Raw genomic sequence first — 112088 nt, forward strand, 5'->3', positions numbered from 1 at the left:
TCCACCCGCCGCTGGGCAAGTGGCTGATCGCGCTGGGCATGGCCGCCGGCGGACCGGCCGACAGCCTGGGTTGGCGCCTCGCCACCGGCATCCTCGGCACCGCCTCCGTGCTGCTGGTCTACCTGATCGCACGCGTGCTGACGGGATCGACCGTCGTCGCGACCGTCGCCGGCTTCCTGCTCGCGATCGACGGACTGAGCATCGTGCTCAGCCGCATCGCCCTGCTCGACGGCCCGCTCACCTTCTTCGTGCTGCTCGGGGTGCTCTTCGTGCTCCTCGACAGGCGCCGCACGATCCCGCTCCTCGAACGGGGCGACCCCGACAGACCCGAGCCGCTGTGGGGTCCGATCCTGTGGCGGCGCCCGTGGCTGATCGCGGCGGGCGTCGCCCTCGGCGCCGCCTCCGCCGTGAAGTGGTCGGGCCTGTACGCGCTCGCGGGCTTCGGCCTGTACGTCGTCGTGACGGATGCCCTCGCGCGGCGCCGCGCGGGCGTCGTGGTCTGGCCGTCCGACGCGGTCTTCCGGCAGGGCCCGGTCTCGTTCGTGCTGCTGGTCTTCCCCGCGCTCGCGACCTACCTCGTCAGCTGGACAGGATGGCTGGTCACCGCGGGAGGGTACGACCGGCAGAGCGACCCGAATCCGCTGATCGCGCTGTGGAACTACCACCAGTCCATGCTCGGGTTCCACGTCGGGCTCACCCGCGGGCACCCCTACGCGAGTCCCGCCTGGGAGTGGCCGTTCCTCCTGCGCCCCACCGCGGTGTGGGTCGACAGCGATCCCGGGCCCTGCGGCACCGACCACTGCATCGCCGTGATCTCCTCGATCCCGAACCCGCTGATCTGGTACGCCGGCGTCGCGGCATCCGTCTACCTGCTCTACCGGCTCGTGCGCGGCTGGGTGCTGCGGCAGTCGGTCGGCGCCGAGATCGGCATCCCGCTCGTCGGCCTCGCGGTGACGTACGTGCCCTGGCTGATGTTCCCCGAGCGCACGATCTTCCAGTTCTACACGGTCGTCATGATGCCGTTCCTCGTGATCGCGCTCGCCCTGACGCTGCGCACGATCGCCGGTCGGCGCGACGACCCCCTTTACCGACGGCAGTCCGGCGAGCGCACCGTGATCGTCTTCCTGGTCGTCGCCGTGCTGGTGTCGATCTTCTTCCTGCCGTCGTGGGTCGGCATGAGCGTGCCGTACCCGTTCTGGCTCGTGCACAACTGGCTGCCCGGCTGGGTGTGACCCCGAGAGATCAGCGCTTGCCCGCCAGGCGTGCGACGACCCAGAGCGCGAGCGTCAGCCCGGCCGTGAGCAGCAGTTGCGTGCGGGCCGCGGCATCGAACGCCGCCAGCACGACGACGCCGGCGATCAGAGCGACGCACAGCCACGACAGCCAGGGGAAGCCCCACATGCGGATCGGCAGCTCCGTGCCCGTGCGCTCGGCGCGGCGGCGCAGGATGATCTGCGACACCGCGACGGCCGCCCACGTCACGAGCAGCGTCGAGCCCACCACGTTCAGCAGCACCGGGAGCACGACGTCGGGGAACGCCCAGTTCAGCCCCACGGCCACGAAGCCGAAGACGACCGAGGCCACGACGGCGATCCGCGGGACCCCCTTCACGGTGGTGCGCGTGAGCGCGCGGGGCGCGAGGCCGCGCTCCCCCAGCGAGAACACCATGCGTGAGGCGCCGTAGATGTTGGCGTTCATGGCCGACAACAGCGCCACGACGACGATGATCGACATCACCAGATCGACGCCGGGAAGGCGCAGGGTGGCGAGCACCGCCGAGAACGGACCGTCGAGCACGGCCGGGGTGTTCCACGGCAGCACGGCGACGATCACGAAGATCGAGCCCAGGTAGAACACGAGGATGCGCACGAGCACCTGGCGCACGATCCGGCGGATACTGCGGCCGGGGTCCGCCGATTCCGCCGCCGCGATCGCGACGAGTTCGGTGCCGCCGAACGCGAAGACGACGATGAGCAGGGCGGCGGCGATGCCAGCGGCGCCGTTCGGGGCGAAGCCGCCCTCGTCGAAGAGATGCGCGATGCCGGTCGCCGGCACCCCGGGGAACAGCCCGAGGATCGCGCAGACGCCGATCACGAGGAACACGATGATCGCGGTCACCTTGATCGCCGCGAACCAGAACTCGAAACGCCCGTAGCCGCTCACCGCGAAGAGGTTGATGGCGGTGAACGCGGCGACGAACAGCAGTACCCACACCCAGGCGGGCACGGCCGGCACCCACCCCGCGACGATACCCGCGGCGCCCGTCGCCTCGGCGGCGATGACGACCACGAGCTGGATCCAGTACATCCATCCGACCGCGCTGCCGGCGCTGCGCCCCATCGCATCCTGCGCGTAGGAGCTGAAGGCGCCGGAGCTGGGGCGCGCGGCCACCATCTCGGCGAGCATCGCCATCACCAGCACGACGATGGAACCCGCTACGAGGTACGAGATCAGCACCGCGGGACCGGCCAGACCGATCGCCTGCCCCGAGCCGACGAAGAGACCGGCACCGATCGCGCTGCCGAGCCCCATCATCGAGATCTGACGGCGCGTCAGCCCCGGCTTCAACGAGGTCGATGCGGTACTCGACGCGGTGGCGGGTGCGGTGGGGGCGGAGTCGGTCACCGCGCCACCCTAGACGGCGACCCTCTCGCGCGACAATTCGTGAGGCTCGCTCACCGGTAGCAGGCACACGAAGCCGCGGCAGTCGTAGGCCAGACCCTCCGTGCCCGAGCGCCCGGCGAACAGCTCGAACCCGGCCGCGGCGAACTCCTCGGCCTGTGCGGGCGACACGACGCCGACCACGTCGGCATCCGCACGTCGGGCGGCGACGGCGAGTGCGCCCGCCGGGTCGTCGGTGACCACCACGATCTGCCGCGGCGGATCGACGAGCCCGGCCGCGACGCGCAACAGACTGCCGTGCGCGAACGGTTGGGACAGGGCGGATGCCGCGTAGGCGTGCACCACGGAGGCGGCTGCGTCACGGTACCGCTCCCCCGCCCCGAGACGCCACGCGGTCAGCGCGGCCTGGGCGAGTGCTGCGGAGCCGGACGGCAGATCGCCGTCGGTCTGATCGGGAGACGAGGCGATCCCCTGCGCGCTCAGGAGCGGATCGCCGGCGATGCCGTCGAGGGCGAGATCGACGATGCCCCGTGCGGCGATCGCCCACGTCGCCTCCCCCGTCGCGAGAGCCAGCGCGAAGAGGCCGTCGGCGAGGAGGCCGAGATCGGAGGGGGTCGCGACGGCCGTCGATGACACACCGTCGAGCGACGCGCGCACGAGGGCACCGCTCGCATCGCGGTTGGTGGTGAGCACGGCATCCGCGGCCCGCCGGGCGGCGTCGACCCACGATGCTTCGCCCAGAGCAGCGCCCGCGCGCGCGAGGGCACCGATCGCGAGGCCGTTCCAGCCCGTGATCACCTTGCCGTCGACGGCCGGCGGTTCGAGACCCTGACGCCCGGCGGCATCACGGAGGTAGTAGCCGCCCTCGCTGCGCTCGCCGTCGATCCACGACTCGGAGTCCTGGGCGGCTCCGAACCCGCCGCCCTCGCGCTCGAGGACGTCGATGAGGAACCCGGCGATCCCTCGCACCGTGACTTCATCACCGTCGTCCAGCGCGACATCCAGCAGTTGCGCGTTATCGGTGAGCATCCGCTCGTAGTGGGGCACCGTCCAGTCGCGCTGCGTCGCGTAGCGGAAGAACCCGCCCCCGACGTCGTCGCGCAGATCACTCGCGGCCATCGCGGAGAGAGCGCGCCGCCCCGCGTCCGCCGCCGCCGCGTTCTGCCGGCGCACGAGCGGCGCCTGCAGGAACCGCAGCACCGTCGCGACGGGGAACTTCGGTGCGCCCCCGAAACCGCCGTGCTGCGGGTCCTCGCGGTCGGCGATCGCCGATGCCGCGCCCGCGAGCGCCGCAGCATCGGGCAGGTCCGAGGGCGTCGTCTCGGCGGCGCGCGCGAGTGCTTCGATCACGGCATCCGCCGACTCCTCGGCCTGCGCCCGGCGCTGCGTCCACCCCTCCTGCACCGCCGCGAGCACCTCGCGGAACGAGGGCATCGGCGGGCGGGAGTCCGGTGGCCAGTAGGTGCCCGCGAAGAACGTGCGCCCGCGCGGGGTCGCGAAGACGGTGAGCGGCCAGCCGAGGTTCTGGGTGAACGCGGATGCCGCGGCCATGTACGCCCCGTCGACCTCGGGATGCTCCTCGCGGTCGACCTTCACCGCCACGAAGTCGCGGTTCACGATCGCCGCGGTCTCGGGGTCGGAGAAGGACTCGCGCGCCATCACGTGGCACCAGTGGCACGTCGAGTACCCGATCGAGATCATCAGCGGCACGTCGCGGCGCTGCGCCTCGGCGAACGCCTCCTCGCCCCACGGATACCAGTCGACGGGGTTCTCGGCGTGCGCGCGGAGGTAGGGGCTGAGCGTGTCGGCGAGCCGGTTGGTCATGATGAACTCGTCTCGGTCGCGAGGTCGGCTGTCGTCGTCGCCGTTTCCAAGGCGTGCAGTGAGACGTATCGCTGTCGCCGTACGTAACCGGTGCCACGACCGCTCGTCTCGTGAGTGAGCGGACGCGCGAGCTGACGATGGTCAGGATTGCCCGGTCCGGTGAGGAGGAACACCTGATTGACCCCAGAAGCGCCTCCTGCGGCGAGCGATGCGCGGATCACCGCCGCGACCTTCCGATCGTTCCGGTCCGCGGAAGCCGCGAGTCCCGCCGCCTCGGCTTCGCTCCACGGAACGTTGTCCCGTCGGTGCACGACCCGAGGAACTTCGGACTTGATCTCCTGATCCGCGTAGAACGCGATCCGCTCCACTGGCTGGAACCACCGCCCCGCCTGGCAGACATAAGCGAGATTGGACTCGTAGAACGTCCACGCATCTCGGGCGGGGACAACGACGGTATCGAGCGGGCTGTGTGGTCGCTCCGCATAGATTTCCCCGGTGCGATCGATGTCCGCCAACCAATCCGCGGCATCGGCTCCGATGAATCCGGCGACCCGCTGCACCCTCCTGATCTCGAAAGGGATGTCGACGTTGAGCATCGAATCGTGATGCGCGAGCCTGTTTCGGAACTTGCGAATGGCTTCGACCTCGGACGCCACCTGCTTCCTCGCCCCGGACGACCCAGGGAAGGCGTGACGAAGCGCGGCACGCCAGAGTTCTTCATAGCGGCGCCCGAGCATCCCCGACCAGAAACCGAACGAGAGTCCGGCGACGATCTGATGGCGCGAGTCTCGGTTGAGTGGACGCAGACGATCCCGCACGACCTCGACCGCGCCCGCGATCTCGTCGTTGGCCGGTGGGCGGCACAAGAACCACGGCATACCGCGCGTTGACTCATCGACGTGTTGCGCGAGTGCGCGATCCAGGGCGTTCCGGAGGAGGACCTCGAGATGAGCGACGATCTCGAACGACGCGGATGACATTCGTGCGCTCCACTCGTACAGCGAGAGCGCCTTGTCAGCGTCCGACTCGGAACGTGCGAGATACGGCGCGAGCCGCGGAGCCGATAAGTGGGAGCAGATCGTATCCGCGGAGTAAGTGCGTGGCATGCGACCCGATGGTACCCTGGTGGAGAACGCCCCGGTGTCGCCTCTGTCTGACAAGCGCCCGGGGCTTTTCCCTTCAGATCGCGAGAGCGGCGAGGGGCTGCGAGGCCGCGTAGTTCACCAGCGGCAGCGCGCGCTCGGCGGCGAGGTCGATGCGCGAGCGCAGCACGTCGGAGTTGATCTCGTAGCCGTCGAAGTCGGTGTTGCTCGCGTACACGCCGATCGGCAGGGTGAGCGCCTGGAAGAACGCGAACAGCGGGCGCAGCTGGTGCTCGATGATGAGGGCGTGGCGCTCTCCGCCGCCCGTCGCCGCCAGCAGCACCGGCTTGCCGACGAGCTCGTACTGCCCGACGAAGTCGAAGAGGTGCTTGAAGAGTCCCGTGAACGACGCACGGTAGACGGGGCTGCCGACGATCAGCAGATCGGCCTGCTCGATCGCGACGAGCTTCTCCTCGACCCGGGCCGGCAGCTGATCGCGGCTCAGAGCACCCGCGAGGTCCGGGCCGATGTCGGTGAGCTCGATGACCTCGACCTCGACCGCCGTGCGCTCGGCCACGGCGGCGGCGATCGCACGGATGAGGGCGGTCGTCTTGCTGGGCTCGTGGAGCGACCCGGACACGGCGACGACGCGGTAGGGAGCTGTCATGTCCTCGACGGTACCCACGAAGACGCCCCGTGTCGCGGGCTGGCGACACGGGGCGTCATCTGTGGATTCCTGCCGAATCCGCGACGGGATCAGTTCACGTCGTCGGGGTGCGCACCGACGCGGCCCGAGCCGTCGAGCGGATCGAGGGCGTCGATCGCGGCGATCTCGGCATCCGTCAGCTCGAACCCGAAGACGTCGAGGTTCTCGCGCAGGCGCTCGGCGCGCACCGACTTCGGGAACACGATGACGCCCTTCTGCAGGTGCCAGCGCAGCACCGCCTGCGCGGGGGTGACGCCGTGGGCCGCCGCGGCCTCGGCGATCGCGGGAGTGCCGAACAGGTCGTACTTGCCCTGGCCGAGCGGACCCCAGGCCTCGATCTTGATGCCGTGCGCGTCGGCCCAGGCCACGACCTCGCGCTGCTGGTAGGCCGGGTGCAGCTCGATCTGGTTCACGGCGGGGGTGACGCCGGTCTCGGACACCACGCGCTCGAGGTGCGGCACGAGGAAGTTGGAGACGCCGATGCTGCGGGTCAGGCCCGCCTCACGCAGCTCGATGAGCTTCGCGAACGCGTGCACGTAGTCGTCCTTGGCGGGGGTCGGCCAGTGCACGAGGTACAGGTCGACCTTCTCGAGTCCGAGCTTGTCGAGGCTCTCGCCGATCGCGGCGCGGGGCTCGTCGTCGTGGTGGCGGTCGTTCCACAGCTTCGTGGTGATGTAGAGCTCGTCGCGAGCGATGCCCGAGGCCGCGATCGCCGCACCCACGCCCTCTTCGTTGCCGTAGATCGCGGCGGTGTCGATGTGGCGGTAGCCGATCTCGAGCGCTTCGCTGACCGCGCGCTCGGTCTCGTCGGCCGGCACCTTGAAGACGCCGTAGCCGAGCTGGGGGATGGAGGAGCCGTCGTTCAGTTCGAGGGAAGGAATCGTCATGCATCCAGCCTAGGACGCGTGATCTCGGGCCGGGCCGGAACCTCCGCCATTCTGCGCGCGGCGAACCCGACCAGGCGCTCGAGCGGACCCCGCCCGACGAAGATCGACCACGCGGTGGTGACGAGCAGCATCCCGATCGCGAGCACGGCCCAGAACACGTTGCTCGTGTAGTACCCACCGGGCCCGGTGATCACCGCGATCGCCAGCACGTGCCCGCTGTATGCCGACAGCGGCATGGACCCGAGCGCGCCGATCGGCCGCAGCGGCCAGCGCAGCGGACGGCTGAGCAGCAGGCACAGCGCGACCACGGCGAGGGCGAAACCACCCGAGCCCAGGATCTCGGCGGTGCCACCGCTGTGCGGCTCGACGGCGAAGATCGCGTGCAGCAGCGCCCCGAGCGGATCGGCCTGTGCGAGCGCGTCGGCGTATCCGGGCCACCCCGACGCGGGCGGCTCCTCGAACGACGAACCCGACTCGAAGCCGCGCACGACGTCGCTCCCGACGGCGCCGAGACCGTAGCCGACGATCGCCAGCACGACGCCGGTGACCAGGGCGATCACCGCGGTGCGCACGGTCGCGACGTGCAAGCGCCCGAGCGCCATGCCGCCGAGCACGAACGCCATCCACACCGTGATGGGGTAGCTGCCGTAGAGCACGAATCCGATGCCCGCCCCGAACGGGTTCAGCGTGACGGCGCCGAGGAGGGCCAGCAGCGCGGGCCCCGCGAGCGCGAGCATGCCGGCTCCGAGCAGCAGCTGCCACGGCTTCCACCGCAGAAACGGGATGACGGCGACGTAGAGCAGCCCGTAGAGGGTGAGGATCACCGCGATCGGGGTGTTGAGGAACTCGAGGGCGAGGCCGATGAGGAAGATCACGGCGCCGCGGCCGATGAGCCCGAGACGGATGCCGGGCAAACGGGCGGGGTCGGGCAGCGCGCTGCGACCGGTCATCAGGGCGATCGACACCCCCGCGAGCACGGCGAAGAGGATCGAGGAGCGCCCGTGCACGAGGTCGGTCCAGGTCGCCGGGTCGAGCCAGTCGAACGTCGACGTCTCGCCGATGTGCGCGCCGGCCATGCCGAGGATCGCGAGGCCGCGGGCCACGTCGAGGCCGAGGATGCGCGGCGGGCGGCCGAACTCGCGGAACCAGCGCACGGGAGCGCTGAGGGAAGGCGGAACGGTGGTCACCCGATGCATCGTAGGGGGTCGAGGTCGGCATACGATGAAGGGCTATGTCCTCTCCCGTGATCTCCTTCCCCCCGGAGCTGCCCGTCAGCGCGGCCCGGGCGGAGATCGCCGACGCCATCCGCGACCACCAGGTCGTGATCGTGGCCGGTGCCACGGGTTCGGGCAAGACCACGCAGCTTCCCAAGATCGCCCTCGAACTGGGGCGCGAGCGCATCGCGCACACGCAGCCGCGACGTCTCGCCGCCCGCACGATCGCGGAGCGCGTCGCCGAAGAACTCCAGGTCGAGCTGGGCACCCTCGTCGGCTACAAGGTGCGCTTCACCGACAAGGTGTCCGACGACACCCGCATCGCGCTGATGACCGACGGCATCCTGCTCAACGAGATCCACCGCGATCGGTTGCTCACCCGCTACGACACGATCATCATCGACGAGGCGCACGAGCGCTCCCTCAACGTCGACTTCCTGCTCGGCTACCTCGCGCGCATCCTGCCCGAGCGCCCCGACCTCAAGGTGATCATCACCTCGGCGACGATCGACCCCGAGAGCTTCGCGAAGCACTTCTCCGCTCCCGGCCCGGGCGACGACCGAGTGCCGGCGCCGATCATCGAGGTCTCCGGCCGCACCTATCCGGTCGAGATCCGCTACCGCCCGCTGGTCGCCGACGCCGACGCCGACGAGACGGATGCCCCGTCATGGGTCCCTGAGCCTGTCGAAGGGCCCGAGGACGAGGTCTCGGCGATCGTCGCGGCGCTCCGCGAACTCGACCGCGAGGAGCCCGGCGACGTGCTGGTCTTCCTCCCCGGCGAGGCCGAGATCCGCGACGCCGCCGACGCCGTGCGGGGCGCGTATTCGAAGGACCGCTCCCCCACCGAGGTGCTCCCCCTGTACGGGCGCCTCTCCGCCGCGGAGCAGCACCGTGTGTTCGAGCGCAGCCGAGTGGCGGGCGTCCGCCGCCGCGTGATCCTCGCGACGAACGTCGCCGAGACGAGCCTCACGGTTCCCGGCATCCGCTATGTGATCGACACCGGCACCGCCCGCATCTCGCGCTACAGCAACCGATCGAAGGTGCAGCGTCTGCCGATTGAGGCGATCTCGCAGGCATCCGCGAACCAACGTTCCGGTCGCGCCGGTCGCACGAGCGACGGCATCGCGATCCGCCTGTACTCGGAGGACGACTTCGCCAAGCGGCCGGAGTTCACCGAGCCCGAGATCCTGCGCACCTCGCTCGCCTCCGTCATCCTGCAGATGCTGTCGCTCGGATTCGGCGACATCTCGGACTTCCCCTTCCTCACCCCGCCCGACTCGCGCGGTGTGAAGGCGGCGTTCGACCTGCTCACCGAACTCGGTGCGGTCGAACCGTCGCGGCGCGACGGGTCCCCGCACCTCACGCGCATCGGCCGCGACATCTCACGCATGCCGATCGACCCGCGCTTCGCCCGCATGCTGATCGAGGCCGGGCGCCACGGCGTCACCCACGATCTGCTGCCGATCGTCTCGGGCATGACGATCCAGGACGTCCGCGAGCGACCGGAGGAGCGCCGCGAGGAGGCCGACCGGCTGCACGCGCGCTTCGTCGACCCGACCAGCGACTTCATCACCCTGCTCAACCTCTGGAACCACCTGCGCGAACAGCAGCGCGAGCTCGGATCCAGCGCGTTCCGCCGCCTCTGCCGCTCCGAACACCTGAACTACGTGCGCGTGCGGGAGTGGTTCGACGTGCACCGCCAGCTCAAGACGCTGGTGAAGAGCGCCGAGCCGAAGGGCGACGGCAGCAGCGATCCCGACGCGATCCACCGGGCGATCCTCGCGGGACTCCTCTCGCAGATCGGACTCCTCGACGAGCGCACCGCCCCCGCTGGCAAGACGCACGCACCCGCGAAGGACAAGGGGCGCCGCATCGCCGAGTACCGGGGGGCACGCGGCATCCGCTTCTCGATCTTCCCGGGGTCGGGTCTGCGCAAGAAGAGCCCGCGCGCGGTCATCGCGGCCGAGATCGTCGAGACCTCGCGCACCTTCGCCCGTACCGTCGCCGCGATCGATCCGGCGTGGGCCGAGCCGCTCGCCGGCGACCTCGCCAAGCGCCAGGTCACCGAGCCGCACTGGTCGAAGGATGCCGGCGCCGCCGTCGCCTACGAGAAGGTGACGCTGTTCGGCCTCGAGATCATTCCGCGCAGGCGCGTGCAGTTCGCGCGCATCGACCGCGCGGCCTCGCGCGAGCTGTTCGTGCGGCAGGCGCTCGTCGAGGGCGAGTGGGATCCGAGCCGCATCGACAAGCGCGTGAGCGCCTTCTGGCGCAGCAACGCCGAGCTGCGCAAGCGTCTCGAGAAGCTCGAGGAGCGCGAGCGCCGCCGCGACATCCTCGCCGGTGACGAGGCGGTGTTCCGTTTCTACGACGAGCGCATCCCCGCCGAGGTCTTCGACGTGCGGTCGTTCGAGACCTGGTGGCGGGAGGCGCTGACGACGACGCCGAAGCTCCTCGTCATGCGCGAAGCCGATCTGATCGACGACGACGGGCGGGCCTCGCAGAGCGAGTTCCCCACCCGCTGGACGCAGGGCGACCAGGTGCTCGGCCTCGCCTACCGGTTCGAGCCGGGCGCCGCCGATGACGGTGTGAGCGTCGTGGTGCCGCTCGCCCTGCTCGCCCAGATCGAGGACACCGGGTTCGACTGGCAGGTGCCGGGGCTGCGCGCCGAACTCATCACGGGCCTGCTGCGTGCGCTGCCCAAGGCGATCCGGCGTCACGTCGTGCCCGCCGCCGACTGGGCCGACAAGTTCGGCGCCGAGCTCGCGGGCCAGGGCCCCGAAGACCACGACGGTCGCCCGAGCAGGTCGTTGAAGGAGGCGCTCGCGCGCCTGATCCAGCCCCTCGCGAACCAGCTCGTCTCGGCCGCCGACTTCGAAGACGAGCGGGTGCCCGCTCATCTGCGCATGAACTTCCGTGCGGTCGACGAGCGCGGGCGCGTGGCCGGTTCCCACCGCGACCTCACGACCCTGCAGGCGGAACTTTCCGACCGCGCGCGCAGCAGCGTCGCGCGCTCGATCGCGAAGCCCGAACGCGGACCGCGCGCACGGGGTGGTTCCGAGGCCGTGGCCGCGGCATCCGCTCGGGGTCCGATCGAGCAGGCGGGTCTCACCGCCTGGACGTTCGGCGACCTTCCCGAAGTGCTCGATACGCGCGTCGCCGGTGGCGTCGTGCGCGGCTACCCGGCGATCGTCGACGAGGGCAAGAGCGTCGCGGTGCGCGTGGAGTCATCGGCGGATGCCGCGGCCGACGCCACCCGTGACGGCGTGCTGCGCCTCGTGCTGCTGGCCGTGCCGTCGCCCTCGTCGTACGTGCAGCAGCACCTCACCAGCCAGGAGAAGCTCGCCCTCGCGGCATCGCCGTACCCGTCGGCGGCCGCGCTCATCGAGGACTGCCGTGCGGCCGTGGCGCGGAAGGTGATCGACGCTTCGACAGGCTCAGCGACCGGGGGTGTCGGCATCGTGCGCACCGAGGCAGACTTCGGTCGGGTGCGGGATGCCGTGTCGGCCGCGCTCGTCGACGAGCTGTTCGCATGCGTGTCGCTCGTCGCCCGCATCCTCACGCAGTCGCGCGAGGTCGAGCGCGGCATCAAGTCGCAGAACTCTCTCGCCCTCCTCGGGCCGTTGAACGATATCCGCACGCAGCTCTCGGGGCTGCTGCATCCGCGCTTCGTGTCGGCCGCCGGCGTCGACCGGATCGCGCATTTCCCCCGCTACCTGAGCGGCATGGTCGACCGGTTGAAGACCCTCTCGTCGGAACCCGGCAAGGACCGCACGCGCATGAGCGAGTACGAACGGATGGCGAAGGCCTTCGAGGATGCCGGGGGCACGATCCCGCTCCCCCGCGGTGCCGCTGCGTCGCTCGTCGAGACCCGCTGGCTGCTGGAGGAGTACCGGGTGAGTGTGTTCGCCCAGCGCCTCGGCACCGCGCAGCCCGTGTCGCCGCAGCGCATCATGAAGGCCCTCGCGGGGAAGTAGCGCGGGTAGCCTGAGGGCATGGCTCGCGCGATCGTCTACACCGAAATCGGCTCCCCCGACGTCCTCCACCTCACGGAGGTGCCCGATCCCCTCGCCGGCCCCGGCGAGATCGTGGTGCGCATCGAGGCCGCGGGCGTCAACCCGATCGATGCGAAGATCCGCGGCGGACGCCGCCCCTCGCCTCCCATCACCGAACCCCGCCCGGTCGGCTTCGACGGTGCGGGTGTCGTCGATCAGGTCGGCGACGGTGTGGAAGGCTTCGCGGTCGGCGACCGGGTCGCGATCCGCGACGCCCACGGCACCTACGCGTCAGCCCTGCTCGTGCGCCCCGAGAACCTCGCCCTCCTGCCCGACGCGGTGACCGCCGCGGAGGGCGCCGGCATCGGCATCCCCGCCGGCACCGCCTACCAGGTGCTGCGCTCGCTCGCCGTGGGCCCCGACGACGTGCTGCTCGTGCACGCGGGTTCCGGCGCCGTCGGCCAGGCGGCCGTGCAGTTCGCCGTGGCGTGGGGCGCGACCGTGATCGCGACCGCCAGCCCCTCGCGCCACGCGCAGCTGCGCGAGCTCGGCGCGATCCCCGTGGCCTACGGCGACGGCCTGCTCGAACGCGTCCGCGACGCCGCGCCGTCCGACGTCACCGTCGTGTTCGACGGCGCCGGCACCGACGAGGCCATCGAGGTGTCGCTCGCGCTCGTCGCCGACCGCGACCGCATCGGCACGATCGTTCGCGGACCCGATGCCGCATCGTTCGGCATCCGCGCCTTCTCGGGCGGCTCGCCGGTCCCGCTCACCGACGAGGAGCAGGCCTGGCGCGCCGAGGCGCTGCCGAAGACCATCGAACTCCTCGCCAGCGGCGACTTCGTGATCGAACTCGGACCCGAGCTGCCCCTCGCCGAGGCCGCCCGGGCCCACGAACTCGTCGAGGCGCACGTCGCGGGCAAGATCGTGCTGGTGCCGTAGGTCGCGAGAAGAGTCATTCTCCGTACCTGGGCAACCATCGCACTCCGTCCGGCCCGATGGGGACGCGGCTGTCCGGTGCGGTCTCCAACTCTTCCATCAGCGGGATGAAGACCTCCCACAGCGCCCAGTCGTCGGGATTGTTGCGCACCTCCGGTCGCATCGTCGCCCTCTGTCGGCAGCCGAGCGCGAAAACCGTAGAGGTCCTTGTCTCCACGCGCGAGCCGGACCTCGAGGTCGTCCCCGACAACGATCGCGCTCGCCAGGCGGAACTGCTCGAGAGTCTCCCCGAGCTTTCGACTCGCTGTCGACCAGACTCGCTCGACAGCCTCCGAAAAAAGCTGCGCAGTGTCCGCCGGATCCTCCGAACGGGGCATGATTCTCCTCTGACTCGCCGGGCAGATGACGCCCAACACTCTGTCAGTTCACCAGCGCTCGTGGAGACCGGCTCCGAATCTGTGGAGAGATCGCCCGCCGCGCGCTTTAAGACAGCGACTTCGCGCGAACTGCAGGATCGAATGACAGTTGTCGGACGAATCTCGTCAGAACGTCCGACATTCGTCCGTCGATCCTGCAAAACGGTCACCCGCCACAACCGACTCCTCAGTCGCTCGGCGCGACCGCCCGGCCGATCGACAGCATCAGGCGGTTCGCCCAGTTGAAGAACGCCGCGCCGTGGATGACGTCGGCGATCTCGAGATCGTCGAGCCCCGCCGCGCGCAGCCGCTCCACCTCGGCCGTCCCGAAAGCGCTGGGCGTGTCGGTCAGCGCGACGGATGCCGCGACGATCGCGTTCCACCGCTCCCCGAGGTCCGCGCCCACACCCTCGTCGAGCAGGAGGTCGACGTCGTCGGGGCGCTTGCCGTGGTGCGCCGCGAAGCGGGAGTGCACCGAGGCGCAGAACACGCACCCGTTGCGGCGCGAGGCGGCCGTCGCCGCGAGCTCGCGATCCGCCCGCGGCAACCCCTCCGCCACGTTGTAGAAGATGTCGTTGTCGACGAGCGTGCGCGCCTTGAGCACTTCGGGGTCGCGCGCGAGCAGCCGGAAGTAGTCGTTCTTCGCACGCGCCGCATCGACCAGACCCTCGTAGTGGCGATCGGTCAGCTCCTCGACCGCGAGCGGCGCGAGATGCGGCGTCCACCCGACGTTCGCGCGCGTGAACGCGTGCGGATGCGGCGAATCGGCGTGGCGCAGCGGGCTGGCTGTGCGGGCATCGACGGAGGTGGGAGATGTCATACGAGAACCTTCAATCCGGTGACGACGCGCTGCTGGAACGCGAGGAACGAGACGAGCTGCGAGAGGGTGACGATGCCGTCGGCCGACCACCCCGCCTCGACGAGACGACCCAGGTCGTCTCCCGAGGCCTCACGCGGGCGCAGCACGAGCAGGTGCGCGTGCGCGAGGGCCGCGGCGAGGCGCTCCCCGAGCGCGGCGACCGCGGCATCCGACGGGGTGTAGCGCAATCCATCGGTGTTCTCGGACTGCAGACCCAGCTCCGTGTACGCGCCGAAGGGGCCTGCGACCGCCGCGGACGCGGCCTCGGCGAGCGCGACCGCCGAGCGCTCGGCATCCGCCTCCTGCGCCCGTGCGGCGTAGAACGCCGCCGTCGGGTCGTCGGCGCCGGCGAGAGCCGTCGCGAACGCCGCGACGATCTCGCGCTCGGCCTGCGACACCTCCGCATCCGAGACGGGGGCGAACAGCGCATCGAAGCTCGCCTGCAGCTGATCGCGGGTGACGGGGCGACGGTGCCGCAGAGCGTCCAGCTCCGGCGTCACCCCCACGATCCGGTCGACGACGTCGTGAGTCATTTGTTCTCCTCGAGTGTGTGGGATGTGAGCGTCTGGGACACGGAGTAACCGAGGGCCGGGGCGACCTCGCCCGCGAAGAGCTCGATCGAGCGCAGCACGTGCTCGTGCGGGGCATCGACCGAGTGCACCTGGAAGGCGACCTCCGTCGCCCGGGCGAGGGTGGTGTCGGCGGAGAGCGACTCGGCCACCTGCTCGGGCGTGCCGAGGTGCGTGTCGAGCGCCGCGATCAGCTCGTCGAGACTGTCGCCCGGGATCGTCTGCCCCTGCGCCCGGAACCCCTCGGCGGCGCGGCGCAGACCGACCTCGGCGAAGCGCAGCGCCTCGGCACGGTCGTCGGCGACGAACACCGTGCGCGACGCCGTGATGCGCGGGGCGACGCCGGTGGGCAGCGCGGCGAGATAGGTGTCGATGATCGGATCCTGCAGCGCCGACAGCGGCGCGTGCGGCGCCTCCGCCGAACGCGGCTGCGTGCGCGAGAGCAGCAGCCCGTGCCCGCGGATGCCGGCGCGATGACCGCCGGGAGCCGAGAAGGTCGCCTGCCAGACGCGTTCGGCGAGCGTGGAGGTGTCGGGATAGATCGCGTTGCCCGCGCCGACGTCCCGCCCCTCCAGGGCGTCGACCAGAACCTGGAGCTTGCGGTCGTAGGTGGCGGCCTTCGCGCGCACGTCCTCCCCGAAGGGCACGAACGACGACGGGGTGCCGCCGCTGCCGAGCCCGAGATCGACCCGCCCGCCCGAGAGCAGATCGGCGACCGCGGCATCCTCGGCCACCCGCACCGGATCCTCCAGCGGCAGCGTCACCACTCCGGTTCCGAGGCGGATGCGCGAGGTCTGCGCGGCGACGTGCGCGAGGAACACGAGCGGCGAGGGCAGCCCGCCCTCCGCGGCGTGGAAGTGGTGCTGCGCGACCCAGGCGCGGCCGATCCCGTGCCGTTCCGCGTGCTGGATCTGCGCGGTCGCGAGCGCGTACCGTTCGGCCGGTGGCGCATCGTCGAGCAGCCGGGTGAAGAAGGCGACGGTGGGAGCGGATGCCGTCATGCGGGCACCTCCGTTCTGCCGGGGACCGCGGCGAGCAGCTCCCGGGTGTAGTCGTGCTGGGGGTCGTGGAAGAGTTCTTCGGTCGCGCCCTCCTCGACGATGCGCCCGTGCCGCATCACCGAGACCGTGTGGCTGATGCGGCGGACCACCGCGAGGTCGTGCGAGATGAAGAGGTAGGTGAGTCCGAGTTCGCTCTGCAGCGAGGCGAGTAGCTCGAGGATCCGGGCCTGCACCGTGACGTCGAGAGCGGAGACCGCCTCGTCGAGCACGACGATCTCGGGGTCGATCGCGAGCGCACGGGCGATCGCGACGCGCTGGCGCTGACCGCCCGACAGCTCGCTCGGTCGGCGCTGCGCGAGATCCTGCGGCAGCGAGACCCGATCGAGCAGGGCGAGGGATCGCTCCCGCCGTTCGGCCCGGGTGCCCACGCGGAAGCTCTGCAGCGGCTCGGCGACGATGTCGACCACCCGCTGCCGCGGATCGAGCGACGCGAACGGGTTCTGGTACACGAGCTGGATCCGCCGGCGCAGCGCCCGGAGGCGCTCCCGCGACGCATCGGTCACATCCGCGCCGTCGACCTCGATCGTGCCGGCGTCCGGTTGCAGGAACCGCGTGACCAGACGCGCGGTCGTGGTCTTGCCCGAGCCGGACTCCCCCACCAGCGCGTGCGTGGTGCCCTTGCGCACCCGGAAGGACACGTCGTCGACCGCGCAGAAGCGCTCGCGCCCCGCCACCCGGAACTCCTTGACCAGGTTCGCCGCGACGATCGCATAGGGCTTCTCGGCCGCGACCGCCGCCGCATCGCGCAGGAACGGCGGCGCCTCGGGGCGCCGGAAGCCCGTCGTGAACGCGGGAGCGTCGGCGAGGAGCCGGCGGGTGTAGGCATCCGTCGGCGCCTCCAGCACCCGTCCGCTCTCGCCCTGCTCGACGATGCGGCCGTCCTTGAGCACGACGATCCGCTGCGCGCGATCGGCCGCGACACCCAGGTCGTGGGTGACGAGGAGGATGCTGGTGCCCTCCTCCTCTCGCAGTTCGTCGAGCAGGTCGAGCACGCGGCGCTGCACCGTGGCGTCCAGCGCACTCGTCGGCTCATCGGCGATCAGCAGCCGGGGGCGCAGGGCGATCGCCGTCGCGATCAGCACGCGCTGGCGCATGCCGCCGGAGAGCTCGTGCGGGTACTGCTGGGCGCGCAGCGCCGGATCGTCGATGCCGACCCGGTCGAGCAGTTCGATCACCCGCGCGCGGCGGGCCCGGCGATCCCGGTGACCGTGCAGCCGCAGGATCTCCTCGACCTGCGCCCCGATCGGACGCACCGGATCGAGCGAGGTCACCGGATCCTGCGGCACGAGGCCGATCTCCGGACCGCGGATGCCGCGCAGGGCACGGTCGCTCCAGCCGGCGATCTCGAGCTCGCCGAGGCGCACGCTGCCGCCGTCGACCCGTCCCCCGGCGGGGAGCAGGCCCAGGATCGCGTGCGCGGTCGTGGACTTGCCCGATCCCGACTCGCCCACGAGGGCCAGGGTCTCGCCCTCGGCGATCTCGAACGAGACGCCGTGGACGGCCGCGCGGGCGCCGTAGGAGACCTTCAGATCCTGCACGCTCAACACGCTCATCGGACGTTCCTTCCCAGACGGTGGCTGATCCTGTTGGCGCTGAGCACGACGGCCACGACCACGAGGCCGGGCAGCGCGGTGAGCCACCAGGCGGTCGCGACGTAGTTGCGGCCCTCGGCGATCAGCAGCCCCCACTCGGGGGTGGGCGGCGGGGCGCCGTAGCCGAGGAAGCCGAGGGTGGAGATCGCGAGGATCGCCGTGCCGAACTGCAACGCGGCGAGCGCGGCGATCGGGGTCAGCGAGTTGGGCAGCACGTGCCGCCGCAGCACGGTGACGAACGTGCCGCCGCTGCCGTAGGCGGCCTCGACGTACTCGGTGCGCCGCACCCGCGCGACCTCGGCGCGCATGAGCCGCGCGAACGCGGCGACGCTGCCGAGCCCCACGGCGATCGCCGCGTTCACGGTGCCGAACCCGAGCAGGATGATCACTGACAGCGAGAGCAGCAGGCCCGGGATCGCGAGGAGCACGTCGACGACCCGCATGAGGATGTCGTCGATCACCCCGCCTAGCGCGCCCGCGACCGCACCGATGAGGGTGCCGAGGGCGAGGCCGACGGTCACCGCGATCAGGGCGCCGGAGAGCGAGTGGACGGCGCCGTGCACGACGCGGCCGAAGAGGTCGCGGCCGAGGGTGTCGGTACCGAACCAGTGCACGGCGCTCGGCGGCAGCAGCTTGTCGGCGGGCACCGCATCGATCGGGCTGCCCGGCGCGAAGACCCCGGGCACCACGGCCCACAGCACAGCGAGCGCCACGACGAAGAGGGAAAGGTATAACCCCCACGGACGCGCGCGCGGTGACCACCGTCGGCGTCGCCGCGAGGACTCGTTAGCCGCGGCATCCGTCTTCTCTGCTACTTGCTCGATGACGGCGCTCTCTGCGACGGCGTTCTCTGTGCCGATGTTCGCTGTATCGGCGGGCGAGACGGAGACGGTCATGCGGGAACCTCCTGGGCGTTCTGCGAGGGAACGGTTCGCGAGGCGGCGGGTGCCCGTCGCGCCCGCCCACGGCCCGTGCGTCGCTGCCGTGGATCGATGAGCGGCGTGACGAGGTCGACGGCGAAGCTGATGATGACGAACCCGAGCGCCGACAGCAGCACGACGCCCTGCAGCACAGGGATGTCCTGGTTGGCGACGGCCTGCTCGGTGAGCCGTCCGATGCCCGAGCGTCCGAACACCGTCTCGGTCACGACCGCCCCTCCGACCAGCTCGCCGAACAGCACGCCCGCGATCGTGAGCACCGGCAGAGCGGCGTTGCGGGCCACGGAGCGCGTGAGCACCCACACCGGCGGCGCCCCCTTGGCGCGCACCACCGTGATGAAGGGTTGCGCCTGCACCTGGTCGATCGCGCGCACGAGCACCTGCGCCAGCGGAGCCGAAATCGGTACCGCGAGCGTGAGCACGGGAAGGATCAGACCGCTCACCGGATCCGCACCCACGACCGGCACCCAGCCGAGCCCGAACGAGAAGACCTGGATGAGCAGGATGCCGAGCCAGAACACCGGCACCGCGACGAAGAGCCCCGGCACCTGGCGCAGACCGTCGCGCAGCCACCCGAACGGCGACAGCGACGACAGGCCCGCGACGAGCACCGCGATCAGCAGCGCGACCACGAGGCCCAGCGAGGCGAGCAGCAGCGTCTGCGGCAGCGCCTCGGCGAGCATCGTCAGCACCGGGGTGCCGAACTGGGTCGAATAGCCGAAGTCCCCCGCGAGGAACCCCAGTCCCGCGTGCAGGTACTGCTCCCACCAGGGCAGGTCCGCCCCATAGGTGGCGCGGATGCTGTCGAGCTGTTCGGGAGAGAGCCCGAGGCTCGGGTCCGAGAACTTGATCAGGATCGCGTCGCCCGGCAGCAGCTGCAGCAGGAAGAAGGTGGCCGTGAAGGCCGCGATCAGAACGATCGCGGCCTGCCCGGCTCGTCGGAGGACGAAGGTCATCAGTGCTCCTGCAGCCAGACGCCCGAGAACGTCGGACGGGCGACGGACTCGAAGTCCACGCCCTGCACGTAGGTGGCGGCGCCGTACACCTGCGGCTCCTCGAACAGCGGGATCACGTACGCCTGCTCGGCGATGTAGTCCTGCGCGGCCTCGGTGGCCGCGACGCGCTCGTCGGCGTCGGGCTCGGAGGCGATCGCGAGTAGCAGCGCGTCGAGCTCGGCGTCCTGCGAGATCAGCACGTCGCGGTTCTTCGTGAAGTACTGGCTCTTGATCACGTCGAGATCGGCCCGGCCGACCATCGAGTGGTAGAAACCGGTCTTGAGCGGGTCGCGCGTGTCTTCGGCGTAGGTGCCGGCGTCGCCGGGCTTGACGGTGAGCTCGACGCCGATCTTCGCGAGCTGCTGGCCGACCAGTTCGAGCGACTGCTTCGACAGCGGCTGCGGCTTGGCTTCGTAGACGGTGATCGACAGGCGCTCGCCGTCCTTCTCGCGGATGCCGTCGGCTCCGGGCTCCCACCCGGCCTCGTCGAGCAGCTCCTCGGCCTTCTCGGGGTCGTAGGCGTAGTGCTCCGACTCGTCCTTGTAGCCCAGTGCCTGCGACGAGAGCACCGACGTCGCCACCGGGTAGTTCTCGGTGAAGAGCGTGTCGACGACCTCCTGCGCGTCGACGCCGGCGATGATCGCCTGCCGCACGCGGATGTCTGCGAGCAGCGGGTTCTCGGGGCGCAGCGCGATCGAGTTGTTCACGCCGCGGGTCTGCGGGGCGTAGAGCGTGAAACCCGCGGCCTCGACGCGGTCCTCGTCGAACGCCTGCACGTAGCGCACGTAGTCGGCCTGGCCCGAGAGCAGCGAGCCGATGCGCACCGAGTCCTCGGGGGTGATGAGCACGTGCACCGCGTCGAGGTAGGGGCGGCCCTGGTTCTCGGCGCTCTCCGGCGCCCACGCGTAGTCCTCGCGCGCGGCGAGCGTGTACTCGGTGCCGAGCTTCTCGTCCGAGACGGTGAAGGGGCCGGCGCCGACGATGTCGGCGGCGTTGCCCGCCCCGAAGTCCTCGATCGTGCCGTCGAGCGTGTCGGACGACAGCAGCCCCGAGTTGATCGTCGAGGTCGCCTGCAGGAATCCGGGCGACGGCGCCGTGAAGCGGAACGTCACGGTGTCGTCGTCGACGACCTCGCTGCTGGCGTAGTTGTTGATCGCCTCGGAGATCGTGAGTCCGCGATCGGCGTCGCCGAGGCCGTAGGTGTCGAAGTTCTTCGCCACGACCGCGGCGTCGACCGGGGTGCCGTCCGAGAACGTCACATCGGGCTTGAGGTCGAACGTGTACTCGGTCGCGTCGTCGTTCACGGTCCAGTCGGCCGCGATCCACGGCTCGATCTCGAGCGTTTCCGGGTTCTGCCACGTGAGCCGGGCGGCGATGTTGTTGACGATGCCGCCGTTGGGGTAGAAGCCGGCCTGCGGCGGGTAGAGGTTCGTGTAGGCCTGGTGCTCGAGGTAGGTGAGGGTGCCGCCCTCGACGGGGTCGCCCGCCTCGGTGGGCACGTCGGACGGAGCCTGCGACGAGGAGCAGGCGACGAGGCTCGCCGCGAGGGCGAACGGGAGTGCGAGGGCGGCGACGCGGGTGATGCGACGTGTCATGCGAGGGTCCTCCGGAGGGGTGTGCGGTGCGGGATGGGGTTCACGTTAGGCAGAGCGATCGGTGCCGTGCGGCCGTGCGGTCACGCGTCGACACCGCTCGACACGAGCCGACTCGACCCGACTCGCGGGGTAACACTCAGGCGCTCCCGGAGGGTCGATCCCTCGCGTCCGAGCAGCCCGCGGCGGCGCAGTTCGGGGGCCGCGAGACGCGTGAACGCCTCGAACTGCGCCGGCTGGAAGGCCGAGAGAACGTTGAAGCCGTCGACGGCGCCGGCATCGCGCCAGGTCTCGAAGTGGTCGGCGACGGATGCCGCGCTCCCCACCACGAACGCACCGGGAACGGCGTATGCGGCGACCAGGTGCCGCCAGGTGAGCGAGGTGCCGCGAGCGGACCCGGAGACCTCGAGCCCGGCGATGCGGGTGAGGCGCTCGATCAACGCCGCTCCGCCCTCCCCCAGCCGGTCGGCCTCGGCGGCCGTCACCGGGGCGTCGAAGGCCGCGGAACGGAGCGGATCATCGGCCGGGATGCCGAGCGCATCCGCGAGGGCGGTGACCGAGCGGTTCGCGGGGAAAGCCGGACGAGATCGCTGATGCTCCTCGGCCAGCGGGACGAGCGAGAGCAGCCGCACCACGATGGCCTGCGCCTCGGCATCCGTCTCCCCGACCACGGGCAGCACCGGGGCGATGACCCGCACCGCCTCCGGTGAACGCCCGGCCTCGGCCGCGAGCAGCCGCAGGCCCGTGCGCGTCGCCACCGCATCGGCCAGTGAGGGCGCGGCGATGAGGGCGAGGTCGGCCTCGGTCGCGGCGAGCGCGCGCGAACGCGGCGAGGTGCCCGCGTGCACGATCGGCAGGCGTCCCTGCGGGGGCCGCGCGACGTTCAGCGGGCCGGTCACGCGCACGTGCGCCCCCTCGACCCCGGCCTCGCGGAGCCCGTCGGGGTCGATGAGCACGCCGCGATCGGCATCCGCGATCCAGGCGTCGGCGCTCCACGAGTCCCACAGCCGGTCGAGCGCCGTGACGAACTCCTCGGCGCGGTCGTAGCGGCTCTCGTTGTCGGCGTGCGCGTCGCGGCCGTGGTTGCCGGCCGCTCGCGGCTCGACGCCGGTGACGAGGTTCACCCCGGCGCGACCGCCGGTGAGCACGTCGAGCGAGGCGAGCGCCCTGGCCGTCGCGTAGGGGTCGGCGTAGGTCGTGTTGACCGTGGCGATCAGCCCGATCCGGGAGGTGACCCCGGCGAGGAAGAGCACCGCGCTCAGCGGGTCGATGCGCGCCAGCAGGTAGGGGTCGCGGAACTCCAGATCCGGACCGGTCGCGAGCCAGTCTCCGAAGAAGAGGTAGTCGAGACCCGCCTCCTCGCCCAGCTCGGCGATGCGTCGGAGCACCGCGGCGTCTCCGGCGGGATCGCGATGGGCGCCGGGGTGGCGCCAGCCGGAGGGATAGGCGCCGAGGGTGCGCACCATGGCGCCGATGATGAGTGGTTCGGTCATGCCCGCCACGGTAGGAGCGCGGATCGCCCCGTGCTCGGTCGGCGAAGCCGCGGGTCACGCGGCGCAACAGACCGACATACGCCCCGCGCGTCCGCGGTGTCGCAGGCACCCTCTACGCTGGGGACATGACTGGTCTTCGATGGGGAATCCTCGCGACGGGCGGCATTGCCGGCTCGTTCGCTTCCGACCTGCGCGCCGCGGGTCTCGACCTGGTGGCCGTGGGGTCGCGTTCGCAGGAATCGGCGGATGCCTTCGCCGCCCGCTTCGACATCCCGCACGCCCACCCGTCCTACGAGGCTCTCGTCGCCGATCCCGACGTCGACATCATCTACGTCTCGACCCCGCACCCGATGCACCACGCGAACGCGCGCCTGGCGCTCGAGGCCGGCAAGCACGTGCTCGTCGAGAAGGCCTTCACGCTGAACCAGGCCGAGGCCGCCGACCTGCAGGCCCTCGCCACCGAGCGCGGTCTGCTCGCGACCGAGGCGATGTGGACCCGCTATCTGCCGCACATGATCCGCGCGCGTGAGATCGTCGCCTCCGGCATCCTCGGCGAGGTGCGCTCGGTGAGCGCCGACCACACGCAGCTGCTGCCCTCCGACCCCGAGCACCGCTTGAACGCGCTCGAGCTCGGCGGCGGCGCGCTCCTCGACCTGGCGATCTACCCGATCTCGTTCGTCTGGGACATCCTCGGTGCGCCCACCACCATCCACAGCGTCGCGCGTCTGATCGAGACCGGTGCCGACGCCGAGGTCGCGACCGTCATGACCCACGAGGGCGGTGCGGTCTCGACCACGCTCTCCTCGTCGCGCACGGCCGGCCCGAACCGCGCGACGATCCTCGGCACGAAAGCCCGCATCGAGATCGATCGCTTCTTCTGGTCGCCGTCGGTGCTGCGCGTGATCGACCCCGAGGGCTCGGTGCTCGAGGAGTTCGACGGGCGTCTCGACCCCGAAGCCGGCGGCCGCGGCATGCAGTTCGAGGCTCTCGCCGCCGAACGCCTCGTGCGCGAGGGGAACCTCGCCGGCGACATCCTGCCGCTCGCCGAGTCCGTCGCGATCATGGGCACGCTCGACGAGATCCGCCGGCAGATCGGCGTCCGCTATCCCGGCGAGTCGACCGGCGAGCAGGCCTGAGCATGGCCGAGCCCACCGACGTCCGCGTCGCGGTCTACCTCGACTTCGACAACATCGTCATCTCCTGGTACGACCGGGTGCACGGTCGCAATGCCTACGGCAAGGACCGTCAGCGCATCAGCGAGAACCCGAACGATCCCGAGGTCGCCGAACGCCTGAGCCTCGCGATGATCGAGGTCGGCGCGATCATCGACTACGCCGCCTCCTTCGGCACGCTCGTGCTCACCCGCGCCTACGCGGACTGGTCATCGCCCGTGAACGCGGTCTACCGCTCGCAGCTCGTCGCCCGCGCGGTCGACCTGGTGCAGCTGTTCCCGGCCGCCGCCTACGCGAAGAACGGCGCCGACATCCGTCTCGCGGTCGATGCGGTCGAAGACATGTTCCGCCTGCCCGACCTCACGCACGTGGTGATCGTCGCCGGCGACAGCGACTACGTGCCGCTCGCCCAGCGCTGCAAGCGTCTCGGCCGGTACGTGATCGGGGTCGGCGTCGCCGGGTCCACGGCGAAGTCGCTGGCCGCGGCCTGCGACGAGTTCGAGGCCTACGACTCGCTCCCCGGCGTGCACCGTCCCGTCAAGGCCGCCCCGGTGGCCGAGGTCGTCGCCGCGCCTGCCGAGGCGGCCGAGGCGGAGGCCGAGCCGGTGGCCGAGGCTCCGACCGACACGGTCAAGAAGAGCACCCGCTCGCGTCGCGCCAAGTCGGCACCGGCCGCGCCGCCGCCCGAGCCCGTGATCGACCCGCAGAACGAGGCGACGCAGCTGCTCGAGCGGGCGCTGCGCCTGGGGCACGACAAGGCGGATGCCGACGAGTGGCTGCACAGCTCGGCGGTCAAGACGCACATGCGCCGCATGGATCCGTCGTTCAGCGAGAAGGGACTCGGCTACCGGTCGTTCTCGGACTTCCTGAAGTCCCGCGACGACATCGCCGAGCTCGAAGAGACCGGGCACGAGCGCTTGGTCAGGCTGCGCGACCGCTGACCTCGTCGCCGCCCGTGTCGTGACGCCCGAGGGCGCGCCACGAGAGGGCGGCCACGACGACCGTGACCGCGCCGACGACGGCGTAGGCGAGGCGCGGGTCGGTGAGCTGCGCGAGCGCCCCCACGAGCACGCCGGTCACGACGGTCGATCCCGGCAGCGCCATGGCCCAGATGCCCATGACGCGGCCACGGATCGGCGTCGGGGTCGAGAGCATGACGAGCGCGTTGGCGCGCGCGATGAACCACATCACGATCGCCCCGACCACCGCGAGGCCGAGGAACAGCAGGGGCAGCGTGGGCGCCGCCGCCGACAGCAGCACCGCCAGGCCCATCAGCGCCGCCAGCATCCGCACCTCGCCGCCGCGCGGCGTCGTCGGCCCGGTGGCCGAGAAGAATGCGCCGGGCAGCGCGCCCAGACCGAAGGCGACGGCCAGCAGCCCGTAGGTTCCGCCGTCGGCGCGGAAGACGTTCGCGACGATCAAGGGGATCACGACCGCGATGTTGTACCCGGCCGCCGCGCACACGGCGAGCAGGAGCGTCTGCCGCACCGCAGGCGCGCGGGCCACGAACCGCCAGGCGCCCGTCGTCGGCGGGTCGGGCGCGGCCGATTCCTCGACCACCGGAGCCGACGTCGGCCGCGACCGCGGCCGCAGCGTCAGCAGCACGATGATCGACGGCACGAACACCAGGGCATTCACGACGAAGCACCACGCGGCATCCGCGAACACGAGCAGCACCCCCGCCACTGCGGGGCCCAGCACCCGCGCGCCGTTGATGATGACCTCGTTCATGCTCACCGCGCTCGTCACGCGCTCGCGCCCGACGAGGTCGAGCACCAGCAGCTGACGCGCCGGGTTGTCGGCGGCGAACGCGAGGCCGTGCGCGAGCGAGAGCGCCATCAGCATCCAGATCTCGAGTGCACCGCCGAAGGCGAGCGCGGCCAGCACGGCGGCCACTACCATCTGTGCGACGGCCGTCACCAGCAGCACCGAGCGCCGCGAATAGCGATCCACGAGCACGCCGATGAACGGGCCGAGGGCGAGCGTCGGCACCATCATGCAGGCCGTCACGGCGCCGAGCGCGAGCCCATCACCCCCGAGCTCGACCACGAGCCACGCGATCGCGATCTGCGAGGCGGCCCCACCCGCCGCCGACAGCAGCTGCGCGATGCTCCATCGGCGGTAGTCGCGCATGCGCAGCGCGGCGAACGACCGGGTCAGGGCTTCGCGCGTGAAGCGATCGCGCCAGGAGCTCACTGGTTGCTGAAGGCGGCGTCGAACGAGGCCGTCGGCTTCGGCCACAGCAGCGACCGCACGTACTCCACGGCCTGCGCTGCGCCGTGCAGGCGATCCATGCCGGCGTCCTCCCACTCGATCGAGATGGGACCCGCGTACCCGATGGCGTCGAGCGCGCGGAACGAATCCTCCCAGGGCACGTCACCGTGCCCGGTCGAGACGAAGTCCCAGCCACGGCGCGGGTCGCCCCAGGGCAGGTGCGAACCGAGCACGCCCGCGCGTCCGTTGTGCGGGCGCAGCCGGGTGTCCTTGCAGTCGACGTGGTAGATGCGGTCGGCGAAGTCGACGATGAAACCCACCGGATCGATGTTCTGCCACATCATGTGCGAGGGGTCCCAGTTGAAGCCGAAGGCCTCCCGGTGGTCGATCGCTTCGAGGGCCCGCACCGACGACCAGTAGTCGTAGGCGATCTCGCTCGGGTGCACCTCGTGCGCGAACCGCACGCCCTCGGCGTCGAAGACGTCGAGGATCGGGTTCCAGCGTGCCGCGAAGTCGTCGAATCCTCCGTCGATCACCGACTCGGGCACCGGCGGGAACATCGCCACGTAGGGCCAGATCGACGACCCGGTGAACCCGACCACGGTGTCGACGCCGAGCTTGCGGGCCACGCGGGCGGCGCGCTTCATATCGTCGGCGGCACGCTGACGCACGCCTTCGGCCTCGCCGTCGCCCCACACGTAGTCGCGGAGGATCGCCTGATGGCGGAAGTCGATCGGCGCATCGCACACCGCTTGACCGGCGAGGTGGTTCGAGATCGCGAAGACCTGCAGGCCGTGGCGGTCGAGGATCTCGAGGCGGGAGGCCGCATAGGCGTCGTCCCCGTCCGCGCGCTGCAGGTCGAGGTGGTCTCCGGATGCCGCGATCTCCAACCCGTCGTAGCCCCACGAGGCGGCGAGCCGGGCCACCTCCTCGAACGGCAGATCGGCCCACTGGCCGGTGAACAGGGTGACGGGATGCGTGCTCATCGATGTGCCTCCGTTGGCGCTGCGGGGTAGTTCTCGGCGATCCACGCCCAGCTCGTCTTCGCGCTCTCGAACGGCTCCATGCTGGGCTTGTCGACCTCGATCAGAACCGTACCGCCGAAATCGTCCGGCAGCTCGGCGAGCGCCTCGCGGATCGGCACGTCGCCGAGCCCGGGCTCGAGGAAGAAGCGCTCGGCCATGACGTCGAAGTAGGGCGTCTTCTTCTCGCGCGCGGTCTTCGCGAGCGCGAGATCCATGTCCTTCACGTGCAGGTCCGAGATGCGATCGGCGTGCGCGGCGACCCAGGCCACGACATCCGTGCCCGTCCACGCCAGGTGACCGATGTCGGGCCCGGCGGCGAGGAGCGACGGCGAGATCGCGTCGAGCACGTGGTCGTACTCGGCCTCGGTCTCGATCCACGTGCCGACGTGGTTGTGCAGCGCGGGCGTCACGCCCTCGGCCGTCAGCACCTCCGCTGCCTCGCCGATGACGTTCACGACCCGATCGAGCCGCGCGGCGTCGAAGGCGTGGCCGGAGGCCGCCGCCTCGTCGATGCGCGGCCGCCCGGGGGCCATGTCGGCCGCGAGGAACACGCGATCGAGACCGAGGAACAGCGACTCCTCGGCACGCCGACGGATGCCGTCGAACCAGCGGAAGTGCGCCTCGTCGTCACCCGTGTGATCGCGCCCGAACTCCTCGGGAAGGCCGATGTGCACGTAGCCCGGCGTGACCGTCAACCCCGAGTCCGCGACGACGCGGGCGTACGCCTGCAGGGTCTGGGTCGGGAGCACCTCGAGCATGACCGACGAGAACCCGGCGTCGCGCACCTGACCGAGCACGATCGGCTGGCGGGCGAGGAAGCTCGGGCGGTCGAACTCCCATCCGACGCTGCCCGGATCGCCCGTCGAGTCGCCGAGCGAGACGGTGATCCACTGGAGGGTGTTGAGCGAGAAGTGGTCCCTGGTGAGCGTCATCGCGTCACTCCGTGATCTCTGCGACCCAGCGGGCCGTGTGGTGGGCACTGGCGACCGGGTCCATGCTGGCGCGATCGACCTCGATGATCACCCAGCCGTCCCATCCCTCGGGCAGCTGCTCGAGCGTGCCCCGCAGGTCGACCTGCCCGAGCCCGGGCTCGAGGTAGAGTCCGAGGTCGGTCGCCCGCTCGTAGCTCAGTCCCTCCTCGCGGCTGCGGCGAGCGAGTTCGAGATCGAGGTCCTTCAGGTGCAGATCCTGCACGCGGTCCGCCCAGCGCGCGATGGTGTCCTTCGCGCTGATGCCCGCCCACTCCAGGTGACCGATGTCGAAGGCCGCGCCGAGACGCTGCGCGTCGATCGCGTTCAGCACGTGCTCGTACTCGTGCTGCGTCTCGATCCAGGTGCCGACGTGGTTGTGCAGCCCGGGCTTCACGCCCTCGGCGTTCAGCACGTCGACGGCCTCGTCGATCAGGTCGGTGAGCTCGTCGAGGCGATCCTGCGAGAAGTCCGCGCCGATGGCCGGTTTCTGCCAGCGGATCGCCGTCTGGTCGACCTCGGCGGCGAGGAAGATCGTGCCGATCCCGAAGTAGTTCGATTCCTCGGCCTTGCGACGCACCGCGTCGAACCAGTGGATGCGCTCGAAGGTGCCGCGCTCGAGCCGTCCGCCGTGATCGCTCGCCAGCGGAACCTGCACGTACCCCGGGGCGAGGGTTAGACCCGACTCCCGCACCATCGCCGCGTAGTTCTGCAGGGTCTGCGTGTCGAGCACCTCCATCATCGTGGCCCCGAACCCGGCCTGTCGGATCTCGCCGAGCACATCGGGGTATTCGGCGACGAACGCGGGGTCGGCGAAGCGCCACAGACTCGCGCTCTCGAGGTCTTGCGGGTCCTCCTTCACGTTGATCCACTGGATCGCGTTGAGGGCGAACTTCAGGTCCTTCACGGCCATGGGAGGGGTCCTTTCAAGGGGGTCGCTGCAGGGGTCACGACGCGGCGGTCACTTCAGACCCGTGGCGGCGACGCCCTGGATGAAGTACTTCTGCAGGAACAGGAACAGGATGAGGATCGGCAGCAGCACGACCATCGCACCGGCCAGCAACAGGCCGAAGGAGATGGTGTTGGATGCCTGCGACGCGACCGAGAGTCCGACCGGCGCGGTGTAGGTGTCCTGCGACTGGGCGACGACGAGCGGCCAGAGGAAGTTGTTCCACGAGGTGAGGAACGACAGGATCGCGACGGTCGCGAGACCGGGACCGGTGAGCGGCAGGAAGACCCGGAAGAAGATCCGGCCCTCCCCCGCGCCGTCCAGACGCGCGGCCTCCATGAGCTCGAACGGCACGCCGTGCGCGAACTGGCGCATGATGAACACGCACAGCGGCAGCACGAGCACCGGCAGGATGATCGCGATGAGCGAGTTCACCAGGCCCATCTGCACGACGATCACGAACTGCGGCACGAAGAGCGCCACGTACGGCACGATCATCGATGCGATCACGAGCGGGAACACGAGGCCGCGTCCGCGGAAGCGCAGCTTCGCGAGCGCATACCCGGCCATCGCGCTGAAGAGCACGTTGCCCACGATCGCGACGCTCGAGACCACGATGCTGTTGAGCATGTAGGTGCCGAAACCGCGGTCGGCGAACAGCTGGATGTAGTTCTGGATCTGGAAGGACTCCGGGAACCACGCCCCCGGGTTGCCGAGGAACTCGGCCTGCGTCTTGAACGATCCGAAGAACACCCAGACGAAGGGCAGGAGCATGAAGACGGTGATGACGGTGAGCGCCGTGTAGTTCAGCGCTTGACGCGTCGGAGACAGAGTTTTCAATGTTTCGGCCTCAGGATTCTGAACTGGACGATCGCGACGATTCCGACGAGCACGAGCAGCAGCACCGATCCCGCCATCGAGGCGGAGACGTTGCCGAACCCGAACTGCTCGTACACCCAGACGGCGATCGACTTGGTGGATCCGAGCGGGCCGCCCTTGGTGAGCAGGTACGGCTCTTCGAAGATGTTGAGGAACGAGACCGTCTGCAGCACCGTGACGAGCAGTGTCGTCGGGCGCAGCAGCGGCAGCGTGATCGACCAGAGCCGGCGCCAGGCGCCCGCCCCGTCGGTGGCCGCGGCCTCGTAGATCTCCTCCGGCACCGCCTGGAGGCCGGCGAGGAAGAGGATCATGCAGGTTCCGGTCGTGCGCCACACGCCCATCATCACGACGGTGGTGATGGCCCAGCCCGGCTCGCCGAGCCAGTTCGGCGCTCCGAGTCCCAGATCCGTGAGGGTCGTGTTCACCGGCCCGGTGATCGAGAACGCGTACTGCCAGATCACGGCGGCGGCGACGATGTTGGTGATCACCGGCACGTAGGCCGCGGCCCGGAAGAAATTGCGCAGGCGACGGATGCCGTTGTTGAGCATGAGCGCCAGGGCGAGGCCCAGGGCCATGCTGATCGGCACGCAGATCACCACGAACATCACGGTGTTCAGGAACGCGCTCTGGAATCCGGGGTTGTTGATGATGTCGATGAAGCCCTGGAAGCCGGTGAAGTTCACGTTGAACGGATCGCGGATGTCGCGGGCGCTGATGTCGGTCAGACTCGCCCCGATCGCGAGCACGGCGGGGATACCGGTGAAGAGCAGGAAGATCGCGAGGAACGGGGCGAGGAACAGCCACGCGGTGGTGGCTTCGGCCCGCGATCCCTCGTGCACCTTCCTGATCCGTCGAGGACCGGTGCCCCGGGGGCGTCGCGCGGACGCCCCCGAGGTGACCATGGTGCGGGTCGCAGTGGTGGACATGATCGGGGTCAGTTACCCGTCCCGATGGACTCGGCCTGCGCCTGAGCCTCGTCGAGAGCGTCCTGCGCCGACACTCCGCCGCGGACGACCTTCTCCATCTGCTCACCGATCACGGTGCCGACCTGGCTCCAGGTCGAGACCTTCGGCAGGGTGACGCCGGTCTCGAGACCGGCCTCGACCGTCTGCAGCAGACGGTCGCCGGCGAGCGCCGGGTCCTCCCAGGCCGACTTCACGGCCGGCATGTTCTTGAAGATCTCGAACCACTTGACCTGGCTCTCGGGCTCCGACATGAAGCGGGCGAACTTCCACGCCGCGTCCTTGTTCTCGGAGTCCGAGGGCACGAACCAGCTGCCGCCGCCGACCGTGGTCGCGGCGTCGCCGTCGGGACCGACGGGCATCGTGGTGAGCGAGAGGTGCTCGTCCGCCCAGCCCTCGCCGTTGGCATCGTCGAACCAGCCGACGAACCAGGGTCCGCCGTCGATGATCGCGGCGTTCTTACCGGTGGTCGACCACGAGACCGTGTCGAGGAAGGCGGGGCCGTCGGGCGAGGCCAGGCCGTCGGCCATCAGGCCCGCCCAGTACTCGAGCGCCTCGACGTTCTCGGGCGAGTTGATCGTCCACGTCGAGAGGTCGTCGGAGATGAACCCGCCGCCGTTCTGCTTCGCGAAGGTCAGCAGCTGACGGGCGGTGTACGAGTCGTAGGCCGCGTAGAGCGCGAGCGGCCACTCGACACCGGAGGCCTTGAGGTCCTCGCCGAAGGTGCGCAGGCTGTCCCAGTCGGTGGGGGCCTCGGCACCCGCGGCCTCGGCCAGGTCGGTACGGTAGATGACCATGTCGGCGTAGGCGTACCAGGGCACGCCGTAGGCCACGTCGTCGTAGACCGAGTTGTCCCAGATGACCTCGAAGAAGTCGTCCGGGTCGACGAGGCCGTCGGGCACGGCGTCGAATCCTCCGGTCGAGATCAGCGACGACTGCGTCTCGGTGAACGCGTAGATCAGGTCGGGCACGGTGCCCGCGGTGATCGCCGCGGTCATCTTCGACGCGAACTCCGCTTCCGGGATCTGCGTCATGTTGATCTCGACGTCGGGGTTGTCCTTCGTGAACTCCTCGAACATCTGGGGCAGTTCGGCGCCGTCGGCACCCTGCGTCCAGATCTCGAGGGTTCCGGTGGCCGGCTCGTCGTCGACCTTCGTGGAAGCGCCGGCATCGCCGCCGCCGCTGTCGCCGCTGCGGCCGCAGCCGGTGAGCAGCAGGGCGCCGGACGTGACCAGCGCGATTCCGAGCATCGTCGCCCGGCGTCGCGAAGTGGTGTGGAAGTGCATCGCGATCATCTCCTTGGTGGGTAGGGGTACTGCAGGGTCAGAGGGAAGCGGCGACCGCGCGCGCGATGCGCACCGAGAGCGTGGCTCCGGTGAGCGTCGAGTTGCACGTCAACGCGGTCGGGATCACGCCGTTGCCGGCGAGATACAGGTTGTCGAAGCCCCAGACACGGCCGTCCGTGTCCACGACGCTCGTGCCGTCGTCATCGGGCCCCATGCGGACGGTGCCGGTGTAGTGCAGGGATGCCCCGGGGGGCTGCACCTCGCGGTCCTCGGTCGGGAAGTCCCCGATCACGGCCGCTGCCGTCCGCTGCACCTCCTGGGTGCGGCGGATCTCCTCGAGGTCGGCGTCGGAGTACGAGAAGTGCACGGTCATGTGCGGCATGCCGAGGGCATCCGTCAGCTCGTCGGAGAACTCGATGCGGTTCTCGGCGCGGATCTCGGTGGCGCAGTACCATCCGACGCTGAGCTTGTGGCGCCCCTCGAACTCGCGCTCCATGAGCTGGCCGTGCGCGGGGCGGGCGGCACCGATCGACGGGCTCCAGAACGAGCCGATGAACGGCTCCCCCGCGGGCGGCTGGATGATGTCGGCATCCGTCAGGCCGAAGCGGGAGGCGTCGATGTCGACCTCGCCGTCGATCGTCGCGTGCTCGTTGAGGTAGGCGCCGAGGGCGGTGGGACGGATGCCGGAGGCCCAGAGCAGCTGCGGGGTGCGCAGCGCGTCGCCCGCGATCAGCACCTGCGCGCCGTGGGCGGTCGATTCCTCGCCGGTGACGAGGTCGCGGTAGGAGAGTCCGGTGACGCGCGTTCCGTCGTGCTCGATGCGGTGCACCAGCACGCCGCTGCGGAGCGTGACGTTCGGCTCGCTGCCGTCGAAGACGAACGGCGCGATATCACGGGGACCGGTGCGGGCGAAGGGCTCGCCGACGCGCGGCACGCCGCCCATCGGCATGTACCCGAACTCGCGGGCGGGATCGGGGCTCGGCACGGCCTCGCGGAGAGCGGCGAACAGCGGCTGCTCGAACGGGTTCGGCACGCCCGCGACGAGGGGCCCGACGGAGGTGCGCAGCAGACCGCGCGCCGTCTCGAGGTCGGCGTCCCACTCCGTGCGCGGCAGGAAGGCGGGGATCTCCTCGGCGTAGGGCCAGGGGGTCGCGGCGGTCCAGTGCACGCCCATCCCGCCGATGTTCCAGGCGACGGACGCCCCCGGAAAAGCGGCGAAGTTGTGCCCGAAGAACGCGGCGGGGAACACACCCGAGGACTCGGGGTCCCATCCGTCGCCCTCGATCGCGCTCATCGAGACCGCGTCCTTGACGTACTCGATCTGGCGCGCGCGGCGCATGAGGTCGTCGTACGAGGCGTTCATCGCGCTCTCATCGGCCTCGACGAGGTGCTCGCCCGGCACCGAGGTGATCTCGCGACCGGCCTCGAGCACCAGGATCGTCGCCTCGGGCACCTGCTGGTGCACCTGCTGCGCGATGATCGCGCCGTTCGGACCGGTGCCGACGATCACGAGGTCGAAGTTGTCAGTCATCTGTGTTCCTTCTGTTCTGCGTTGAATCAGGAGAGGTGCATGCACCGGGGTCAGAGTGCGGGGGTGTCGACCCAGCGCTGTTCGTCGGCGGCGATCAGCACGGCCTCGGTGAGCTGAGCGGCACGCACGCCGTCGTCGAAGGTGGGCAGGCCGTCGGGTGACTCACCGCGGATCGCCGCGTAGGCGTCGGCGACGAAGCCGTTGAAGGCGTCCTGATAGCCCTGCGCGTGACCGGCGGGAACGGTCGAGAACCGGGCGACTCCGGGGTGAGCGGTCTGCGGGTCGCGGAAGAGGTGCCTGCTGCCCTCGCGCTCGCCGATCCACAGCTCCTCCGGGCGTTCCTGGTCGAAGCGGATGCTCGCCTGCGCACCGTGGAGTTCGAGGGTGAGGAAGTTCTTGCGGCCGGCGGCCATCTGCGAGATCAGCAGCGTGCCGATCGCGCCCGACTCCATCTCGACGAGGATCGATACGGCGTCCTCGTTGGTGACGGGGCGCCCGGCGCGCTCGGCGTAGACGCGGCGCGTGCGGGCGGTGAGGCGCACGATCCGCTCCCCCGCGACGAACTCGAGCAGGTCGCACAGGTGCGAGCCGATGTCGGCGAAGGCGCGGGAGGGTCCGCCGTCGGCGGAGGTGACGCGCCAGTCGTCGTCGCCGGGCAGGAGCATCCAGTCCTGCAGGTATCCGCAGTCCACCGTGAGGAGATCTCCGATCTCACCGGCGGCGACGCGGGCGCGGGCCTCGCGCACCATCGGGTGGTACCGGTAGACGAAGGGCACCGCGGCGACCACACCGCGCTCGGCGGCTGCGGCGGCGAGCGCGCGGGCGTCGTCGACGTGCGTGGCGAGCGGCTTCTCGCAGATCACGTGCACGCCGGCCTCGATCACCGCGAGGGCGAAGGCGGCGTGGGTGGCGTTGGGGGTGCACACGTGCACGACGTCCACGTCCTGGGTGAGGAGTTCGGCGAGATCATCGGCGGCGCGTTCGATCCCGAGGTCCTGAGCGGCGGTGAGGGCCCGCTCTCGCGAGGAGCTCGCGAGCACTGCGGTGGTGGCACCGGCGGCGCGTGCTGCGCGACTGTGCACCTGGGCCATGAATCCTCCGCCGAGGAATCCGGATCGGATCGTCCCGACGCCGGTAGCTGTGACGTCCGTTGTCATGTCGATGATTCTGACACGAGTTCTCCTACTTTTGCTAGCTCTTCGTCAAAAGATTTTTCTTAATCGTCAGATCTCCTCCGCTGAGCAATGGAAGTCCTGTGATTTACTGACCCCTATGAGTGATGCGGAACGCCACCTCCCGAACGCCTCCACAGGCGCGGGCGACATCTTCCAGCTCCTGCTGGACGGTCAGGCGCGCACCAAGGCCGACCTCGTGCACCTCACCGGCCTCGCCCGTTCCACCGTGTCGGCGCGCGTCGATGCCCTCCTCTCCGCCGGACTGCTCGTCGCCGCGGGGGAGGCCGCGTCCACCGGCGGGCGACCCCCGTCGCGCGTCGCCTTCAACCCGCGCGCGGGCCTCGTGCTGGCCGTCGACCTCGGCGCCTCCCACGCCACGATCGCCATCGCCGACCTCGGCGGCAGGATCCTCGGCTCCACCACCCATCCGCTCGACATCGCCGGCGGGCCCGAGCCGGTGCTGGATCGGATGCTCGTCGAGGCCGAGGCCCTTCTCTCCGACCTCGAGACGCCCACGAGCGCGCTCGTCGGCGTCGGGATCGGCGTGCCCGGCCCGGTCGAGCACTCGACCGGGCGTCCCTACAACCCGCCGATCATGCCGGGATGGGACCGCTTCGACATCCCCGGGTACGTGCAGCGCACGTTCGACGTGCCGGTGCTCGTCGACAACGACGTGAACGTGCTCGCCCTCGGCGAGCAGACCACCAGCTTCCCGGACACCTCCGATCTCATCTTCGTCAAGGTCGCCACCGGCATCGGTGCCGGCATCATCGCGGGCGGCCAGCTGCAGCGCGGCGCGCAGGGCTCGGCCGGCGACATGGGGCACGTCCGCGTGCCGCACTCCGCCGAGTCCACGCACGCCGCCGATGAGGAGCGCGACCTCGAGGACCTCGCCAGCGGCAGCGCGATCGCCGCGTCACTGCGCGCGCAGGGGATCGACGCCGAGACCAGCCGAGACGTGACCGAACTGGTGCGGGCGGGGAACACCGCGGCGATCGAAGCGTTGCGCCAGGCCGGGCGCGACGTCGGCGAGGTGCTCGCCACGGTCGTGAACCTGCTCAACCCCTCGATCGTCGTGCTCGGCGGCAGCATCGCACGAGCGGGCGAGCATCTGCTGGCCGGTGTCCGCGAGGTCGTCTACCGCCGATCGATCCCCCTCGCCACGCAGCATCTCGCCATCGTGCAGTCCCCGACCGGGGAGCGCGCCGCGGTGCTGGGCGCAGCGATCATGGTCGCCCGCGAGGTGCTCTCCCCCGCCAACGTCGAACGATACGTGTCGGTGAGGACCCGATGAGTTCACCCTACGAGCGTGCGCTCGGAGATCGCATCTCCGAGCTCCACCCGAAGACCGCCTGGTACTTCCGCACGATCCCCGAAGGTCAGGTCGGCATCGGTACCGGGGTCTTCACCCGAGCCGGGTCCCCGCATCGCTGGCTGTGGCCGGTCTTCCGCATCGCCGAGTCCCTGGGCGTCGCGTTCGCCGGGTGGGAGAGCGACGTGCCCTTCCGCATCGAGAACCGCACCGTCGGCGGCACGGCCGTCGCGGTGCGGTACTTCGACCTCCCCGGCCGCACCTGGGTCATGCCCGACACGGTCGCCCTCGGCGAGAATCGCATCCTCCGCAACGAGATCGGCCCTCACCGCACCGTCGTGACGACCTTCGACCTCGACGTGCAGGACGGCGCGGTCGTGCTCACCATCCGGCGGGTCGGGATGCGCTTCGGGCGGCTGCGCATCGCCGCTCCGCGCTTCCTGCGTCCGCGCATCGGCCTCGTCGAGCGCTGGGACGACGGCCGGCAGCAGCACCACGTGAACATGACCATCGACGCGCCACTCCTCGGTCGCGTCTACGAGTACACAGGCTACTTCGACTACGTGATCGAGAGCGAGACCCCGTGACCGATGCCACGCCCCTCCCCGCGGGCCCCGTCGTCATCGGCGGCTCCTCGGGATTCATGGGCAGGCACCTCGTCCCGCGCCTGCGGTCCGCCGGACGCGAGGTCATCACGATCTCGCGATCGGGAGCCGACATCTCCTGGGGCGACCAGCGCGCGATCGATCGCGCCGTCGACGGCGCGTCGCTCGTGATCGGTTTGGCCGGCAAGAGCGTGAACTGCCGATACACCCCCGAGAACCGCGCCGAGATCTTCCGGTCGCGGCTCGACACCACCGCATCGCTGAGCTCGGCCATCGCCGACGCGACGGCCCCGCCGCCCCTGTGGATCAACTCCTCGACGGCGACGATCTACCGCCATGCCGAGGATCGGCCGATGACCGAGTCGTCGGGGGATCTCGGCGCCGGTTTCTCCGTGGAGGTGGCGAAGGCCTGGGAACGCGCTCTGTTCGCCGACGATCTGCCGCACACCCGACGGGTCGCGCTGCGCAGCGCCATCGTGCTCGGGCACGGCGGTGTGCTCGGTCCGCTCGAACGCCTGGCGAGACTCGGGCTGGGCGGCGCACAGCACGACGGGCGCTGGCCCGTCAGCCGGGCGCGCCGCGCCGCCGGAACCGGGCACTTCCCGGGAGCACCCCACGGGACGCAGAGGTTCAGCTGGGTGCACATCGACGACGTGGCCCGGATCATCGACTTCCTCGAGGTCACCCCCTCGATCGAGGGCCCGGTGAACGCGGCCTCCCCGAACCCCTCCGACAACGCCGGGTTCATGGCCACCGTGCGCAGAGTGCTCGGCGTCGGCTTCGGGCCCCCGCTCCCCCGATGGATGCTCGAACTCGGCGCCATCGGCATCCGCACCGAGACCGAACTGGTCCTGAAGAGCCGCTGGGTCGTCCCCGAGAAGCTCACGACCGCCGGATTCGCCTTCGCCTATCCGGAGCTCGAGGGCGCGGTCCGTGAATCCTTCTCGCGTACGTCGCGCAGCGCCGGCTCCAGCTCGGGGAAGGCGAAGGGGTAGCCTGCGTCCTCGAGCACTCCGGGAGCGATCCACCGACTGTTGAGCACCAGATCCGGCTCGGCGCGCAGCACCCACATCGCCGGCTCGAGCATGAACCGCCACGAGGGCAGCCCGATCGGCATCCCGACGACACGACGCAGCGCCCGCATCAGTCCGCGGTTGTCCACGACGCCCGGCGCCGACATGTTCACCGGACCCGAGATGCGCGCGTCGTCGCGGATGAACCGCACGGCTCCCACGAGGTCGTCGATGTGGATCCAGCTGAACCGCTGATGCCCGCGGGACCGCCGTCCCAGCGGCTTCCGCGGCTCGGTCGGGTGCGGGCCGATGCCGCGATAGCGCCGGTGGGGGAACCACCAGCCGTCGAACTGCGGCCCGCCGACGCCGAAGCGAGCGAGGCGGAAGAGCAGTGCCGGCGCGGGACCGTCGCCGACCACGAAGGTGATCCGCAGCGCCACCCGCCTCGTCGACGGCAGATCGCCCCGGAACAGCTCGGCTTCCCAGGCCCGGGTCACGTCCGGCAGGAAGCCGGTTTCGCGCTCGGTGTCGGCCTCGGTCTGAGCGCGGTCGAGCGCGTAGCGGTAGACCGCCGCGCTGGATGCGTTCATCCAGACGGCGGGCGGATGCTCGGCTCCCGCGATGGCGTCGTGGAGCGCGCGGGTCGTGTCGATGCGCGACTGGAGGATCTCCTCGCGATTGCGATCGGTGAACCGCGCGTTGATGCTCTTGCCCGCGAGGCCGATGATCAGGTCCGCGCCGTCGACGACGCGCCGGATCGACGCGGGGTCGTCCCAGCGGGCATCCGGGCCGTGGCGGCCGATCACGCTCACCTCATATCCATCGGCCTCGAGCGCCTGGGTCAGCGCCGTGCCGACGAACCCGCTGCCGCCGCCGATGACTGCCCGCTTCGCCATATCAGAGGCCTTCCTCGCCGGATTCGCCGGCATCTCGCTTGCGCTTCTCGATCTCCTCGCGCAGGCGCCATTCCTCGATCTCGCGGTCGAGGTCGGCGATCTGCTGCTCGGTCGTGCGGGTGTCGCGGGGCGGTGCCGGGGGTGCCGCGGTGCCCGTCGACGGGGCCGTGCGAGGAGCCCTCCGCAGACGTGGGATCGTGATCCCCGCGTCGCCGTAATCCCGACCGAGACCGAACCAGAGGAGCGCTCCGAGGAGCGGCAGCAGGATCAACACGATCAGCCAGACGAGGCGGGGCAGGAACCGCACCTGCGAGTCCTCACGCCGCACGATGTCGACCACCGCGCCGATCGTCAGCGCGAGAGTGATGATCGTGAACAGGAACGGCATGAACTCAGAGTAGATCAGGGAAGCAGGTGCCCGGCAGCGCGGAACAGCTCGTACCATTCCTCGCGGGTGAGTTCGACATCCGCCCCGGCCGCGGCATCCGTCACGCGCTCGGGCGTCGTGGTGCCGAGGACGACCTGCATCTGCGCCGGATGACGGACGATCCACGCCGTCGCGATCGCGATCGGCGTCACGCCGTGGGCCGCAGCGAGGCGGTCGATGACCGCGTTCAGCTCGGCGTACTGCGGGTTGCCGAGGAAGACGCCGGTGAAGAAGCCGCCCTGGAACGGCGACCACGCCTGGATCGTGATGCCGTTGATGCGGCAGTACTCGACGATCCCGCCGCCGTCGCGCACGATGCTCTGGTCCTCGGCCGCCATGTTCATCGCGATCGGCTGGGCGATGATCGGGGCGTGCGTGATCGAGAGCTGCAGCTGGTTCGCGACGAGAGGCTGGCGCACCGCGGTACGCAGCAGGTCGATCTGGCGCGGCGTGTGGTTCGACACCCCGAATGCGCGCACCTTGCCCGAGGCTTCGAGCTCGTCGAACGCGCGCGCGACCTCCTCGGGTTCGACCAGCGCGTCCGGGCGGTGCAGCAGCAGCACGTCGAGGCGATCGGTGCGCAGCGAACGCAGAGATCCCTCGACCTGCGCGACGATGTGCTCGTACGAGAAGTCGAACATCCCCTTGTCGGGCACGATGCCGCACTTGGTCTGCAGCACGATCTCGTCGCGCTCGGCGGCGGTGAGACGCAGAGCAGCGGCGAACCGGGACTCGCAGTGGTGCATGCGTCCGCCGTAGATGTCGGCGTGGTCGAAGAAGTCGATCCCGGCGGCGCGCGCCGAGTCGTAGAGCGCACGGATGTGGGCGTCGTCCTTGTCGTCGATGCGCATCATCCCGGCGACGACGGCGGGTGCGGTGGTGGTTCCGAAAGGCACGGTCTTCATGGCGCCACGATATCGCGGCGGCGGGCGCCCGCGTCAGCGATCAGCGGTCAGCGGTCAGCGGTCAGCGGTCAGCGACCCGAGCGCAGGTCGGGGAGGAGGGATGCCGGTGAACGATCGAGCGCCTCGGCGATGCGGGCGAGGTCGACGACGCTGATGTCGGCCTGCGCGTCGAGCTTGCGACGTAGGGTGGAGTAGGCGATTCCGGAGTGCTCCGAGAGCCACCGCTTCGAACGCTGGCTCTCGCGCAGGGCGGAGACGATCGCGGATGCTACCAATTGTCGATCATCTGCCGTCACACGTAGACAGTATCCTCCCGATTGGCGACACGCAACACGGCATGTGTCCAATATGACGGCATACTGCATCCATCTCGGTGCTATCGTGACTCGTGTGAAGACATCAGCGGAGCTGTTCAACGCGGCCGTCGGCCGTCAGCTGCGGGCCGAGATCGCCGCCGCAGGAAGCAGCATCGCCGCCATGGCGCGCGATGCAGGAGTCGCGCGGAGCGCGCTCGACAACTACGTCACCGGCAAACGCGCCATTCCGGTGCCGGTCGTCTACACGGTCTGCGCGATCATCAACGTCGCGCCGCATCTCGTACTCGCGCGCGCCGAAGAGCGCCTGAGCGCCGACACCGCGAGCGCCCCGGCGACGATCACCCCGCTGCGCCGCGAGCGCGATGTCGCACCCCTCGGCCAGGATGTCCCTGAAGTCGCCTTCGGCTCCCCCCTCCCGCACGATCGCGATACCGACGACCTCTACTCGTAGGAACGACATGGACCCGCAGCTCCTCCGCCTCGCCGAGGAGCGCGGCCTGCGCATCGTCGAACGCGCCGGGCCCACGCGCGGCGGCTTCGACCCCGCGCACAGCATCATCCGCGTCGCACCCGGCATGAGCGCCCGCACTACCCGCAGCGTCCTGGCCCACGAACTCGGGCACGCCACGCTCCGCCACGCGCCGACGACGCACGCGCGTCTGCGCGCTCGCCAGGAGCGCCAGGCCGATGCCTGGGCCGCACGCCTCCTGATCTCTCCTCAGGCCTACGCCGCTGCCGAGCACCTCCGCGGGCCGCATCCGGCGAGTCTCGCGTTCGAGCTCGACGTGACCGTCGAGCTCGTCACCGCGTACCAGGCGCTCCTGGCCCGCGCGGCTGATCGATGGCACCGCGCTGGTTGAATGGCCGTATGGCTTTCCTGGTTCCCCCCGCCCCCGTCACGCTCACCGGCCGCCTCGTCGAGTTGCGCCCGCTCGACGCGTCGCACCGCGATGCCCTGATCGAAGCCGTCGAAGAGGGCGACCTCTGGCAGACGGCCTGGTACACCTCGGTGCCGTCACCCGACGGGGTCGCCGCCGAGATCGATCGGCGGCTCGACCTCTGCGCGAAGGGCGAGATGATCCCGTTCGTGGCGGTCGATGCGACCGGTCGCGTTCTCGGCATGACCTCGTACTACGACATCGCCGAGGACGTGCCCCGCCTGCACATCGGATACACGTGGAACCGCCCGTCCGCCCACGGCACCGGCACGAACGCCGAGTCGAAGCTGCTGCTCCTGCGCCACGCCTTCGAGACGCTCGGTGTCTTCCGCGTCGGACTGACGACCCAGTGGGTCAATTTCCAGTCCCGTGCGGCGATCGAACGGCTCGGTGCCAAGCAGGACGGCGTCATGCGCGCGATATCTCGCTACCGCAACGGCGCGCTCCGCGACAGCGTCGAGTACTCGATCATCGAGCCGGAGTGGCCCGCTGTACGCGCGAACCTCGAGATGCGGTTGTCGCGGCGGGCGTGAGAGCCCGCTGCTGAGCGGGATCAGTCGGTGGAGGGGCCAGACCAGTTGTTCGTGCGACGAGTGGCCGAGCCGCGCTCGCGCATCATGAAGGCGAGCGACAGCATCGTGATCAGGAGACCCGCGACGAAGATGATCGCCTGGTAGTCCTCGGCGGTCTGCGCGAAGGCCATGAGGTAGATCCCTCCGAGGAAGAGGATCAGAAAGAAGATGAAGCTGAGGATCACGGGATCTCCTGTCGTAGCGGCCGCCCCTCCAGCCTAGCGCGCGTAGCGCAGGCCACCGATCCGCGAAAGCCCCTTCGCGTGCGCGGCATCCGCCGGTCTACTCGTCATCATGGATACCGCGCTCACCGCACTCGCCATCACCTGCACACTCAAGCCCTCCCCCGCCGACTCGAGCTCCGACCTGCTCGCCACGCAGATCCTCGACGCGCTGGCCGACCACGGCGTCACCGGTGACCTGGTGCGCGCCGTCGACTTCGCCGTGAAGCCGGGCGTCGAGACGGACATGGGTGACGGCGACGAGTGGCCCGCCATCCGCGAGAAGGTGCTCGGCGCCGACATCCTCGTGCTCGTGACCCCGACGTGGATGGGGCAGCACTCGAGCGTCGCCCAGCGGGTGCTCGAGCGCCTCGACGCCGAACTCGCCGAGACGGATGCCGAGGGGCGTCCGATCCTGTTCGACAAGGTCGCGATCGCCGGGATCGTGGGCAACGAGGACGGCGCGCACCACATCGCCGCGATCCTCTTCCAGTCGCTCAACGACGTCGGGTACACGGTCCCCGCGCAGGCGTCGGTCTACTGGAACGGTGAAGCGATGCAGGGCGTCGACTACAAGGATCTCGACGAGACGCCCGAGAAGGTCGTCGAGACGATCACGACCGCGTCGCGGAACGCCGCGCATCTCGCCCGGGCGCTGAAGACGAGTGCGTATCCGGCCGACTGAACGTGACGACCTCGTCGCGACGCGATCGATCCACCGAGAGACCTGCGACCTCCAGCCGCCGGAACACGCGCTTCGGCAGGTCCGGCAGCCCGCGCTCCACACCGCGCGGAGGTGTGACGAGCCCCAGGAGGAGTGACAGGTCGACGCCTTCGGCGCGTACCTCGATGCGCGCGTAGTCGCTGCGTGGTCTCCACAGCAGGTGATCGAGGTCGCGATAGGGGACGCGATGGTGCACCGAGCCGACCGTGAGGCGCAGCTCGTCGTTTCCGAACTCGATGACGGTGGGAACTGACCGACGCCGCGCACAGGCGGTGAACACGAGATACACGGGCAACCCGACGAGCAGGCCCAGCGCGATGATCATGATGCGCGGGCCGAGCCTCATCGCGAGGTCGTCGAACACGACCATCAGCATGAACGCCACGAGCCCGGCCGGCACGATCATGCCGACGAGAGCCAGCGTGAGGGCGCGCATGCGCATCTCGACCGCGTCGACGCGCAGCTCCGAGCCGTCGCCGCTCGGCGCACGCTCCCAGGTGCGGGGAACGGGGGCAGGACGCTTCGCGGCATCCCGACGGCTCACTGCCGAGGTCACGCGCGAGAGCAGGCCGAGCCAGATCCATCCCGCCGCCGGGATCGCGGCCATCTGCAGTACCACCACGACCGCGCGCACCGGGTCGGGGAGCGTCGCGAGCCAGGGCCCGGCGGACTCGACCACGACGATCATCAGCGCGGCCAGCACCACGGCGACCCCGATGTGAAGGGGAACGCCCGTGCGATTCGGCATCCGCAGTGTGAGGCCCACGAAGGCGAAGCCGAAGCACCACCCGCCCACCAGCATCAGCAGGAACGGGAAGAAGCTCAGGTCGTCGCCGGCCAGGGTTGCCGCGAGGGCGGCGGCGAGGAGGACGACTCCCCAGAAGAGCGGACGGCGCAGCACGGGACAAGCTTAGGATCAAGCCCGCCCCGCGCTGCGCCAGGTGTCAGTTGCGGATCAGCTGCGGCGTGCGCGGCGTGCTGCGACGGTCGCTGCTCCGGCGAGCAGGAGCAGTGCTCCGAGTCCGGCGGCGTACCAGGGCAGGTCGCCTCCGGTGATCGCGAGGCCGGCGCCGGCCTGGCCGGTCGCGGGCGGGGTGGTGCCACCGGGGGCTGCGGGTGCGGTGACGGTCACGGCAGCGGATGCCGATCCGGTGAGGAGGTTCTCATCGGGGTCCACCGCAGAACCCGCGGCACCGTTGGTCAGCGTGCCGACGTCGGTGGCGCGCACCTCGTACGACACGGTGCAGGTGAGCACGTCGCCGGGGGCGAGCGTCACGGGTGCGGTCGTGTCGCAGTCGAGGTCACCCAGCGGAGCCGACCCCGAGAAGTCGGTGTCCGTCAGCGTGACATCGGAAAGGGTCAGCGATCCGGTGTTCGTCGCGGTGAGCGTGTAGAGCACGTCGTCGCCGACCGCGGCGGTCGATACCGATGCCGTCTTGGTCACGGCGAGGGCGGATTCACCCTCGACCGCGACGAGCGCGGTGGACGCAGCGGATGCCGACGACACCGTGGTGTCGGCGATCAGCGCCGTCGCGACGGCCTCGTTGCTCACCCCACCGGCGTCGACATCGGCCTGCGTGATCTCGTACGGCGCCTGGCACGTCGTGCTCTCGCCCACGGCGAGTTCGGTGACCGGGCACACGATCGCACCGAGCTCGCCCGTGCCGGAGAACGCCGTCTCGTCGATCGCGAGACCGTCGACCGGCAGGTCGCCGTCGTTCGTGACGGCGAAGTCGTAGACGACCGTGTCGCCCGCGGCCGCGGTGGTCGGGCTCACGGTCTTCACGAGATCGAGCGACGCCGCCTTCGCGGTGTTCGTGACCGTGCAGCTGACCGCGTCACCGGCGACGAGGGCGAGCTGCTGGCTCGCGCCCGCGCCCTCCGGCAGCTCGGTGGTGCTGGTCGCATTCGCGTTGGCGCAGGCCCAGTCGGCGTCGTAGTAGTCCACCGGGCTCCCAGAGCCCGCGGTCGACGCTTCGGAGAGCGTGAGCGGACCGCTCGGGATCACCGGCACGACGTCGGTCGACGCAGAGTCGGAGCCGCCCGTCGAGGCGGATGCCAGGAGCGGACCCTCGCTCGATGCGACGCTCAGGTCGAAGGAGTCGGTGGGGTCGACGCGGCTGGCGACCTGCTTGTCGACCGAGACGCTGGCGGTGCGGATGCCGAAGGCGAGGCCTTCGCGCTCGCCGGGCGAGTACATGTAGAGAGATCCCGAAATGGAGGTCGCCGACGGCGCAGCAAGGATCGAGCCGTAGGCGGAAGCGTTGCCCGCGGCACCCGGATAGCACCACACATTGCCCGTTCCGTTCCCCGATAGCGGCAGCGCACAGCCGCCGCCGGTGGTCACCGGCGTGAGGCTGTCGATCAGGCTCAACGGAGCGTCGGAAGCCCAATTGATGAACTCACCGAACTGCCCGACAGCGGAATCCGTCGTCTCCGGTGCAGCGGCGACGAGATCGTAACCCGTCACGGGCGTGCCGTTCAGGGTGACCTCGAAGTCCGTGATGTTGATCTGGATCGCGCCGTTGCGGAGGCCGGACGTCGCGTAGAGGAACGGTTGCCCGGGGATCCCGTCGTAGTATCCGGGCACTCCCAGAACGAACGGCGGCACGGTCGCCGCTGCAGCGATCACACCACGCTGCGCCCACCCGTTGCCGATGGGCCGCTGTGTCACCGTGTACGACACGTCATACGCGCCGAGCGACATCTCGAACTCCTGGCCTCCTGCCGTCAGACCGACGGTGGAGTCGTAACCGGCGAAGTCGAGCCAACAGATCGAGCCCGGGAACTTCCCGCCCCCATCCGGGTTGGCATACCCGCAACTGGTCTCGATCGGAGCGGCGGATGCCGGAGCCGCCGCAACTCCCGTGAACAACATGGCCAACAGTGCTGCGGCGCCGGCGAACGCCGACAGTTTCTTGACGCTCACAAGCGCTCTCCCCTGGGTGAAGGTGGGCAGCGTCCCATCAACGCCTCCCCTTCAAGAGACGCCGGAACGGCCCGATCATTACGCGCATCTGTCGGATACCGATGCGCGCATCACCGGCACATCGCGTTCTTTCGAATCCCCCGCGATATTCCGGTGCGTTTACCTTATTGGACAGGAAGTGTCGAATGCGAGGAGTGCGCCACACTTCATACGTAATTTACTTTGAACGGTGATTCAGTCTTGGCGCGCGGGCGCGATGCAGGTGTATGTTGCGGAGATGGAGCCGTTGCGCGTAGGGCTCGTCGCAGATCCGGCTTCGCCCACGGCCGTGGCTCGTCGGATGACCGACCTCGCGCCGCCGATCACCGCCGAGGCCGTCGGCTGGACGGTCGAACTCGTCAGCGAACCGTTCACCCTCGGATCCGAAGATGTCGACGTCGCCGTGGCTCGACTGGGCGAGCACGCCGAGCAGAACGGGTGGGATCTCGTCGTCGGTGTCACCGAACTCCCGTTGCGCGCCGACGACGGCCGCTATCTGCTGGCGGCGATCGACGCGCGGCGCCGGTCCGCGGTGCTGTCACTGCCCGCTCTGGGCGGCGTGCGGGTACAGGCGCGAGCACGCCACGCCGTGCGAGGGCTCATGGATGAGATGGCCGAACCCGCCATGCGCGAGGATCAGCGCCTGCCGCTCCCCCGCATCAGCGCCCGCGGGCGCCTGCTCATGGGCATGGTGCTGGCGAACCGCCCGTGGATGCTCGCCGCGGGACTCAAGTCGGCATTGGTCGCGGCCCTGGCGACTGGCGCCGTGGCGACGATCGAACCCACGGTGTGGTCGCTCGCGATCTCCCTGTCGGGCTGGCGCCTGGCGGCAGCGATGGTCGCCTCCATCGCTATCCTCATCGCCTGGATCGTGATCGACGGCGAGCTCTGGGACCGCCCCGAGGACGACTCGCCCGCGTCACGGGAGAGATCCCGTCTCTACAACACCTCGACGATTCTGACTCTGACCGTGGGGATCGTCATCTGCTATCTGGCCCTGTACGCCGTGAACCTCGCCTGGGCTCTCTTCGTCCTCGATACGGCGGTGATGAGCGACGCCCTCGGTCGCGCCGTCGCGCTTCCCGACCTGTTCGTGCTCACCTGGTTCGTCGCGTCGGCCGCGACGCTCGGCGGGGCACTGGGCACCGGCTTGGAGTCGGACGATTCGATCCGCGCCGCCACCTACTCGAAACGCGAGGAGGAGCGGCGCGCTCGCCTTGCCGGCGAGCGCGCCTGAACCGATCACGAGCGCGCCGGAACCGATCAGGCGAGATGATCGCCGAGCGGACCGCCCCGCACACGGGACCTCAGAAGTCCCAGTCGTCGTCTTCCGTCGCCTCGGCCTTGCCGATGACGTAGGAGGAACCCGAACCCGAGAAGAAGTCGTGGTTCTCGTCCGCGTTCGGCGACAGGGCCGACAGGATCGCCGGGTTCACGTTCGTGACCGTCGACGGGAACATCGCCTCGTAGCCGAGGTTCATGAGCGCCTTGTTGGCGTTGTAGTGCAGGAACTTCTTGACGTCCTCGGTCAGCCCGACACCGTCGTAGAGGTCCTGCGTGTACTGCACCTCGTTGTCGTAGAGCTCGTAGAGGAGCGAGAAGGTGTAGTCCTTCAGCTCGTCGCGGCGCTCCTGGGTCTCGTTCTCGAGACCCTTCTGGAACTTGTAGCCGATGTAGTAGCCGTGCACGGCCTCGTCACGGATGATGAGGCGGATGAGGTCGGCCGTGTTCGTCAGCTTCGCCTTCGACGACCAGTAGATCGGCAGGTAGAAGCCCGAGTAGAACAGGAACGACTCGAGCAGGGTCGAGGCGATCTTGCGCTTGAGAGGGTCGTCGCCCTGGTAGTAGTCCATGATGATCTGAGCCTTCTTCTGAAGGTTCGGATTCTCTGTCGACCACCGGAACGCCTCGTCGATCTCCTTCGTCGACGCGAGCGTCGAGAAGATCGAGGAGTAGCTCTTCGCGTGCACCGACTCCATGAACGCGATGTTGGTGTACACCGCCTCTTCGTGCGGGGTGATCGAGTCGGGGATGAGCGACACGGCGCCCACGGTTCCCTGGATCGTGTCGAGCAGCGTGAGACCCGTGAAGACGCGCATCGTCAACAGCTGTTCTTCGGGGGTGAGCGTGTTCCACGACTGGATGTCGTTCGACAGCGGCACCTTCTCTGGCAGCCAGAAGTTGTTCACCAGACGGTTCCAGACCTCGAGGTCCTTGTCGTCTTCGATGCGGTTCCAGTTGATCGCCTGCACGCTGTCGACCAGCTTGAGCGGAGGGTGAGGAGTCATGTTCGTCGTTTCTCGATCGTTGGGTCACTGAGCCTGTCGAAGTGTCAGAGCATGCAGGAGACGCACTCGGTCATGTCGGTGCCCTCGAGCGCCATCTGACGCAGACGGATGTAGTAGATCGTCTTGATGCCCTTGCGCCATGCGTAGATCTGCGCCTTGTTGATGTCGCGCGTCGTGGCGGTGTCCTTGAAGAACAGCGTCAGCGACAGGCCCTGGTCGACGTGCTGCGTCGCCGCGGCGTACGTGTCGATGACCTTCTCGTAGCCGATCTCGTAGGCGTCCTGGTAGTACTCGAGGTTGTCGTTCGTCATGAACGCCGCCGGGTAGTAGACGCGACCGAGCTTGCCTTCCTTGCGGATCTCGATCTTCGACGCGATCGGGTGGATCGACGACGTCGAGTTGTTGATGTACGAGATCGATCCGGTCGGCGGCACCGCCTGCAGGTTCTGGTTGTAGATGCCGTGCTCCTGGATGGACGCCTTCAGCGCCACCCAGTCGGCCTGCGTCGGGATGTGCTTGCCCGCGAAGAGCTCCTTGACCTTCTCGGTCGCCGGCACCCACTCCTGGTCGATGTACTTGTCGAAGAACGCGCCCGAGGCGTACGTCGAGTCCTCGAAGCCGTCGAACGCCTGCTTGCGCTCGATCGCGAGGTTGTTCGAGGCGCGCAGCGCGTGGAACAGCACCGTGTAGAAGTAGATGTTCGTGAAGTCGATGCCCTCTTCGGAGCCGTAGTAGACGTGCTCGCGAGCGAGGTAGCCGTGCAGGTTCATCTGGCCGAGGCCGATGGCGTGCGAGCGGTCGTTGCCGTCTTCGATCGAACGGACCGAGCGGATGTGGCTCTGGTCGCTCACGGCGCTGAGCGCACGGATCGCCGTCTCGACGGTCTGACCGAGGTCGTCGGCATCCATCGAGAGCGCGATGTTCATCGAGCCGAGGTTGCAGGAGATGTCCTTGCCGATCTGGTCGTACGACAGGTCGTCGTTGTACGTGGTCGGCGTGTTCACCTGCAGGATCTCGCTGCAGAGGTTCGACATGTTGATGCGGCCCTTGATCGGGTTGGCCTTGTTCACCGTGTCCTCGAACATGATGTACGGGTAGCCCGACTCGAACTGGATCTCGGCGACGGTCTGGAAGAACTCGCGAGCGTTGATCTTGGTCTTCTTGATGCGCGAGTCGTCGACCATCTCGCGGTACTTCTCGGTGACCGAGATGTCACCGAAGGGCACGCCGTAGACCTTCTCGACGTCGTACGGCGAGAAGAGGTACATGTCCTCGCCGTTCTTGGCGAGCTCGAAGGTGATGTCGGGAACGACGACACCCAGCGAGAGGGTCTTGATGCGGATCTTCTCGTCGGCGTTCTCACGCTTGGTGTCGAGGAACCGCATGATGTCGGGGTGGTGCGCGTTGAGGTACACCGCACCCGCGCCCTGACGGGCACCGAGCTGGTTGGCGTAGCTGAAGCTGTCTTCGAGCAACTTCATCACGGGGATGATGCCCGAGGACTGGTTCTCGATCTGCTTGATCGGGGCGCCGGCCTCACGGATGTTCGAGAGCAGCAGCGCCACGCCGCCGCCGCGCTTGGAGAGCTGCAGCGCCGAGTTGATGCCGCGGGCAATCGACTCCATGTTGTCTTCGATGCGCAGCAGGAAGCAGCTGACGAGCTCGCCGCGCTGCGCCTTGCCCGCGTTGAGGAACGTCGGCGTCGCCGGCTGGAAACGGCCGGAGATGATCTCCTCCACCAGGGCGACGGCGAGCTTCTCGTCACCGTCGGCGAGTCCGAGGGCGGTCATGACGACGCGGTCCTCGAAGCGCTCGAGGTAGCGCTTGCCGTCGAACGTCTTGAGCGTGTAGCTCGTGTAGTACTTGAAGGCGCCGAGGAACGTCTCGAAGCGGAACTTCTTGCCGTAAGCGAGGTCGTTGAGCTTCTGGATGAACTCGAGCGAGTACTGCTCGATCACGGCCGGCTCGTAGTACTCCTTCTCGACGAGGTAGTCGAGGCGCTCCTTGAGGGAGTGGAAGAAGACCGTGTTCTGGTTGACGTGCTGCAGGAAGTACTCCCGCGCCGCACGCTTGTCGGCGTCGAACTGGATCTTGCCGTTCGCGTCGTAGAGGTTCAGCATCGCGTTCAGGGCGTGGTAGTCCAGCCCCTCGTACGCCTGGTTCATCTTGAACGCCGCCTGCTGTGTCACGGTCTGCTCGTCAACTGCGCTGCCCACACTCGTTCCAATCCGTCGCTGACGCGATCCACGTCGTCCTGTGTGCCGAAGATTTCTAGCCGATACAAGTGAGGCACGTGGCACTTGCGGCTGATGATGTCGCCGGCGAGGCAGAATGCCTCGCCGAAGTTGGTGTTGCCTGCGGAGATCACTCCGCGGATGTGACGACGGTTGCGCTCGTCGTTGAGGAACCGGATCACCTGCTTGGGCACGGCGCCCCGCTCGACGCCTCGCCCCTCGCCCCCGCCATAGGTCGGGGTGACCAGAACGTAGGGCTCGTCGATGACGAGCTCTCCGTCGTTCCGGTGGAGCGGGATACGTCGGGCGGGAAGGCCCAGTTTCTCGATGAAGCGCGCCGTGTTTCCGGACACGCTCGAGAAGTAGACGAGGAGCGGTGCTGCGGTCGCGATGGCGTTCATGCGTCGATTCGCTCTCTCACCCCGCTGCGCGGCTGCCCGATCAGGCCAGACGGGTCGCGAGCTCGTCGATCTTGTCGGGACGGAAGCCCGACCAGTGGTCCTCGTCGGTGACGACGACCGGCGCCTGCATGTAGCCCAGCGCCTTGACCTGCTCCAGGGCCGTCGGGTCCTCCGACAGGTCGTGGATCTCGTACTCGATGCCCTTGGCATCCAGGGCGCGGTAGGTCGCGTTGCACTGGACGCAGGAAGGCTTGGTGTAGACCGTGATCGACATCTGTTTCCCCTCAGAATCGTTGTGTGGCCGGCAGTCCTCCGCCGGGAGTTCAATACTACATATAGGGACGGACACTCGGAGTGACCACAAGGGGTAGTAGTTACATTCGTGTAGTTTTTCCACCGCTCTCCCCAGATACAACACAGGTTCTCCACCGTTTCTTCCACAGGCGGAGGGGCGGGCGCAGGGCTCCCGAACCGCGAGAAATCGCGGCTGGGAGGCACCTGTGAGAGATCCATCCACAGGTCGCACGCTACGCCGGGCATCCGACATTCGGATTCCTGTGGAAACTGCTCCTCGGCGTGTCGTCGGCGTGTCGCCGATGCCGGGGCATCCGACCGTTCCCGTAGCGTCCGCGGCTGCCGGTACCGTTGTGTGGTGGCGGGATATCAGGACCTTCTTCGCACGCCCGGAGTGGCGCGCATGATCGCGGCTCAGCTGACGGCGCGATTCCCCAACGGCATGTCCTCGCTCGCGATCCTGCTGCACGTCGAGCAGCAGACCGGGTCGTACGGCGCCGCGGGCCTCGTGCTCGCCGCGACGAGCGTCGGGCAGGCCGTCGCCGGCCCCGTGACCAGCCGCTGGATGGGCGCGTGGGGCATGCGTCGCGTCCTCACCCTCACCCTCACGGTCTGCGTCGTCGCCGTGCTCTGCCTGGCCCTGCTCCCCCTGAGCCTGCCCGGGTACATGGCGCTCGGTCTGATCGCCGGGCTCTCGACACCGCCCGTGCAGTCGGCGGTGCGCACGATCTACCCCAAGCTCGTCAACGCCAAGCAGCTCACTCCCCTCTTCTCCCTCGACGCCTCGCTGCAGGAGATCATCTGGATCCTCGCGCCGGTGGTCATCACGCTGGTCTCGACCCAGGTCGGCACCACGCAGGGCCTGCTCCTCGTGGCGGTGTTCCTCGTCGGCGGCGGCTCGTGGTTCATCCTCTCCCCCGAGGTCGGGCGGGTGCGCATCCCGCGCAGCCGCAGCGCGCTCGGCAAGGTGGTGCTCAAGCCCCCGGTGCTGATGGCCACCATGATCGGCTTCCTCCTCATCGGCGCGTGCTCCGCGGTCGAGGTGGGTGTGATCGCGACCTTCGAGCACGGCAGCCTCGAAGCAGGGCTCGTGCTCGCGGTCTTCGCGGTGGGGAGCCTCGCGGGTGGGTTGTCGTTCGGGCACATCCCGATCGGACCGTGGGCGATGGCGCGCCGCCTGACGATCGTGACGGTCGGCCTCACGCTCACCATGGTCTCGCTCAACGTGTTCTGGCTCGGCGGCACGCTCATCCTCGCCGGTATCGGCATCGCGCCGGCCCTTGCGGTGCTGTTCGCGATCACGACGGCGAGCGTCAAGTTCAGCGAGACCGCCGAGGCCTTCGGCTGGGCGGGCACCGGTCAGCTCATCGGCGCCGCTGCCGGATCCGCGGTGGCCGGCTTCCTCGTCGACGCCACCGACGCCCGCGGAGCCTACTTCGCCGCCGTCCTCTTCGCCGCGCTCGGTCTGGTCGTCTCGATCGTCTTCGTCCGCGCCCTCCCCGATCTGCGTCATCGCGACGCGAGCCCCTACCCCGACACCGAACCCCTGGCGGTCACCCCCTCATGAGCACGCTCCCCTCTTCTCCGTCCGCGCCCGAGGTCATCTGCATCGGCGAGTCCATGGGCCTCGTCACCGCACTGGGCGCTCCTCTGGCCGAGACCGAGACCGCCGCCCTCGGCATCGCGGGCGCCGAGGGCAACGTCGCCGTCGGCCTGGTCGCTGCGGGGCACCGGGCCGTGTGGGCGTCGCGCCTCGGCGACGATCCCATCGCTGAGCGCATCACCGGCGAGCTGGTTCGGCGCGGGGTCGAGCTCTGGGCCGAGAAGGACGCGGATGCTCCCACCGGCGTCATGTTCAAGGATCCGGGCGTCGAGTCCTCGTCGGTCTACTACTACCGCCGCGGATCGGCCGCCTCCCTGATGGATTCCGGCTTCCTCTCCGTCGACCGGCTGCGGGGCGTGCGCGTCGTGCACACGACGGGCATCACGCCCGCGCTCTCCGCCTCGTGCCGCGCCATGGTCGACGACCTGTACGTCGACGCCCGCGAGGCGGGGGCCCTCATCTCGTTCGATGTGAACGACCGCCGAGCGCTGTGGTCGATGGACGACGCGCAGGCCACTCTGACCCGCCTCGCCGACGCCGCCGACATCGCCTTCGTGGGCCGTGACGAGGCCGAGCGGCTCTGGGGAACCGCGACCGCCGCCGATGTGCGCGCCCATCTGCCGAATTGCGCTCTCCTGATCGTCAAGGACGGCGACGTCGGCGCGACCGCCTTCGCCGCGGGCGAGGAGCCCGTGTTCGTCCCCGCTCCACGCGTCGACGTCGTCGAGCCCGTCGGAGCCGGCGACGCCTTCGCCGCGGGTTTCCTCGCCGCGACCCTCGATGGCGCGGCCCTCGCCGACCGGCTCTCCGCGGGGCACGCCGCCGCCGCGCGCGTGCTCCGCACCCACGGAGACCTGCCGCCGCTCGGATGACGGCGATCGACACCCGACGGAGACTCCCTTCCGTCGCGGTTCTAGGCTGAGGGCATGGCCGCACCGCTCACGCTCCCCCGCCTCTCCTGGGGCGATCCGACCGCCGACCGTCATGCGCTCCTCGTGCACGGGCTAGGCTCGTCCGGCGCGCTGATGTGGCGCCTCGGCGAGGGCCTCGCCGAGTCCGGGTGGCACGCGGTCGCCGTCGACCTGCGCGGTCACGGCGACGCACCGCGGGCGCTCGACTACACCGTCGCCGCGTACGCCGCGGATCTCGGGATCGCGCGACCACAGCGCGGAGGCACGTGGGATGCCGTCGTCGGCCACTCGCTCGGCGGCGCATCGAGCACGGTGGCCGCGGCCTCCGACCCGGACTGGACGCGCCGCCTGATCCTGCTCGACCCCGCGATCTTCGTCGAGGGCCGCGACGCGAAGATCGTGCGCACGAGTCAGGAGCGCGCGTTCGCGGACCAGCGGATCGAGGTCGTGCAGCAGGAGCATCCGCACTGGCACCCGCAGGACTGGGAGCTCAAGGTCGACGCGGTCCGCAGGGCGAGCGCCTGGGCGGTCGAGCAGACCAGCGTGCAGAACACCCCCTGGGACGTGCGAGCGGATGCCGCGCGCCTCGCCGTTCCCACGCACGTGATCGCGTCGGATCCCGAGGTCTACAGCATCTTCACCGGCGACACCGCGACCGACGTGCTGAGCGCGAACCCGCTCGTGACGATGTCGATCGTCGACGGCGCCGGCCACTCGCTGCACCGCGACAAGCCGGAGGAGTCGATTCGTCAGCTCCGGGAGGCCCTGGCATGAGCGCCTTCGACCCGGCCGCCTTCCTGCCCGACGATCTGCTCGAGCGGATCCGCGAACGCGCACCGATCCACGACCGCGAGAACACGTTCCCCCAGCAGGATCTCGACGAGCTCCGCGCCGCCGGGTACCTCGCCATCCTCGTCCCGGCCGACCGCGGAGGTGCGGGACTCGGGCTCGCCGAGGCGGCGATCCTGCAGCAGCGCCTCGCCACGGCCGCGCCGGCGACCGCGCTGGCGATCAACATGCACCTCGTCTGGACGGGTGTCGCGAAGGTGTTCTCCGACCGCGGGGTCCCCGGCCTCGAGTTCGTGCAGGACGGCGCAGTCGCGGGCGAGGTCTTCGCCTTCGGCATCAGCGAGGGCGGCAACGACCTCGTGCTGTTCGGCAGCGACACGGATGCCCTGCCCACCGCCGACGGCGGCTACACGTTCACCGGCACGAAGATCTTCACCTCGCTCGCCCCGGTGTGGACGAAGCTCGGACTGCACGGCCTCGACACGACGAGCGCCGACGCTCCGAAGCTCGTGTTCGCGTTCGTGGAGCGCACGGATGCCGTCGTCACCGGCGACGACTGGGACACCCTCGGCATGCGCGCCACCCAGAGCCGCACCACTCGGCTGTCGGGGGCAGTGGCCTCCGCCGAGCACGTCGTGCGGCGCATCGACCCGGGACCGAACCCCGATCCGATCGTGTTCGGCATCTTCAGCGTCTTCGAGGTGCTGCTGGCCTCGGTCTACACCGGGCTCGCCCGCCGCGCGCTCGATCTCGCGGTCGAGACCGCCCACCGGCGCCGCTCGAAGAGCACCGGTGCCGCGTACAGCCAGGACCCCGACATCCGCTGGCGGATCGCCGACATGGGCCTCGCCTACGACGCGCTGCCGCCGCAGATCCGGGCCCTCGCGCGCGACGTCGACGAGCGCGTCGATCACGGCGCCCGCTGGTTCACGCTGCTGTCGGGGCTCAAGCACCGCGCGATCACGACGGCGAAGCAGGTCGTCGACGAGGCGATGCTCGTCGCCGGAGGCGGCTCGTACTTCTCGAGCAACGAGCTGTCCCGCCTCTACCGCGACGTGCTCGCCGGGGCCTTCCACCCCTCCGACCCCGAATCCGCCCACGCGACGGCGGCGAGCGCCTGGCTCGGCCCCCGCGAAACCTGACACTTCCTGCCGAATTCGCAGATTGAATGAATCGATCCTGCGAAATCGGTTGAAATGACCAGCCACGGGTGCGAGGATCGCACCATGGTCTCCTCGAAGAAGCAGTCCCCCCTCGATGCCGTCTCCAAGACGATCATCGAGCTGCTCCAGGACGACGGGCGTCGCTCGTACTCCGACATCGGCCGCGTCGTCGGCCTGAGCGAAGCGGCGGTCCGTCAGCGCGTGCAGCGGCTCACCGAATCCGGGGTGATGCAGATCGTGGCGGTCACCGACCCCATGCAGCTCGGCTTCCACCGGCAGGCGATGATCGGCATCCGCGTGTCCGGCGATGCGCGCCGCGTCGCCGAGGCCGTCGCCGAGATCGAGGCGATCGACTACGTCGTCATCACGGTCGGCGCCTTCGACGTGCTCGCCGAGGTCGTCTGCGAGGACGACGAAGACCTGCTGTCGCTGATCAACGACGTCATCCGACCGATCGACGGCGTGCTGTCGACCGAGACCTTCATCTACGCCAAGCTGCAGAAGCAGCTCTACAACTGGGGGACCCGATGAACACCGCTCTCTCACCCGAGGCCGAGGCCGCACTCCAGGCGAAGGCTCAGGACCACCTCTGGATGCACTTCACGCGCCAGTCGACCATGGCCACCTCCGGTGTGCCGATCATCGTCAAGGGCGAGGGCCACCGCATCTGGGACGCGAAGGGCAAGGAGTACTTCGACGGGCTCGCCGGCCTCTTCGTCGTCAACGCCGGCCACGGGCGGCAGCGTCTCGCCGAGGCCGCGGCGAAGCAGGCATCCGAGCTCGCGTTCTTCCCGCTGTGGTCGTACGCGCACCCGGCGGCGATCGAACTCGCCGACCGCCTCGCCGACGAGGCACCCGGCGACCTCAACCGCGTCTTCTTCTCGACCGGTGGCGGTGAAGCCGTCGAGACCGCGCTCAAGCTCGCGAAGCACTACTGGAAGCTGCAGGGCAAGCCCACCAAGCACAAGGTGATCTCGCGCTCGGTCGCCTATCACGGCACCCCGCACGGCGCCCTGGCGATCACCGGCATCCCCGCGATGAAGGCGATGTTCGAGCCGGTCGCCCCGGGCGGATTCCGGGTGCCGAACACCAACTTCTACCGGGCGGCCGAGATGGGTGCCCCCGCCGACGACCTCGAGGCCTTCGGCCGCTGGGCCGCCGACCGCATCGAAGAGATGATCCTCTTCGAGGGCGCCGACACCGTCGCCGCGGTCTTCCTCGAGCCGGTGCAGAACTCCGGCGGATGCTTCCCGCCCCCTCCCGGCTATTTCCAGCGGGTACGCGAGATCTGCGACCGGCACGACGTGCTGCTCGTCTCCGACGAGGTCATCTGCGCCTTCGGACGCCTCGGCCACACCTTCGCCTGCACCGGACTCGGCTACGTGCCCGACATGATCACCTGCGCCAAGGGCATGACGAGCGGGTACTCGCCGATCGGCGCGACGATCGTCAGCGACCGCATCTACGAGCCGTTCTCGAAGGGCGACCTGTCGTTCCCGCACGGCTACACGTTCGGCGGTCACCCGGTCTCGGCGGCGGTGGCGCTCGAGAACCTCGCGATCTTCGACGAGGAGGGCCTCAACGCCCGCGTCCGCGAGAACTCGCCGCTGTTCCGCGCCGAGCTCGAGAAGCTGAGCGATCTGCCGATCGTGGGCGATGTGCGCGGCGACGGCTACTTCTTCGGCATCGAGCTCGTGAAGGACAAGGCGACGCGCGAGACCTTCGACGACGCCGAGTCCGAGCGCCTCCTGCGCGGATTCCTCTCCCCCGCACTGTTCGAGGCCGGTCTTTACTGCCGCGCCGACGACCGGGGCGATCCCGTGATCCAGCTCGCGCCGCCGCTGACCGTGGGGCCGGCCGAGTTCCGCGAGATCGAGCAGATCCTGCGCGATGTGCTGACGCGCGCGCAGGCCGTTCTCTGAGCAGCCCCTCTCCCCTTCCCTTCACACCCTCAGGAGCACTGTGGACGTCGTCCGTCATGTCATCAACGGTTCGGAGACCGCCGAGGCGGCCCGCACCGGTCAGATCTTCAACCCCGCGACCGGTGAGGTGACCCGCGAGGTCGCGTTCGCCTCGACCGCCGAGGTCGACGGCGCGATCGCCGCCGCCGCGGCCGCCGCCCCCGCCTGGCGCGAGACGAGCCTGATCAAGCGCGCCGACGTGTTCTTCCGGCTGCGCCAGCTGCTGAAGGAGCGCACGCCCGAGCTCGCGGCGATCGTCACCTCCGAGCACGGCAAGGTGCTCTCGGATGCCGCGGGCGAGGTGTCGCGCGGCATCGAGAACGTCGAGTTCGCCGCCGGTCTCGTGCACCTGCTCAAGGGCGAGCGCAGCGAGCAGGTCTCACGCGGCGTCGACGTGCACTCGGTCAAGCAGCCGGTGGGGGTGGTCGCCGCGATCACGCCGTTCAACTTCCCCGTGATGGTGCCGCTGTGGATGGTCGCCTCGGCGATCGCCTGCGGCAACACGGTCGTGCTCAAGCCCAGCGAGAAGGACCCGTCGGCCGCCGTGTGGCTGGCGAAGCTCTTCCAGGAGGCGGGCCTCCCCGACGGCGTGCTCAACGTCGTGCACGGCGACAAGGAGGCCGTCGATGCCCTGCTCGAGTCGCCCACCGTGTCGGCCGTCAGCTTCGTGGGCTCCACCCCGATCGCCCGCTCGATCTACCAGCGCGCCTCGGCCGCGGGCAAGCGCGTGCAGGCCCTCGGGGGCGCGAAGAACCACATGGTCGTGATGCCGGATGCCGACATCGACGCGGCGGCCGATGCCGCTGTTTCCGCCGCCTACGGCTCGGCCGGCGAGCGCTGCATGGCCGTGTCGGTGCTCGTCGCCGTCGGCGACGTCGCCGACGACCTGGTCTCGGCGATCGCCTCCCGCATCGACGGACTCACGATCGGCGACGGCACCGATCCCTCCAGCGAGATGGGACCGCTCATCACCCGCGAGCACCGCGACCGGGTGGCCTCGTACGTCACGGGGGCGGCAGCCGAGGGTGCCACGGTCGTCGTCGACGGCACCGCGAAGGAGTTCGACTCGAACGGCTTCTTCCTGGGCGTCAGTCTGATCGACCACGTCACCCCGGGCACGAAGGTGTACGACGACGAGATCTTCGGGCCGGTGCTGTCGGTCGTGCGCGTCGACACCTACGCGGACGCCGTGGCGCTCGTGAACGCCAACGCCTACGGCAACGGCACCGCGATCTTCACCCGCGACGGCGGTACGGCGCGTCAGTACGAGTTCGACATCGAGGTCGGGATGGTCGGGGTCAACGTGCCGATCCCCGTGCCGATCGGTGCGTACTCGTTCGGCGGCTGGAAGGACTCGCTGTTCGGCGACTCCCACATCTACGGCCCCGAGTCCGTGCACTTCTACACGCGTTCCAAAGTGGTCACCACCCGCTGGCCCGACCACACGCCGTCGCAGATCGACCTCGGCTTCCCGAGCAACCACTGATCGAGGAGCCACGACCGATGACGAACTTCACCGACCGCCACGGTGCGGCCCACGCGCTGCCCGCTCCGGATGCCGAGGCGCAGGTGCGCGCCGACGACCGAGGGCACGTCTTCCACTCGTGGAGCGCACAGGCTCTGATCGATCCTCTGCCCGTCGCCGCCGGCGAGGGGTCGACGTTCTGGGACTACGCGGGCAACGCGTACCTCGACTTCTCGAGTCAGCTCGTGAACCTCAACCTCGGCCATCAGCATCCCGATCTGGTCGCGGCGATCCAGCAGCAGGCGGGCCGCCTCGCGACCATCCAGCCGTCGATGGCGAACGATGTGCGCGGCGAGCTCGCCCGCCTGATCTCCGAGGTCGCGCCCGCGGGCATGCAGAAGGTGTTCTTCACCAACGGCGGCGCCGAGGCCAACGAGTACGCCGTGCGCATGGCTCGCCAGTTCACCGGCCGCCGCAAGGTGCTCTCGATGTACCGGAGCTACCACGGGTCGACCTCCACCGCGATCTCGCTCACCGGAGACCCGCGGCGCTGGGCGAACGACGGCGTCGACAACGGCACGGTGCGCTTCTTCGGCCCCTACCTGTACCGGTCGCCCTTCCACGCCGAGACGCCCGAGCAGGAGTCCGAGCGCGCGCTCGCGCACCTCGAGCAGACGATCCAGCTCGAGGGGCCGGGCACGATCGCGGCGATCATCATCGAGACGGTCGTGGGCACCAACGGCGTGCTCGTGCCGCCGCCCGGCTATCTCCAAGGAGTCCGCGAGCTGTGCGACCGCTACGGCATCGTCTACATCGCCGACGAGGTGATGGTCGGGTTCGGCCGCCTCGGCGAGTGGTTCGGCATCGACGCGTTCGATGGGGCACCCGACCTGATCAGCTTCGCGAAGGGTGTCAACTCCGGCTACGTGCCGCTGGGCGGCGTGGTGATCTCGGATCGCATCTCCGCGGCGTTCGACGAGATGCCGTTCGCGGGCGGACTCACCTACTCCGGGCATCCGCTCGCGTGCGCGGCGGGCGTCGCGACCTTCGAGGTGTTCCGTCGCGACGGCATCCTCGAGCGCGTGCGCGATCTGGGCGAGCGCATCGTCGAACCGACCCTGCGCCGCTGGACCGAGACGCATCCGAGCGTCGGCGAGGTGCGCGGACGCGGTCTCTTCTGGGCGATCGAGCTGGTGCGCGATCGCGCGACCCGTGAACCGCTCGTGCCGTTCAACGCCTCGGGGGCGGATGCCGCGCCGATGGGTGCCTTCGCCGCCGCGGCGAAGAAGGGCGGCGTCTGGCCGTTCGTGCACTTCAACCGCGTGCACGTCGCGCCGCCGCTGATCATCTCGGAGGACGACCTGGTGCGCGGACTCGCCGTGATCGACGAGGCGCTGAACGTCGCCGACGCGGCCGCCGCGCGCTGACGACGGGACGCGTACTCAGATCAGGAAGCCGCGCAGCAGCGCCTCGGAACCCGCGAGGTGGTCGCGCATCGCGGCCTCGGCGACGTCGGGCCGGCCCGCGAGGATCGCCGTGACGATGCGCTCGTGCTGCTCTCCCGAGTGCTGGATGTTGCGCGGCAGGAGGGGGAAGGTGTCGAGCCAGGCGTTGACGTCGGCCCGGTTCTCGGCGACGAGCGCCACGAGCGACGGGATGCCCGCGGCCTCGGCGATCGCCAGGTGCAGCAGCGTGTCGAGTCGGCGGTACTCCTCGGGGCCGGCCGGAAGCGCCGATTCGTGCCGCGCCCACAGATCCGCCCGCGTCGCGTCATCCAGCGTGCGGCTCGCCGCCGCACGCACGGCACCGGTCTCGAGCACGCGCCGGAGGCCGAGCACGTCGTCGATCTCGGCCGCGGTCACGGCCCCCGCATCCGAGGGCTCCGGCAGCGGATCCGCGACGAACGTGCCGCCGTACCGCCCGCGCTTCGGCACCAGATAGCCGGTGTCGGCGAGCTCACGGATCGCATCGCGCACGGTGTCGCGGCTCACCCCGAAGGACGCCGCGAGTTCGCGCTCCGGGGGCAACGACTCCCCCGGAGCGACGACGCCGAGTCGGATGGTCTGCACGAGGCGAGCGACCGCATCCTCGAGGGCGTTCCCGCGGCGCAGCGGGCGGTAGACCGCCCGGCGCACCTCGACGAGATCGCCGTCGGAAGGGTGCTCGCTCATGCTTCTCAGCCTGTCACAGCGACATGATCCCGCTTCACAGCATCCGCCATCACCGCATCCCGCTTCACAGTGGAGTGACGTACGCGTTGGTGATGCCGCCGTCGACGACGAAGGCGCTGGCGGTGATGAACGACGAGTCGTCGGAGGCGAGGAAGGCGACAGCGGCGGCGAGTTCGGACGGCTCGGCGAAGCGCCCCATCGGCACGTGCACGAGACGCCGCTGCGCGCGCTCGGGGTCCTTCGCGAACAGCTCCTGCAGCAGCGGGGTGTTCACCGGCCCCGGGCAGAGCGCGTTGACCCGTACGCCCTGCCGGGCGAACTGCACGCCCAGCTCGCGCGACATCGCGAGCACGCCGCCCTTCGACGCGGTGTAGCTGATCTGCGAGGTCGCCGATCCCAGCAGCGCGACGAACGAGGCGGTGTTGATGATCGATCCGCCGCCCGCCGGCACCATGTGACGCAGAGCCGCACGGCTGCAGAGGTACACGCTCTTGAGGTTCACGTCCTGCACGCGGTCCCAGGCGGGCAGCTCGGTGGTCTCGATCGAGTCGTCGTCGGCGGGCGAGATTCCGGCGTTGTTGAAGGCGATGTCGATGCGCCCGAACTCCGCTGCCACGCCGTCGAACAGCGCGTCGACCTTGGTCTGGTCGGCGACGTCGACCGGGCGGAACGCCCCGCCGACCTCGGCCGCCGCCTTCTCGCCCGAGGTGGGGTCGACGTCGGCGATGACGACGAACGCCCCCTCGGCGGCGAAGCGCTGGGCGGTGGCGAAGCCGATGCCGCTCGCTCCACCGGTGATGATGGCGACGCGGTCCTTCAGGCGCTGGGTCAGATCGATGCTCATGTGTGTTTCTCCGTTGCAGGTGGTCGAGGGGGTCGGGGTCGCGCTCAGTCGGTCGCGAAGAAAACGTTCTTGGTCTCGGTGAAGTGCTCGGCGGCGTCCGGCCCCAGCTCGCGTCCGAGTCCGGAGGCCTTCATGCCGCCGAAGGGCGTCGCGTAGCGCACCGAAGAGTGCGAGTTCACCGACAGCACGCCGCTCTGCACCCCGCGCGAGACGCGGACGGCGCGGCCGAGGTTCTCGGTCCAGAGGGAGCCGGCGAGGCCGTAGGCGGTGTCGTTCGCGAGCCGGATCGCGTCGGCTTCGTCGTCGAAGGGCATGACCGCGACGACTGGACCGAACACCTCCTGCTGCGCGATCCGATCGGCGGGGTCGGCCAGCACCACCGCGGGCGCGAACCAGAACCCATCGCCCTCCGGTGCACTCCCCCGGAACGCGATAGTCGCGTCATCGAGGAACCCGGCGACCGTGTCGCGGTGACCGGCGGAGATGAGCGGACCCATGTCGGTGTCGGCACTCGACGGGTCACCGACCCGCCACGCCGCGACCGCCGGCTCCAACAGCTCGAGGAATCGGTCGTACACCGAACGCTGCACGAGGAGCCTGCTGCGCGCGCAGCAGTCCTGCCCCGCGTTGTCGAACACCGATCCCGGGACGGCCGCGGCGGCCTTCTCGAGATCGGCGTCCGCGAAGACGATGTTGGCGCTCTTGCCACCGAGTTCGAGGGTGACGGGCTTGAGCGCCCGCGCGCAGCCGGCTGCGACCTCGATGCCGACCTCGGTCGACCCCGTGAAGACCACCTTGCGCACGTCCGGATGCTCGACGAGACGCTGCCCCACCACGGAGCCCGACCCGGTCACGACCTCGAAGAGTCCCGCGGGCAACCCCGCCTCGAGGGCGAGCTCGCCCAGACGGATCGCGGTCAGCGGGGTCAGCTCGGCGGGCTTGAGCACCACCGCATTGCCCGCGGCGAGCGCCGGAGCGAACGCCCACGCGGCGATCGTCATCGGGAAGTTCCACGGCACGATCACCCCGACCACGCCGTAGGGATCGTGGAAGGTGACGTCGAGCCCGCCCGCCACCGGGATCTGCCGGCCCGAGAGCCTTTCGGGGTCGGCCGAGTAGTAGTTGAGCACCTGGGCGACGTGACCCGCCTCCCAACGGGCGGAGCCGATCGGATGCCCGGAGTTGAGCACCTCCAGCTGCGCCAGCTCCTCGGCAGCGCCCCCGACGGCGCGCGCGAACGACCGCAGTGCGTCGGCGCGCGCGACGGGGGCGAGCGCCGCCCACCGGCGCTGAGCGGACACGGCGCGTGCGATCGCGGCATCCGTCTCTCCGACATCGGCGCGGGCGATCTCGCGGATGGCCGCGCCCGTCGACGGGTTGATGACCGTGAACGCGCTCATCGGGCGTCCTCCTTCCGCCGCGCGGCGAACGCGCGTGCCTGTGTGACGAGATCGGCGAAGAGTCGCCGGTCCTCGGCGTTCTCCTCGGGGTGCCATTGCACGCCGACGATGTGGGCGCCTGCTGTGTCGACGAAGGCCTGCACGAGGCCGTCATCGGAGTGCGCGGCGGCGACGAGCCCGTCGCCCAACCGACCGACGCCCTGGTGGTGGTAGCTGTGCACGCGCATGTCGGTCTCTCCGAGGATCCCGGCGAGCGCCGTATCGACCTCGACCTCGACCTCGTTCTCGGCGAACACGCCGCCGCCGATCCGGTACCTCTCGGTCCCGAGCGATTCGGGCAGGTGCTGCTGCAGCGTGCCGCCGCGGGCGACGTTCACGAGCTGCAGCCCCCGGCAGATCGCGAGCACCGGGATGCCGCGGCGCTCGGCCGCGTGGAACAGCGCGAGCTCCCACGCGTCGCGATCGACCCGCGCGGGGTCGGTGAGCGGATGCCGTTGCTCGCCGTAGAGTTCGGGCGCGACGTCCGCGCCGCCGGAGAGCACGAGCCCGTCCATTCCCGCGATGGCCGCGTCGGCGGCATCCGGATCCTGCGGCGGCAGCAGCAGCGCGATGCCGCCGGACGACGTCACGCTCGTGAGGTACTGCTCGGGCAGGAAGGCCGCCCGCACGTCCCACACCCCCTGCTGCGCGCGCTCCAGGTACGTCGTGATGCCGATCAGCGGCGCGGGGTCAGAGGCGCTCGAAACCACGGATGCGCTCCCAATCGGTGACGGCCGCGTCGTAGGCCTCGACCTCGATGCGCGCCTGGTTCAGGTAGTGCTCGACCACGTCGTCGCCGAACGCCGCACGCGCGATCGTCGATTCGCGGAAGAGCTGCGCGGCCTCGCGCAGCGTCGTGGGCAGGTGATCGACGCCCGCCTCGTAGGCGTTGCCGGTGAAGCGCTCGGGCAGCGGCAGCTCGTTCTCGATGCCGTGCAGACCGCCGGCGATGATCGCTGCGATGCCGAGGTAGGGATTCACGTCTCCGCCCGGCACCCGGTTCTCGACGCGCAGACCCGATCCGGATCCGACGACGCGCAGGGCGCAGGTGCGGTTGTCGATGCCCCACGCGACCCCCGTCGGGGCGAAGCTGCCCTTGGCGAAGCGCTTGTAGGAGTTGATGTTCGGGGCGAACAGCAGGGTGAACTCGCGCAGCGTCGCGAGGATGCCGGCGATCCAGTGCTCCATGACGGGGCTGAATCCGTGCTCGCCGTCACCGGCCATCACCGGAGCGCCCGACCGATCTCGCAGGGACAGGTGGATATGGCAGCTGTTGCCCTCGCGCTCGTTGAATTTGGCCATGAACGTGAGCGACTGACCGTGCTGTTCGGCGATCTCCTTCGCGCCGTTCTTGTAGATCGCGTGCTGGTCGGCGGTCTCGCGCACCTCGGCGTAGCGGAAGGCGATCTCCTGCTGACCGAAGTTGCACTCGCCCTTGACGCCCTCGCAGTAGAGACCTGCGCCGTCCATGCCGTTGCGGATGTCGCGCAGCAGCGGTTCCATGCGGGTCGATGCGAGCAGGTTGTAGTCGACGTTGTAGTCGGTGGCGGGGGTGAGCCCCTCGTACTTGCGCGCCCAGGCCTCGCGGTAGGTGTCTTCGAACACGATGAACTCGAGCTCCGTGCCCGAGTACGCGGTCCAGCCGCGTTCGGCGAGCCGATCGCGCTGGCGGTCGAGGATGGCCCGGGGTGACGGTCCGACCGGCTCGCCGTTCTGCCAGACGAGGTCGGCCATCACGAGCGCCGTCCCCTCGAGCCACGGGATGTTGCGGAGCGTCTCGGCGTCGGGCCGCAGCACCATGTCGCCGTACCCGCGGTCCCATCCCGACATCGCGTAGCCGTCGACGGTGTTCATGTCGACATCGACCGACAGCAGGTAGTCGCAGGCCTCGGCGCCGTGCGACAGGATGTCCTCCTGGAACAGGCGGGCCGAGACGCGTTTGCCGACCAGACGCCCCTGCGCATCGGCGAAGGCCACGATCACCGTGTCGATCTCGCCGGCGGCGATGCCGGCGTCCAGCTGCTCGATGCTCAGGTTTCCCGACATCTGACGCTCCGTTCTCCTGCGGTGAAGCGATCGGCCGACCGGCTTCGCCCTCAGAGTAGATCACCTCGGCGTTTAAAGGTAGACGAAACCACCATTGACTGTCACAATCATCCGCAAGGTGCACCCGGCGCCTGCATGCGAGTGAGCGGAGAACGTATGTCTGGGCAGAGCAATGAATCCCGCAAGGTCGCCGGAGCGACCTATACACGTGCCGGGAGCGAATACTTCGAGAAACGCACACTGAAGAGGTCGGCCGGCGTCTGGGGCCTGTGGGGACTCGCGGTCGCCGCGGTCATCTCGGGAGACTTCTCGGGATGGAACTTCGGTATCGACTTCGCCGGGTTCGGCGGGATGCTCATCGCCTTCGTCATCCTCGTGGCGATGTACTACGGCATGATCTTCGCGATCGGCGAGATGGCCGCTGCGATGCCGCACACCGGTGGCGCCTACTCCTTCGCCCGCTCGGCCATGGGGCCCTGGGGCGGTCTGGTCACCGGAGCCGCCGAGACGATCGAGTACGTCGCGACCACGGCGGTGATCGTCTACTTCTCGGCGTCGTATGCCAATGGGATCACGAGCGAACTGCTCGGTCTCGAACTCCCCGGATGGGTCTGGTACCTCATCCTCTACGTCGTCTTCATCGCGCTGAACTCCGCGGGAGCGGCCATCTCGTTCCGCTTCGCGATCGTCGTCTCGGTGATCTCGATCGGCATCATCCTCGTCTTCTCGCTCATGGCGCTGTTCTCCGGTGCGTTCTCGTGGGATGCCCTGTGGGACATCGTCCCCGACGAGGGCCAATCGACCTTCCTCCCCCACGGCGTCCTGCCGATCCTGTTCGCCCTCCCGTTCGCGATGTGGTTCTTCCTCGGCATCGAAGAGCTGCCGCTCGCGGCCGAGGAATCGCACAACCCCACCCGCGACATCCCGAAGGCCGGGTTCTGGGCGCGCGGCACCCTCATCGTCACCGGACTCCTGGTGCTGTTCCTCAACACCGGCGTGATCGGCGCCGAGGCGACCGGCACCGCGGGAGAGCCTCTGCTCGATGGCTTCCGCGCGATCGTGGGAGACCAGCTCGCCGCCGTGCTCGCACTGTTCGCCCTGATCGGCCTGCTCGCCTCGCTGCAGGGCATCATGTTCGCCTACGGCCGCAACATGTACTCGCTGTCTCGCGCCGGGTACTACCCGCGCTTCCTCTCGCTGACGGGCAAGCGCCAAACGCCCTGGGTCGCTCTCACGGTCGGCGCCGCGATCGGGTTCGTCGCCCTGATCGTGCTCGACGTGCTCACCGCGGTCGACTCCGAGGGCGCGGGCACCGTGGCCGGGGCGATCGTGCTGAACATCGCGGTCTGGGGCGCCGTCGTCGCCTACGGGCTGCAGCTCGTGTCGTTCATCATCCTGCGCAAGAAGTTCCCGAACGTCGATCGCCCGTACGTCAGCCCCTGGGGCATCCCCGGCGCCGTCATCGCGCTCGTCATCGCGGCGCTCATCTTCGTCGGCTTCCTGCTCAACCCGACGTTCGGCCCGGCCATCATCGCGATCGCGATCGTGTACGCGATCATCCTGCTCGGATTCGGGCTCTTCTTCCGCCACCGCCTCGTGCTCTCCCCCGAAGAGGAGTACGCGCTCTCGGGCGGCTCGCACGGAGACCCGCAGGCCGAGGGCTACGACGCGATGGAGGGCGAGGTCTTCGACGGCAAGGCGTGAGAGGCGAGGAGCGCTACTTCGAATCGAAGTCGAACGCCTTGAGCAGTTCGGCGACGGCCTGGTCGCGCTCCTCCCCACCCGCCTCGAACATGTGCGTCACGTGGGTGCGCAGATGGTTCTCGAGCAGCAGCCGGTTGAGGGACTCGAGCGACTTCTGGATCGCGCGGGACTGCGTGATGATGTCCATGCAGTAGTCCTCGCTCTCGATCATCCGAGCGACCCCGCGGAGCTGCCCCTCGAGGATGGCGGTGCGGTGCAGGGCGCGCTTCTTGATGTCTTCGATCACGCATCGAGGTTACCCCGCTCATGAGTCGCTGAGCCCGTCGAAGGGATCGACCACCGGGAGCCCGGGAACGTCGAAGTCCTTCACGTTGCGGGTCACCAGCGTGAGCCCGTGGTGAAGAGCGGTCGCGGCGATCAACGCATCACCGAGGGGACGACGATCGGGCACCTGGATCGCCGCCGCCAGCTGCGCGACCGCACCGGTCACCTCAAGCGCGGGAATGGCGAGGCCCTGCAGCACGGATCGGAACCATCGGTCGAGTGATGCTGCGGCGACGGCATCACGACGCTGCACGAGAAGGATGCCGCGTCGGAGTTCGAGCTCGGTGACCACGCTGATCCGCAGGGATCGCCGCGGCGTCGCCTCGAACCAGCGCACGACACCGGCATCGGGCCGCAGTCGACGGGTCTCCGAGACCACGTTCGTGTCGAGCAGGAACCCCGTCACAGGTCGACCTCCCGCCCGAGGTCGCGCGCTCGTTCCGACGCGAGATCGTCCATGATGCGGCCGAAGACGTCGTCGGGATCCGCGCTCGTCGGCACGGGCGCGATCACATCGAGCAGCGACCGATCGTCGCCTGCCGGCGCCTCGGACCGCAGCCGCTCGTATTCGTCGATGTTCAGCAGCACGTAGGCCGGCTCGCCTCGGCGGGTCACGAGCACCGGCTCCTCGTCGGCGATGCGCTGCGCACGCGCGACGGACTGATTGAAATCTCGAGCGGTCATACGGAACACGATGCACCTCGTTTTCTGATGTAGTGAGGGTACTACACTGACACGGCGTGAAAGGATGCCTTCATGCCGCGCACACCGATGGCGATGCTCTCGCCCGCCGATCAGGTCCGTCTCCGCGCGCTGCGCCGTATGAAGGCGGTCGCCCTGGGGGCGCTGATCTTCATGGCCGTCGTGTTCGTGTTCGCCTTCGCGTTCCAGGAGCGGATGAGCTGGCTCGGGTACGTGCGCGCCGCGGCCGAGGGCGGAATGGTGGGTGCCCTCGCCGACTGGTTCGCGGTGACGGCGCTCTTCCGCCGCCCGCTGGGCCTTCCCATCCCGCATACCGCGATCATCCCGAGCCGCAAGGACGAGATCGGCCGCAGCCTGGGCGAGTTCGTCGAGACGAACTTCCTCGAGGCGAGCGTGGTGCGCACGAAGCTGTCCTCCACCGCCATCGCGCAGCGTGCCGGCGAGTGGCTGCGCGAGACGCCGCACGCTGAGCGGGTCGGCGCCGAGGGCGCGACGATCGCCACCGCGATCCTCAACGGGCTCAGCGACGACGACGTGCGCGATCTCATCTCCGACCTCGCGCGCGAGCACCTCGTCTCCCCCGAGTGGGGCCCGCCCGCGGGCGCCTGGCTCGAGAAGATCGTCGAGGCCGACGCCCATCACGGCGCGGTCGACCTCGCCGCCGACAGCATCGGGCGCTGGCTCGAGGCGAACGCCGAGTCGTTCTCCGGCCTCGTCTCCCGGCGCCTGCCTTCATGGGTGCCGCGGCTCGCGCACCGCTTCGTCGACGACACCGTCTACAACGAGGCCGTGAAGTTCGTGCAGGCCGTGCAGGCCGACCCCCGGCATCCGGCCCGCCTGGCGATCGACGGCTACCTCGGCCGCCTCGCCGACAGTCTGCAGAACGACCCGATCACCCGCGCGAAGCTCGAGAACGCGAAGGCGTCGCTGTTCGACAGCCCCCGCGTCGGCGCCCTCGCCGCCGAGGCGTGGAACACCGCGAAGAACGGCCTGCTCACGGCCCTGGCCGACCCCGAGAGCGGGCTGCGCCGCCGGGCCGTGCAGGCGCTGCAGGAGGTGGGCGAGCGTCTGACGACGGATGCCGCGCTGCAGCGCCGCGTCGACACCTGGGTATCGGATGCGGCGGTCTTCCTCGTCGATCGCTACCGGCACGACATCGCATCGATCATCACCGACACCGTCGAACGCTGGGACCCGGCCGAGACGACCGAGAAGATCGAGCTCATGGTCGGCCGCGACCTGCAGTACATCCGCCTGAACGGCACGTTCGTCGGTGCTCTCGCCGGCCTCGCCATCTTCTCGATCGCCCACGCCCTGATCCCCGGAGTCTGACATGGCCCTCTCGCACGATCCCCTCTGGCCGCGCGCCGGATCCTGGCCCTCTCCCGACGCCGTCGACGACGCGGAGGCCGTGCTGCTGGGTGTCCCGGCCTGGCGCACGTCGCTCTCACCCACGGGTGCCGGGGCGACTCCGGCCGCGATCCGCGACGCACTCCCCCGCTACGGCACCGCGCTGATGGGCCCGCCGGCGATCGACCTGAACGAGGTGCTGCGCATCGCGGATGCCGGCGACGTGCACGAGCCCGACGGCGACGAGGGCGAGGCATCCGTCATCGCGCGGGTGCGGGAGCTCTCGGAGTCGTTCGTCATCGCGCTCGGCGGCGACAACTCCCTCACCTACCCCGTGGCGCTGGGCGCCCAGGCGACCGGTTTGATCACCTTCGACGCGCACTTCGACCTGCGCGACGGCGTCTCGAATGGAACCCCGGTGCGCCGGCTCGTCGAAGACGTCCCCGTGCTCTCGACGCTCGACACCGCCCGCATCGACCCGACGCGCATCGTGCAGATCGGCATCGCCGACTTCGCGAACTCGGTCGCTTACGCCCGCCGGGCAGCGGACTGGGGCATCCGGGTGATCACGCTCGACGAGGTGCGCCGCCGCGGTGTCGACGACGTCGTGGCCGAAGCCCTCGAGATCGCCGGTGCCGGATCAGATGCCCGCGTCCACCTCGACATCGATGTCGACGTCTGCGACCGCTCGGTCGCCCCCGGCTGCCCCGCGAGCGTGCCCGGCGGCCTGCAGGCGTGGGAGCTGCGCGCCCTCACCCGCGCCGTCGCCGCCGACCCGCGCGTCGTCAGCGCCGACCTCGCCGAGGTCGACGCCACAGCCGATGCCGACGACGCCCGCACCGTGCGCCTCGCAGCCCTCTGCGTGCTGGAGCTGCTCGCCGGGCTCGCCTCGCGCTGAGTCCTTCAGCCACCCGTCGGGAAAAGCAGAAACCCCCGGGCGGCTGCCTGGGGGTTTCTGCGGTGGTGGACCTAAGGGGATTCGAACCCCTGACCTCCTCGATGCGAACGAGGCGCGCTACCAACTGCGCCATAGGCCCTTACGGAGATCAACATTATCACGACGTCGACCCCACCTCGGACGTCGGGGATCACCCTGCGGCGCGACGGGCGAGCATGTCGCGCACGTGCGCCTCGATCTCGGCGTCGTCGACGAATCCCATCTTCGCGTAGGGCGAAGCCTCGGCGGCGGGGGCAGTGCGCGGAGCGGGAATCCGCACGGGCGCCGGAGCCTGCTCGGCGGCGATCTGCTCGGCGCGGGCGCGGAGTTCCGCGAGGCGGGCGGCCTTGCGCAGCTGCTCCTGCGCGTCGATCTCGGCGCGGGCGGTCTGAGCGCGCGACCCGGCGACCGCGACGAGCGGCTCGGGCAGCGGACGCGGGGTCCACGTCGCACGACCCTGGTCGTGGATCTCGGGCGCGACGCGCTCTCGCGGCGCCTCGGCGACCACATGACTCGCACGGGCGACTCGACCAGCGACGGCGGCCATCCGCTGCAGCGCGATCGCGCCGAGCAGGGCCAGAGACCCGCCGACCCACAGCAGGATCGACGCTCCGGTCGCGAGCAGTTGCCACACGCCGAGTCCCGCGAGCACCACTCCGACGAGCGCGGCGACGGTCGACAGCATCCGCACCCGACGGCGCGCACGCGCCTGACGGATCACCGGATCGGCCCGTGTCGCCGCGAGTTCGGCACGCAGCGCCTCGAGCTCCGCGGACTCGCGCTCGGACTGCACGCGCTTGGCGAGCTTCTGCTGCGCCAGGGCGGTGCGAGCACTCAGCTCGACGCGCACCTCTTCGGGGGTCTCGCTCGTCTCGGCGAGGATCCGCAGTGCCTGGTTCAGGCGCACGGCGTTGCGCTCGGCGGCGTTGTACTGGAAGCGGCCGCGCCACGAGGGCAGCAGATAGAGCATCCACAGGAGCACGGCGACGAGCACGATCACTCCCCCGCTCAGCACCGGCCCGTCCATATCGATAACGGTAAGGGAACAACCCTCCCCGAGCCGAGAGCCGGACGCGTGTCGCGACCAGAGATCTGGCCGGAGTCGGCGTGTCGTCAGACGGAGAGACGGTCCGACGGAGGGATCGTCGCGGCATCCGGAGGAACCTGACCGCTCAACCAACGCGCCAGCACCCCCTGCGGCACGTCCTCCTTCGTCAGCGCGAACGCGTAGTGGTCGCGCCAATCGCCGTCGATGTGGATGTACCGACGACGCAGTCCCTCGTAACGGAAACCGAGCTTCTGCACCACCCGCAGGCTCGCGGCGTTCTCGGGGCGGATGCAGATCTCCATACGGTGCAGGCCGTACTCCACGAAGCACGCATCGGTCGCGAGCGCGACGGCCGTGGGCGTGATGCCCTTGCCCGCGAACTTCTCGCTGACCCAGTAGCCGATCGTCGCCGAGCAGAGCGACCCGCGCGAGACTCCCCACACGTTCAGCTGACCGGCGACCTCGCCGTCGTATTCCATGACGAACGGGTATCCGGCGCCGTCGCGGTACTGCTGGAGCAGACGACGGATGCTCAGGCGCATGTCGAACGACACCGAGCCGTAGGGAACCGTGGCCTCCCACGGCTGCAACCAGGACCGGTTCGCGAGCAGCTCCTGCTGGAGCACGCGGGCATCCTTCGTGCGCACGAGGCGCAGCTCGATCGATCCGTGTCGCATGCCCGCCATGAGATCCATCATCTCGCGCTCGACCCGCCGGAGGCCTAGAGGCGCTCGGCGAACTCCTTCAACCACGGGCGCAGCTCGCCGCCGAGGTCGTCGCGGTCGGAGGCCAGCTGCACGATCGCCTTGATGTACTCGACCCGGTCACCGGTGTCGTACCGCCGACCGCCGAAGATCACGCCGACCACTCCGGGGCCCGACGGGTCGGCCGCCATCTCCTGCAGCGCATCGGTCAGCTGGATCTCCCCGCCCTTGCCGGGTTCGGTGTGCTCGAGGATGTCGAAGATCGAGGCGGGAAGCACGTAGCGCCCGATGACCGCGAGGTTCGACGGGGCGTCCTCGCGCGCAGGCTTTTCGACGAGGCCGGTGACGCGCACGGCATCCGATCCCTCGATGTCCTCGACGGCCGCCGTGCCGTACATGTGGATGTTCGCGGGATCGACCTCCATGAGGGCGATCACGGCGGCGCCGGAGCGCTCGTGCTCGGCCAGCATCTCGGTGAGCAGCGGATCGCGCTCGTCGATGAGATCATCGCCCAGGAGCACGGCGAAGGAGCTGTCGCCGACGTGTGCGCGGGCACGCAGCACGGCATGGCCGAGTCCCTTCGGCTCGCCCTGGCGCACGAAGTGGATGTCGGCGAGGTCGCTCGAGCGCACGACACGCTCCAGGCGGCCGTGGTCGCCCTTCTCCATGAGCTTGACCTCGAGCTCGGGCACCGAGTCGAAGTGGTTGGAGATCGCGTTCTTGTTGCGTCCGATGATGACGAGGATGTCGTCGATCCCGGCATCCGCCGCCTCTTCGACCACGTACTGGATGGCCGGCTTGTCGACGACCGGCAGCATCTCCTTCGGCATCGCCTTCGTCGCCGGCAGGAAGCGCGTCCCCAGACCTGCCGCAGGAATGACCGCCTTGAACTTCTGTGTACCCATCCCGACAGCCTACCGGTGGGCGCCGCGTAGACTCTGAGCCATGTCGAACGAGGTCGAGCACGCCAAGCGCGCACTGCGCGCCGAGCTCCGCGAACGCCGGGCGCTCCTCTCCGATGCGCAACGCGATGCCGCCGCTTCCTCGATCGGCGAACGCCTGGACGAACTCGTCGAGAGCCTCGGTGCCCAGTCGATCTCGTGCTACCTGTCGGCGACCGCCGAACCGGGCACCCGTGAGTTCGTCACGCGGGCGGTGCGCCGCGGCATCCGCGTATTGCTCCCCGTCACTCGCGCCGACGGACTGCTCGACTGGGCCGTCGCGAACGATGACGACGACGTGGCCGAGGGACTCTTCGGCCTGCCCGAACCGACCGGCGAGGTGCTCGGCCCGATCGCAGTGAACGACGTCGACCTGATGATCGTGCCCGCCGCCGCGGTCGACCGTTCGGGCATGCGCATGGGATGGGGCCGCGGCTATTTCGACAAGACCATCGGGTCGATGGAGAAGTGCCCTCCCGTGTACGCGGTCATCTATGATTCCGAGATACTCGACTCCCTGCCTCGCGAGGTGCACGACCAGCCGGTCGACGGCATCGTGACACCGACGCAGACCCTCTCCCTGTCGCAGACGCGACGCTGACCCTCTGAGGACACCATGCCCACCTACGCCTATGCCTGCACGTCGTGCGGCCACCGCTTCGACGCCGTGCAGAGCTTCGCCGACGCGTCGCTCACCGTCTGCCCCGAGTGCGGCGGCAGCCTGCGCAAGCAGTACGGGTCGATCGGCGTGACCTTCAACGGCTCCGGCTTCTATCGCACGGACTCGCGGGCGAAGAGTGGCGGATCATCGGATGCTTCGACATCATCGAAGAAGGAGTCGACGACCACCAGCGCCCCCGCGCCGACGTCGAGCCCGACCTCATCCTGATTCCCCACCACTCGGAGGTTCGCATGCTCAAAGGATTCAAGGACTTCATCCTCCGCGGCAACGTCATCGACCTCGCGGTCGCCGTCGTCATCGGCACGGCGTTCACCGCGATCGTCAACGCCGTGGTCGCCAGTGTCATCAACCCGCTCGTCGCCCTCTTCTTCAAGGCCGACGCGATGGGCGGCTTCGGCCCGCAGGTCACCAACATCTACGGCGACACGGTCACGTTCCCGCTCGGCGACCTGATCTCGGCCGTCATCAGCTTCCTCGCGGTCGCCCTCGTCGTGTACTTCGTGTTCGTGCTGCCGATGAACACCTTCAAGGCGCACGTCGAGGCCCGCAAGGGAACGTCCGCCGAGCAGCCCGAAGAGGAGCCGGCCGCCGCAACCGAGGCCGAGCTGCTCGTCGAGATCCGCGACCTGCTCGCGAAGAGCAACGCCCGCGACTGACGGGCACACCCTCGCTGCACAGGCAGCCGCACCGGACGTCCCGTTCCGCTCCGCAGCGTCACCACGACGCTCAGTAGTGGGGCGGGACGTCCTGCATCATGCGGTCGTCATTGGGACCCGCGGGGCCGTCCGGGCGCCGCTTCCGGTCTTTCGCGACCGATTCGGGACCGCTCTCGGGGTCGGGATCGCTTCCCTCCACCGGCGTCAGGCGTGCGCGGCGGGAACCCGGCACGCGCTCGACCCGCTGCCGCGGAGCATCCGATGCGGGCTCCCCCGGAGAGGCATCCTCAGGCATCCGCTCGGTCAGCCGTTCGCGCCGTCATCGAGGTCGAGCGGCTGCGTGTCGTTCTCGGCACGCGCGGTCGACGGCGAGATGCCGAGCACCGAGGCGATCCGCGTCGCCGCCGTGGCCGGGTCGCTGTAGAGGTCGAACGCGTGCACGCGCACGTAGTGCCAGCCGAGTCGGCGCAGCACGTGCGGGCGCAGACGCAGGGTCTCGCGCAGCGAGTCGCCGCGCGATTCCGGATCGCACTCGATCACGACGGCCTTGCCACCGTGCTGCGCGACCAGCGGCAGCAGACCGCGGTAGTCCACGTCGACGGATGCTCCGAGCCGGCGCAGTTCGCGGGCGAGCGCGAGGGTCAACGGGTCGGCGAGGTCTTCGAGACGCGCGTCGCGGGCACGGGCGGCCAGGCCGCCGAGGATCGACATGAGCGTCGCGGCGCCGTGCTCGAGGCGTCCATCGTCGAAGGACGACGGACGGATCGACGACACGATCACCATGGAACGGCGCGCGCGGGTCATGCCGACCGTGAGCAGCCGCTCGCCGTCGGGCGTCGAGAGATCGCCGAAGTCGCTGAGCACACGGCCGTGCTTGGTCAGACCGAAGCCGAGCGAGAAGATCACCCGGTCGCGGCTCTCAGCGACGGACTGCTCGAGGGTGAGAACGGCGAAGGGTTCCGCGGTATCGCGCCCCACGAAGTCGGCGACGTCGGAGCGCCCGGCGAAGGCTGCCGTGACCGCGGCGCGCACGCGCTCGGCATGTCGGGCGCTGGCGGTCACGACCATGAGCGACTCGGACGGGCGGTGCACGGCGTGCTCGACCACGAGCGTCACCACGCGGGCGACCTCGGCGTCGGGGCTCTCGACCGCACCCGAGATCGGGTCGGGCGTGCCCGTGCCTCCCTCGACGTAGTCGACCGTGAGGCTTCCCCGACCGAGATACGACCCGGCCCAGGGCAGCGACACGATCTCGCCGCCGTAGAAGGCGTCGTTGATGAGCTCGGCGAGGTCTTCTCCCCCGGCGCGGTAGCTGCGCGTGAGCGTCATCACCGGAAGCAGCTCCGAGAGACGTTCGAACACCGAGGTCTCGTCGAACTCGACCTCGGGCTCCCAGAGGTCATCCGGGTCGACGGCGATCTGGAACGGCGACGGACGCTGGGTCACCGGGTCGCCGAACGCGACGACCTGGCGGGCACGACGGATCGCGGGCGCGGCCTCGGCGAGGTTGATCGCCGCGGCATCCACCAGGAGAACGGCGTCGAACTCGACGGAGTCCGGGATCTCGGGCACGAGGTAGGGCGAGGAGATCCAGACCGGCGCGAGCGTGGAGACGAGCGTCGGGGCGGCGCTGACCACCTCGGCGGACGTCGTCGTGCTCTGCGTCAGGGCACGACGCAGGTTCGCGGATTCCTGCGGCTCGTCGACGATCGCGATCTTCCACTGGTTGGCGAGCTGCCAGGCCAGCAGCGGGCCGGCCATCGCGGCGTGCGCCTCGTCGACGAGACGGAAGTCGCGCTCGAGCCGATCGACGACCGCGGTGTTCGCGCCGAGGAGGGCGCGGTTGTCCTGGAGGGCGCGCTCGAGGAGAGACTGCCACCACGCGAACTCGAGCTCGTCGCCCACGCGCGACTCGGAGACGTGACGCACCGAGAGGTCGGTGAGCAGGGGCTCGAGGCCGAGGAGGGCGAGTTCGTCGCGCAGCTCCGCACGCTCGACGAGGTTCTCGAAGACATCGGACTTCGCCGCGAGACCCGCGAGCGTGCGCACCAGGCGCGCCACGGGCAGCGTCGCCAGCGGTTCACGTCGGCCGAGAGCCGCGTCGAGTTCGGCGAGTTCGGCCTCGACGCGCTGCCACGCGGCCGCGACCTCCCCGAGACCCAGCGGGATCTCGGGGGCGACGCCCGCATCGACGCAGCGCTGCCACTGCGTGCGCTGGGTCTGGATGCGCAGAAGCGCTTCGTGCATCTCGGTGACGTGCACACCGGGGCGCACGTACTCCTTCGCCAGACGGCGCAACCGCCGACGGTTCGCCGACGACATCCCCGGTGCATCGCGACGGGACCCGTGCGCCTGGATCAGCTCGCCCAGCGGGCGCTCGAAAACGGTCGGGCTGAAGCGGTCGAGCGAGTCGCGGATGCCCTCGAGCAGCCGCAGGTAGTCGCCGAGCTCGTCGATGGTCGAGAACGGGCGCATGTGGGTCTGGGCGATGAGTTCGTAGCCCCGCTCGAGCAGCGCCGGAACGCTGTCGGAGTGCAAGCGGCCCGCCAGCTCGTGCGCGGCGCGTGCGGCCTCGGTCGTGGCGAAGGTGACGCCGTACCAGGGCGAATCGTCGGGGCCGAAGCGGAACTCCCCGAGACGCGCGGCCTGCGCGAGGGCGGCGGCGGCCGGCCCGCGATCGCCGGCGAGACGCCGCAGGGACTCGTTGCTGAGTCGCGCCGTGGTCGACGGCGGTGTCGGCAGGGAGGCGAGTCGGGTGAGGTGACGGGTCGCCTCGAGCACGGAGGCATCCATCCCGGGCACGGGAGACGTGAGCGCGTGACGGTAGTCGCGGAGCACGGTGCGCAGGCGCACGAGCGCGTCGTCGACCTCTCCGACCTTGGGAGCGCTCGCCTTCTCGTTGCGACCGATGGCGCGCACGAGGTCACGACGCACGCTCACCGGCGAGATCGCGAGGCTGTCGAGACCGATCCCGGCCAGGCGGTGGCGGACTCCGTCGAGCGTCGAGCGGCGGGCCGAGACGACGAGCACGCGCTTCCCCGCCCGGACGAGCTCGCCCAGCGCGTTGATCACGGTCTGCGTGCCGCCGGTGCCGGGCAGCGTCGCGACGGTCAGCGAGTGGCCGGCGGCGATGCGCGAGAGCACGGCCTCCTGCTCGGCATCCGCATCGAGCAGCAGGGTGTCGGACGCCGGCGCGCGGTCGTCCGGCCCGGTGAAGTGCGGCGTGGCCCGCGGGGCCCTGACCCGCTCGCGGTCGCCGACGTGACCGGCGAGGGCGTTGAGCACCTGGTGGTCGAGCGTGCGGGTGTCGCGCGACATGGAGCCCGCGACGTCGGCGAAGGTCGACACGACCAGGCGCGGTTCGACCGAGAAGGTGTCGATCGTACGGGTGATCGCACGCAGGCTGTCGATGACCGGCTGAGGCTTGAAGATGCCCCCGTCGTAGGCGAGGGATGCCAGGGTCGACGCGTCGATCGAGATGCCGAAGTGTTCGCGGGCGATGCGGACGAGTTCGGGATTGACCTCGAACGCCCCCTGCAGCTTCAGCTCGTAGTCGGAGTGATGGCGGCGGATCGCGAGCGGGCGCAGCAGCACGGGGGCGGCGAAGAACGCTCCCCCGATCCGCCAGCGGGCGACGCCGACGGCGAGGTGCACGGCCTCGATGCCGCGCACGGTGCGCAGCTCGGTGTTCTTCGCGGTGATCCGCTCGGCGGCGAGTCGCGCGGTGCGCAGACCGACCTCGTCGCGGAAGAGGTTCGACAGCAGCGTCGATTTTCCGGTGATGAACTGCGGGAGGCTGCCGGGATGCGCCTTGGAGATGTCGATACCGGACTCGGCCCCGTCGCGGAAGCTGGTCAGCGGCGAGGGGCCGCCCAGATCGGCGGCTTCACTACGGAGTCGCGAGCGCTCGCCCTCGGCGGCGTGGGTCACGATGACCCCGGTCGACGAGGACCGGAGGTCACTGAGGGTCACGGCGAGCGCTGCTCCCGTGTCTTCTACCGTCTTGCCTTCCCGTCGCCACACAACTCACACACTAAGCGCGCCGGGCGCGAGGCCCGGTATCCCGGGCGGGTTTCGCGGAATTCCGGTCGCGGATGCCGCGGCGAACTCCTTCTGCACCGCCACACGTCGAGAGCGACTCTTCCCCGTCCGTGGACCTCCCCTCACGGCAGGCGATCGCCGGGCGTCAGGATGGACGCATGACCTTCCGCTACGACTTCGCCCCCACGCCCTTCGGCGATGCGCTCGCGGTGTTCTCCGACGAGGGCATCGTGCGCTTCGATCTGTCCGAGTCGGAAGACCCTTCGGTCCCGTGGCTCCTCGAGAACGTCGCCCGGGAGCTGCGGGCGGTGCCCGAGCCCGACCCGGGTGCGGCCGATGAGCTGGCCGACCTCCTCGACCGCTACTTCGACGGCGCGCCGATCCGATTCGACGAGCACCTCTCTCTCGACTGGCGCCTCGTCGACGGCTTCCCTCGACGCGCCCTCGAGGCGATCGGAACGATCGAGTGGGGCGAGACCCTGAGTTACGGAGAGGTCGCCGTCCTCGCCGGCCACCCGGGTGCGGCCCGCGCCGTGGGATCGGCCTGCCGCATCACCCCGTTCTCGATCATCGTGCCCGTGCACCGCGTCATCCGCTCCGACGGCTCTCCCGGTCACTACGGGGCGCACCCCGAGCGCAAGCGGTTCCTCCTCGACCTCGAATCGGGCGGGCGGAGCGTCTAGCGCCACAGGATCGGCGCGGGTCCTGCCGAGTAGGCCGTCGGGATCCGCGCCGGAGGGGCGCCGGTGGTAATCTCACCGCGTGACGGGAACGGCGCCGTCGCGCGGAAGGCAGGTGGCCGTGAGCACTCCGACCGGAACCGAATCCGACACCGAGCTCATCGCCCGCGCCGTGCGGGAACTCGCCCGCCGCACCCGGTTCCCGGTCGCCTTCGGCGGCCTCCTCGATGACGGTGTCGTGCACGTGACGACGATCGTCGGCAACCGCACCCGCAGTCTCGACGGCCTGCGTGTTCGACCCGAGCGCGGACTCGGAGGGCGAGCGATGATGGAGCTCCGTCCGCGCATGACCAGCGACTACGGGTCCTCGCAGCAGATCACGCACGACTACGACGTCTTCGTGCTCGGCGAGGGGTTGCGCACACTCCTGGCGGTTCCGATCGTCGTCGCGGGACGATCCCGCGGCGTGCTCTACGCGGGCGCCTGGGACGACGAGCAGATCGGCGGGATCACCACCGCTCCGGCCATGCAGGTCGCGCAGTCGGTCGCCGACGAGTTGCGCATCCGCGAGGAGGTCGAACGCCGACTTCGCGCCGGCGCCCCGGCATCCACCCCCCTGCCGGCCGGTCAGCAGGAGCAGTTGCGTGAGACGTTCGCCGATCTGCGCAGCATCGCCGCATCGATCGACGACGACGAGCTGCGCGCCCGGCTCGCTCGCGTCGAGGGGCGTCTGCTCGCCCTCTCGGGTGAGCAGACGCCGACCGCGACCGGCCCGTCGCCCGTGGTCCGCCTCTCGCCGCGCGAGACCGATGTCCTCTCGTGCGCCGCGCTCGGGGCGACGAATGCCGAGATCGCATCGCAGCTCGGCCTCCGCGAGGGAACGGTCAAGGCGTACCTCGGCACCGCCATGTCGAAGCTCGACGCATCGACGCGCCATTCCGCTGTCGCTCGAGCCCGGCGGGCGGGGCTCCTGCCATGATCGCCTGAATAACACCGGAATTCCATTTGCATTCACTCCTGTATGCAAAAGGAATCGCCGTCGAATTGATTGCCGCAATTAGATTCGGCGAGTAATGTTCACTCCATGGCGAGACGAATTGTGCATCAACTGGTCGACGATATCGACGGCAGCGTTCTGGAGATCGGCGAGGGGGAGACCGTTCATTTCTCCCTCAACGGCACCGCGTGGGAGATCGATCTGAACTCGGAGCACGCCGCGGAACTCCGCGGGGCCCTCGAGCCCTACATCTCCGCCGGGCGCCGTGCGGGTTCCGCGAGCTCCCCGCGCAGCTCATCGGGTTCCGCCCGTAAGCGACCTGCGCGAAACCCCGAGGTCGCGGCCATCCGCGCCTGGGCGAATGACAACGGATACTCGCTCTCGGAGCGCGGACGAATTCCCGCCCCCGTCATCGAGGCATACAACAAAGCGCACTGATCGCGCACGAATACCACGCGTGAAGGCTCTCCTCCGGGGGAGCCTTCATTCGTCGTGCTCGGTGACCCAGGCCTCATCGGGCAGGGCGATCTCCTGCGTCATGTCCTCGAGGAAGCGAATGACGACCGCGCGCTCTTCGCGCGTGAGCCTGGCCGCGGCGTAGAACCGCTTCGCCTGCTGACGCCCCACGGTCTGCATCGCCGCGTGGCGGGTCTCCTCGGTGATCGTGATCGCGAGCGCCCGGCGGTCGGTCGGGTGCGGCGAGCGCACGATGTGACCGCCCTTCTCGAGGCGATCGAGCAGCTTGGTGGTCGACGCGGTCGAGATCGCCAGGTGCTGCGCGATGCCGCCCGGGGTCGCGATCGCGTGCCGGTTGGCGCACACGATGAGGTAATGCAGGGCACGCATGTCGGTCTCGTTGAGCTGCATGTAGCGACGCGAGGCGCGCGACAGCTTCTGCTCGGCCTCGCGCAACTCGCCGAGCGCTCCCATCACGAGAGCGATCTGCTGCAGGTCCTCCGGCGCGACCCCCGAGCGATCGACGAGTGCACTGCGCGGGTCGCTCGCCTCGACGTCGTAGATCGCGGCGTGGCTGAGCCCGTCGGCCGCGGCATCCGCTCGCGTACCGTCGACCGGCGCCCCCGTCTTCGGGGTAGTGCCGGGTGCAGTGTCCATGCGATCATGTTACACAACGATCTATTTCATGCTAAGTTAATTACTCGCCAAGCTAGTGAAATGACCTGCAGAGGACGCCATGGACGACGTGACCCTTCTCGACGAGAACGGAACCGCGATCGGTTCCTTGCCGAAGAGCGACGTCCACACGACCGATACACCGCTTCACCTGGCCTTCTCCTGCCACCTCCTGAACGAGCGCGGGCAGGTTCTGCTCACCCGTCGTTCGCTCGCCAAGAAGACCTGGCCCGGCGTATGGACGAACAGCTTCTGCGGGCACCCACGCCCCGGTGAGGCCATCGCGAATGCCGTGCACCGCCGAGCGCATGAAGAACTCGGTGCCCGCGTGGTCGACCTGCGGCCCGCGCTCCCCGATTACCGCTACCGCGCCGTCGATGCGAGCGGCATCGTCGAGAACGAGGTGTGCCCCGTCTACGTCGCCCGGCTCGACGGCGACCTCTCTCCCCGGCCCGACGAGGTCGCGGAATGGGCGTGGGCGGATGCCGCCGACATCGCCGCCGCCGTCGCCGGGGCCCCCTTCGCCTTCAGCCCCTGGCTGGTCGAGCAGCTTCCGCTGCTCCGAGAGAGCGGAGCACTCTGATCATGACTTCCGTCGCGACTCAGGACGAACTCGGCACCCGCGTCGAGGAGGCCCTCCGCCAACGCTTCGCCGAGCGGAGTTCCGCGGCCGAGAACTACGGAGAGCCGTTCGCCGCACTCTGGCGCGCCGCCGCGGCGCACGCGATGGGCGGCAAGATGATCCGTCCTCGCCTGCTCCTCGACGCGCACCGAGCGCTGTCGGCATCCGGATCGGAGGCCGACCAGACAGCCGCCATCGAGATCGCCGCGGAGGTCGAGCTGCTCCACTACGCCTTCCTTCTGCACGACGATGTGATCGACGGCGATCTCGTGCGTCGGCGGCAGCCGAACCTCATCGGCACCCTCGCGGCGTCCTCGGGCCGGGCGCGCGAGGATTCCGAACTGCACTGGGCGCGCTCGAGCGCGATCCTGATGGGTGACCTGCTGCTGGCGACCTCGGTCCTCGGCTTCGCGCGCGCCCGTGTCCCGAGCGCCGCACGTCTGCGCCTGCTCGACCTCATCGAGCACACCATCGTCGAGACCGTCGCCGGGGAGCACATCGACGTCGGCCTGGGCGACGGGATCATCGAACCGGACCTCCGCACGATCCTGGAGATGAGCACCTACAAGACCGCGACCTACTCGTTCTCGCTCCCCCTGCGGGCGGCGGCGATCCTCGCCGGAGCCTCGGCCGAGCTCGAAGGCGACCTGGCGGCTATCGGCCGTCATCTCGGACTCGCCTTCCAGCTCCAGGACGACCTGCTCTGCGTGTTCGGCGATCACGAGGTGCACGGCAAGGATGCCTTCTCCGACCTGCGCGAGGGCAAGGAGACGGCCATCATCGCCTATGCGCGGATGACGACCGCTTGGCCCCACATCCGGCAGCACTTCGGCTCCACGATGCTCGACGAACACGAGGCCGTGCGCATCCGCGAGCACCTGCGCGACTGCGGGGCCGAGCGATTCGTGCAGGGCCTCGTCACCGATGAGCTCGCCGCGGCATCCGCGGTCGCGGTCGACATCGAGTCCGCGCACATCGTCTCGGGCGACGTCATCGACAGCATCCGCACCCTGATCGCGCGCATCGAGGGGCGCGCATCGTGACCGCGTCGCCCGCGACCGGCGGCGACGAATCCCTGCGCCGGTTCAGCAGGACCGCAGAGATCGCCACCGCCGGCGTGATCCGCGCCTACTCCACGTCGTTCGGCATGGCGACCATGCTGCTCGGCCCCCGCCACCGCCAGCACATCCGCAACATCTACGCGATGGTGCGGATCGCCGACGAGATCGTCGACGGCGTGGCCGCCGAGGCGGGGCTCGACGCCGGAGCGCAGGCCGACGCCCTGACGTCGTACATCGCCGAGACCCACCGCTCTCTGCGGACGGGGTACAGCAGCGACCTCATCCTGCACGCCTTCGCGCAGACGGCGCGCGCGTGCGGCATCGGGGAGGACCTCACGCAGCCGTTCTTCGACTCGATGCGCGCCGACATCCCGACGGCGGATGCGGCGGCGGCGTACGACGCCGATGCCCACGCTCGGTACGTGTTCGGATCCGCAGAGGTGGTGGGCCTGATGTGCCTGCGCGTGTTCCTGCGGGACGCCGAGCGCACGCCCGCGCAGCTCGAGACGCTCGAGCACGGCGCACGCCAGCTCGGCGCCGCGTTCCAGAACGTGAACTTCCTGCGCGACCTCGCCGACGACACCGACCGGCTGCGCCGTAGCTATCTCGGCACGGCCGAGCGCCTCACCGACGCCGACCGCGATACCTGGGTCGCGACCGTCGAGACCCAGCTCGACGACGCCCGCGCCTCGATCCCGCTCCTCCCGAAGGATGCGCGCGCCGCCGTGCGCAGCGCGCTCGCCCTGTTCGCCGCACTCACCCGACGCGTCGCGAAGACGCCCGTCGACGATCTCTACCGACGGCGCGTGCGCGTGCCCGATCCGCTCAAGGCACTGCTCGCCGCACGCTCCGTGCTCGTCACCGCGGTGGAGCCCCGATGAGCCGGGTGGTGGTGATCGGTGCCGGCGTCGCAGGACTCGCGACGGCGGGCCTGCTCGCACGCGACGGCCACGAGGTGCTCGTCCTCGAGAAGAACGCACAGGTCGGCGGGCGCGCGGGCAGCATCGAGCGCGACGGCTTCCGCTTCGACACCGGCCCCTCCTGGTACCTGATGCCGGGGGTGTTCGACCACTGGTTCGCGATGATGGGCACCTCGGCCGCCGAACAGCTCGATCTCGTGCCGCTCGACCCCGGCTATCGCGTATTCCGTCAGCCGCAGGGCGATACGACGCCCTCCGAGGTCACGGTGCCGGCCGGGCGCGACGCCGTCTCCCGGCTGTTCGAGTCGCGCGAGCCGGGTGCGGCGAGCGTGCTGTCCGACTACCTCGACTCGGCTCACCACGCGACCTCGATGGCCGAGAAGTACTTCCTCTACAACCCGTTCACCCGACTGACGACGCTGACGACCGGCGAAGTGCTGCGCGCTGCTCCGCGGCTGTTCTCCCTCCTGGGCACGCGCCTGCAGGCCTTCGCGGGCCGACGGTTCCGCGATCCGCTGCTCCGGCAGATCCTCGGCTACCCGGCGGTCTTCCTCGGCACCGATCCGCGCAGCGCCCCCGCGATGTACCACCTCATGAGCGCACTCGACCTCGACGAGGGCGTCAGCTACCCGCAGGGCGGATTCTGGGGCGTCGCCCTGCGCATCGAGGCGCTGGCCCGCGACGCGGGAGCGCGCATCGTGACGGAGGCGGAGGTCACCGGCATCCGCACCACCGGCCGAGGTCGGGCGACGCGCGCGACCGGTGTGGAATGGACGGATGCCGCCGGCGAACGCCACGTCGAAGACGCCGACATCGTGGTCTCCGGCGCTGATCTGCACCACACCGAGACCGCGCTCCTGCCCGCCGAGCAGCGCAGCTATCCCGAGTCCTGGTGGACCCGACGCACGAGCGGCCCCGGCGCGGTGCTCGTCATGCTCGGCGTGCGCGGCGCGCTCCCCGAGCTGCCGCACCACTCCCTGTTCTTCACGGACGACTGGGACGCGAACTTCGACGCCATCTTCGGATCCGAGCAGCGCATCCCCTCCCCCGCCTCGACGTACGTCTGCCGCCCCAGCGCGACCGACGACGCCGTGGCCCCGGCCGGACACGAGAACCTCTTCATCCTCGTGCCGGTCCCCGCCGACCCCGACCTCGGCCACGGCGGCTCCGACGGAACCGGATCGGCGACGATCGAGCGCGCGGCCGACGCCGCGATCGACCTCGTCTCGACGTGGGCGGGCATCTCCGACCTGCGAGAGCGGATCGTGGTACGCGAGACCAAGGGACCGGCCGATTTCCGCGACGATTACCACTCGTGGAGCGGGGGGATGCTGGGGCCGGCGCACATCCTGTCGCAGAGCGCGATGTTCCGCGCGCAGAACGCCTCGAAGCGGGTCCGCGGCCTCTACTACGCGGGGGCGACCACGGCGCCGGGCGTCGGTGTGCCGATGTGCCTGATCAGCGCGGAGATCGTGCTCAAGCGCATCCGCGGAGATCACTCCGCCGGCCCCCTTCCGGAGCCCGCGCGCACTCCCCGCGGATCGGCGGAGCGCTGATGGGCTCCGTGTACCTGGGCGCCCTGCTGGTCTCGACGGGCTGCATGCTGCTGCTCGACCGGCGCTTCCGACTGTTCTTCTGGCGGGATGCGATCGCGGCGACCGTCGTCACGATCGCGGGTCTGGCGTTCTTCCTGATCTGGGACGTCTTCGGCATCGTCACCGGCATCTTCTACCGGGGCGAGGGCGCGATCGCGACGGGCATCGTGCTCGCGCCCGAGATGCCGCTCGAGGAGCCGGTCTTCCTCACGTTCCTGGTGATCTGCACGATGGTCGTCTACACGGGGGCGGTGCGCCTGCTGGCGCGTGGCCGCGCTCGCCCGGTGCCGAACGCGGAGGCGCGATGACCTACCTGCAGCTCGCCGCGTGGTTCCTCGGCGCCGCCGTGGTGATCGCGATCGGCCTGACGCTCCTCGCTCGCGGTCGAGGTCCGCACGCCGGCGCCGTCGCCCTGACCGTCCTGGTGATGCTCACGCTGACGGCGGTGTTCGACACGATCATGATCGCGAGCGAACTCTTCCACTACGCCGGGCCGCAGCTGCTCGGCGTGCACATCGGCCTCGCTCCGATCGAGGACTTCGCGTATCCGCTCGCCGGCGCTCTGCTGCTGCCGGCGCTGTGGGCTGCGCTCCGCTCGCAGCGTACCTCTCCGGAGGACGCTCCTTCCTCTGAAGGGACCCGCGCATGACCGCCCCCGCCGCCCGCCCGTCCCTCGCCCGCGACCTCGGGCAGATCCTGCTCTCGTCGCGCCCCATCAGCTGGATCAACACCGCGTTCCCGTTCGCCGCCGGTTATCTGCTCACGACGCGCGAACTCGACCTCACCGTCGTGATCGGATTCGTGTACTTCCTGATCCCCTACAACCTCGCCATGTACGGGATCAACGACGTGTTCGACTACGCCTCGGATCTCGCGAACCCGCGCAAGGGGGGCATCGAGGGTGCGCTCCTCGCTCCGCGGATGCACCGCCCGACACTGTGGGCTGCGGCGGTGTCGAACATCCCGTTCCTGGTCTACTTCGTCGTGGTGGGCAACGCCGCCTCGACCGCGTGGCTCTCGGTCAGCGTGTTCGCGGTGATCGCGTACTCCGCGCCTCGTCTGCGGTTCAAGGAGCGCGCGTTCCTCGATTCGGTGACCTCGAGCCTGCACTTCGTGACCCCGGCGATCGTCGGACTGGCCCTGGCGGGCTCGGGGGTCACGCGCGACACCGTGCTCGTGCTCGTGGCCTTCTTCCTCTGGGGCATGGCGGCGCACGCGTTCGGCGCGGTGCAGGACGTCGGCCCCGACCGCGAAGCCGGCATCGGCTCGGTGGCGACCGTGATCGGCGCAGCCGCGACCGTGCGCCTCTCGCTGGGCCTGTGGGCGCTCGCCGGCATCCTGATGCTGCTGACGGCCTGGCCGGGGCCGCTCGGTGCGCTGCTCGCCCTCCCCTACCTGATCAACGCCGCGCCGTGGTGGCGCGTGAGCGATGAGGACTCCGGCGCGACCAACCGAGCCTGGCGCCGCTTCATCTTCCTGAACTACTTCGCCGGCTTCCTGGCGACGATGATCCTCATCCTCGCCTGGGTCTCCTGACCCCGCACCACCCGAAAGGCCCGCACCATGCCCCGATCCGACCGCGCCACGACGCCGGCCATCCGCGAACGCTCACGCCGCCACTCCTGGGTGCGCGTGTTCCTGCCGGTCGCGCTCATCCTGGTCTGGCTCGTGGGCGCGTCGCTCGGTGGCCCGCTCTTCGGCAAGGTCGACGAGGTCTCCTCCAACGACCAGACCACCTACCTCCCCGAGTCGGCGGATGCCACCCAGGTGCAGGAGCTGCTGGGCGATTTCCGCGACAGCGACGAGATCCCCGCGATCGCCGTCTTCACCTCCGAGACGGCGCTGACGGATGCCGAGATCTCCGCGATCACGGACGCCGTCGCCGACGCCCCCTCGCTCGAGGGCATCGCCGACGACGTCTCGCCCGCGCTCGTCTCCGACGACGGATACGCGGTGCAGGCGTTCATCCCGATCAGTGGAGACGCCGAGCTGAAGGACGTCACGGCCGAGCTCGGCGACGAGCTGCGTGCCTCCGCCCCCGACGGGGTCAGCGTGTACATCACGGGCCCCGCCGGATTCACCGCCGATCTCGCCGCCGGGTTCGCGGGCATCGACGGACTCCTCCTGGGCGTCGCTCTTCTCGCCGTTCTGGTGATCCTCGTGCTCGTCTACCGCTCGTTCCTGCTGCCGCTGGTGGTGCTCTCCACCAGCCTCTTCGCGCTCTGCGTCGCTCTGCTGGTGGTGTGGTGGCTCGCGAAGTTCGAGATCCTGCTGCTGAGCGGGCAGACCCAGGGCATCCTCTTCATCCTCGTCATCGGCGCCGCGACCGACTACGCGCTGCTGTTCGTCGCGCGCTTCCGCGAAGAGCTGCGCATCGCGGAAGACAAGGGCACGGCGGTCATGGCCGCGTGGAAGGGGTCGTTCGAGCCGATCGTCGCCTCCGGCGGCACGGTGATCGCGGGTCTGCTGTGCCTGCTGCTGAGCGATCTCAAGTCGAACAGCACCCTCGGTCCGGTCGCGGCGATCGGCATCGTGTTCGCGATGCTCGCGGCGATCAGCCTGCTGCCCGCACTGCTGCTGCTCTTCGGCCGTGCGGTCTTCTGGCCGCGACGGCCGCGGTTCGAGCCGGAGGTCGTCGCCGAGGAGCACGGCATGCGCACCACGGGCCTCTGGGCGCGCCTCGCGGGAGTCATCACCCGTCGCCCGCGTGTGATCTGGATCGTCACGACGCTGGTGCTGCTCGCCGGCGCCGCGGGCATCACTCAGCTCAACGCGGTGGGCGTACCGCAGTCCGATCTCGTGCTCGGCGCGTCCGACGCACGCGACGGCCAGGCGGCGCTCGGTGAGCACTTCCCGGGCGGTTCGGGCAGCCCGGCCTACGTGATCGTCGCCGAGGACTCCCTGCAGGATGCCGCGGACGTGCTGCTCGCGAACGACGGTGTCGACAGCGTCGCGGTCACGGCATCCGATTCCCCCAGTGGAACCGCGAGCGTGACGACCGATGGCGTCGTCGCGGTCGGCCCTCCCGGAACCGCCGCACCCGATCCCACGGTCGTCGACGGTGAGGTGCTGCTGCAGGCGACGCTCACCGACGCCGCCGATTCGGATGCCGCGGCCGAGACCGTCCGCTCCCTGCGCACCGAGCTCGCGGGCGTCGACGCCCTGGTCGGCGGCGTGACGGCGACGGCGATCGACACGAACGACGCATCGATCCACGATCGCAATCTGATCATCCCCGTGATCCTCGTCGTCATCATGCTGATCCTGATGCTGCTGCTGCGCTCGATCCTCGCGCCGGTGCTCCTGATCCTCACCACGGTGCTGTCGTTCGGCACCGCGATGGGCGTCTCGGCGCTGGTCTTCAACGGCATCTTCGACTTCCCCGGGGCGGACCCCGCCGTGCCGCTCTACGGTTTCGTCTTCCTCGTCGCCCTCGGCATCGACTACAACATCTTCCTGATGACGCGCGTGCGCGAGGAATCCCTGGCGCACGGCACGCGCGAGGGTGTGCTGCGCGGACTGTCGATCACGGGCGGCGTCATCACCTCGGCGGGCCTGGTGCTGGCCGCGACGTTCGCCGCGCTCTCGGTGATCCCGATCCTCTTCCTCGTGCAGCTCGCGTTCATCGTCGCGTTCGGGGTGCTGCTCGACACGTTCATCGTGCGCTCGCTGCTCGTGCCCGCGCTCGCCTACGACATCGGTAAGAAGATCTGGTGGCCGTCGAAGCTCTGGCGCCGGGGCCTGGACTGAGTCTCTGCCGAGCCTCGGGGGCCTGCCGTATCCGGTCGCTAGACTGGATCCCAGGCCCCCGTAGCTCAGCAGGATAGAGCAGCCCTCTCCTAAAGGGCAGGTCGCAGGTTCGAATCCTGTCGAGGGCACCATGTCGTATCGCACCACGGTGTGCGAACGCGGCGATGATCATCCGACGACGAGTGGGGACACGACGATGACCGATCCGACGCAGAACCCGTACGTTCCGCCGCCCGCACCGGGCGCGGGCATCCCGCCCGTCCCGCCGGCCACGTCGGTGCCGCCTGTTCCCCCGGCACCCACCGCGAGCCCGCTCGGGTACCAGCCGCCGCCCGCGCCGCAGTATGCACCCCCGGTCGCGCCGCAGTACGCGACGCCGCCGCAGCCGGTCCAGCCCCCGCAGCAGGTCGCGCCCTACGGCTACCCCGGTCAGGCCCCTGTGCCCGCCGGTCGGAAGCACACGTCACCGCAGACCAGCAGCATCATCTCGGTCGTCGCCGGAGCGGTCTCGATCATCGTCCTGCCCTGGATCGCCGGATTCATCGGCATCGGGATGGGCGTGTTCACCCTCCGCACGCAGTCGACCGCACGTCGTCAGGGGCTTCCCACGAGCGGTGCCCATACGACGATGGCGATCATCGGGATCGTGCTCGGCGCGATCGGCATCCTCGCGAAACTCGCGCTCGACTACTTCCTCTGATCCGTTCCGAGTCGCGCCTGTCGCTCGCGGTCAGGCCGCCAGCGCCAGGTACGGCTCCCATCGCGGGTCGCTGCGCTCGGTGCCGCGCACGGTCCACGCCGTGCCGTGCGGAGGCCGGGGAACGAACCGCAGTTCCCAGCGCATCTCCTGCGGTGTGCGATTGCTCTTGACGTTGTTGCAGCGCAGGCAGCAGGCGACGAGGTTCTCCCACGAGTCGGCTCCGCCTCGCGAACGCGGCATCACGTGATCGATGGTCGACGCCGCCTTGCCGCAGTAGCCGCAGCGATGATTGTCGCGACGCAGCACGCCGCGACGCGTGACCGGCACGCGCCTGCTGTTCGGCACGCGCACGTAGCGCGAGAGGATGATCACCGCCGGGCGGTCGTAGGCACCGCGGCTCCCCCAGACGGGGTCCCCCTCGATGCGTTCGATCACGGAGGCCTTGTCGTTCATCACGAGCACGAGGGCCCGCTTGAACGACACGATCGCCAGGGGCTCGTAGCCCGCGTTCAGGACAAGTGTGCGCATTCGTCATCCTCTCGATCCGCCGGGACGGCTTCCCGGCACTCTCGACTCACACGACGTCGTGCTGGCGGAGGAATGATCGCAGAGACGAAAAAAGGCGCTGTCTAAAGACAGCGCCTTCTGCGCGCGGAAGAACCGCGGCGTCCCTGCGGGCAATGCCGGAGGACGTGACGACCGAGGGCATCCATGGTGCGGATACTCGGTTGCGTGTCCATCGGCTTCTCCCGTCAGTTCGACGACGGGTTCAGGCTAACCCATTACGGACGGTGCAGGGCGAAACAGCCGGTGAACGTTCGGGCGTGTTCGCCCAGCGATCGCCCCGCCGAGCGGCTCACGAAGGGTCAGCCGGCGTTGGCTCCGAGCCAACCGATGGGCTCGACGAGTCCGCCGTTGACCCAGACCTCGAAGTGGAGGTGGTTGGCGGTCGAGCGACCGGTGCTGCCGACGTAACCGATGAGCTGGCCGGCTTCGACGGTCTGCCCCTGCTGCACCATACGCGAGCCGTAGATCATGTGGCCGTAGGTGGTCTGCACGCGCTGGCCACCGATGACGCTGTCGAGCATGACGCAGACGCCGTATCCGCCGATGCTCTCGGCCGAGGCGCGCACGACGCCGGCCGCGGCCGCGTAGATCGGGGTGCCCGCGGGGGCGAGCATGTCGGCGCCGTTGTGACCGCCGCCGACCGTGCGGCTGACGTTCCACGAGCCGAGCGGAAGCGGGTAACGGACCTCGCCCGATCCGGGCGCGACGAGCGCGTAGCCCGCGGTGTTGAAGCTGGTGCTGGTGCTGGCAGCGGCGGCCTTCGCCGCCTCAGCGGCACGTGCGGCGGCGGCTTCTTCGGCCTTCTTCTTCTCGATCTCCTCCGGCGTGGTCGCCGTGAAGGTTCCGCGATCGAGCGGAGCTGCAGTGGCCTCGGATGCCACGACGAGCGACTGCGCGTCGACGGCGGCGAGCTGCTGGACGGTGGTGGCGGCCTCCGCCGGCTTGGTGGCGGCGTACGCGGGCAGAGCGACGGCGGCGACCAGAGCACCGACTGCCCCGAAGATGGCGACCGACCGGATCGGCTTCGCGATGGAGCGGGTGCCGTTCTTCCCACCGGTACGGCGGGCGACAGCGCGGTCTTCAGATTTCTTCACGGGCAATTCGTTGTCTGCGACCAAAACATCCTCCAGCGCCTGCGCGCTCGGGTAGCGCTGACTCGTCGGCACTCTGCTCTCGTGGCACGTGTGTATCTCGGGTACGTTGTGCGTTTCTCACCGCGTCGACGACGAGCCTGGGAGGCAACCGACGCGATTCATCGTCTGCGGGCTTCGCGGACGACTCGACCGAGGTTACCGGAAGATAACGATCATGTCACCCTGTGAACCTGGCAATCCTCGGAGAGCCAGTTCAGGAGCCATTTTCAGGCAGGCTCCCCCACGAGGAAGATGTGCGAGGCCAGCTCGACGGGAAGCTCGAGTCCGTCGTCCTTGCCCTCCATCTGGATCAGGACGTATCCCTCGTTGAAGCGGAAGTCGCCGCGCGCACCGGGCATGACACCCGCGTCGCGCAGCTGCTCGAGCAGTTCGGGGTCGACCTGCGCGGGCTCGGCAAGGCGACGGACGGTGCCGTCGATCGGCTCACCCGCCGCATTCAGCTTCTGCACGAGGCCGATGACGCCCTCGTCGAAGGTGCGCGCCGGAAGGTCGCCGAGCTGGTCGAGACCGGGGATCGGGTTGCCGTAGGGCGACTCGGTCGGGTGCCCGAGGAGCTCGACGAGGCGACGCTCGACCTGCTCGCTCATGACGTGCTCCCAGCGGCAGGCCTCTTCGTGCACGAACGCCCAGTCGAGTCCGATCACATCGGAGAGGAGCCGCTCGGCGAGGCGATGCTTGCGCATCACGTCGACGGCCTTGCGGCGGCCGGCATCGGTGAGCTCGAGCGTGCGATCCTCGGAGACGATCACCAGGCCGTCGCGCTCCATCCGGCCGACGGTCTGCGAGACCGTGGGACCCGAGTGGCCGAGGCGCTCGGAGATGCGCGCACGCAGCGGAACGATGTTCTCCTCCTCGAGTTCGAGGATGGTGCGGAGGTACATCTCCGTGGTGTCGATCAGATCCGTCATGTTGTGGCCCTCCGAGGTTCTTAGGCAAGCCTACATTCCCGCACGGACATCGGGCTCGCGCACGGTGAAACACGCCCTGCGCGCCCCCGTAGAATCTACGCATGGCGATCGAGATTGCGCGTGACCTCCTGCCCGTCGACGGCCGTTTCGGCTGCGGACCCTCGAAGGTGCGCCCCGCGCAGCTCGAGGCTCTGGTGACCGCGGGAGCGTCGATCCTCGGCACCTCGCACCGCCAGGCACCCGTGAAGAACCTCGTGGGCAGCGTGCGCGAGCAGCTCTCCGCCCTGTTCCGTGCGCCGGAGGGATACGAGATCCTGGTCGGCAACGGCGGGTCCACGGCGTTCTGGGACGCGGCGGCCTTCGGCCTCATCGAGCGCCGCAGCCAGAACCTCGTCTTCGGCGAGTTCGGTGGCAAGTTCGCCGCGGCTGCGGGAGCCCCCTGGCTCGACGCCCCCGACGTGCGCAAGGCCGAGCCCGGATCGGCGACGACCGCGCAGATCGTCGACGGCGTCGACGTCTACGCCTGGCCGCACAACGAGACCTCCACCGGCGTGGCCGTTCCCGTCGAGCGCGTCGCCTCCGAGGGGGCACTGACCGTCATCGACGCGACCAGCGCCGCGGGCGGAATCGACTTCGACGCCACGCAGGCCGACCTCTACTACTTCGCCCCGCAGAAGAACCTCGGGTCCGACGGCGGGCTGTGGTTCGCCGTCGCCTCGCCGGCGGCGATCGAGCGGATCGAGCGGATCGCGGCATCCGATCGGTACATCCCGGAGTTCCTGAGCCTGAAGAACGCGCTCGACAACTCGCGTCTGAACCAGACGCTCAACACCCCGGCGCTGACGACCCTGCACTTGCTCGACAGCCAGCTGCGGTGGATCCTCGACAACGGGGGCCTGAGCTGGGCCGCCGCCCGCACCGCCGAGTCCTCCGGCGTGCTCTACGACTGGGCGGAGGCCTCCTCGGTCGCGATACCCTTCGTCGCGGAAGCGGCGCACCGCTCCCCCGTCGTCGTCACGATCGACTTCGACGACAGCATCGACGCGGCGGCGATCGCGAAGACGCTCCGCGCCAACGGGATCGTCGACACGGAGCCCTACCGCAAGCTCGGGCGCAATCAGCTGCGCGTCGCGACCTTCGTGTCCATCGAGCCCGACGACGTGCGTCAGCTCACCCGCGCGCTCGACTTCGTGCTCGCGAACACCGCTTCCTGAGGTGCGGGCGCGGGCCCGGAGCCCGCGCCCCTCCCCGGATGCCGGGGAGGATCACTCCTCGTCGTCGGAATCCTCGTCCGAATCGTCGTCGGAGTCCTCGTCCGAGTCGTCGTCATCGGAATCGTCATCCGATTCCTCGTCGGAATCTTCTTCTTCCGAGTCGTCGTCTTCCGACTCCTCATCTTCAGACTCCTCGTCGAGCTCGTCGATGTCGACACCGTCGAGATCCCCGGCGTGGAGGATGTCCGGCTCGTCGTCGTCGAGATCGTCGTCGTCGAGATCGTCGTCTGCGTCGTTGCTCTCGTCGTCGGCGGCACCGTCGACCGCCGCGCCGGAATCGTCACCGGCGGCTGCGGCCTGCTCGGCCAGTTCGACCTGGTGCGCACGGTAGTCGGCGAGACGCTCGGCCCACGGCACCCACTCGGGTGCGAGAAGCGCACCGTCGCCGGGCAGCAGCTCGACCTCGAGCACCGTCGGGTCCTCGTCGTCGACCCGTGCGACCGTCACGATCCAGTACCAGCCGGGATAGCCGGCGAGGCGGTTCTCGAAGCGCAGCGAGACCGAGCCGTCCTCCTCGGGGAGGAAGCCGGCAGCGGGGCCGATGGTGTTCGCGGGAGTGATCTCGCGCAGTGCGGCGAGCGCGAGATCGTGGGCTCCGATGAGACGCTCGTCGGCGTCAGGCTTCGAGGTCATCAGCGACCTTGCGCAGGACGGCCGCGATCTTGCGGCCGTGGGAGGAGGACGGGTAGCGTCCGCGACGCAGATCGCCGCCGATGCCGTCGAGCAGCTTCACGAGGTCCTCGACGATGATCGCCATGTCGTCGGCCGGCTTCCGCTTGGCCTTCGCGAGGCTCACCGGCGCTTCGAGCACGCGGACCGAGAGCGCCTGCAGACCGCGCTTGCCGTCGGCGACGCCGAACTCGACGCGGGCGCCCGCCTTGACGGCGGTGCCGGCGGGCATCGCCGACGCATGCAGGAAGACGTCCTGGCCGTCATCGGATGCGATGAAGCCGAAGCCCTTGTCTTCGTCGTAGAACCTGACCTTGCCGGTGGGCATGGGAGAAACCTCGCTGAATCGGTGCAGAACAAGACAGCCGCGCACGTGCGCGACCCCCTCCAGCCTACCGGTCACCGGCGTCGAGATCTCGAAGGCCCCGGTGCGGGTAGGGTGAGACTGATGAGCACGCAGAACTCCCAGCCGGATGTTCCGATCCGCCGAGTGGATCGGATCCTGGCCTTCACTGCGCTCGGCATCGCCGCGGCATCCGTCGTCTGCTTCTTCGCGATCATCATCGGAACCGCGCTCGGCATGGATCAGAAGGCGTTCGGCCACGGCGCCTGGCCCGTCATCGCCTTCATTCCCTACTGGGGGCTCCCCCTCGCCTTCGCGATGATCATCACGCTGCTGACCATGAGCTTCATCCGGAAGGGTCGCGCATCGCGACCCTGAGGGCGGCCTCGTCATGAGCACGCACGCACGACCGCTGGCCGATCGCCTGGCTGCGGCGGGCGACGACGACCTCACGCGGCTCTTCGCCGCGCGCGGTGTGCGCGCCGACCCCGGGTGGCACGATTTCTTCGACGCCGCCGAGGCCCTGCTCGATCCCTCGTCGCTGGCCAAGGCGCTGCCCCGGCTGACCTCGGATGAGGCGGCGGCCCTGCTGCGTGCGGACGGTACGGGCGACGCCGGCGATCAGCGCGAGGCCCTCGACGCCCTCGCACTCCTGACCGCCGACGGCTCGACCTGGCCGGAGCTCGCGACGGCGCTCGAGGGTCGCCCCGCCCCTGCACCGCTCGACGCATCGGCGCCGCACCCTTCCGACCCTGCGGCGTCGGCGCACGCCGCCGAGCGCGCCTTCACCACGGTCGCCGTCCTCGCCGACCTGCTGATGATCACCCGGGATGCCCCGTTCTCGCTCCTCGCGGGCGGCACCGTGAGCGCCGCGGAGAAGCGCCAGCTCGCCGACGCGGGGATCGCGGTCGACCTGGTGGACGCCCTCGTGTCGATCGCCGTCGATGCGGGGCTCGCCACCGCGGCCGAGCGTCGACTGCGCGTGACCGCGGACGGCGACGGCTGGCTGCGCTCCTCGGCATCCGATCGCTGGACGAGACTCGCGACGTCGTTCCGCGACGTTCTTCCCCGCGGCGTGCGCACCCCGAGCGGCGGCTGGATCGCCACCGACGCCTGGATCGACGCTCACCCGTGGGATCCCGCCTGGCCCGACCGCAGCCGCGCGCTGCGGGAGACGGCCCGACTGCTCGGACTCGTCGCCGGAGACGGCAGCGAGCCCGCGTGGGCGACGCCGCTGCGCGAGGGAGCCCCCGCGGACACCTCGGCGCTCAGCGTTCTGCTGCCCGCCGAGGTCGATCGCATCTTCCTCCAGAACGACCTCACGGCGATCGCCCCCGGCCCCCTCGCCCCCGCGCTCGACGTGCGGCTGCGCACGATCGCCGCTCGCGAATCCGCGGCGCAGGCATCCTCCTACCGCTTCACCGCGGAGTCGATCGCGCACGCCTTCGTCGTCGGCGAGAGCGAACAGGGCATCCTCGACTTCCTCGGCGGTATCTCGCTGACCGGCATCCCGCAGCCGCTCGCCTACCTCATCGCCCAGACCGCTCAGCGTCACGGGCTGGTGCGCGTCTCGACCGACGACGAGACCGGACGCACGCGCATCGAGAGCGACGACCGGCACCTCATCGACGCGATGGCCGTCGACCAGAGCCTGCGCCCGCTCGGCCTGACCGCTCACGTCGCCTCTCTCACCACCAAGGTCGGTCGCGACACGGTGTACTGGGCGCTCACCGATGCGCGGTACCCGGCCACCCTCATCGGCGCCGACGGCGCGCCTCTCATCGGCGACCGGCATCCGCCGCGAACGGCGTCCGCACCGGCGACCGCCGCCGTCGACTACGCCCCGCTGATCGCCCGCCTGCGCTCCCGACAGGGCCCCGACGCGGATGCCGCCTGGCTCGACCGCGAACTCGAGGCCGCGGTCCGCGCGCGTGCCGTGGTGCGCGTCACCGTCGGCATGCCCGACGGATCGACCCGAGACCTCCTCCTCGAAGCGACCGGGCTCGGCGGCGGACGCCTGCGCGGTCGCGATCGAGCGGCCGACGTCGAGCGCACCCTGCCCGTGTCGAGCATCCGCAGCGCGACGATCGTCGCCCCGTAGGCGCCCGCACAGCCGGGCGCGGGTAGGATTGTCTGCTATGTCTGATGGCCCCCTGATCGTCCAGAGCGATCGCACCGTGCTGCTCGAGGTCGCCCACGCGGATGCCGAGAGCGCGCGCCACGAACTGGCGATCTTCGCCGAGCTCGAGCGCGCCCCCGAGCACATCCACACGTACCGCATCACACGCCTGGGACTGTGGAACGCACGCGCCGCCGGGCACACCGCCGACGACATGCTCGAGACCCTCGACCGCTGGTCGCGCTTCCCCGTGCCGCCCTCCGTGGCCGTCGATCTGAAGGAGACGGTGAACCGTTACGGCCGTCTGGTGATCGAGCGCGACGACGAGGGCGTGCTGATCCTGCGCTCCACCGACCCCGCGGTGCTGTCGCAGGTCGCGCACAACAAGCGCATCCAGCCGCTGCTGATCGGTCACCCGACTCCCGAGACCTTCGTCGTCGACGCCTGGGCCCGCGGCCAGATCAAGCAGGAGCTCCTCAAGATCGGCTGGCCGGCCGAGGACCTCGCCGGGTACACGCCGGGCACACCGCACGAGATCGACCTCGCCGAGAGTTCCTGGAAGATCCGCCCCTACCAGCAGGATGCCGTCGACGCCTTCGCGAAGGACGGCTCCGGCGTCGTGGTGCTCCCCTGCGGCGCGGGGAAGACGATCGTCGGCGCCGGCGCCATGGCGGCGACCAAGACGACCACGCTCATCCTCGTCACGAACACGGTGTCGGCGCGGCAGTGGCGCGACGAACTGCTCAAGCGCACGAGCCTCACCCCCGAGGAGATCGGCGAGTACTCCGGCCAGTCCAAGGAGGTCAAGCCGGTCACGATCGCGACGTACCAGATCCTCACGGCCAAGCGGAAGGGCGAGTACGCGCACCTGGCGCTCCTCGACGCGCTCGACTGGGGTCTGATCGTCTACGACGAGGTGCACCTCCTCCCCGCGCCGGTGTTCAAGCTCACGGCCGACCTGCAGGCCCGCCGCCGCATCGGCCTGACCGCCACGCTCGTGCGCGAGGACGGTCGCGAGGGCGATGTCTTCAGCCTGATCGGCCCCAAGCGCTTCGATGCACCGTGGAAGCAGATCGAGGCGCAGGGCTTCATCTCCCCCGCCGCCTGCTACGAGGTGCGCGTCGACCTGCCACCGGACGACCGGCTCGAGTACGCGGCCGCCACCGACGACGAGCGCTATCGTCTCGCCGCCTCGGCGCCGGCGAAGATCGACGCCGTGCGCGAGCTGATCGCGAAGCATCCGGGCGAGCGGATCCTCGTGATCGGTCAGTACCTCGACCAGCTCGAGACGCTGTCGCAGGCACTCGATGCGCCGCAGATCACCGGAGCGACACCGGTCGACGAGCGCGAGGAGCTGTACCGCCAGTTCCGCGAGGGCGAGATCGAGCTGCTCGTCGTGTCGAAGGTCGCGAACTTCTCGATCGATCTGCCCGAGGCATCCGTCGCCATCCAGGTGTCGGGATCGTTCGGATCGCGCCAAGAGGAGGCCCAGCGCCTCGGCCGTCTGCTGCGCCCGAAGCAGTCGGGTCACACCGCCAGCTTCTACACCCTGATCGCCCGCGACACGATCGACCAGGACTACGCGCAGAACCGCCAGCGCTTCCTGGCCGAGCAGGGCTACAGCTACACGATCCTCGACGCGCACGACCTCGCCTCATCGTTCGCTGACCGCTGATCGACGGGGCGCACCGGCAGATAATCAGCCAGAGCATCGGCGGAGTCACCATAATGGGGTCATGACTGCTGCGCGCATCCTTGTCGTCGACGACGAGCCGAACATCCGTGACCTGCTCTCCACGGGCCTCAGCTTCGCGGGGTTCCAGGTGAAGACGGTCGCCAACGGCGCCGCCACCATCTCGGCCGTGCTCGAGGAGGAGCCGGACCTCATCATCCTCGACGTGATGCTGCCCGACATGAACGGGTTCAGCGTCACCAAGCGGCTGCGCGGCGCCGGATTCACCGCGCCGATCCTCTTCCTCACGGCGAAGGACGGCACCGACGACAAGATCGAGGGGCTGAACGCCGGCGGTGACGATTACGTCACGAAGCCGTTCAGCCTCGACGAGATCGTCGCGCGCGCCCAGGCGATCCTGCGGCGGACCATGCAGGCCGACGAGGAGTCGATCATCCGCGCCGGTGAGCTCGCGATGGATCAGGACACGCACGACGTGCACGTGGGCAAGGAGCCGATCGAGCTGAGCCCGACCGAGTTCAAGCTGCTGCGCTACCTCATGCTCAACCCGAACCGCGTGCTGTCGAAGGCCCAGATCCTCGACCACGTGTGGGAGTACGACTTCAACGGCGACGCCGGCATCGTCGAGAGCTACATCTCGTACCTGCGCCGCAAGATCGATCCGCACACCGAGGAATCCCTCATCCAGACCAAGCGCGGCTTCGGCTACATGCTCAAGGTCGGCAAGTCCGCCTGACCCGAGCCCGCTCGACCAGAACCACGCCGCACCGGGAGGACCGCATGGCGCACAAGCCCGATGCGGTCACCGCATGGTGGCGTCGGATCAGTCTGCGCGCCAAGGTCACGGGCGTCACGGTCGCGATCCTCGCGCTCGGGCTGCTCGTCGCCGGCGTCGGCACCGTCCCGGTGCTGCGCAACGCGCTCGTGCTGAACATCGACGCGCAGTTGCCCGCCCTGGTGTCGAGCAACCTCGCCGATCGCTACTTCGTGCTCGCCGACGACGGCGAGACGCTGACGCCCCGCGACACCCCGCGCGACTTCGCCGTCGCGATCTACAACGCGGACGGGGATCTGCTCGCGTCGTCCGGAGCGATGCCGCTGGAGTCCGCCCCGCTCTTCCCCTCGTCGTACTCCCCGCAGAAGGCCGCGGCCAACGAGGACGAAGTGGCCGACCTCCTCGGTAAGGACGGCAGCGTCTACCGCAGCGCCGTCGCGATCATCCCCGCCGACGGCGGCGCTCTGCGCATCCAGCTCGTCGCGATGCCGCTCGACGAGGCCGACCGGATCATCTCGCAGTACTTCGGCATCTACATCACGATCGCCCTGATCACGATCCTGATCGCCGCCCTCGCCACCCGCGGGCTCGTCACCCTCACCTTCCGCCGGCTGGGACAGGTCGAGGCGACGGCCATGTCGATCGCCGCGGGTGACTTCAGCCAGAGGCTCACCGATCTGGAGCCGACGACCGAGGTCGGTCGTCTCAACACCGCGATCAACACGATGCTCGACCGCGTCGACCGCTCGCTCGCGCAGCGCGAGCGCACGGTGCGGCACATGCGCCGGTTCATCGGCGATGCGAGCCACGAGCTGCGCACGCCGCTGGTGAGCGTGCGCGGCTACGCCGAGCTGTACCGGATGGGCGCGATCCAGGGTGACGAGGACACCGCCCGTGCCATGGAGCGCATCGAGAAGGAGGCGATCAGGATGGGTGTGCTCGTCGAGGATCTTCTCGCTCTCGCCCGTCTCGACGAGGAGCGCGAGCCGGAGATCGCCGCCCTCGACCTGCGCCCCGTGGCCCGCGACGCCGCCCTCGACCTGCGCGCGGCCGCTCCGGGACGCACCGTGACGGTCATCGACCGTACTGCCGAGACGAGCGACACCACGAGCGTGCGCATCGCCTCGGTTCCCGCACCCCCGCCCCCGCCCCGCGGGCTCTCGCGCGCAGCCCTCTCGCGTCTGCGACGGCGTCCGCGTTCGACACCCACGCCGACCGAGCAGATCCCCGCGATCGACTTCTCGGAGACCCCCGACACCCCGGTCCGGACTCCCCCGATCGTGCTCGGCGAGGAGAACAAGGTGCGGCAGGTCGTCACCAACCTGCTCGGCAACGCGCGCCGGTTCTCTCCCGAGGACGGTCCGATCGAGATCGTCGTCGACGCGAACCGCGTGCAGGGCACGGCGAGCATCGCGATCGTCGACCACGGAGAGGGCATCCCGCCGCAGACCCGCGAGCAGATCTTCGAGCGCTTCTGGCGCGCCGACACGTCGCGCGCACGGGAGACCGGTGGGTCGGGCCTCGGCCTCGCGATCGTCGCGTCGATCATGAAGGCGCTGCACGGCAGCGTCGCCGTCTCGGAGACCCCCGGTGGCGGCGCCACCTTCACGGTGACCCTGCCCCTGGCACCGTCGCGCGCGACGCCCGCGCACCTGCTCGAGGACACGCAGCCGCTCGAGCCGCTCGACCTCTGACACGGCCGCGCCCGGCACACGCCCCGCCCGGCCCGGCACACTCCCTGCACAGCCGGGCGATCGCACAGGTTCTTCCGCGACGCCGTCGAGCACGCGAATCGCGTGGACGGACGGGCGGATGCTCGACCTAATCTCGGAACTCCCATCACGAAGGAGAATCCAGATGTCCGTCTTCACCGTCGACACCGAAGCAGTCCAGGCAGCGAACAGCGCCGCCCGCGCCACCATGGAGCGCCTGCAGTCCGAATCGACCACCCTCATGGCCCAGCTCACGCAGCTGCAGTCGTCGTGGGTGGGCAGCGCCTCGACCGCGTTCCAGGGGTGCGCGGAGCAGTGGCGCACGGCGGCCCTGCAGGTCGAGCAGGTGCTCGACTCGATCGGCACCTCACTCGGTTCGGCCGCGATGCAGTACAGCGACGCCGACCAGTACTCCGCGAGCCTGTTCCGCTGACGCCCGTCGGCCGACGCTCGCCGGCCGACACCGACCTCCTGGGGACGGTGGCTCCTCCCCGCCGTCCGCAGGAACGCAGAACGCCCCCGGCCGAAGCCGGGGGCGTTCTGTCATGCGCGATGGATCAGAAGTCCATGCCACCCGACGGGTCGCCGACCGGAGCGGACGCCTTCTCGGGCTTGTCGGCCACGACGGCCTCGGTGGTGAGGAACAGCGCGGCGATCGACGCGGCGTTCTGCAGCGCGGAGCGCGTCACCTTCGCCGGGTCGATGATGCCGGCGCCGAACATGTCGACGTACTCGCCCGTGGCGGCGTTGAGGCCCTGGCCCGCGGGGAGCTCGGAGACCTTGTTCGCCACGACGCCCGGCTCGAGGCCGGCGTTGAGTGCGATCTGCTTGAGCGGAGCCTCGATCGCCACGCGGACGATGTTCGCACCGGTCGCCTCGTCGCCCGTGAGCGACAGACCGTTGAGCGCCTTCGTGCCCGACTGGATCAGCGCGACGCCACCACCGGGGACGATGCCCTCCTCGACGGCTGCCTTCGCGTTGCGGACGGCGTCCTCGATGCGGTGCTTGCGCTCCTTGAGCTCGACCTCGGTGGCCGCGCCCGCCTTGATGACGGCGACGCCACCGGCGAGCTTCGCCAGGCGCTCCTGCAGCTTCTCGCGGTCGTAGTCGCTGTCGGTGTTCTCGATCTCGCGGCGGATCTGGGTCACGCGACCCTCGATCTGCTCGGCCTCGCCGGCACCCTCGACGATCGTGGTCTCGTCCTTGGTGACGATGACCTTGCGGGCACGACCCAGCAGGTCGAGCGTGGCGTTCTCGAGCTTCAGGCCGACCTCTTCGGTGATGACCTGACCACCGGTGAGGATCGCGATGTCCTGCAGCTGCGCCTTGCGACGGTCGCCGAAGCCGGGAGCCTTGACGGCGACCGACTTGAAGATGCCCTTGAGCTTGTTGAGCACGAGAGTCGCGAGAGCCTCGCCCTCGACGTCCTCGGCGATGATGACGAGCTCCTTGCCGTCCTGGATCACCTTGTCGACGATCGGCAGGAGGTCCTTGATGTTGGAGACCTTCTGGTTCGCGATCAGGATGTAGGGGTCCTCGAAGACGGCTTCCTGACGGTCGGGGTCCGTGACGAAGTACGGGTTCAGGTAGCCCTTGTCGAAGCGCATGCCCTCGGTGAGCTCGAGCTCGGTGCCGAAGGTCTGCGACTCCTCGACGGTGACCACACCCTCCTTGCCGACCTTGTCGATCGCCTCGGCGATGAGCTCGCCGATCGCGGGGTCTGCGGCGGAGATGGATGCCGTGGCGGCGATCTGCTCCTTCGAATCGATCTCCTTGGCGCTGGAAAGCAGCTCCTCGGTGATCGCGGCGACGGCCTTCTCGATACCGCGCTTGAGCGAGATCGGGTCGGCGCCGGCTGCGACGTTGCGCAGTCCCTCGCGGACCAGGGCCTGTGCGAGGACCGTGGCGGTGGTGGTTCCGTCACCGGCGACGTCGTCGGTCTTCTTGGCGACCTCCTTGACGAGCTCCGCGCCGATCTTCTCGTACGGGTCGTCCAGCTCGATCTCCTTGGCGATGGACACACCGTCGTTCGTGATCGTGGGGGCGCCCCACTTCTTCTCGAGCACGACGTTGCGACCGCGCGGGCCGAGGGTCACCTTGACCGCGTCGGCGAGGATGTTGAGGCCGCGCTCGAGGCCGCGGCGGGCCTCCTCATCGAAAGCAATGATCTTTGCCATGAGTTTTTTCGTCCCTCCTGGACGTAGACGTTGGGTTTAGCACTCAGAGTGAGAGAGTGCTAACGCCATTCTGGCACTCGACCCCTGCGAGTGCAAGCCGCGGACGGAGGGTGCCCGACGCGTCTCAGGGAGCGGGCGTCTCGGCCGAAGTCTCGGGCGCCGTGGCGGAGCGATCGAGGCCGACGACGATCGTGAGCTGCTTCGCCTCGCCGTCGTTGAGGTCGGCGTAGAAGTCGCTCTGCTCGACCGCCGCTCCCCCGATGAGATCGGCGACGCCGAGTGCGGCCGGACGATCGGCCTCGTCGACGTAGTACACCGTCGTGGTCTCGAAGTCCTGGCTGCCACTGTCGCTCGCATACACGGTGGCGAACCCGGCGTTGAGCAGGGTGTCGCGCATCTGCTCGTCGAGACCCTCATCGGGCGTGGCGTTGAGGATCGTCACTTCGAACGTCGTGTCGACCACACCCGTCTCGACCGGGGTCGGCTCGGCGGTCGGTACCGCTTCGGGGAAGAGGTCGATCCGCCCCATCACGACCAGCGAGCCGAAGATGCCCACGATGATGAGCACGAGCGCCGCGACGAACGACCACAGCAGCACCACCCATCCGTTCATTCCCGGCGCTTCGGCGCGGTGCGCCCCGACGCGGCCGGATGAGCGGGGGACGTCGTCGAAACGATCACGGGTGGGCTTGGACACCCCACGATGCTATCCGAGAGCGCGGTCAGCCCACGAAACCGGGCGTGCGTGCCGAACGGCGCACGACGCGCGCGTCGCGCAGACGCCGCAGCCGACGGATCAGCATCGGATCGAACTCAAGGGCGGCATCCGAGTCGATCAGCCGGCCGAGGAGCTGGTAGTAGCGCGCGGCACTCATGCCCAGCTGCGCCCGGATCGCCTCCTCCTTGGCCCCGCTGTGCCGGGGCCAGACCGTCTCCAGCGCGAGGATCGCGCGGTCGCGCTCCGTGAGGTCACCGATCATGTGCCCAGGTTAGGACGGGTGCGGCCGCTCGGCCGCGCGCCACTCCCACCACGCGCCGAGCGGGTCGGCCGCCGCACGCACCCGCCCGTCGAGCGCGACCGCGAACCCGGGCCACTCCTCCACGTCGATCGGCGGCTCCCAGACGTCCAGCAGGCCGGGCGGGTCGATCGTGACCCACCGCGCCGGGAGCTCACGGATGCGGGCGACCAGAGCCGACCGGGCGGCGCGCGGGATATGGACGAGGACCCCCGGGGTGGTGATCACGAGCGTCGCCCCGACCGGCGCCGTGGCGACGAGAGCATCGAGGCGTTCGAGCGCGTCGCCGGCGACGAGCGTCGGCGGATCGGATGCCGCAATGTCGAGCGCCGCCACGATCCGCTGCTCGCGGCCGGTCTCCCCCGGCCACACGAGCCCCTGCAACCACCGACGATCGTCGGCATCGCGGGCATCGAGCGGTGCGAGATCGATCCCGGCGCGCCACACGATCTCGGGCAGCCGCAACTCCGGAAGCTCCCCGTCGACCCGACTGGCGAGCACGACCGGGGAGACCCCGTCGAGCGGATCGAGCGCCACCCGCACCTCGCCATCGGAACCGCTGAAGCGGTACGAGTAACGATCCGGGTAGAGGCAGAGGCCCGCGGATGCCCCGATCTCCAGCAGCGCGATCGGTCCGTCGATCTCCGACAGCACCGGGAGGAGCGCCGCGAGCCGGAGCGGCTCGTTGGTCTGCAGCGAGCGCGCGGAGCACTCGGTGACGACGGCATCCGCGTTCCGGAGCACGAAGTCCCGCCACACCGGATATCCCTCGAGCGCTGCTCCGAGAAGCCGGGTCACCGCGAAGACCAGTGGCGGCTGACGCCGGTTGTCGGGGATGCGCGCGAGCACTCCCTGCACCGGGCCGTCGCCGGCAACGCCCGCCGCCCACTCCGCGTACAGCGCGCTGCGACCGGGCGCCTCCTTCTCGGCGAAGCGCGCGTAACGCTCGCGAACAGCATCCGTCATCCCTCCATTGTGGATGCACGCAGCCCGGCGTCCCGCGACAGGGGAGAATGGAGAGGACCCTAGGAGGACTCATGTCGTACAGCGTGGAAAAGACCGAAGACGAGTGGCGCAAGGAGCTCGGCGACGACCAGTACGCCGTGCTGCGCCAGGCGGCGACCGAGCGCGCCTGGACCGGCGAGCTGCTCGACGAGGGACGCGCCGGCCTCTACACCTGCGGCGCATGCGGCGCCGAGCTCTTCCAGAGCGGCACGAAGTTCGACTCCGGCTGCGGCTGGCCGAGCTTCTACGAGTCGATCCGCCCCGAGGCCGTCGAGCTCATCGAGGACACCTCGCTCGGCATGGTCCGCACCGAAGTGCGGTGCGCGACGTGCGGATCGCACCTGGGCCATGTCTTCCCCGACGGCTTCGGCACCCCGACCGGCGACCGCTACTGCATGAACTCGCTGGCGATGAACTTCACTCCCGAGGCCCCCGAGGCGTGAGCGCGCTCGACGCCGTCCGCTCGCGGCAGTCCTGGTCGAAGGTCACCGAGGAGGCGCCGTCCCGCGAGGAGCTCCTTCCGCTGATCGCCGCCGCCGGGCGCGTGGCCGACCATTCGTCGCTGCGCCCGTGGCGACTGATCGAGCTGCGCGGTGACGACCGGCTCGCCCTGGGCGCCGCGATCGCGAAGGCCGAGGGCGAGAAGAAGCCGTCGACCAAGCCGCTGCGCGCGTCGCTGCTGATCGCGGTGGTCGGCAGCTATCGCACGAACCACAAGGTGCCGGTGTGGGAGCAGGAGGCGGTCGCCTCCGGTGTCGCGCACACGCTGAGCCTGCTGCTCGACGAGGCCGGGTGGGGCGTGTTCTGGCGCACCGGCGGATACACGCGGTCGAAGGCGGTCGCGCGGGCGCACGGACTGGCGAAGAACGAGGTGCTGCTGGGGTGGCTCTACGTCGGCGGCAAGCCGGCGAAGTCACCGGGGCGGCGCACGCCCGTCGACGCCGACGCGCTGCTGACGCGGATGCCGTCGGACGGGGCGACGAAGGACGAGAAGCCCGAGAAGAAGAAGAAGAAGAAGAAGAACAAGTAGTCAGCGCCGTCGGCGGACGACCGCCACGAGCACGGATGCCGCGGCGATCACCACCATCGTGACGATCTGCCAGGTCGCAGGCCCCGCCTCGGTGGGCCAGATCAGGTCGATCGCGACCGCGGCGACGAGCTGCCCCAGCACCGATCCCAGTCCGAGCAGCAGCACCCCGGTGTGCGCGACGAGGAACGCCCCGAGGAAGATGTAGACGACGCCGAGGAAACCGCCCGTGTACAGCCACGGTTCGACCGGCAGTCCGTGCGGGGCCCCCTGCGAGACGACGCTGATCGCGGCGGCGACGGCGAGCACGACGGTGCCGGCGATGAAGCTCGTCATGGTCGCCACCATGGGCGACGACAACCGCTGCGCCAGGCGCCCGTTCACGGCCTGCTGCCACGCGATGCCCACGCCGGCGGCGAACGGGAGCACGAGCATCCACAACGGGGCGGTGCGCAGCACGTCTCCGCCCAGCGAGACGCCGACGGCCACCAGCGCGAGCGCGGCACCGGCGACACGACCCATCGTCACGGCCACCACGCCCGCGGGTCCGAAACCGATCCGGTCGAGCACGAGTCCGTGCAGGGTCTGCCCCGCGACCACTCCCACGGTGAACAGCGAGACCCCGAGCACGGCGGCGGTGAGCCCCTGCGTCGAGACGGTGAGCGCGCCGCAGGCGCCGCCGAGGAGCATCCACGGCGGGATGGTCCTGCCACGTACTCCGCGGACGAGCCGGACCATACCGGCGCGGCCGGACGGGAGGGCGGCGACGATGACGGCGAGGACGGCCGTACCGACGGCGAAGGAGACGAGACCGGCGACGATCCCATCGCCCAGACGGATGCCGAGGACGCCGTTGATGCGCGCCTGGATCGCGGTCATGACGCCGATCGCCACGGCGCCGCCGATCGCGAGCGGCGCGGGGAGCGATCGGGTCGGAGTCACTCGTTTCACGGTACCGGATCCCCCTCCCACCCCCTGACGGATGTCGGTGGCCCGGGCTAGCCTGTGGGCATGTGCGCGAGCTATGGACTGGATCCCCGATTCGCCGACGCCGAGCTGCTGGCCGAGGCCGACGCCGACGTGCTCGACGGCCTGCGCCAGTGGGCGCAGCAGAACGCGGGTGAGACCCTGCGCCCGACCGGCAAGAACCTCCGCAACCTCAATCCCGTGGTCGTCGACGCCGACGGCCAGACCACGCTCGAGCCCGCGTGGTGGGGGTTCCTCGTGAACGGCGAACCCGCGAAGTTCCCCTCGATCAACACCCGCTCCGAGCGCCTGCAGGAGCGCCCCGGCTCGCTCAAGACCCGCGCGCTGGTGCCGGCGACCGGCTGGTTCGAGATGAAGAAGCCCGAGCGCGTGTGGCACGAGTTCGGCATGGGCGAGGGCACCCTGTTCGGAATGGCGGCCGTCACGCAGCGCGGCCGCACCGCCGATGGCGAATGGTTCACCTGCTACTCGATCGTGATGCGCCCCGCGCCCGCCCATCTCGCCGACGTGCACGACCGCATGCCGGTCCTCATCCCGACCGCGTTCGCCCACGAGTGGCTCACCGCGCAGGGCGATCGCGAGCTCATCGACGAGGCGCTACTGGCGGCGGCATCCCTCGACGATCGCGTCGCCGTCGCCGCGCGATCCGACGACAAGGGGACGGATCGGCTGTTCTGACGATGGATGCCGATGCCCTCACCACCACGGCGGCCGAACGCGCCGAAGAACTCCCCGGCGCCGAGCTGACCAACCCGTTCGGCCCCGAGTGGGACGTCTACAAGGTGCGCGGACGCGTCTTCCTGCTCCTCCCCCTCGACGGCACGGGTCGGGTGACCGTCAAGTCGCATCCCGACGACGCGGTCGCCCTGCGCGAGACGTTCGCCGACATCCTGCCGGGGTACCACATGAACAAGAAGCACTGGATCTCGCTACGCCCGGGTCCGTCTCTCGAACCGGGACTCGTGACCGAGCTGGTCACCGAGTCCTACCTGCTGGTCGTCGAGAAACTGCCCCGAGCGCAGCGGCCCGTGGATCCCGAGCTGTTCGCGAGACCCACCCCCGAGATCCCGCCGGTTCCAGATCCAGCCGGGTCCTAGATCCACCCCTTGTCGCGGGCGATGCGGGCCGCCTGCGCTCGGTTCTCGGTCGCCGTCTTGCCGATGGCCGACGACAGATGGTTGCGCACCGTCCCGGCCGACAGGAACACCTCGGCGGCGATCTGCGCGATCGCGCGCCCGTCCGCCGACAGCCGCAAGACTTGCTGCTCGCGCTCGCTCAGCGGGTTGGCGCCCTCGAACAGCGAGGCCTCGGCGAGCGCGGGATCCACGACGCGGAGGCCCTGATGCACCCGCCGGACCGCGTGCGCGAGTTGCGCGGCCGGGGTGTCCTTGGCGATGAAGCCGCTCGCCCCCGCATCCAGAGCCTGGCGCAGGTACCCGGGGCGCGCGAAGGTCGTCACGATCAGCACACGCGTCGACGGGCTCACCTCGCGCACGGCGCGCGTCGCGGCCACCCCGTCGACGCCCGGCATCTGGATGTCCATCAGGCACACGTCGGGCCGCGCCCGCGCCGCTCGGTCCGCCGCTTCGGCGCCGTCGGCGGCTTCGGCGACGACCGTCAGATCGTCCTCGAGCTCGAGGAGGGCACCCATCGCGCCCCGTACGAGGGCCTGATCGTCGACGAGCAGCAGCCGGATCGGATCGGTCACCAGGTCACGCTCACTCTCGTCCCACCGGTCGGGGCATCCTCCACGGCGAGCACGGCCCCCGCCGCCGCGGCGCGTTCGGCCATCCCCCGCAGACCGTTGCCCGCGGGCCCCCGTGCGCCGCGGCCGTCATCCTCGATCGCCACCACGCCGGGGGCCATCGTGATGCGCACCCGCCGTGCCTTCGCGTGGCGCAGGATGTTCGTGGTCGACTCCCGCACGATCCACCCGGCGGGCAGGGCCTGCGCGGGCGACAGGGCCGCCGCGTCACCCTCGACGTCGACGTGCAGCCCCGCCGATTCGAGCGCGACCGTGCTCGCATCGATCTGCTCCGCCAGTGCGACGCTGCGGATGCCGGTGACGGTGCTGCGCACGCCGGCGATCGCCTCACCCGTGAGGTGCACGATCTGCGCGAGTTCGGCCCTGGCGCGCGCGGGGTCGTGGTCGACGAGGCGTTCGGCGAGCTCGGCCTTGAGCTTCACGGCCGTGAGAGTGTGCCCGAGCAGGTCGTGCACGTCGCGGGCGATCGACGTGCGCTCCTCGCTGGTGGCGAGGTCCATCCGCACCTTGTCGGCATCGACCGAGCGCCCGATCAGCCAGGTGTTCACGGTGTTGACCACCGCGATGAGCAGCACGATGACGAGGATCTGGAAGTGACCGCCCCACCTCCCCGTCGCGACGATCGTCCCCGCCGCGATCGCGATGCCCGCGAGGGTCGTCACCCAGTGCCAAACACCCCGTAGTCCGTAACTGGCGTACGACATGAGGTACGGGAGGAAGCTCAGCGCCTGCGACTCGATCGCCGGGATCGTCGCGAGCGCACACGCGATCTGCACCCAGAACAGCGTGCGCACGATCGGGCGCGGTCGTCCCCACGACGAGCGCATCCCGATGACGAATCCGATCACGTACACGGTGGCGAATGCCACGAGTCCCGCCCATCCGAGCACGACCCATCCGGTCGCGGCATCCGAGGCGAGCAGCGCCAGCACCGGGTAGACGAGGAAGACCATCCAGACGACGGCCATCAACCATCCCCAGCGCTCCCAGGGGCCGGTGTGCGCCGGGGTCACGGCAGCCTCGGTGGTCATCGGCCCAGCCTAACGACGGCTGCGCGAGCGCAGCACGCCGAGACGCACGAGGGCGGCGAACAGCACGGCCCAGACGACGACGTTCAGCAGCACGGCCCAGAGCGGGTCGGCCCCGCCCGCCACGAGGGTGCCGTCGGTGGCGGGCCAGCGCACGAGCGCGACGTACCCGTACATCGGGGTCCACTTCGCGATGTCGAGCATCACGCCGTCGAGCGGAATGAAGACGTTGCCGAAGAACCCGAAGAAGGTGATCGAGATCGAGGCGAGAGCGGCCGCCGAGTCGGAGTTGAAGGCGAGGCCGACCCCGAGTCCGAACAGGCCGTAGATCAGCCCGAGCCCCAGGGTGACCCCGGCGGCGGCGAACCAGCGCCAGGCGTCGGATGCCTCGGCACCCGTCGCGAGGCCGGCTGCGTAGACGAAGAGCACGGCGAGCGCCGAGAACGACACCGCGGCGAGCACCTTCGTCACCGCGTATCCCACGGTCGAGAGCGGGGTGAGCGCGAGCTGACGCCCCCACCCCTGTCCAACCTCGGAGGCGGCGAGCGAGCACAGCGAGCTCATCGCGGTGGCCGTGCCGTACGCCCCCATCGACACCATCACGTAGAAGGAGACGTTCGCCTGCCCCACGCTCTGCGAGGCGTACGACATGCTCGCACCGAAGAGCAGATACATGGCCACCGGCATCGCCAGGGTGAAGGCGAGCGTGTACGGGTTGCGGATCTGCCGCACGAGTTCGGTGCGGTACAGCGCGGGGGCGACGAGCGTGGTCATGACGGGTCCTCCGTGAGCGAGGTGAAGGCGGATTCGAGGGTGGGCGCGGTGATCTCGAGATCGCAGGCACCGAGCGACAGCAGTCGGCCCGCGAGCAGATCGGACGCCTCGGTGCGCACCGTGAGCCGATCGGCGTCGGTCGACACCTCGGCGACGGAGGCGTCGGCGCGGAGTTCCGCGGCGAGCGCAGCGATCCCGCCGGGGATCGTCGCCGAGACGATGCGGCCGCCCAGAGACGCGCGCAGACGGGCGGTGGCGCCATCAGCGACCACACGGCCGTGGTTCATGACGATCGTGCGACGCGCGAACTGTTCGGCCTCTTCGAGGTAGTGCGTGGCGAACACGATCGTGCGGCCGGCGTCGGCATCCGCCCGCATCGCCTCCCAGAAGCGGCGACGGGCGGTGACGTCCATCCCCGCGGTCGGCTCGTCGAGCACCAGCACGTCGGGGTCCGGCAGCAGTGCGAGGGCGAACTTCACGCGCTGCTTCTCGCCACCCGAGCATTTGCCGACGCGGCGACGCGCGATCGCGGTGAGGTCGGCGCGATCGATGACCTCGGCGATGCGACCGGAGGCGCCGTGCAGCCCGGCGACCACCGAGATCGTCTCGCGCACGGTCAGGTCGGAGAGCAGTCCGCCGGTCTGCAGCACCGCCGCGAGGCGCCCCGCCGTGACCGCGCGGTGCGGATTCGTGCCGAGCACGCGCGCCGTGCCCTCGTCGGGTTCGGAGAGTCCGAGGAGCACGTCGATCGTGGTGGTCTTGCCCGCGCCGTTCGGGCCGAGCAGAGCGACCACCTCGCCGCGCTCGATGCGGAGGTCGACGTGATCGACCGCGACGATCCGATTCGCGCCGTGCCCGAAGCGGCGGACGATGCCGGTGAGATCGACGGCGGGCGCGGAATCTGCGGGAAGGCGATCGGTGGGGGCGACGAGGGGCTGGCTCATGCTCCCAGTGAAGCGCCGCGAGCACGGCCCGCACCGGAGGCCGATGTCACGCGGTGCGGATGACATCCGTCATGTTCCCGGTGCGCTGTTCGCCTGCCGTTCACCCCTGCGTCGGCATCCGTTCGTCCGCTTCCGTTTGTGTCGGATCGACCCGACC

General features: G+C 69.8%; 111 protein-coding genes and 2 tRNA genes (1 of these 113 cut by a window edge). 51 read left to right on the plus strand and 62 right to left on the minus strand.

Translation table 11 applies throughout. The features are described from left to right. Positions 1-1232: the 3' portion of a dolichyl-phosphate-mannose--protein mannosyltransferase gene (locus tag ACTJKK_RS05855; protein ID WP_440747303.1), read on the plus strand. Its footprint begins 340 nt before the window's first position; the window shows 1232 of its 1572 coding nt (coding positions 341-1572); the start codon falls outside the window, past its left edge; it ends in the stop codon at positions 1230-1232. A gap of 10 nt (positions 1233-1242) precedes the next feature. Here ACTJKK_RS05855 and ACTJKK_RS05860 read toward each other — a convergent pair whose 3' ends face one another. The 6 genes from ACTJKK_RS05860 to ACTJKK_RS05885 all read right to left on the minus strand — a co-directional run bounded on the left by ACTJKK_RS05860 (position 1243) and on the right by ACTJKK_RS05885 (position 8308). After that, positions 1243-2625, minus strand: a complete 1383-nt coding sequence (locus ACTJKK_RS05860; protein WP_440747304.1) for an amino acid permease — start codon at positions 2623-2625, stop codon at positions 1243-1245. Positions 2626-2634: 9 nt separating this feature from the next. Beyond that, on the minus strand, positions 2635-4446 hold the full coding sequence (locus tag ACTJKK_RS05865) for a thioredoxin domain-containing protein (RefSeq protein ID WP_440747305.1): 1812 nt from the start codon (positions 4444-4446) through the stop codon (positions 2635-2637). Further along, a complete protein-coding gene (locus tag ACTJKK_RS05870) occupies positions 4443-5552 on the minus strand; it encodes a hypothetical protein (protein ID WP_440747306.1) in 1110 nt (369 codons plus the stop codon). Before ACTJKK_RS05870 ends, ACTJKK_RS05865 begins: the two co-directional genes overlap by 4 nt. Before the next feature lie 73 nt (positions 5553-5625). After that, on the minus strand, positions 5626-6195 hold the full coding sequence (gene msuE / locus ACTJKK_RS05875; RefSeq protein ID WP_336641974.1) for an FMN reductase: 570 nt from the start codon (positions 6193-6195) through the stop codon (positions 5626-5628). An 89-nt stretch (positions 6196-6284) separates the two neighbouring features. After that, positions 6285-7121, minus strand: coding sequence for an aldo/keto reductase (locus tag ACTJKK_RS05880; RefSeq protein ID WP_247624899.1), 837 nt, complete (start codon positions 7119-7121; stop codon positions 6285-6287). After that, positions 7118-8308, minus strand: a complete 1191-nt coding sequence (locus ACTJKK_RS05885; RefSeq protein WP_440747307.1) for a heparan-alpha-glucosaminide N-acetyltransferase domain-containing protein — start codon at positions 8306-8308, stop codon at positions 7118-7120. Before ACTJKK_RS05885 ends, ACTJKK_RS05880 begins: the two co-directional genes overlap by 4 nt. 44 nt (positions 8309-8352) lie before the next feature. Here ACTJKK_RS05885 and hrpA point away from each other — a divergent pair, with 44 nt between their 5' ends. Both hrpA and ACTJKK_RS05895 read left to right on the plus strand, forming a co-directional pair. Then, complete coding sequence (gene hrpA / locus ACTJKK_RS05890; protein WP_440747308.1) at positions 8353-12309, plus strand: ATP-dependent RNA helicase HrpA; 3957 nt, start codon at positions 8353-8355, stop codon at positions 12307-12309. Positions 12310-12327: 18 nt separating this feature from the next. After that, entirely contained in the window at positions 12328-13269 is a 942-nt protein-coding gene (locus ACTJKK_RS05895) for a quinone oxidoreductase family protein (protein WP_440747309.1), read from the plus strand. Positions 13270-13869: 600 nt separating this feature from the next. Here the strand turns inward: ACTJKK_RS05895 and ACTJKK_RS05900 are convergent. From ACTJKK_RS05900 to ACTJKK_RS05935, 8 genes are all read right to left on the minus strand, one after another. Continuing rightward, entirely contained in the window at positions 13870-14502 is a 633-nt protein-coding gene (locus ACTJKK_RS05900) for an alkylhydroperoxidase domain protein (RefSeq protein ID WP_440747310.1), read from the minus strand. Further along, positions 14499-15074: a CMD domain protein gene (locus ACTJKK_RS05905; protein ID WP_440747311.1), complete on the minus strand. Its 576-nt coding sequence runs from the start codon at positions 15072-15074 to the stop codon at positions 14499-14501. The genes ACTJKK_RS05900 and ACTJKK_RS05905 overlap by 4 nt, the downstream gene beginning before the upstream one ends. Continuing rightward, complete coding sequence (locus ACTJKK_RS05910) at positions 15071-16111, minus strand: putative FMN-dependent luciferase-like monooxygenase (protein ID WP_440747312.1); 1041 nt, start codon at positions 16109-16111, stop codon at positions 15071-15073. The genes ACTJKK_RS05905 and ACTJKK_RS05910 overlap by 4 nt, the downstream gene beginning before the upstream one ends. After that, positions 16108-17724 carry a dipeptide ABC transporter ATP-binding protein gene (locus ACTJKK_RS05915; RefSeq protein ID WP_440747313.1) on the minus strand — a complete coding sequence of 539 codons (1617 nt, stop codon included), beginning with the start codon at positions 17722-17724 and terminating at the stop codon, positions 16108-16110. Before ACTJKK_RS05915 ends, ACTJKK_RS05910 begins: the two co-directional genes overlap by 4 nt. Further along, on the minus strand, positions 17721-18659 hold the full coding sequence (locus tag ACTJKK_RS05920) for an ABC transporter permease (RefSeq protein WP_440747314.1): 939 nt from the start codon (positions 18657-18659) through the stop codon (positions 17721-17723). The genes ACTJKK_RS05915 and ACTJKK_RS05920 overlap by 4 nt, the downstream gene beginning before the upstream one ends. Further along, positions 18656-19657, minus strand: coding sequence for an ABC transporter permease (locus ACTJKK_RS05925; RefSeq protein ID WP_440747315.1), 1002 nt, complete (start codon positions 19655-19657; stop codon positions 18656-18658). The genes ACTJKK_RS05920 and ACTJKK_RS05925 overlap by 4 nt, the downstream gene beginning before the upstream one ends. Beyond that, complete coding sequence (locus ACTJKK_RS05930) at positions 19657-21291, minus strand: TIGR04028 family ABC transporter substrate-binding protein (protein WP_247624909.1); 1635 nt, start codon at positions 21289-21291, stop codon at positions 19657-19659. The genes ACTJKK_RS05925 and ACTJKK_RS05930 overlap by 1 nt, the downstream gene beginning before the upstream one ends. Positions 21292-21371: 80 nt before the next feature. Beyond that, positions 21372-22781: an NtaA/DmoA family FMN-dependent monooxygenase gene (locus tag ACTJKK_RS05935; RefSeq protein WP_440747316.1), complete on the minus strand. Its 1410-nt coding sequence runs from the start codon at positions 22779-22781 to the stop codon at positions 21372-21374. Positions 22782-22906: 125 nt separating this feature from the next. On the opposite strand from ACTJKK_RS05935, the gene ACTJKK_RS05940 reads away from it, so the two are divergent. Together ACTJKK_RS05940 and ACTJKK_RS05945 are read left to right on the plus strand one after the other, a co-directional pair. Beyond that, positions 22907-23917 (plus strand): Gfo/Idh/MocA family protein, encoded by a 1011-nt coding sequence (locus ACTJKK_RS05940; protein WP_440747317.1) that lies wholly within the window; start codon positions 22907-22909, stop codon positions 23915-23917. A gap of 2 nt (positions 23918-23919) precedes the next feature. Further along, positions 23920-24894, plus strand: a complete 975-nt coding sequence (locus ACTJKK_RS05945) for an NYN domain-containing protein (RefSeq protein WP_440747318.1) — start codon at positions 23920-23922, stop codon at positions 24892-24894. Here ACTJKK_RS05945 and ACTJKK_RS05950 read toward each other — a convergent pair. From ACTJKK_RS05950 to ACTJKK_RS05990, 9 genes are read right to left on the minus strand one after another with little or no spacing between them, the layout of a single operon-like run. After that, positions 24875-26149, minus strand: coding sequence for an MFS transporter (locus tag ACTJKK_RS05950; RefSeq protein ID WP_440747319.1), 1275 nt, complete (start codon positions 26147-26149; stop codon positions 24875-24877). The genes ACTJKK_RS05945 and ACTJKK_RS05950 overlap by 20 nt on opposite strands. Then, on the minus strand, positions 26146-27153 hold the full coding sequence (locus tag ACTJKK_RS05955) for a sugar phosphate isomerase/epimerase family protein (protein ID WP_440747320.1): 1008 nt from the start codon (positions 27151-27153) through the stop codon (positions 26146-26148). The genes ACTJKK_RS05950 and ACTJKK_RS05955 overlap by 4 nt, the downstream gene beginning before the upstream one ends. Continuing rightward, complete coding sequence (locus ACTJKK_RS05960) at positions 27150-28124, minus strand: sugar phosphate isomerase/epimerase family protein (RefSeq protein ID WP_440747321.1); 975 nt, start codon at positions 28122-28124, stop codon at positions 27150-27152. The genes ACTJKK_RS05955 and ACTJKK_RS05960 overlap by 4 nt, the downstream gene beginning before the upstream one ends. A gap of 4 nt (positions 28125-28128) precedes the next feature. Continuing rightward, complete coding sequence (locus ACTJKK_RS05965) at positions 28129-29073, minus strand: sugar phosphate isomerase/epimerase family protein (protein ID WP_440747322.1); 945 nt, start codon at positions 29071-29073, stop codon at positions 28129-28131. Positions 29074-29121: 48 nt separating this feature from the next. After that, a complete protein-coding gene (locus ACTJKK_RS05970) occupies positions 29122-29949 on the minus strand; it encodes a carbohydrate ABC transporter permease (RefSeq protein ID WP_247624917.1) in 828 nt (275 codons plus the stop codon). Next, entirely contained in the window at positions 29946-30914 is a 969-nt protein-coding gene (locus tag ACTJKK_RS05975; protein WP_440747323.1) for a carbohydrate ABC transporter permease, read from the minus strand. Before ACTJKK_RS05975 ends, ACTJKK_RS05970 begins: the two co-directional genes overlap by 4 nt. An 8-nt stretch (positions 30915-30922) precedes the next feature. Further along, positions 30923-32236 (minus strand): sugar ABC transporter substrate-binding protein, encoded by a 1314-nt coding sequence (locus ACTJKK_RS05980; RefSeq protein ID WP_440747324.1) that lies wholly within the window; start codon positions 32234-32236, stop codon positions 30923-30925. A 37-nt stretch (positions 32237-32273) separates the two neighbouring features. Next, entirely contained in the window at positions 32274-33767 is a 1494-nt protein-coding gene (locus tag ACTJKK_RS05985) for a GMC oxidoreductase (RefSeq protein ID WP_440747325.1), read from the minus strand. A gap of 50 nt (positions 33768-33817) precedes the next feature. Beyond that, entirely contained in the window at positions 33818-34924 is a 1107-nt protein-coding gene (locus ACTJKK_RS05990) for a Gfo/Idh/MocA family protein (protein ID WP_440747326.1), read from the minus strand. Positions 34925-35039: 115 nt separating this feature from the next. On the opposite strand from ACTJKK_RS05990, the gene ACTJKK_RS05995 reads away from it, so the two are divergent. The 3 genes from ACTJKK_RS05995 to ACTJKK_RS06005 are packed head-to-tail and all read left to right on the plus strand — an operon-like array spanning position 35040 to position 37854. After that, positions 35040-36236 (plus strand): ROK family protein, encoded by a 1197-nt coding sequence (locus tag ACTJKK_RS05995; protein WP_440747327.1) that lies wholly within the window; start codon positions 35040-35042, stop codon positions 36234-36236. Further along, positions 36233-36841, plus strand: coding sequence for a DUF4166 domain-containing protein (locus ACTJKK_RS06000; RefSeq protein ID WP_440747328.1), 609 nt, complete (start codon positions 36233-36235; stop codon positions 36839-36841). The genes ACTJKK_RS05995 and ACTJKK_RS06000 overlap by 4 nt, the downstream gene beginning before the upstream one ends. Continuing rightward, positions 36838-37854, plus strand: coding sequence for an epimerase (locus ACTJKK_RS06005; protein WP_440747329.1), 1017 nt, complete (start codon positions 36838-36840; stop codon positions 37852-37854). Before ACTJKK_RS06000 ends, ACTJKK_RS06005 begins: the two co-directional genes overlap by 4 nt. On the opposite strand, the gene ACTJKK_RS06010 is transcribed toward ACTJKK_RS06005, so the two are convergent. The 4 genes from ACTJKK_RS06010 to ACTJKK_RS06025 all read right to left on the minus strand — a co-directional run bounded on the left by ACTJKK_RS06010 (position 37767) and on the right by ACTJKK_RS06025 (position 40396). Further along, positions 37767-38768, minus strand: coding sequence for an epimerase (locus ACTJKK_RS06010; RefSeq protein ID WP_440747330.1), 1002 nt, complete (start codon positions 38766-38768; stop codon positions 37767-37769). The two genes, ACTJKK_RS06005 and ACTJKK_RS06010, sit on opposite strands and share 88 nt — an antisense overlap. A gap of 1 nt (position 38769) precedes the next feature. Further along, on the minus strand, positions 38770-39156 hold the full coding sequence (locus tag ACTJKK_RS06015) for a PLDc N-terminal domain-containing protein (protein ID WP_440747331.1): 387 nt from the start codon (positions 39154-39156) through the stop codon (positions 38770-38772). 14 nt (positions 39157-39170) lie between these two features. Beyond that, positions 39171-40100: an aldo/keto reductase gene (locus ACTJKK_RS06020; RefSeq protein ID WP_440747332.1), complete on the minus strand. Its 930-nt coding sequence runs from the start codon at positions 40098-40100 to the stop codon at positions 39171-39173. A 68-nt stretch (positions 40101-40168) separates the two neighbouring features. Then, positions 40169-40396, minus strand: coding sequence for a helix-turn-helix domain-containing protein (locus tag ACTJKK_RS06025; RefSeq protein ID WP_440747333.1), 228 nt, complete (start codon positions 40394-40396; stop codon positions 40169-40171). A gap of 94 nt (positions 40397-40490) precedes the next feature. Here ACTJKK_RS06025 and ACTJKK_RS06030 point away from each other — a divergent pair, with 94 nt between their 5' ends. Genes ACTJKK_RS06030 through ACTJKK_RS06040 form a run of 3 tightly spaced genes read left to right on the plus strand, consistent with a single transcriptional unit; the run spans position 40491 to position 41888 of the window. After that, on the plus strand, positions 40491-40868 hold the full coding sequence (locus ACTJKK_RS06030; RefSeq protein WP_440747334.1) for a helix-turn-helix domain-containing protein: 378 nt from the start codon (positions 40491-40493) through the stop codon (positions 40866-40868). A 7-nt stretch (positions 40869-40875) separates the two neighbouring features. Then, the gene (locus ACTJKK_RS06035) at positions 40876-41277 is read left to right on the plus strand and encodes an ImmA/IrrE family metallo-endopeptidase (protein ID WP_440747335.1); all 402 of its coding nucleotides are present in this window, start codon (positions 40876-40878) and stop codon (positions 41275-41277) included. Between the two features lie 8 nt (positions 41278-41285). After that, on the plus strand, positions 41286-41888 hold the full coding sequence (locus tag ACTJKK_RS06040) for a GNAT family N-acetyltransferase (protein WP_440747336.1): 603 nt from the start codon (positions 41286-41288) through the stop codon (positions 41886-41888). 20 nt (positions 41889-41908) lie between these two features. Here the strand turns inward: ACTJKK_RS06040 and ACTJKK_RS06045 are convergent, their stop codons facing one another. Beyond that, complete coding sequence (locus ACTJKK_RS06045) at positions 41909-42112, minus strand: hypothetical protein (RefSeq protein WP_440747337.1); 204 nt, start codon at positions 42110-42112, stop codon at positions 41909-41911. 109 nt (positions 42113-42221) lie between these two features. Here ACTJKK_RS06045 and ACTJKK_RS06050 point away from each other — a divergent pair, with 109 nt between their 5' ends. Further along, positions 42222-42833 carry a flavodoxin family protein gene (locus ACTJKK_RS06050; RefSeq protein WP_440747338.1) on the plus strand — a complete coding sequence of 204 codons (612 nt, stop codon included), beginning with the start codon at positions 42222-42224 and terminating at the stop codon, positions 42831-42833. Here the strand turns inward: ACTJKK_RS06050 and ACTJKK_RS06055 are convergent. Together ACTJKK_RS06055 and ACTJKK_RS06060 are read right to left on the minus strand one after the other, a co-directional pair. Continuing rightward, the gene (locus ACTJKK_RS06055; protein WP_440747339.1) at positions 42763-43773 is read right to left on the minus strand and encodes a hypothetical protein; all 1011 of its coding nucleotides are present in this window, start codon (positions 43771-43773) and stop codon (positions 42763-42765) included. The genes ACTJKK_RS06050 and ACTJKK_RS06055 overlap by 71 nt on opposite strands. A gap of 54 nt (positions 43774-43827) precedes the next feature. Then, positions 43828-45801 (minus strand): DUF7507 domain-containing protein, encoded by a 1974-nt coding sequence (locus tag ACTJKK_RS06060; protein ID WP_440747340.1) that lies wholly within the window; start codon positions 45799-45801, stop codon positions 43828-43830. 340 nt (positions 45802-46141) lie between these two features. Between ACTJKK_RS06060 and ACTJKK_RS06065 the strand changes: the two genes are divergently transcribed. Next, positions 46142-47077, plus strand: a complete 936-nt coding sequence (locus ACTJKK_RS06065; protein WP_440747341.1) for a hypothetical protein — start codon at positions 46142-46144, stop codon at positions 47075-47077. Positions 47078-47147: 70 nt separating this feature from the next. Here the strand turns inward: ACTJKK_RS06065 and nrdF are convergent, their stop codons facing one another. Genes nrdF through nrdH form a run of 4 tightly spaced genes read right to left on the minus strand, consistent with a single transcriptional unit; the run spans position 47148 to position 51037 of the window. Next, positions 47148-48128: a class 1b ribonucleoside-diphosphate reductase subunit beta gene (nrdF, locus tag ACTJKK_RS06070; RefSeq protein ID WP_247624936.1), complete on the minus strand. Its 981-nt coding sequence runs from the start codon at positions 48126-48128 to the stop codon at positions 47148-47150. 44 nt (positions 48129-48172) lie between these two features. After that, positions 48173-50293: a class 1b ribonucleoside-diphosphate reductase subunit alpha gene (nrdE, locus tag ACTJKK_RS06075; protein ID WP_247625269.1), complete on the minus strand. Its 2121-nt coding sequence runs from the start codon at positions 50291-50293 to the stop codon at positions 48173-48175. A 20-nt stretch (positions 50294-50313) separates the two neighbouring features. After that, entirely contained in the window at positions 50314-50763 is a 450-nt protein-coding gene (gene nrdI, locus ACTJKK_RS06080) for a class Ib ribonucleoside-diphosphate reductase assembly flavoprotein NrdI (RefSeq protein WP_247624937.1), read from the minus strand. A 40-nt stretch (positions 50764-50803) separates the two neighbouring features. Next, positions 50804-51037, minus strand: coding sequence for a glutaredoxin-like protein NrdH (nrdH, locus tag ACTJKK_RS06085; protein ID WP_247624938.1), 234 nt, complete (start codon positions 51035-51037; stop codon positions 50804-50806). Positions 51038-51415: 378 nt separating this feature from the next. Here nrdH and ACTJKK_RS06090 point away from each other — a divergent pair, with 378 nt between their 5' ends. From ACTJKK_RS06090 to ACTJKK_RS06125, 8 genes are all read left to right on the plus strand, one after another. Beyond that, positions 51416-52624 carry an MFS transporter gene (locus tag ACTJKK_RS06090; RefSeq protein WP_440747342.1) on the plus strand — a complete coding sequence of 403 codons (1209 nt, stop codon included), beginning with the start codon at positions 51416-51418 and terminating at the stop codon, positions 52622-52624. Next, positions 52621-53532, plus strand: coding sequence for a sugar kinase (locus tag ACTJKK_RS06095; RefSeq protein ID WP_440747343.1), 912 nt, complete (start codon positions 52621-52623; stop codon positions 53530-53532). Before ACTJKK_RS06090 ends, ACTJKK_RS06095 begins: the two co-directional genes overlap by 4 nt. Before the next feature lie 54 nt (positions 53533-53586). Continuing rightward, positions 53587-54345, plus strand: a complete 759-nt coding sequence (locus ACTJKK_RS06100; protein ID WP_440747344.1) for an alpha/beta fold hydrolase — start codon at positions 53587-53589, stop codon at positions 54343-54345. Then, on the plus strand, positions 54342-55502 hold the full coding sequence (locus ACTJKK_RS06105; protein ID WP_440747345.1) for an acyl-CoA dehydrogenase family protein: 1161 nt from the start codon (positions 54342-54344) through the stop codon (positions 55500-55502). The genes ACTJKK_RS06100 and ACTJKK_RS06105 overlap by 4 nt, the downstream gene beginning before the upstream one ends. Before the next feature lie 84 nt (positions 55503-55586). Then, a complete protein-coding gene (locus ACTJKK_RS06110) occupies positions 55587-56054 on the plus strand; it encodes an Lrp/AsnC family transcriptional regulator (RefSeq protein ID WP_247624943.1) in 468 nt (155 codons plus the stop codon). Next, complete coding sequence (locus ACTJKK_RS06115; RefSeq protein WP_247634243.1) at positions 56051-57445, plus strand: aspartate aminotransferase family protein; 1395 nt, start codon at positions 56051-56053, stop codon at positions 57443-57445. The genes ACTJKK_RS06110 and ACTJKK_RS06115 overlap by 4 nt, the downstream gene beginning before the upstream one ends. A gap of 40 nt (positions 57446-57485) precedes the next feature. Then, complete coding sequence (locus tag ACTJKK_RS06120) at positions 57486-58970, plus strand: CoA-acylating methylmalonate-semialdehyde dehydrogenase (protein ID WP_440747346.1); 1485 nt, start codon at positions 57486-57488, stop codon at positions 58968-58970. Between the two features lie 17 nt (positions 58971-58987). After that, positions 58988-60376 (plus strand): aspartate aminotransferase family protein, encoded by a 1389-nt coding sequence (locus ACTJKK_RS06125; RefSeq protein WP_440747347.1) that lies wholly within the window; start codon positions 58988-58990, stop codon positions 60374-60376. A gap of 15 nt (positions 60377-60391) precedes the next feature. Here the strand turns inward: ACTJKK_RS06125 and ACTJKK_RS06130 are convergent, their stop codons facing one another. The 5 genes from ACTJKK_RS06130 to ACTJKK_RS06150 all read right to left on the minus strand — a co-directional run bounded on the left by ACTJKK_RS06130 (position 60392) and on the right by ACTJKK_RS06150 (position 65449). Further along, the gene (locus ACTJKK_RS06130) at positions 60392-61120 is read right to left on the minus strand and encodes a FadR/GntR family transcriptional regulator (RefSeq protein WP_440747348.1); all 729 of its coding nucleotides are present in this window, start codon (positions 61118-61120) and stop codon (positions 60392-60394) included. Positions 61121-61184: 64 nt separating this feature from the next. Beyond that, positions 61185-61964, minus strand: a complete 780-nt coding sequence (locus ACTJKK_RS06135) for a 3-oxoacyl-ACP reductase (protein ID WP_440747349.1) — start codon at positions 61962-61964, stop codon at positions 61185-61187. A 44-nt stretch (positions 61965-62008) separates the two neighbouring features. Further along, entirely contained in the window at positions 62009-63364 is a 1356-nt protein-coding gene (locus ACTJKK_RS06140) for an aldehyde dehydrogenase family protein (protein WP_440747350.1), read from the minus strand. Beyond that, positions 63361-64113 (minus strand): gamma-glutamyl-gamma-aminobutyrate hydrolase family protein, encoded by a 753-nt coding sequence (locus ACTJKK_RS06145; RefSeq protein WP_440747351.1) that lies wholly within the window; start codon positions 64111-64113, stop codon positions 63361-63363. Before ACTJKK_RS06145 ends, ACTJKK_RS06140 begins: the two co-directional genes overlap by 4 nt. Beyond that, complete coding sequence (locus tag ACTJKK_RS06150) at positions 64094-65449, minus strand: glutamine synthetase family protein (protein ID WP_247624951.1); 1356 nt, start codon at positions 65447-65449, stop codon at positions 64094-64096. Before ACTJKK_RS06150 ends, ACTJKK_RS06145 begins: the two co-directional genes overlap by 20 nt. Positions 65450-65605: 156 nt before the next feature. Between ACTJKK_RS06150 and ACTJKK_RS06155 the strand changes: the two genes are divergently transcribed. After that, positions 65606-67153, plus strand: a complete 1548-nt coding sequence (locus tag ACTJKK_RS06155) for an amino acid permease (protein WP_247956638.1) — start codon at positions 65606-65608, stop codon at positions 67151-67153. A 13-nt stretch (positions 67154-67166) separates the two neighbouring features. Here ACTJKK_RS06155 and ACTJKK_RS06160 read toward each other — a convergent pair whose 3' ends face one another. From ACTJKK_RS06160 to ACTJKK_RS06170, 3 genes are read right to left on the minus strand one after another with little or no spacing between them, the layout of a single operon-like run. Further along, positions 67167-67439 carry a metal-sensitive transcriptional regulator gene (locus ACTJKK_RS06160; protein ID WP_247624953.1) on the minus strand — a complete coding sequence of 91 codons (273 nt, stop codon included), beginning with the start codon at positions 67437-67439 and terminating at the stop codon, positions 67167-67169. Between the two features lie 18 nt (positions 67440-67457). After that, positions 67458-67883, minus strand: a complete 426-nt coding sequence (locus tag ACTJKK_RS06165; protein WP_440747352.1) for a type II toxin-antitoxin system VapC family toxin — start codon at positions 67881-67883, stop codon at positions 67458-67460. Continuing rightward, positions 67880-68161 (minus strand): type II toxin-antitoxin system prevent-host-death family antitoxin, encoded by a 282-nt coding sequence (locus tag ACTJKK_RS06170; RefSeq protein ID WP_440747353.1) that lies wholly within the window; start codon positions 68159-68161, stop codon positions 67880-67882. The genes ACTJKK_RS06165 and ACTJKK_RS06170 overlap by 4 nt, the downstream gene beginning before the upstream one ends. 72 nt (positions 68162-68233) lie before the next feature. Here ACTJKK_RS06170 and ACTJKK_RS06175 point away from each other — a divergent pair, with 72 nt between their 5' ends. Both ACTJKK_RS06175 and ACTJKK_RS06180 read left to right on the plus strand, forming a co-directional pair. Continuing rightward, a complete protein-coding gene (locus tag ACTJKK_RS06175) occupies positions 68234-69511 on the plus strand; it encodes a DUF445 domain-containing protein (RefSeq protein WP_440747354.1) in 1278 nt (425 codons plus the stop codon). Between the two features lies 1 nt (position 69512). Next, positions 69513-70427, plus strand: a complete 915-nt coding sequence (locus ACTJKK_RS06180; RefSeq protein ID WP_440747355.1) for an arginase family protein — start codon at positions 69513-69515, stop codon at positions 70425-70427. 63 nt (positions 70428-70490) lie between these two features. Here the strand turns inward: ACTJKK_RS06180 and ACTJKK_RS06185 are convergent. The 4 genes from ACTJKK_RS06185 to galU form a co-directional block, all read right to left on the minus strand. Beyond that, positions 70491-70566, minus strand: a tRNA-Ala gene (locus tag ACTJKK_RS06185). Positions 70567-70617: 51 nt separating this feature from the next. Next, a complete protein-coding gene (locus ACTJKK_RS06190) occupies positions 70618-71493 on the minus strand; it encodes a hypothetical protein (RefSeq protein ID WP_404598359.1) in 876 nt (291 codons plus the stop codon). A gap of 86 nt (positions 71494-71579) precedes the next feature. Beyond that, a complete protein-coding gene (locus tag ACTJKK_RS06195; RefSeq protein WP_247625270.1) occupies positions 71580-72191 on the minus strand; it encodes a GNAT family N-acetyltransferase in 612 nt (203 codons plus the stop codon). 44 nt (positions 72192-72235) lie between these two features. Beyond that, positions 72236-73123 (minus strand): UTP--glucose-1-phosphate uridylyltransferase GalU, encoded by an 888-nt coding sequence (galU, locus tag ACTJKK_RS06200; protein ID WP_247624959.1) that lies wholly within the window; start codon positions 73121-73123, stop codon positions 72236-72238. A gap of 40 nt (positions 73124-73163) precedes the next feature. Between galU and ACTJKK_RS06205 the strand changes: the two genes are divergently transcribed. From ACTJKK_RS06205 to mscL, 3 genes are read left to right on the plus strand one after another with little or no spacing between them, the layout of a single operon-like run. Next, positions 73164-73760, plus strand: coding sequence for a 5-formyltetrahydrofolate cyclo-ligase (locus ACTJKK_RS06205; RefSeq protein ID WP_247956644.1), 597 nt, complete (start codon positions 73164-73166; stop codon positions 73758-73760). Between the two features lie 15 nt (positions 73761-73775). After that, positions 73776-74048, plus strand: a complete 273-nt coding sequence (locus ACTJKK_RS06210) for an FmdB family zinc ribbon protein (protein WP_440747356.1) — start codon at positions 73776-73778, stop codon at positions 74046-74048. Between the two features lie 23 nt (positions 74049-74071). Then, on the plus strand, positions 74072-74497 hold the full coding sequence (gene mscL, locus ACTJKK_RS06215) for a large conductance mechanosensitive channel protein MscL (protein ID WP_247624962.1): 426 nt from the start codon (positions 74072-74074) through the stop codon (positions 74495-74497). A gap of 303 nt (positions 74498-74800) precedes the next feature. Here the strand turns inward: mscL and ACTJKK_RS06220 are convergent, their stop codons facing one another. Next, positions 74801-78469, minus strand: a complete 3669-nt coding sequence (locus tag ACTJKK_RS06220) for an AAA family ATPase (protein WP_247624963.1) — start codon at positions 78467-78469, stop codon at positions 74801-74803. Between the two features lie 227 nt (positions 78470-78696). Here ACTJKK_RS06220 and ACTJKK_RS06225 point away from each other — a divergent pair, with 227 nt between their 5' ends. From ACTJKK_RS06225 to ACTJKK_RS06235, 3 genes are all read left to right on the plus strand, one after another. Beyond that, complete coding sequence (locus tag ACTJKK_RS06225) at positions 78697-79221, plus strand: methylated-DNA--[protein]-cysteine S-methyltransferase (protein WP_440747357.1); 525 nt, start codon at positions 78697-78699, stop codon at positions 79219-79221. A gap of 118 nt (positions 79222-79339) precedes the next feature. Then, positions 79340-80197: a LuxR C-terminal-related transcriptional regulator gene (locus ACTJKK_RS06230; protein WP_440747358.1), complete on the plus strand. Its 858-nt coding sequence runs from the start codon at positions 79340-79342 to the stop codon at positions 80195-80197. A 105-nt stretch (positions 80198-80302) separates the two neighbouring features. Then, positions 80303-80653 carry a histone-like nucleoid-structuring protein Lsr2 gene (locus ACTJKK_RS06235; RefSeq protein WP_440747359.1) on the plus strand — a complete coding sequence of 117 codons (351 nt, stop codon included), beginning with the start codon at positions 80303-80305 and terminating at the stop codon, positions 80651-80653. A 45-nt stretch (positions 80654-80698) separates the two neighbouring features. Here the strand turns inward: ACTJKK_RS06235 and ACTJKK_RS06240 are convergent, their stop codons facing one another. Then, positions 80699-81328 carry a MarR family winged helix-turn-helix transcriptional regulator gene (locus ACTJKK_RS06240; RefSeq protein ID WP_247624967.1) on the minus strand — a complete coding sequence of 210 codons (630 nt, stop codon included), beginning with the start codon at positions 81326-81328 and terminating at the stop codon, positions 80699-80701. 79 nt (positions 81329-81407) lie between these two features. Between ACTJKK_RS06240 and idi the strand changes: the two genes are divergently transcribed. From idi to ACTJKK_RS06290, 10 genes are all read left to right on the plus strand, one after another. Further along, positions 81408-81929, plus strand: coding sequence for an isopentenyl-diphosphate Delta-isomerase (gene idi, locus ACTJKK_RS06245; protein WP_440747360.1), 522 nt, complete (start codon positions 81408-81410; stop codon positions 81927-81929). Positions 81930-81931: 2 nt separating this feature from the next. After that, on the plus strand, positions 81932-83011 hold the full coding sequence (locus ACTJKK_RS06250) for a polyprenyl synthetase family protein (protein WP_440747361.1): 1080 nt from the start codon (positions 81932-81934) through the stop codon (positions 83009-83011). Continuing rightward, complete coding sequence (locus tag ACTJKK_RS06255; RefSeq protein WP_440747362.1) at positions 83008-83910, plus strand: phytoene/squalene synthase family protein; 903 nt, start codon at positions 83008-83010, stop codon at positions 83908-83910. The genes ACTJKK_RS06250 and ACTJKK_RS06255 overlap by 4 nt, the downstream gene beginning before the upstream one ends. Next, entirely contained in the window at positions 83907-85505 is a 1599-nt protein-coding gene (crtI, locus tag ACTJKK_RS06260) for a phytoene desaturase family protein (protein ID WP_440747363.1), read from the plus strand. Before ACTJKK_RS06255 ends, crtI begins: the two co-directional genes overlap by 4 nt. Next, positions 85505-85852, plus strand: a complete 348-nt coding sequence (locus ACTJKK_RS06265; RefSeq protein WP_440747364.1) for a lycopene cyclase domain-containing protein — start codon at positions 85505-85507, stop codon at positions 85850-85852. Before crtI ends, ACTJKK_RS06265 begins: the two co-directional genes overlap by 1 nt. Then, a complete protein-coding gene (locus tag ACTJKK_RS06270) occupies positions 85849-86193 on the plus strand; it encodes a lycopene cyclase domain-containing protein (RefSeq protein WP_440747365.1) in 345 nt (114 codons plus the stop codon). The genes ACTJKK_RS06265 and ACTJKK_RS06270 overlap by 4 nt, the downstream gene beginning before the upstream one ends. Continuing rightward, positions 86190-87080 (plus strand): prenyltransferase, encoded by an 891-nt coding sequence (locus ACTJKK_RS06275; RefSeq protein ID WP_440747366.1) that lies wholly within the window; start codon positions 86190-86192, stop codon positions 87078-87080. Before ACTJKK_RS06270 ends, ACTJKK_RS06275 begins: the two co-directional genes overlap by 4 nt. A gap of 27 nt (positions 87081-87107) precedes the next feature. Further along, a complete protein-coding gene (locus ACTJKK_RS06280) occupies positions 87108-89294 on the plus strand; it encodes an MMPL family transporter (protein ID WP_440747367.1) in 2187 nt (728 codons plus the stop codon). Between the two features lie 54 nt (positions 89295-89348). Next, positions 89349-89425, plus strand: a tRNA-Arg gene (locus ACTJKK_RS06285). Between the two features lie 65 nt (positions 89426-89490). Further along, positions 89491-89994: a hypothetical protein gene (locus tag ACTJKK_RS06290; RefSeq protein ID WP_440747368.1), complete on the plus strand. Its 504-nt coding sequence runs from the start codon at positions 89491-89493 to the stop codon at positions 89992-89994. 30 nt (positions 89995-90024) lie between these two features. Here ACTJKK_RS06290 and ACTJKK_RS06295 read toward each other — a convergent pair whose 3' ends face one another. From ACTJKK_RS06295 to ACTJKK_RS06305, 3 genes are all read right to left on the minus strand, one after another. Then, positions 90025-90522: an HNH endonuclease gene (locus ACTJKK_RS06295; protein ID WP_247624977.1), complete on the minus strand. Its 498-nt coding sequence runs from the start codon at positions 90520-90522 to the stop codon at positions 90025-90027. A gap of 338 nt (positions 90523-90860) precedes the next feature. Then, entirely contained in the window at positions 90861-91655 is a 795-nt protein-coding gene (locus ACTJKK_RS06300) for a M23 family metallopeptidase (protein ID WP_247634222.1), read from the minus strand. 266 nt (positions 91656-91921) lie between these two features. Continuing rightward, entirely contained in the window at positions 91922-92623 is a 702-nt protein-coding gene (locus tag ACTJKK_RS06305) for a metal-dependent transcriptional regulator (protein ID WP_247624979.1), read from the minus strand. A gap of 101 nt (positions 92624-92724) precedes the next feature. Between ACTJKK_RS06305 and serC the strand changes: the two genes are divergently transcribed. Next, positions 92725-93837: a phosphoserine transaminase gene (serC, locus tag ACTJKK_RS06310; protein WP_440747369.1), complete on the plus strand. Its 1113-nt coding sequence runs from the start codon at positions 92725-92727 to the stop codon at positions 93835-93837. Positions 93838-93888: 51 nt separating this feature from the next. Here the strand turns inward: serC and ACTJKK_RS06315 are convergent, their stop codons facing one another. Both ACTJKK_RS06315 and ACTJKK_RS06320 read right to left on the minus strand, forming a co-directional pair. Beyond that, entirely contained in the window at positions 93889-94530 is a 642-nt protein-coding gene (locus ACTJKK_RS06315; protein WP_440747370.1) for a DUF3027 domain-containing protein, read from the minus strand. After that, positions 94514-94894: a cold-shock protein gene (locus ACTJKK_RS06320; protein ID WP_247624982.1), complete on the minus strand. Its 381-nt coding sequence runs from the start codon at positions 94892-94894 to the stop codon at positions 94514-94516. The genes ACTJKK_RS06315 and ACTJKK_RS06320 overlap by 17 nt, the downstream gene beginning before the upstream one ends. A 120-nt stretch (positions 94895-95014) precedes the next feature. Between ACTJKK_RS06320 and ACTJKK_RS06325 the strand changes: the two genes are divergently transcribed. From ACTJKK_RS06325 to ACTJKK_RS06350, 6 genes are all read left to right on the plus strand, one after another. Continuing rightward, a complete protein-coding gene (locus tag ACTJKK_RS06325; protein WP_402791934.1) occupies positions 95015-95287 on the plus strand; it encodes a multidrug ABC transporter ATPase in 273 nt (90 codons plus the stop codon). 13 nt (positions 95288-95300) lie between these two features. Then, positions 95301-97010, plus strand: coding sequence for a helicase-associated domain-containing protein (locus ACTJKK_RS06330; RefSeq protein WP_440747371.1), 1710 nt, complete (start codon positions 95301-95303; stop codon positions 97008-97010). Positions 97011-97047: 37 nt separating this feature from the next. Continuing rightward, positions 97048-98703, plus strand: a complete 1656-nt coding sequence (locus ACTJKK_RS06335) for a DNA repair helicase XPB (RefSeq protein ID WP_247956657.1) — start codon at positions 97048-97050, stop codon at positions 98701-98703. Positions 98704-98764: 61 nt separating this feature from the next. Further along, positions 98765-99457, plus strand: a complete 693-nt coding sequence (locus tag ACTJKK_RS06340) for a response regulator transcription factor (RefSeq protein WP_247624986.1) — start codon at positions 98765-98767, stop codon at positions 99455-99457. Between the two features lie 44 nt (positions 99458-99501). Further along, positions 99502-101190 carry a sensor histidine kinase gene (locus tag ACTJKK_RS06345; protein WP_440747372.1) on the plus strand — a complete coding sequence of 563 codons (1689 nt, stop codon included), beginning with the start codon at positions 99502-99504 and terminating at the stop codon, positions 101188-101190. 163 nt (positions 101191-101353) lie between these two features. Then, positions 101354-101641: a WXG100 family type VII secretion target gene (locus ACTJKK_RS06350; RefSeq protein ID WP_247624988.1), complete on the plus strand. Its 288-nt coding sequence runs from the start codon at positions 101354-101356 to the stop codon at positions 101639-101641. A gap of 124 nt (positions 101642-101765) precedes the next feature. On the opposite strand, the gene groL is transcribed toward ACTJKK_RS06350, so the two are convergent. From groL to ACTJKK_RS06370, 4 genes are all read right to left on the minus strand, one after another. Further along, positions 101766-103385, minus strand: a complete 1620-nt coding sequence (gene groL / locus ACTJKK_RS06355) for a chaperonin GroEL (protein WP_440747373.1) — start codon at positions 103383-103385, stop codon at positions 101766-101768. A 124-nt stretch (positions 103386-103509) separates the two neighbouring features. Continuing rightward, entirely contained in the window at positions 103510-104082 is a 573-nt protein-coding gene (locus ACTJKK_RS06360; protein ID WP_247624990.1) for a LytR C-terminal domain-containing protein, read from the minus strand. 25 nt (positions 104083-104107) lie between these two features. Then, the gene (locus ACTJKK_RS06365) at positions 104108-104365 is read right to left on the minus strand and encodes a DUF3263 domain-containing protein (RefSeq protein ID WP_440747374.1); all 258 of its coding nucleotides are present in this window, start codon (positions 104363-104365) and stop codon (positions 104108-104110) included. Positions 104366-104374: 9 nt separating this feature from the next. Next, on the minus strand, positions 104375-105367 hold the full coding sequence (locus ACTJKK_RS06370) for a DUF2332 family protein (protein WP_440747375.1): 993 nt from the start codon (positions 105365-105367) through the stop codon (positions 104375-104377). A 71-nt stretch (positions 105368-105438) separates the two neighbouring features. On the opposite strand from ACTJKK_RS06370, the gene msrB reads away from it, so the two are divergent. Both msrB and ACTJKK_RS06380 read left to right on the plus strand, forming a co-directional pair. Further along, positions 105439-105849 carry a peptide-methionine (R)-S-oxide reductase MsrB gene (gene msrB, locus ACTJKK_RS06375; RefSeq protein ID WP_247624993.1) on the plus strand — a complete coding sequence of 137 codons (411 nt, stop codon included), beginning with the start codon at positions 105439-105441 and terminating at the stop codon, positions 105847-105849. Then, positions 105846-106436: a nitroreductase family protein gene (locus ACTJKK_RS06380; RefSeq protein ID WP_440747376.1), complete on the plus strand. Its 591-nt coding sequence runs from the start codon at positions 105846-105848 to the stop codon at positions 106434-106436. The genes msrB and ACTJKK_RS06380 overlap by 4 nt, the downstream gene beginning before the upstream one ends. Here ACTJKK_RS06380 and ACTJKK_RS06385 read toward each other — a convergent pair whose 3' ends face one another. Beyond that, positions 106437-107375 (minus strand): DMT family transporter, encoded by a 939-nt coding sequence (locus tag ACTJKK_RS06385; protein ID WP_440747377.1) that lies wholly within the window; start codon positions 107373-107375, stop codon positions 106437-106439. 69 nt (positions 107376-107444) lie between these two features. Here ACTJKK_RS06385 and ACTJKK_RS06390 point away from each other — a divergent pair, with 69 nt between their 5' ends. Beyond that, positions 107445-108098: an SOS response-associated peptidase family protein gene (locus ACTJKK_RS06390; protein WP_440747378.1), complete on the plus strand. Its 654-nt coding sequence runs from the start codon at positions 107445-107447 to the stop codon at positions 108096-108098. Positions 108099-108100: 2 nt separating this feature from the next. Then, complete coding sequence (locus ACTJKK_RS06395) at positions 108101-108517, plus strand: MmcQ/YjbR family DNA-binding protein (protein WP_440747379.1); 417 nt, start codon at positions 108101-108103, stop codon at positions 108515-108517. Here the strand turns inward: ACTJKK_RS06395 and ACTJKK_RS06400 are convergent. From ACTJKK_RS06400 to ACTJKK_RS06415, 4 genes are read right to left on the minus strand one after another with little or no spacing between them, the layout of a single operon-like run. Continuing rightward, complete coding sequence (locus tag ACTJKK_RS06400) at positions 108514-109128, minus strand: response regulator (RefSeq protein WP_440747380.1); 615 nt, start codon at positions 109126-109128, stop codon at positions 108514-108516. The two genes, ACTJKK_RS06395 and ACTJKK_RS06400, sit on opposite strands and share 4 nt — an antisense overlap. Then, positions 109125-110216: a sensor histidine kinase gene (locus tag ACTJKK_RS06405; RefSeq protein WP_440747381.1), complete on the minus strand. Its 1092-nt coding sequence runs from the start codon at positions 110214-110216 to the stop codon at positions 109125-109127. The genes ACTJKK_RS06400 and ACTJKK_RS06405 overlap by 4 nt, the downstream gene beginning before the upstream one ends. Positions 110217-110225: 9 nt before the next feature. Continuing rightward, positions 110226-110987: an ABC transporter permease gene (locus tag ACTJKK_RS06410; protein ID WP_440747382.1), complete on the minus strand. Its 762-nt coding sequence runs from the start codon at positions 110985-110987 to the stop codon at positions 110226-110228. Beyond that, positions 110984-111931, minus strand: coding sequence for an ABC transporter ATP-binding protein (locus ACTJKK_RS06415; RefSeq protein WP_440747383.1), 948 nt, complete (start codon positions 111929-111931; stop codon positions 110984-110986). Before ACTJKK_RS06415 ends, ACTJKK_RS06410 begins: the two co-directional genes overlap by 4 nt. Positions 111932-112088: the final 157 nt, after the last annotated feature.

This window comes from Microbacterium sp. 22179 (assembly GCF_052045715.1).
In the GTDB taxonomy this organism is placed as follows: Bacteria; Actinomycetota; Actinomycetes; order Actinomycetales; family Microbacteriaceae; genus Microbacterium; species Microbacterium galbinum.

Coding starts and splice junctions, on each gene's coding strand:
- ACTJKK_RS05940 (WP_440747317.1), top strand. CDS start 22,907: ATGACTGGTCTTCGATGGGGAATCCTCGCGACGGGCGGCATTGCCGGC.
- ACTJKK_RS06010 (WP_440747330.1), bottom strand. CDS start 38,768: ATGGCGAAGCGGGCAGTCATCGGCGGCGGCAGCGGGTTCGTCGGCACG.
- ACTJKK_RS06325 (WP_402791934.1), top strand. CDS start 95,015: ATGAGCACGCAGAACTCCCAGCCGGATGTTCCGATCCGCCGAGTGGAT.
- ACTJKK_RS06015 (WP_440747331.1), bottom strand. CDS start 39,156: ATGCCGTTCCTGTTCACGATCATCACTCTCGCGCTGACGATCGGCGCG.
- ACTJKK_RS06050 (WP_440747338.1), top strand. CDS start 42,222: ATGGATACCGCGCTCACCGCACTCGCCATCACCTGCACACTCAAGCCC.
- ACTJKK_RS06280 (WP_440747367.1), top strand. CDS start 87,108: ATGCCCCGATCCGACCGCGCCACGACGCCGGCCATCCGCGAACGCTCA.
- mscL (WP_247624962.1), top strand. CDS start 74,072: ATGCTCAAAGGATTCAAGGACTTCATCCTCCGCGGCAACGTCATCGAC.
- galU (WP_247624959.1), bottom strand. CDS start 73,123: ATGGGTACACAGAAGTTCAAGGCGGTCATTCCTGCGGCAGGTCTGGGG.
- ACTJKK_RS06115 (WP_247634243.1), top strand. CDS start 56,051: ATGAACACCGCTCTCTCACCCGAGGCCGAGGCCGCACTCCAGGCGAAG.
- ACTJKK_RS06125 (WP_440747347.1), top strand. CDS start 58,988: ATGACGAACTTCACCGACCGCCACGGTGCGGCCCACGCGCTGCCCGCT.
- ACTJKK_RS05975 (WP_440747323.1), bottom strand. CDS start 30,914: ATGTCCACCACTGCGACCCGCACCATGGTCACCTCGGGGGCGTCCGCG.
- ACTJKK_RS06190 (WP_404598359.1), bottom strand. CDS start 71,493: ATGGACGGGCCGGTGCTGAGCGGGGGAGTGATCGTGCTCGTCGCCGTG.
- ACTJKK_RS05990 (WP_440747326.1), bottom strand. CDS start 34,924: ATGACAACGGACGTCACAGCTACCGGCGTCGGGACGATCCGATCCGGA.
- ACTJKK_RS06195 (WP_247625270.1), bottom strand. CDS start 72,191: ATGCGACACGGATCGATCGAGCTGCGCCTCGTGCGCACGAAGGATGCC.
- nrdF (WP_247624936.1), bottom strand. CDS start 48,128: ATGACTCCTCACCCTCCGCTCAAGCTGGTCGACAGCGTGCAGGCGATC.
- ACTJKK_RS06410 (WP_440747382.1), bottom strand. CDS start 110,987: ATGACCACGCTCGTCGCCCCCGCGCTGTACCGCACCGAACTCGTGCGG.
- ACTJKK_RS06225 (WP_440747357.1), top strand. CDS start 78,697: ATGACCTTCCGCTACGACTTCGCCCCCACGCCCTTCGGCGATGCGCTC.
- ACTJKK_RS06250 (WP_440747361.1), top strand. CDS start 81,932: ATGACTTCCGTCGCGACTCAGGACGAACTCGGCACCCGCGTCGAGGAG.
- ACTJKK_RS06240 (WP_247624967.1), bottom strand. CDS start 81,328: ATGGACACTGCACCCGGCACTACCCCGAAGACGGGGGCGCCGGTCGAC.
- ACTJKK_RS05895 (WP_440747309.1), top strand. CDS start 12,328: ATGGCTCGCGCGATCGTCTACACCGAAATCGGCTCCCCCGACGTCCTC.
- ACTJKK_RS06155 (WP_247956638.1), top strand. CDS start 65,606: ATGTCTGGGCAGAGCAATGAATCCCGCAAGGTCGCCGGAGCGACCTAT.
- ACTJKK_RS06140 (WP_440747350.1), bottom strand. CDS start 63,364: ATGAGCGCGTTCACGGTCATCAACCCGTCGACGGGCGCGGCCATCCGC.
- ACTJKK_RS05945 (WP_440747318.1), top strand. CDS start 23,920: ATGGCCGAGCCCACCGACGTCCGCGTCGCGGTCTACCTCGACTTCGAC.
- crtI (WP_440747363.1), top strand. CDS start 83,907: ATGAGCCGGGTGGTGGTGATCGGTGCCGGCGTCGCAGGACTCGCGACG.
- ACTJKK_RS06095 (WP_440747343.1), top strand. CDS start 52,621: ATGAGCACGCTCCCCTCTTCTCCGTCCGCGCCCGAGGTCATCTGCATC.
- ACTJKK_RS06340 (WP_247624986.1), top strand. CDS start 98,765: ATGACTGCTGCGCGCATCCTTGTCGTCGACGACGAGCCGAACATCCGT.
- ACTJKK_RS05905 (WP_440747311.1), bottom strand. CDS start 15,074: ATGACTCACGACGTCGTCGACCGGATCGTGGGGGTGACGCCGGAGCTG.
- nrdH (WP_247624938.1), bottom strand. CDS start 51,037: ATGTCGATCACGGTCTACACCAAGCCTTCCTGCGTCCAGTGCAACGCG.
- ACTJKK_RS06370 (WP_440747375.1), bottom strand. CDS start 105,367: ATGACGGATGCTGTTCGCGAGCGTTACGCGCGCTTCGCCGAGAAGGAG.
- ACTJKK_RS06320 (WP_247624982.1), bottom strand. CDS start 94,894: ATGCCCACCGGCAAGGTCAGGTTCTACGACGAAGACAAGGGCTTCGGC.
- ACTJKK_RS06020 (WP_440747332.1), bottom strand. CDS start 40,100: ATGAAGACCGTGCCTTTCGGAACCACCACCGCACCCGCCGTCGTCGCC.
- ACTJKK_RS06275 (WP_440747366.1), top strand. CDS start 86,190: ATGACCGCCCCCGCCGCCCGCCCGTCCCTCGCCCGCGACCTCGGGCAG.
- ACTJKK_RS05960 (WP_440747321.1), bottom strand. CDS start 28,124: ATGACGCTCACCAGGGACCACTTCTCGCTCAACACCCTCCAGTGGATC.
- groL (WP_440747373.1), bottom strand. CDS start 103,385: ATGGCAAAGATCATTGCTTTCGATGAGGAGGCCCGCCGCGGCCTCGAG.
- ACTJKK_RS06350 (WP_247624988.1), top strand. CDS start 101,354: ATGTCCGTCTTCACCGTCGACACCGAAGCAGTCCAGGCAGCGAACAGC.
- ACTJKK_RS06210 (WP_440747356.1), top strand. CDS start 73,776: ATGCCCACCTACGCCTATGCCTGCACGTCGTGCGGCCACCGCTTCGAC.
- ACTJKK_RS06365 (WP_440747374.1), bottom strand. CDS start 104,365: ATGATCGGTGACCTCACGGAGCGCGACCGCGCGATCCTCGCGCTGGAG.
- ACTJKK_RS05865 (WP_440747305.1), bottom strand. CDS start 4,446: ATGACCAACCGGCTCGCCGACACGCTCAGCCCCTACCTCCGCGCGCAC.
- ACTJKK_RS05965 (WP_440747322.1), bottom strand. CDS start 29,073: ATGGCCGTGAAGGACCTGAAGTTCGCCCTCAACGCGATCCAGTGGATC.
- ACTJKK_RS06315 (WP_440747370.1), bottom strand. CDS start 94,530: ATGACCTCGAAGCCTGACGCCGACGAGCGTCTCATCGGAGCCCACGAT.
- ACTJKK_RS06405 (WP_440747381.1), bottom strand. CDS start 110,216: ATGACCACCGAGGCTGCCGTGACCCCGGCGCACACCGGCCCCTGGGAG.
- ACTJKK_RS05880 (WP_247624899.1), bottom strand. CDS start 7,121: ATGACGATTCCTTCCCTCGAACTGAACGACGGCTCCTCCATCCCCCAG.
- ACTJKK_RS05930 (WP_247624909.1), bottom strand. CDS start 21,291: ATGACACGTCGCATCACCCGCGTCGCCGCCCTCGCACTCCCGTTCGCC.
- ACTJKK_RS05925 (WP_440747315.1), bottom strand. CDS start 19,657: ATGACCTTCGTCCTCCGACGAGCCGGGCAGGCCGCGATCGTTCTGATC.
- idi (WP_440747360.1), top strand. CDS start 81,408: ATGGACGACGTGACCCTTCTCGACGAGAACGGAACCGCGATCGGTTCC.
- nrdI (WP_247624937.1), bottom strand. CDS start 50,763: ATGAACGCCATCGCGACCGCAGCACCGCTCCTCGTCTACTTCTCGAGC.
- ACTJKK_RS06040 (WP_440747336.1), top strand. CDS start 41,286: ATGGCTTTCCTGGTTCCCCCCGCCCCCGTCACGCTCACCGGCCGCCTC.
- ACTJKK_RS06235 (WP_440747359.1), top strand. CDS start 80,303: ATGGCGAGACGAATTGTGCATCAACTGGTCGACGATATCGACGGCAGC.
- ACTJKK_RS05920 (WP_440747314.1), bottom strand. CDS start 18,659: ATGACCGTCTCCGTCTCGCCCGCCGATACAGCGAACATCGGCACAGAG.
- serC (WP_440747369.1), top strand. CDS start 92,725: ATGGCGATCGAGATTGCGCGTGACCTCCTGCCCGTCGACGGCCGTTTC.
- ACTJKK_RS06110 (WP_247624943.1), top strand. CDS start 55,587: ATGGTCTCCTCGAAGAAGCAGTCCCCCCTCGATGCCGTCTCCAAGACG.
- ACTJKK_RS06265 (WP_440747364.1), top strand. CDS start 85,505: ATGGGCTCCGTGTACCTGGGCGCCCTGCTGGTCTCGACGGGCTGCATG.
- ACTJKK_RS06205 (WP_247956644.1), top strand. CDS start 73,164: ATGTCGAACGAGGTCGAGCACGCCAAGCGCGCACTGCGCGCCGAGCTC.
- ACTJKK_RS05980 (WP_440747324.1), bottom strand. CDS start 32,236: ATGCACTTCCACACCACTTCGCGACGCCGGGCGACGATGCTCGGAATC.
- ACTJKK_RS05915 (WP_440747313.1), bottom strand. CDS start 17,724: ATGAGCGTGTTGAGCGTGCAGGATCTGAAGGTCTCCTACGGCGCCCGC.
- ACTJKK_RS05910 (WP_440747312.1), bottom strand. CDS start 16,111: ATGACGGCATCCGCTCCCACCGTCGCCTTCTTCACCCGGCTGCTCGAC.
- ACTJKK_RS06035 (WP_440747335.1), top strand. CDS start 40,876: ATGGACCCGCAGCTCCTCCGCCTCGCCGAGGAGCGCGGCCTGCGCATC.
- ACTJKK_RS06345 (WP_440747372.1), top strand. CDS start 99,502: ATGGCGCACAAGCCCGATGCGGTCACCGCATGGTGGCGTCGGATCAGT.
- ACTJKK_RS05995 (WP_440747327.1), top strand. CDS start 35,040: ATGAGTGATGCGGAACGCCACCTCCCGAACGCCTCCACAGGCGCGGGC.
- nrdE (WP_247625269.1), bottom strand. CDS start 50,293: ATGAACCAGGCGTACGAGGGGCTGGACTACCACGCCCTGAACGCGATG.
- ACTJKK_RS06305 (WP_247624979.1), bottom strand. CDS start 92,623: ATGACGGATCTGATCGACACCACGGAGATGTACCTCCGCACCATCCTC.
- ACTJKK_RS06105 (WP_440747345.1), top strand. CDS start 54,342: ATGAGCGCCTTCGACCCGGCCGCCTTCCTGCCCGACGATCTGCTCGAG.
- ACTJKK_RS06180 (WP_440747355.1), top strand. CDS start 69,513: ATGGCCCTCTCGCACGATCCCCTCTGGCCGCGCGCCGGATCCTGGCCC.
- ACTJKK_RS06135 (WP_440747349.1), bottom strand. CDS start 61,964: ATGAGCATCGATCTGACCCAGCGCCTGAAGGACCGCGTCGCCATCATC.
- ACTJKK_RS06295 (WP_247624977.1), bottom strand. CDS start 90,522: ATGCGCACACTTGTCCTGAACGCGGGCTACGAGCCCCTGGCGATCGTG.
- ACTJKK_RS06335 (WP_247956657.1), top strand. CDS start 97,048: ATGTCTGATGGCCCCCTGATCGTCCAGAGCGATCGCACCGTGCTGCTC.
- msuE (WP_336641974.1), bottom strand. CDS start 6,195: ATGACAGCTCCCTACCGCGTCGTCGCCGTGTCCGGGTCGCTCCACGAG.
- ACTJKK_RS05955 (WP_440747320.1), bottom strand. CDS start 27,153: ATGAGCACGCATCCCGTCACCCTGTTCACCGGCCAGTGGGCCGATCTG.
- ACTJKK_RS06065 (WP_440747341.1), top strand. CDS start 46,142: ATGACCGACCTCGCGCCGCCGATCACCGCCGAGGCCGTCGGCTGGACG.
- ACTJKK_RS06270 (WP_440747365.1), top strand. CDS start 85,849: ATGACCTACCTGCAGCTCGCCGCGTGGTTCCTCGGCGCCGCCGTGGTG.
- ACTJKK_RS06000 (WP_440747328.1), top strand. CDS start 36,233: ATGAGTTCACCCTACGAGCGTGCGCTCGGAGATCGCATCTCCGAGCTC.
- ACTJKK_RS06150 (WP_247624951.1), bottom strand. CDS start 65,449: ATGTCGGGAAACCTGAGCATCGAGCAGCTGGACGCCGGCATCGCCGCC.
- hrpA (WP_440747308.1), top strand. CDS start 8,353: ATGTCCTCTCCCGTGATCTCCTTCCCCCCGGAGCTGCCCGTCAGCGCG.
- ACTJKK_RS06330 (WP_440747371.1), top strand. CDS start 95,301: ATGAGCACGCACGCACGACCGCTGGCCGATCGCCTGGCTGCGGCGGGC.
- ACTJKK_RS05985 (WP_440747325.1), bottom strand. CDS start 33,767: ATGACTGACAACTTCGACCTCGTGATCGTCGGCACCGGTCCGAACGGC.
- ACTJKK_RS06170 (WP_440747353.1), bottom strand. CDS start 68,161: ATGACCGCTCGAGATTTCAATCAGTCCGTCGCGCGTGCGCAGCGCATC.
- ACTJKK_RS06395 (WP_440747379.1), top strand. CDS start 108,101: ATGGATGCCGATGCCCTCACCACCACGGCGGCCGAACGCGCCGAAGAA.
- ACTJKK_RS05900 (WP_440747310.1), bottom strand. CDS start 14,502: ATGACATCTCCCACCTCCGTCGATGCCCGCACAGCCAGCCCGCTGCGC.
- ACTJKK_RS05870 (WP_440747306.1), bottom strand. CDS start 5,552: ATGCCACGCACTTACTCCGCGGATACGATCTGCTCCCACTTATCGGCT.
- msrB (WP_247624993.1), top strand. CDS start 105,439: ATGTCGTACAGCGTGGAAAAGACCGAAGACGAGTGGCGCAAGGAGCTC.
- ACTJKK_RS06100 (WP_440747344.1), top strand. CDS start 53,587: ATGGCCGCACCGCTCACGCTCCCCCGCCTCTCCTGGGGCGATCCGACC.
- ACTJKK_RS06415 (WP_440747383.1), bottom strand. CDS start 111,931: ATGAGCCAGCCCCTCGTCGCCCCCACCGATCGCCTTCCCGCAGATTCC.
- ACTJKK_RS06175 (WP_440747354.1), top strand. CDS start 68,234: ATGCCGCGCACACCGATGGCGATGCTCTCGCCCGCCGATCAGGTCCGT.
- ACTJKK_RS06290 (WP_440747368.1), top strand. CDS start 89,491: ATGACCGATCCGACGCAGAACCCGTACGTTCCGCCGCCCGCACCGGGC.
- ACTJKK_RS05935 (WP_440747316.1), bottom strand. CDS start 22,781: ATGACCGAACCACTCATCATCGGCGCCATGGTGCGCACCCTCGGCGCC.
- ACTJKK_RS06130 (WP_440747348.1), bottom strand. CDS start 61,120: ATGAGCGAGCACCCTTCCGACGGCGATCTCGTCGAGGTGCGCCGGGCG.
- ACTJKK_RS06390 (WP_440747378.1), top strand. CDS start 107,445: ATGTGCGCGAGCTATGGACTGGATCCCCGATTCGCCGACGCCGAGCTG.